Below are 110,683 nucleotides of genomic sequence, written 5' to 3' on the forward strand. Positions count from 1 at the left end.
TATCGGCCGGCCGCAGCCTGACGTTCAACAAGCCGAAGCTGTCGCCGGGCGACGTCGCCTTCCTGCAATATACCGGCGGCACCACCGGCGTCTCCAAGGGCGCCACCCTGCTCCACCGCAACATCGTCGCCAACGTGCTGCAGAACGACGCCTGGCTCCAGCCGGCACTCGCCGCGCCGCCGCATGTCGATCAGCTGATGATCGTCTGCGCGCTGCCGCTCTATCACATCTTCGCGCTGACGGCCTGCTACCTGCTCGCGGTGCGCGCCGGCGGCTGCAATCTGCTGATCCCCAATCCGCGCGACATCGCGGGCTTCGTCAAGGAGCTGGCGAAGTACCAGGTCAACAGCTTCCCGGCCGTGAACACGCTCTACAACGGGTTGATGCACCATCCCGACTTCAAGAAGCTCGACTTCTCCAAGCTGAAGATCTCGAACGGCGGCGGCATGGCGGTGCAGCGCCCCGTCGCCGAGCAGTGGAAGGCGGTGACCGGCTGCTTCATCGCCGAAGGCTACGGCCTCTCGGAGACCTCGCCGACACTGACCTGCAATCCCGCGACCACGACCGAGTTCTCGGGATCGATCGGCATCCCCGTGCCTTCGACCTGGATCTCGATCCGCGACGACGACGGCAACGAAGTCCCGCTCGGCCAGCCCGGCGAGATCTGCGCCAAGGGCCCGCAGGTGATGTCGGGCTACTGGAACAGGCCGGAAGAGACCGACAAGGTGATGACCGCCGACGGCTATTTCCGCACCGGCGACATCGGCGTGATGGACGAGAAGGGCTACACCAAGATCGTCGACCGCAAGAAGGACATGATCCTGGTCTCGGGCTTCAACGTCTATCCGAACGAGATCGAGGAAGTGATCGCGAGCAATCCGGGCGTGCTCGAATGCGCCGTGATCGGCATCCCCGATTCCAAGTCGGGCGAGGCGGTGAAGGCGTTCGTGGTGAAGAAGGATCCCAACCTCACCGCGGAAGCCGTGATCAAGTTCTGTCAGGAGCAGCTCACCGGCTACAAGGTGCCCAAGCACATCGAATTCCGCACCGACCTGCCGAAGACCAATGTCGGCAAGATCCTGCGCCGGCAGCTCCGCGACGAGAAGAAGGCGGAGGCGGCGTAAGCCGCGCCTTGGTTCATGACTCTTGGGTTCATGACTGACGGCGGTGACATCACGCCATCAGGCATTCTCGCCTTCTGGCGCGAGGCCGGCCGCGAGCGCTGGTACAAGCGCAGCGACGCTTTCGACGCGGAGGTCAGGCGTCGCTTTCTTCCGCTATGGAAGCGGGCGACCGCCGGCGAGCTGGCCTCCTGGGAAGAAAGCGACGAGGGCGCGCTCGCGCTCGTCATCGCGCTCGACCAGTTTCCCCGCAACATGTTTCGCGGCACGCCGGAAGCCTTTGCCAGCGACGCGCCGGCGCGCGACGTCGCCCGCCGCGCCATCGCGCGGGGCGTCGATCGCAGGATCGATCCCATCCTGCTCGAATTCCTCTATCTGCCCTTCATGCATTCCGAGCACCTGCCCGACCAGTTGCATTGCGTCGCGCTGTTTCAGAACACCGACAATGCCGAGAACCTGAAATACGCGCGGGAGCACGCCGACATCATCCAGCGGTTCGGCCGCTTTCCCCACCGCAACCGCCTGCTCGACCGCGATACCACCGAGGAAGAACGGGCCTTCCTCGAAGGCGGCGGTTTTGCCGGCTGATGACAGAACGGTGAAGGACCACGACCCTCGCCGCCAATGTTGTGCAGCGCCGCCGCACGGTCTAAAAAGCGGGACCGATTTTCAGGGAGACTGACGATGGCGATCCAGACTGGCGACAAGCTGCCCGAGGCGAAATTCCGCGTGATGACGGCCGAAGGTCCGCAGGTGAAGACCACCGACGACATCTTCAAGGGCAAGAAGGTGGCGCTGTTCGCAGTGCCCGGCGCCTACACCGGCACCTGCCACAAGATGCATCTGCCGAGCATCTTCCTCAACGCCTATGCCATGAAGGACAAGGGCGTCGACACCATCGCCATCGTCTCCGTCAACGACGCTTTCGTCATGAACGCGTGGAAGCGCGATACCGACCAGCGCGACGAGGCGATCTTCCTCGCCGACGGCAATGCCGACTTCGCCAAGGCGATCGGCATGGAGCTGGACGCCTCCGGCAACGGCCTCGGCATCCGCTCCAAGCGCTATTCGATGCTGGTCGAGGACGGCGTGGTGAAGAAGCTGAACCTCGAAGCGATGCCCGGCAAGGTCGAAGTCTCCGGCGGCGATACGCTGCTGGGGCAGCTGTAGGCTTAGGCCAGAGCTCCTTCCAAGCGGGAAGTGCCGTAGGGTGGGCAAAGGCGCGTCAGCGCCGTGCCCACCATCTTTCCTTGATTGAGAAGAAGCCGTGGGCACGCTTCGCTTTGCCCACCCTACGAAACCGGGCGACGCCGACAGCGCGTCGCCTATTCCGCCACCCGCGTCTGCGTCCTCGCCTTCACGATCCCGTCCCGCGCGAGTTGATCCGCGCGCTCGTTCTCGGGATGCCCGGCGTGGCCCTTGACCCAGTGCCAGCGGACCTCGTGCTGCTTCAGCGCCGCATCGAGGCGCTGCCATAGCTCGACATTCTTCACCGGCTTCTTGTCGGCGGTGCGCCAGCCGTTGCGCTTCCAGCCGTGGATCCAGCCGGTGATGCCCTGCCGTACATACTGGCTGTCAGTATAGAGATCGACGGTGCACGGCTTCTTCAGCGCTTCGAGCGCGGAGATCGCCGCCATCAATTCCATCTGGTTGTTGGTGGTGTGGCGTTCGCCGCCGTTCAGCTCTTTTTCCTTGTCGCCGAACTTCAGGATCGCGCCCCAGCCGCCGGGCCCGGGATTTCCCGAGCAGGCGCCGTCGGTATAGATCGTGACAATGGGAAGCTCGCTCACGCGACCAGTCCTGACGGCATCAGCCCGTAGTCGCGCACACTGGAAACGCTCTGGTGGAAGCGCAGCTTGCGAAAATATTCCAGCGGGTCCTTGGGCTTGACCAGCGCCCCCGGAGGCACGTTGAGCCAGTCGACCAGCCGCGTCAGCAGGAAGCGGATCGCGGCGCCGCGCGCAAGCAGCGGCAGCGCGGCTTCTTCCGCCTCGGAGAGTTTTCGCACCCGGCCATAGGCATTGAGGAAGGCGCGCGCCTTGGTGACGTTGAACGAATGGTCCGGCTCGAAACACCAGGCATTCAGGCAGATCGCGACGTCATAGGCCAGCATGTCGTTGCAGGCGAAGGTGAAGTCGATGATGCCGGAGAGCTTGTCGCCGAGGAAGAAGACGTTGTCGTTGAAGAGATCGGCGTGGATCACGCCCTCCGGCAGATTGCTCGGCCAGACCCCGCTCGAGAGATAGTCGAGCTCGGCGGCGAGAAACGCATGCAGGCCCGGCTGGACCTCATCGGCGCGGCTTGCCGCCGCGTCGAACAGCGGCCGCCAGCCGGAGACCGACAGCGCATTGCCACGCTTGATCGCAAAATTGGCGCCGGCCAGATGCATCCTGGCCAGTCCCTCGCCGACGCCGGCGCAATGGGCCACGTTCGGCTTGCGCGGCCAGACGCCTTCGAGAAAGGTGATGATCGCGGCCGGCCGGCCCGACAGCTCGCGCAGCGCCTCGCCGTCCCTGGCCTTCACCGGCAGCGGGCAGGTGACGCCGTGCTCGGCGAGATGGGTCATCAGCGCGAGGAAGAACGGCAGGTCGTTCTTCGCCACGCGCTTCTCATAGAGCGTGAGGATGAACGAGCCCTTGCTGGTGTGCAGCAGGAAGTTGGTGTTTTCGACGCCCTCGGCGATGCCCTTGTAGGAGAGCAACTCGCCAAGATCGTATGGCTTCAGGAAATCCGCAAGCTCGTCGGCGGCAACGTCGGTGTAGACCGCCATAAAAGTCTACTCGGCGGCGGCTTCGGGACGCACCTGGCGCGGCAGCGGGAAGAACTCGTTCTCTTCCGCGGCCGAGACCGTCTCCACATGCAGCGTGTAGCGCTCGGCGAACGCATCCATGATCTCCTCGACGATCACTTCCGGCGCGGACGCGCCCGCGGTGATGCCGAGGCTCTTGATGTTGCCAAACCTGGTCCAGTCGATGTCGGTGGCGCGCTGCGCCAGTACCGCGATCCCGCAGCCTTCGCGCTCAGCGACCTCACGCAGGCGCTGCGAATTCGACGAGTTCGGCGCACCGACCACAATCAGGGCGTCGACCACCGGCGCCACCTTCTTCACCGCGAGCTGGCGGTTGGTGGTGGCGTAGCAGATGTCTTCCTTGTGCGGGCCGTTGATGTTCGGGAAACGCTCCTTGAGCAGCGCCACGATCTCCGCGGTGTCGTCGATCGACAGCGTGGTCTGCGTCACGAAGGCGATGTTGTCGGGGTTCTTCGGGACGATGGTCTTGGCGTCCTCGGCGGTCTCGATCAGGGTCACGGCGCCGACCGGAAGCTGGCCGAGCGTGCCGACCACTTCGGGGTGGTGGGAATGGCCGATCAGGAAGATCTCGCGGCCACGCTTGAAGTGGATCGCGGCCTCGCGGTGCACCTTGGTCACCAGCGGGCAGGTCGCATCCAGCGAGAACAAATTGCGGGAGGTGGCGTCGGCCGGGACCGATTTCGGCACGCCATGGGCCGAGAACACCACCGGCGCGGTGGTGTTTTCCGGGATTTCGGCGAGCTCTTCGACGAAGATCGCGCCCTTCTTCTTCAACCCGTCGACGACGTATTTGTTGTGCACAATCTCGTGGCGAACATAGACGGGGGCGCCGTATTTATCGAGCGCCCGTTCCACGGTGTCGATCGCCCGGACCACCCCGGCGCAGAAGCCGCGGGGAGAACAAAGCACGATCTTGAGGTCTGGTTTGGCTGACATTGAGCGATCTCGGGACCGAATCACCCGTTTCGCCTTCTGGCGGGGGCGGTCAATGGATGGAATAGGGCTTAAAGGGGTCTGCTAGGACTTTACAGGCGCTTCCAAGGGAATTGGGCCCCCTTTCGGGCTCTGTCAAGGCACTATCTATAGCAGAACCATTGCGTGGCTAGCCCCTCAGGGCTTATATAGCGCGAATTCCCTGTCATCGCTGATGACCACCGGTTTCGCCTCCAGAGGGGTGGGCGAAGCACAAAGGAGATTTGCCATGAGCAACGCACCTCTGATGCCCAAGGCGACCGCCGTCTGGCTGCTCGACAACACCGCGCTGACCTTCGACCAGGTCGCCGATTTCACCAAGATGCATCCCCTCGAGGTGCGTGCGATCGCCGATGGCGACGCTGCCCAGGGCATCAAGGGCATGGACCCCCTCTCCAACGGCCAGCTGACCCGCGAGGAGATCGAGAAGGGCGAGAAGAACCCGGATTACCGGCTCCGCCTTCAGGAGAGCAAGGTCGTGCTGCCGCCCCAGCCCAAGCGCAAGGGCCCGCGCTACACCCCGGTCTCCCGCCGCCACGAGCGCCCGAGCGCCATCCTCTGGCTGCTGCGCAGCCATCCAGAGCTCAAGGACGCCCAGATCATGCGCCTGGTCGGCACCACCAAGAGCACCATCGCCAGCGTTCGCGACCGCACCCACTGGAACACCTCCCAGCTGACCCCGATCGACCCGGTGACCCTTGGCCTTTGCTCGCAGATCGAGCTCGATTTCGAAGTGGCGCGCGCGGCGAAGGAAAAGCCGATCGACACAGCCTATGGCGGCGCCACCCTGCTGCCGGCCTCCGAGACCACCAAGAAGGACGAGTTCGAGCCGGCGGAGCGATCGAACGACGATCTCAACGTCGACGCCGTGTTCGCCAAGCTGAAGACGCTCGGTGGCAAGAAGCAGGACGAGGAGGAGGAGTAAGGCTCCCCTCTCAATTCGTCATCGAACGCAATTTGAACGCGGCAGGGAAACCTGCCGCGTTCTTGTTTTGCGGAGACCCTCGCGATCGGCACAGATGCAGCCACACGCAAGCTGCAGTCCCCTCCCTCGCAAGGGGGGAGGGAGCGCAGGGTCAACCGCGGCCACAGCTCGTCTTCAAACAACGCGTCAAAACTTGTACGTCACACCGCCACCGACCAGCCACGGATCGATATGCGCGGTGCCTGTGACCGGCAGGCCGCTGACGGTCGCTGAGTAATCCGGCCGCAGCCAGAGCTTCTTGACGTCGACGTTGAGACCCCAGTGCCGGTCGAGCATGTAGTCAAAGCCGAACTGCACGGCGCCGCCCCAGGCGTTGCTGACGTGCACGCTGGTGGTGGTGGCAACGATCGCGGGCGGACCGACGATGGCGGCTGGCGTATTGGCAGCCGAATTGTTGAAGAACACGGTGTAGTTCACGCCGGCGCCGATATACGGCTTGAACGCGCCGAAATTGTCGAAGTGATATTGCAAGGTCAGCGTCGGCGGCAGCAGCGTGGTCTTGCCGATCGGCAGGTTCGCGAGCGAGCCGTTGCCGCTGATCGAGTGCCTGGTCACGCCGAGGATCAGCTCGGCCGCGATGTTCTTGGTGAAGAAATAGCTGATGTCGAGCTCGGGCACGACCTGGTCGCTGATCGAGAGCCCGGAATTCGGCGACGACAGCGACGGCACGCCTGCGACATTGACGGTTGAGCCACCGGCATCCGGCAACACGCCAAGCACGCGCAGACGCACCATCCACGGATTGAACGCTTCTACCGGCGGCGGTGCCTTCTTATAGACAGGCAGATCGGCCGCCTGCACCGAGCCAAAAGTCCCCACGAGCATCGCGCCAACCGTCGCAAGCCGCGCCAGGTTTTTTGTCGTTCCGTTCATTGCATTCCCCTTCAGCCATCTCTCGCGCGTCGTTGCGCGACATCAGCGTCAGAGCAGAAAGGGGATGGTGATGGATTTGACGCCGATCAAATCAGGACTGACGCGACACGATTTGGTTGTGGCGTTGCCGATGTGTCACGAGAAACGCGAATAAATGCGCAGGATAATTCCGTAGCCGATGTCACGGCCGCTCGGGATGGTTCAGCATGTACTCGCCGAGATCGCGCTGACGGCGGTCGGACCGGGCGGTGGCAGCGTTGCGCTGGACGTCGCGGTCCTTGCGGCAGGCCACGTATTCGGGTGAGCCCTGCGCATAGCCGCGACTCTGACAGACCGCGTCGTCATCGTCACCGCCCACCGCCACCGGCGTCTGGTAGCGCGCGGAGCAGGCGGAGACAGCGACGGCGAGCAGCACGGCGACAAGCAGGCGCGGCGCGGTGGCGAGTGGCATACGAGGTCCCCTGTTGGCCGGCCCTGTTTAGCCCGGAATGAGGAGATTGTAAGTCCCTGGACGCCGTTCCCCACGCGCTGTCGTTCCCCGCGACCCGGCTACGCCAAGGCTTCGCCGGGGTTGAGGTCCAGGGGCGCCGAAGCTTTAGCGTAGGCGGCAGGCGGGGAATCCAGTACTCCGCGGCGGTCATTGGGTCACACAACTCCGGCCGCGGGGCACTGGATCACCCGCTTTCGCGGGTGATGACAGCAGAGGTTGGGGCGGCAGCGTCGCACCTCATTGGCACGACGACCCGAGCGTAACCTCACACCCTGCCCTTCAGCGCCTCGCCGATCTCGTCCAGCACCTTGGGATCCTCGATCGTGGCCGGCATGGTCCAGGCTTCGCCATCGGCGATCTTCTTGATGGTGCCGCGCAGGATCTTCCCCGAGCGCGTTTTGGGCAGGCGGCCGACGGTGATGGCGAGCTTGAAGGCGGCGACGGGGCCGAGCCTGTCGCGCACCAGCGCGACGATCTCCTTCTCGATCTCCGCAGGCGCGCGCTTCACGCCGGCCTTGAGCACCAGGAAGCCGCAGGGCACCTCGCCCTTGATCGCGTCCTTGACGCCGAGCACGGCGCATTCGGCGACATCCGGATGCGAGGCCAGAATCTCCTCCATGCCGCCGGTGGAGAGCCTGTGGCCGGCGACATTGATGATGTCGTCGGTGCGGCCCATCACGAAGACATAGCCGTCCTCATCCTTGTAGCCGGCGTCCGAGGTTTTGTAGTAGCCGGGGAATTCAGTGAGGTAGGCGTCCTTGAAGCGCGCGTCCTGATTCCACAACGTCGGCAGGCACCCCGGCGGCATCGGCAGCTTGATGACGATCGAGCCCATGGTGTTGGGGCCGACGGGCTTTGCGGCTTCGTCGACGACGTCGACCTGGTAGCCCGGCATCGGCACCGTCGGCGAGCCATGCTTCACCGGCAGCATGCCGAGACCGACCGGATTGCCGGCGATGCACCAGCCCGTCTCGGTCTGCCACCAATGGTCGATCACCGGCACCTTCAACTGCTGCTCCGCCCATTCCACCGTCGGCGGATCGGCACGCTCGCCGGCGAGGAACAGCGTGCGGAATTGCGACAGGTCGTATTGCCGGATGAACTTTCCTTCCGGATCCTCTTTGCGGATCGCGCGGAACGCCGTCGGTGCCGTGAAGAAGGCGACCGCCTTGTGCTCGCTGATGACGCGCCAGAACGCGCCGGCATCGGGCGTGCCGATTGGCTTGCCCTCGTACATGATCGACGTCGCACCATGCAGCAGCGGGCCATAGATGATGTAGCTGTGGCCGACCACCCAGCCGATGTCGGAGCCACACCACCAGACCTCGCCCGGCTTGACGCCATAGAGATTGAACATCGACCATTTCACCGCGACGAGATGGCCGCCATTGTCGCGCACGACGCCCTTGGGGATACCGGTGGTGCCTGAGGTGTAGAGGATGTAGAGCGGATCGGTGGCGGCGACAGGCACGCAAGGGGCTTTCTTGCCGTCGTTCATCGCCTTGCGGCGCAGGCTCGCCCAATCGTAGTCGCGGCCGGGCGTGAGGTCGCAGATGTGCTGGGGACGTTGCAGCACGATGCAGGCCGTCGGCTTCGTGCCCGCAAGCTTGATCGCCTCGTCGAGCAGTGGCTTGTACTGCACGATCCGGCCGGGCTCGATGCCGCAGCTCGCGGAGAGGATGAGCTTCGGCTGCGCGTCGTCGATGCGGGTGGCGAGCTCCTTGGCGGCAAAGCCGCCGAACACAACCGAGTGCACCGCGCCAATGCGCGCGCAGGCGAGCATCGCGACCACCGCCTCCGGCACCATCGGCATATAGAGGATGACACGATCGCCCTTGGCGACGCCAAAATCCTGCATGATGGCAGCGAGCGCCTGCACCTCACCCAATAGCTCGGCATAGGTGAACTTGGTGACCGAGCCCGTAAGCGGCGAATCATGGATCAGCGCGACCTGGTCGGCGCGGCCGCGTTCGACATGGCGGTCGAGCGCGTTGTAGCAGGTGTTGACGACGCCCCCCATGAACCAGCGGCCGTAGACGCCCTGCGAGGCATCGAAGATCGTCTTTGGCGGCTCGATCCAGTCGATCTCCGTGGCCGCCTCGGCCCAGAAGCCCTGGGGATCAGCCAGCGAGCGCGCATGGACCTCGTGATAGAGGCTCGTTCCCTTGACGTTCATTCCCGCGCTCCCATCCCTTTGTTCGCCTGGCCTTGACCTGACCGACAGGACGAGCGTCCCGCCATGACAGGGATCAAGTGCCGGCGTTGTTTGAGAGGTATTTTCCCGGGAACGGGCCGCGGTTCAAGCTGAAAAGGATGGGTCTTTGGGAGGGAGGGAAGAAAGGCCATCGAGGCAAGCTGGAGCCACGACAAAGGTGAGCCCTCTCCCCCTTGCGGGGGAGAGCGGGAGAGAGGGGTGGCCACGAACTCAGTCTAGAGTTTGTGGCCACCCCTCTCCCTAACCCTCCCCCGCAAGGGGGAGGGAACGCAGTGTGCGCGTAGAGGCGCCTCAACTCTCCATCGCATTCAGCCGCTGCAACCGTTCCTGCATGATCTTCTTCAGATCGTAGCCCGGACGGCGGAAGCTGGCATCACGGGTGGCGAGGAAATCGCGCTGGGTCTTGCGCAGGTCGCCGGCGGAGCGGCCTTTCGTGGCCTTCAGCACCCGCTCATAGGTCTCGGCAATCTGGCGATCGAGCACGCCGAGTTGCGGATCGGCGCAGATCACCTTCTCGACCTCGCGCTTCGCCGTGGCGCAATCGAACGACGGGCCGTTGCCGGAACTCGCCGCGAGCGGACGCAGCGGCTCGGCGCCGAACTTCGCAATCTCCGCGATCATGCTGCGGCGGCCGTTGGCGGCATTCTCGTTGCCGGGATCGAGCTTCAGCGCCGTCTCGTAATCGGCCAGCGCCTTCTTGCGTTCGCCCATCTTCTTGTAGAGCACCGCGCGGTTGTTGAAGGTCTGCGCGAAATTCGGATCGATCTTCAGCGCAGCCTCGTAGTCGCTGAGCGCCGCGCCAAGCTCGCCCTTGAGCTGGTAAGAGTCGCCGCGGTTGGTGAAGAAGTTCGGCCGCGGCGCCAGCCGCAGCGCCTGGTCGTAGTCGGCGATCGCCTTGTCGTACTCACCCATCGCGGCCAGCACCAGGCCACGATTGTCGTAATATTCGGGGACCTTCGGATCGAGCCTGATCGCCTCGCCGTCATCGGCGACCGCCTTGTCGAGCTGGCCGAGCTTCTTGTAGGCCGCGCCGCGATTGGTGTAGGCGCGCGGCCGGTTCGGATCGAGCCGCAGCGCCTCGCTGAGATCGCGGATCGCCTTCTCGTTGTCGCCGCCGAGATAATAGTTCACGCCGCGGTCGGACCAGGCCTGCGCATCATCCGGCTTCAGCTTGATCGCCTGATCGTAATCGGCGAGCGCGCGGTCGAGCCGGCGCTGATTGGTGTAGACGACGCCGCGTAGCTCGTAGGCTTCCGCGTCCTGTGGATCGAGCTCGATGGCCTTGCTGAGATCAGCCGCGGCACGGTTGAGATCTCCGCCGGCCTCGCGCAGCAGGTCGCCGCGCAGGCGCCATGCCTTTGCATTCCTGCCGTCCAGCGCGATGGCGCGGTCGATATCCCGCAGCGCCTGCGTGAGGCCGCCTGAGGTTCGCGCATTGGCGTCGGCGCGCACCAGCAGCGCGGCGGCGCGGTCGGAGCTCGAATTGGTGGTTTGGTCGATGATGGCGCCGCACGCCGTGATCAGTTCGGCGGGCGCAGTCTTGCTGCCCATCACGCAATCGACGGTAGCAGAGGCCGGGGCGGCGAGGATAAGGCTCATCGCGGCGCTGAGCAGGAAGGCGCGAAGCGGGATTTTGGCAAACGGGAACATTTGCGCGGAAGAACGCGTGCCGCACATCGGGAAGACTCCGTGACATCAGGTGTTCACCATTGTCGCGGCGGGCGAGGAATGGGTTCAATTCGGCCCTGTTGGGACGCACCGCCGCCCGCACTCCCTCGCCCCGCTTGCGGGGAGAGCCGAAGACCGCCTCAATACCCGTCCACCCCGTTCAGTCGCTGCAATCTGTCTTGCATCGCTTTCTTGAGATCGTACCCGGATCGCCCATAACCAGCATTGCGGCGAACAATGAACTCGTCCTGCTCGCGCTGAAGCGCCCTGGCTTCCGCAGGATTGCGTGCCTCCCGGATCGCGCGGGCGTTCGACGCAAAAATCTCCCGATCGAGATCGGCGAGCTCGCGGTTGGCGCAGATGGCCTTCTCGACGGCCCGGGCCGCACTCCTGCAATTGAAGCTGGGTTTGCCGGCCACCGCCATCTGCGCGCCGATCCGCTCGAGCTCGCGCGCCATCGCCTTGTGATTGGCCTTGGCCTTCTCGTGGTTCGGATCGATCTTCAGTGCGGCGCCGAAATCCTGCACCGCCTTCGGCTTGTCGCCCTTCTTCAGCCAGAGCTCGCCGCGGGCGTTGAAGAGGTCGGCCAGGGTCGGATCGAGCTGAAGAGCACGGCTGTCGTCGGCGATCGCGCGGTCGACCTGATCATGCCGCGCATAAAGCGCGCCGCGCGCGACCAGCGCCTTGACCAGGTCCGCCTTGGCCGTCTTCTCATTGTCGATGACGGACGCGCAGGCGGAGCCGGCCTTGTCCATGTCGTCGGCGGCAGCAGCAGCGAGGCACGGCGCGACATCGACCTGCACGACGGCGGCGGGCTCGCCGCCGGTCGCGGCATGGGCTGCCCCGAGCGAAAGCGCACAGAGCGCCACCGCACCGGACAATCGAATGAGATTTTGAGAACGCATGCTTGCTGCAGTCGGACAGTCTTGGCTTGAGTCTTGGCTTGAATCTTGGCCTGGGCCTGGCTTGAGCCTTGCCTTGAGGACGCACTATCCATCATACGGCCGGATTGGTGCTAGCTTGTGGCACAGCCAAAATCGGTTTCGGGGATCAACGTGTCGACATTCGAATGGATCATCGTGCTTCTGCTCGGCGCCGTTGCATTATCGGCGCTGGCGCGGCGGATCAAGGTCCCCTACCCGACCTTTCTCGCCATCGGCGGCGCGCTGATCGCCTTCGTGCCGAACAGCCCGTCCTGGACGCTCGAACCCGACCTGGCATTGGCGCTTTTTGTCGCACCGGTGCTGATGGATGCCGCCTTCGACACCTCGCTGCGCGATCTCCGCAACAACTGGGTTCCGGTCTCGACCCTGGTGGTGGCCGCGGTCGGCCTGACCACGGTCGGCGTGGCCTTCGTCGCGCACCGGCTGATGCCTGACATGCCCTGGGCCGCCGCCATTGCGCTCGGCGCCATCGTGGCCCCGCCGGATGCCGCGGCAGCGGTTGCAATCCTGAGCCAGGTCAAGCTGCCCTATCGCATGGTGAAGGTGCTGGAGGGCGAGAGCCTGCTCAACGACGCCAGCGCGCTCCTGATCTATCGCATCGCGGTCGGCGCTGTCGTCATGGAGCATCTGAAATGGAGCGAGGTCGCGCCGACGATTGCACTCGGGCTGGTCGGCAGCGTCCTCGCCGGTCTTTTGGCCGGGCGCATCATCCCGCTGTTCCTGGAACGCGTGAAGGAAGCGCCGAGCGCGATCATCGTGCAGTTCGCCACCACCTTCATGGTCTGGATCGCAGCCGAGCATCTCGGCCTCTCCGGCATCCTCACCATCGTCGTCTACGCCATCACCGTCGCGCGCACGGCTGGGGCGCGCATGCCGGCGCGGTTGCGGGTACCGTCCTATGCGGTCTGGGAAACGATGGTGTTCGTGCTCAACGTGCTCGCCTTCATGCTGATCGGCATGCAGATGCGGCCGATCTGGACGCGGTTGGACGCGGAGGTGCGCTGGGAATATTGCGTGGCGGCCGCCTGGATCCTGCTCACAGTGGTCCTGGTGCGGCTTGCGTGGATCACGTTCTACCGCGCGACGCTGCGCGTCCTGATCGCGCACGGGCTCTATCATCCGAAGGATCCCAAGCAGGTTGCCTCGCCGAAGGGTGGCCTCATCATCTCCTGGTGCGGCATGCGCGGTCTCGTCACGCTCGCCACCGCCTTCGCCCTGCCGGAAAGCTTCCCCTATCGCGACTTCATCGTCTTCATCGCCTTTGCGGTGGTGCTGGGCTCGCTGGTCATCCAGGGCCTGACGCTGCGGCCGCTGATTCTCGCCTTCGGCCTCAAGGACGACGATCCCGTCGGTATCGAGGTCGCGCGCGCCCGCGCAGTCGCCTATCGCGCCGCGCTCGATGCGATCGAGGACGATCCGTCGGAGGAGGCGGAAATCCTGCGGCTCGAATACCGCGCCATCCTGATGCAGGCCGACGACGATCCGCACGGCGGCATCGCCAGCGGCGAATTGCCCGCCGATCCGCTGCGCCGCCGCGCCATCGAGGCCGCGCGCAAATCGATCCTCGGCCTTCGCGATACCGAAGTGATCGGCGACGACGCGTTTCACCGGATCGAGGAAGAGCTCGATCGCGCAGAGTTGAGCGCGGGCGGTTAAACTCCGCTCGAGCGTTGAGCGGCGTCCCGGCCTATCCAGGTGGTCAGGAGCTTGAACCAAACACCGCCTCTCCAGACTCATTCCAGATGACGACCTTGATCGACGACCGTCGTGTACGCGCGCGTGATGCGTCGCCTGCACGGTATTTTTATCTCAATATGGCACTGGCCTGCGCGGCCACCGCGTTTCTCGGCTTCGCGCCGACCTATTTCGTACCGCTCGCGCAGCGGACGTTTTCCGCGAGCCCGGTGATTCATTTTCACGGACTCCTGTTCTTCACCTGGTCTCTCTATTTCGTGATCCAGACCTGGCTCGCGGCGTCGGGCCGCGTGGTCAATCACCGCGCGCTCGGGATTGCCGGCGTGTCGCTTGCGACCGCGATGACGATCTTCGGCTTCCTCGCCTCGGTGCACGTGATGCAGCACGCCGCCGCACTTGGGCAGAAGGATGCCGGCATCGGCTTCTCGATCGTGCCGATGAGCGGCATCGCGTTCTTCGCGGTGGTGTTCGTGCTCGCGATCATCAACACGCGAAAGCCCGAGATTCACAAGCGCCTGATGCTGCTTGCCGCGGTCTCGATCCTCGACGCCGCGATCGCGCGCTGGTTCATCACCTTCCTCGCGCCTCCCGGACCGCCCGGCCCGCCGCCAGTGCCCGTCACGATCGCCCCGGCCGTGGTCGCTTCGCTCCTGCTCGTCGTCGCCATGGTGCGCGACTGGCGCACCGATGGCCGCGTGCACCCGGTCTACATTTACGGCACGCTCGCGCTGCTGGCGGTGAAGGTGCTGAACTGGCCGATCAGCGAGAGTGCGGCGTGGCATTCGTTTGCCGGTGGCATCCTGGCGCTGGCGCAGTAGTCACCGCTGTCGTCCCGGACAAGCGAAGCGCCGATCCGGGACCCATAACCACAGGCCGACGTGGTTACGAAGACTCGGAGTTACAACTTAACAAAACAACTTCGTCCTGTGGTTATGGGTCCCGGGTTCGCGCTTTGCGCGCCCCGGGACGACAGTGGAGTATGAGGCGCCTTAAGCCCCCGCCTTGCACGTGATCCCGCCGTCGACCACGAGCTCGATCCCCGTCACATATTTCGACTCGTCCGACGCCAGGAACAGCGCGGCATTGGCGACGTCCCAGGCCTCGCCCATGTGCCCCATCGGCACCTGCGCATCGCGGGCGCGCCACATCGCCTCGACGTCGCCCTTGGCGTAGCTGTTCGCGAGACCCGCGGAATGCTCCACCATCGGCGTCTTCATCAGGCCGGGCAGGATTGCATTCACCCGCACATGGTTCTTCGCGAACTCGATCGCAGTGGAGCGCGTCAGCTGGTTCATGGCGGCCTTGCTGGCGTTGTAGCTGACATAGGAAATCCCGACATGCCGGATCGAGGCGATCGAGGAGATGTTGATGATCGAGCCGCCGCCCTGCTTCACCATCACGGGGACGACATGTTTCATGGCGAGATAGGCACTCTTGAGGTTGACAGTGAAGACGCGGTCCCAGCTCTCCTCGGCGACCTCGACCACGCTGCCCATCTCGGCGATGCCGACATTGTTGTCGAGCACATCGATGCGGCCATAGGCCTTCAGGCACGCCGCCACCATCGCCTCGATCTCGCTCGCGCGCGAGACGTCCGCGGTGAAGGCAGTCGCATTGCCGCCCTCACCCGTGATGATCTTCGCGGTCTCCTCGGCTGCAGCACCGTTGCGATCGACGCAAAGCACCTGCGCGCCCTCGCGCGCAAAGGTCACCGCGGTCGCCTTGCCGTTGCCCCAGCCGGGCCCGATCGAGCCGGCGCCCACCACCATCGCAACCTTGCCCTTGAGCCGATCCATCGCATTTCTCCCTTGCTGTTCTTGTAGCCCGGATGGAGCGCAGCGTAATCCGGGGCGACTGTTCCCGGATTGCGCTTCGCTTCATCCGGGCTACGGATCGTTACAGACCTTCATCGTGGTGACGTTAGCACCGATGGGATGCCCGACAATCTCCGAAAGAGTCCGGCAGCTTCCATCATGGCATAACCGCCATTCCCCGGCCGCACCCGAATTGCCGAGCACGACCTCCGGCATCGGTGCACGCTGCGGCTGCCATTGAAACCAGCCGTCGACGAGCCGTGCCTCGGGCGGCGGCTCCATGCCGGGCCCGGTGCCTTTGACCCGCGCCTGCACCAGCTCGAGGCCGGCAGGCGTGACGCGCCAGTCTTCCTGCCAGTCGACCTTCGCGATCGAATGCGTCCACACCAGCGTGAAGGCGGAAAGCGCCAGCGCTTTCACGCCGCCCGCTGTTGCGAAGCAGAGGCTCACGCCGCTTCGACGATGGCCGGCGGACGCTGCCGCCATTGCCACAGCACGAGCGCGGCGGAAAGCACGAAGCCGGCGGTATCGCTGAAGGCGAAATCGCCGAGCAAGCAAAGCGCGGCGCCGAGCGCGAGTGCGCGTTCGAGCAGCGTCATGCGCGTGAACAGAAAACCGATCGCGACCATGCCGAACAGGCCGATCGCGACCAGCGCCTTGAAGGTCGCGAGCGCCACCGCGCCGTAGAAGCCGAGCTTGGCCGCCATGGGATCGCCGGCCTGAAGCATCAGCGCCGGAGAATAGACGAAGATGAACGGAATGACGTAGCCGGCGAGCGCGATGCGCATCGCCTCCCAGCCGATCTTGTCCGGGTTCTCCTTCGCGATCGGCGCCGCCGCCAACGCGGCGAGTGCCACCGGCGGCGAGAGGTCGGCCATGATGCCGTAATAGAACGCGAACATATGGCTCGCGATCAAGGGCACGCCGAGCTTCGCCAGCGCGGGCGCAGCGAGCGCGGCGGTGATGATGTAGGTCGGGATGGTCGGAATGCCCGTGCCGAGCAGGATCGACAGCAGCATGGTCATGATCAGCGCCAGAAACAGGCTCTTCTCGCCGAGACCGATCACCCAGCTGCCAAAAATGGTGCCGACGCCGGTCTGCGACATCATGCCGATGATGACGCCGACGATGGCGCAGGCCATACCCACCGTGATCGCCGACTTCGCACTCTCGGCCAGCGCATTGCGGCATTCGCGCAAGGCCGCGAACCCGCCGCGCACGAACGCCGTGATCACGATCAGCCCGACGACGACGCTCGCGACCGGCACGATCTGGAGACCGTCGCGCGACAGCGCGCCGACGACGAGCGCAAGTCCGATCCAGAAGATGGAGCGGACGACCATCGAGGAGGCGCCGGCGGTGATGCTGGCGCCCAGGATCAGCGTCACCGTGAGCGCAAGGCCCATGCTGCCGGCATAGAGCGGCGTAAAGCCCTCGAACAGCATGTAGACGAGCGCCGCGAGCGGCAGCACGAGATACCAACGCGTCACCAGCGCCTTCCAGGCACTCGGAATCTCCGAGCGCTTCATGCCGACGAGGCCGTGCTTGCCGGCTTCCAGATGCACCATCCAGAACGCTGAAGCGAAATAGAGGATGGCGGGGATCGCGGCCGCTTTCACGATCTCCGAATATTGAACGCCGAGCGTCTCCGCCATGATGAACGCGACCGCGCCCATCACCGGCGGCATGATCTGGCCGCCCATCGAGGCCGTCGCCTCGACGCCGGCAGCAAAGGCGCGGCGATAGCCGAACTTGATCATCAGCGGAATCGTGAACTGGCCGACGGTGACGACGTTGGCGACGCCGGAGCCGGAGATGGTGCCCATCATGCCCGAGGCGAACACCGCAACCTTCGCAGGTCCGCCGCGCGTCCTGCCGAACAGGCCGAGCGAGACATCGGTGAACAGCTGGATCATGCCGGCGCGCTCCAGGAACGAGCCGAACAGGATGAACAGGAAGATGTAGGTCGCCGAAACGTAGATCGGCACGCCGTAAAAACCTTCGGTGCCGAACGACAGATGCGTGACGATCTGGTCGAAGTCGTAGCCGCGATGGTTGAGCGGCGACGGCAGGTATTGGCCGAAGAACCAGTAGAGAAGACACGCGCCGCACATCAGCGGCAGCGCCGCGCCCATCAGGCGCCGCGTGCCCTCGAAGATCAGCACCGCGAGCAGGGTGCCGACCGCGAGATCGAGCCGCGTCGGATCGCCGTCGCGCGCGATCAGGTCGGCATAGAAGATCCACTGGTAGAGGCCGCAGAAGAAGCCGGCGCCGCCGATCACCCAGCCGAGCGTACGGCCGACATCGCTCTTCGCGGTAAAGTTGGCGATCAGGCCGAAGGTGAGGAGAACGAGGAAGCCGACATGGACGCCGCGCACCACTTGGCTCGGCAGATAGTTGAAGGCGGCGACATAGAGCTGGAAGGTGGCGAAGGCGATGCCGATCCAGTAGGCGAGAGTGCCCCACCAGCCCGGACCAAAACCTTCCGGAAAACCGTGCTCGAAATTGTCGAATTCAACCTTGATAGGCCCTGCGGAGCCCTCTGCCTGCAACATCGATATGTCCCCGAGCCCTTATGGTGCGTCATTATAACATTGGCAGTGCCACCGCACGCGTCATGGCCGGGCTTGTCCCGGCCATCCACGGCCTACGGTGTCGCCAAGAACGTGGATGCCCGGGACATCTGCGCGAAGACGCGCTTCGCGCTTTTGCCCGGGCATGACGACACGAATGGAGCTGATCTTACTTGATCAGCCCTCTTTCCTTGTAATAGCGGATCGCGCCGGGGTGCAGCGGAACCGGGCTGCCGGTGGCGGCCGCCTCGAGCTTGATCTCCTTGCCCGCGGCATGGGCGTTCTGCAATTCGGGCAGCGACTCGAAGATCAGCTTGGTCATCTGGTAGGCGAGGTCGTCCGACACCGCGGAGCTCGTCACGAGATAGTTGACTACGGCCGCGGTCGTCACGTCCTTGTCCTGGCCGGTATAGGTATTGGCCGGAATGATTGCCGAGATGAAGGGCGGGCCGATCTTGTCGATGGTCTCCTTCGGCACCGACACCACGGTGATCGAGGCCGAGCTCGAGAGATCCTTCAGCGAGGCGACGCCAAGGCCGGCCGATTGAAGCGTCGCGCCCAACTGGCGGTTCTTCATGAGGTCGACGGACTCGGCGAACGGCAGATATTCGACCTTGCCGAGGTCCTTATAGGTCATACCTGCGGCCGCGAGGATCGCACGGGAATTGAGCTCGGTGCCCGACTTCGGCGCGCCGACCGAGAGGCTCTTGCCCTTGAGGTCCGCGAGCGTCTTGATGCCCGATTCGGCGGTCGCGACAATCTGGATGTAGTTCGGATAGATCGCGCCGATGGTGCGCAGCTTGTCCAGCTTGGTCTTGAAGCCGGCTTCCTCGTCGCCCTCCCAGGCGGCTTTGAGCGAGTCACCCAGCGTGAACGCAATTTCACCGCGGCCCTGCTGGAGCAGGATGAGGTTCTCGACCGACGCCTTGGTGGCCTGCACCTGCGTCTTCACGTTCGGAATCTTGTCGCCGTAAATCTTTCCGATCGCGACCCCGAGCGGATAGTAGACGCCGGAGGTGCCGCCGGTCAGCACGTTGATGAAGGATTGCGCATGCGCGCAAGGTGCCGACGCCGCCAGGGCAAGAGCCGCGGCCGCGCCGAAAATCGTCCGTTTCATGGTTGTTGTACTCCCCAAACCGGCCGGGAAATTGGCCGGATGGGGGAAGCGGGTCAACCCATCCAAAAGTCACAACAGGACTGCGGTAAACGGCTGACCCGGCTCGATTTTTGGGGAACCCGCGGGTGCGGCGAGGTAGCGCAGTCAGGATCTGGCGCGTATCTCGCCGTCCCTGGCAGGCCTTGCTGGCAAGCTCTTACTGGCAGGCCCTTACTGGAAGGTCATGTCCAGGCACTTGGAGATGTCGGAGCCGAGGCCGGACGAGATGATGATGCAGCCGCGCACCTTCTGCGCGGTGACATCGGCAGCCCAGACCGAATAGCCGCCGGGGCCGAAGAACGAGTTGGTGTTCGGCGGTTCGGTCTCGGTCGCGTCGAAATCGTATTTGCCGTCGGTCTCGAAGATGCGCGGCTTCTTGGTGCAGCCGCCGTCGGTCTGGACGTTGATGACTTCCTTGTTGTCGCGGGTCAGCGCGAGCGAGACCTGGCAGCGGAAATATTCCGAGGTCTTGGTGTTGAACAGGTAGGTGTAGGACTTGCAGGTCGCGGTGTTCAGCTTGCCCGGGGCGAGGCCACGGCTGCACGAAATCCGCTGGTTGTGGCTGAGCTGGTAGTCATCCGCCCGGGCGGCGGGCGCCAGCGCCGTCACCAACAGCGCGGCGGCTGAGCAGGCTTTCACGACTTGGTTCATCCGAATCATCCCCCTACCAATATTTTTGTCGAATTGCGTTCTAGACTGAAAGCGGAACATAGTCGCGCGGGGACGAAGGGAAAATCACAAACTGCTGGGCAGGACGTGATGCGCTGCGGCGCTTTCGCAAATTGACCTGTAAACGCCGTTCGTGATTTGTTCAAGATGGCAACCCCAACGATGGGGAGGATGGGATGATGGCATTTTCAACGAAGACATTTGCACTTGCACTCACTGCAGCGCTCGGCGCGTTCAGCGCACCCGCATTGGCGCAGACCGCGGCAACGCCCTGGGAGCTCAAGCCCGACACCGGCTATGCCTATGACAAGGAAGGCAAGACCTTCTCCTACAAGATGGGCACCAACAATGCCGGTGAACTCCTGAAGGGCGCCAAGAAGGTGCCGAAAGGCACGCTGTTCTTCATCGGCCACAACGGCCAGCTCTACATGCGCAGCGGCCCGTATCTCGAAGGCGACGGCAAGTTCAAATTCGGATCGGATCAGTAAGGGGCGACGGCCAACCCAAGCATTCGGTGTCATCACCCGCCTTGTGCGCGCTTGCGCACTGGGGCGGGTGATCCAGTATTCCAGATGCCGTTGTGCTTCAATCGAGAGGCTGCGGCGTACTGGATGCCCCGGTCAAGCCGGGGCATGACAGCGGAGGATGTGGCAGCGAGGACTAAAACGCCCCTGCCAGCTCCCGCGCGCCGGCATTGTTGCTGTTACTGTCCATCCGCGTGTCCGTCACCGCCAGCAGCTTGGCTACCGTGTTGTGACGGATCGCGACCGGGTTGCGCTCGTAGCCGCCGCGCTGGAAGAAGTTCGAGGTCGGCACCTGCTCGCGCATCGCCTGCGGCATCGTCACCATGTCGAGGCCGGTGCCATCGCCGGTGAGGTTCATCATCTCGAGCTCGGCGGCGGTGAGCGGCCGGGTGTAGCCCTTGGTGCGCGCGAACAGCACCGAAGTCAAAAGCTTATGGGTTTGCAGCATCGGGCCGATATCGATGTCCAGCACCATGGCATGCATGGCCCAGCCCTGCGCGGTGTTGCCGATCTTCTCGTGCTCCGACCAGGTGTCCGGCACCGATTTCGCTTGCGCCACCATCTTCTTCAGCACGGCAAGCTTGTGCTCGAGCGGCTGGCGCGCCGGTCCCGACGCCCGCGCCACCTTGTCGGAAAGCGCGCGGATGAGTTCATGGCCCTGCTCGGCCAGCAGCTCGACGCTGTTGGTGGTCAGGAGCTGGTTGTAGCCCATCGCGGTCGAGATCGCGCGCTTGCCGCCATGCTCAATACCCGCCTGCACGTCGTAATTGCCGGTGCCGCCGGTCTCGAACGAATAGACCCGCACCGCCTGCTCGCGCGTCAGCCCCGAGGCGAGCGCGTAGCGCGCATAGGCGCGTTTGAACTCGACCTCGCTGGACGGCCGCTGCGGCGTGAACTGATAGAGCTCCCGCGCCGCCTGCAGGAGATCGGCGACCACCGGTATCGGCTTTCTGGTCGGACGATCCGGCGTTTCCTCCGGCTCCGGATTCACCGGCCGCTTCGGCCCGTTATAGAGCGGCGGATGCTGCAGCACATAATCGTCAAGCGTCACTTGCTGTCCGCTGCGCCGCTTGGCGTTGCGGCCTTTCCGCTTCTCGGAGATCTGGCTCCAATAGGCACCCGCCTCTTCGTCGAAGGCCCCGCGCGCCGCCTGATATTCCTGCAGCTTGCGGCGATATTCGAGCACGGCCGGCGACGCCCCACCCTGCGCAAAGAACTGCGACAAGAGCTGGGCCTTGGCATCGCGGACGGCCGGCGGCAGCGCATCGGCCTCGCCGCCTCGCGCAGTGGGCGCAAGCAGGACGAGCGCGAATGGAACCAGCGCGAGATGTTTTCGAATCGAATGATGCATGCTGCCCTCTTAGCAGGCATCCGGTAACCGTCACGTTAACGCGCCGTTTACCATCGTCACTTCCAGGCGAACACCGGCTGTTCCAGCTCGGTGACGCGGGTGTGACGTCCCGCCAGCACCTCACGGAACTGGTAGATCAGCGCCGCGGTCGGCGCGTGGATCAGGCTCGTCTCGTGATGGAAGCGGATCACGCGGCCGGAGCTTTCGGGAATCGCGATGAAGTCGAACGCGTCTTCGCGCTCGATCGTGGCGAGCGCGATGTGGTGGACCGAGGCGACCTCATCCGGGTTCGGCCGGATCGCGGCACTGTCGGCCGTCCAGACCACCACCGGCGTGATCAGATAGCCGGAGCGGGTCGGATAATCGTCGAGCGTGCCGAGCACCTCCGCGTGCGTGAGGCGGAGGCCAAGCTCCTCATCAAGCTCGCGCAGCGCCGCCTCGACCGGCGTCTCGCCGGCATCGCAGCGACCGCCCGGCAAGGCCCATTGGCCGCGATGGGCGCGCAGGTGTGACGCGCGCAGCGTGAGCAGGAATGCGGTGTCATCGCCGTCGCTCGCCGCGGTCAGCGCGACCGCCACCGCGGCGCGCTTCAATGCGGCCGGCGCATCGTCCTCGGGCAGCCGCGTGAAGGCCGCGCAGGCAGCCGCGATATTCCGCCGTGTGGCATCGTCGAACGGTCTCATGATGCTTGACTACACCACGTCAGGCCCCGATGAAATGAGCTCGCAAGGCCCGCGCAGCAATGGACGACGACATGACCAACAAGGCCGCCGCAAGGCTCAAATCGGACGGCTGGAGCATCCTGGAGACCACGGGCTTCCTGCACCTGATCGGCCCCTTGTGGGAGCGCAAGGTCGACGGCCATTACGAATTCGCGCTCGCCACCGAGGACAAGCACCACAATCGCCGCGGCATGGTCCAGGGCGGCGTGATGATGACGTTCGCGGACCGCACCTGCGGCATGACCGCCCGCTACGTTTCCGGCAAGGAATTCATGGCGACGGTGCAGCTCGACACCCATTTCGTCGAGGCCGGCCAGATCGGCGACATCCTGATCTCCCGCCCCCGCGTGGTGCGCTCGACGCGCAGCCTGATTTTCATGAGCACCGAAGTCAGCGTGGACGATCGTTGCGTCGTGATGGCGAATGGCGTGTTCAAGATCCTGAAGGGGCCCGGGTAGGGTCGCGCAGTCGGCCCACCGCGCCAACCACACCCACCGCCGTCATTCCCCGCGAAAGCGGGGAATCCAGTACGCCGCGGCCTATCGGTTCAATCTCTGCCTCCTCGGAATACTGGATCGCCCGATCAAGTCGGGCGATGACAGCTGAGAGTTTGGCAAGCGGCCTCCCCAATCTCGTCATTGCGAGCGCAGCGAAGCAATCCAGTATCTCTCCGCGGATGCATCTCTGGATTGCTTCGCTGCGCTCGCAATGACGGAATTAGCTGGCTATGCTGCCAGCTTCGATAGCGTTGAGGAAACAGCCCATGCAATACCGCCAGCTCGGCCGCACCGGCCTGAAAGTCTCGCCGATCTGTCTGGGCACCATGATGTTCGGCGGGCCGACCGATGAAGCCGCATCAAACCGGATCATCGCGAAAGCGCATGAGGCCGGGATCAATTTCATCGACACGGCGGATGCCTATTCGAAGGGCGCATCCGAGGAGGTCGTCGGCCGCGCGATCGGCAACAACCGGCACGCCTGGGTGCTCGCCACAAAACTCGCCAACCCCATGGGTGACGATCCCAACCGTGTCGGCCTGTCGCGGCGCTGGGTGTTGCAGGCCGCCGACGAGAGCCTGAAGCGGCTCGGCACCGACCACATCGACATCTACTATCTGCACAAGGAAGACCATGCGACACCGCTGGAGGAGACGGTGCGCGCGATGGGCGATCTGATCCGCGCCGGCAAGGTGCGCTATTTCGGCGTCTCGAACTACCGCGCTTGGCGCGTCGCCGAGATCTGCAACATCTGCGACCGGCTCGGCATCGACCGGCCCGCGGTGAGCCAGCCTTATTACAATGCCATGAACCGCATGCCGGAGGTCGAGCACTTCCCGGCCTGCTCCTATTACGGCCTCGGCATCGTACCCTACAGCCCGCTGGCGCGCGGCGTCCTCACCGGCAAGTACAAGCCCGACGCAGCGCCGGACAAGGAGACACGCGCCGGCCGCAACGACACCCGCATGATGCAGACGGAATGGCGGCCGGAATCGCTCCAGCTCGCGCAGGAGATCAAGAACCACGCCGAGAAAAAGGGCATCACCGCCGGCCAGTTCGCGGTCGCCTGGGTGCTCAACTCCGCCTTTGTCTCCTCGATCGTCGCCGGCCCGCGCACCGAGGAGCAGTGGGACGGCTACATCAGCGCGCTCGACTACCGCTTCACTGCGGATGACGAAGCGCTGATCGACAGGCTGGTCGTGCCGGGCCATCCCTCGACGCCGGGCTACAACGACCCCGCCTATCCGATCGAGGGACGCCGCGCGCGGACGACTTGAGAGCTGAAGACGATGACGGCGCACGAAGACCGCTACGGCCTTTCGCTCTCGACGTCTTCGCACGAGGCGGCAAGCGCCTATCGCGAAGGCGTCGATCTCATGCTGGCCGGCTGGACCGGCACGGCGGAGGCGCTGGAACGCGCGATTGCGGCCGATCCGGATTTCGCGCTTCCCCATATCGCCCGCGCCCGCGTGCATGCCTTCTATCAGCAGGGCGACCTCGCGCGGCAGAAGGCGGCACGCGCGCGCGAGCTCACAGCGAAACGCGGCACGGAGCGCGAGCGCTCGCATGTCGAGACGCTGGCGCTTGCGATCGAGGGCCGGCTGCCCGAGGCGATCGCATCGACGCTGAAGCATGTCGAGAGCTGGCCGCGCGACGCCGTGGTGCTGTCGCTGCCGCTCGGCGCGTTCGGCCTGTTCGCGTTCTCCGGCATGCCCGATCACGACCGCGCCCGGCACGAGCTGTGCGAGCGCGTCGCGCAGCATTATGGCGAGGACTGGTGGTTTCTCACCATGTACGGCTGGGCCATGACCGAGAATGGCGACGTCGCGCGCGGCCGCACCGTCACCGAGCGCGGTTTTGATCTGCGCCGTCAGAACGCCCACGCCGCGCACGCCGTGCTGCATGCGATGTTCGAGGACGGCTCGATCGAGGCGGCTGACCGTCTCGTCGATGCATGGACCCCCTCTTACGACCGCGCCGGCATCCTGCACGGCCATATCCGCTGGCACCAGGCGCTCGGCGCGCTCGAACATGGCGATGCGGCGCGCGCGCTTGCGATCTATGCCGACGTGCTTCAGCCCTCCGCCACGCAGGCGCCGCCGCTCAACGTCGTCACCGACGGCGCCTCGCTGCTCTGGCGCCTGTCGGCTTACGGCCACACCGTGCCGGAAGCGCTCTGGCTCGAGGCCGATGCCACCGCGCAAAGACTGTTTCCGAAATCGAGCCTGCCCTTTGCCGACGTCCACATGGCGCTGTTCGCCGCCGCGACGCAGAACCAGGAGGCGCTCGCCGCGCGCCTTGCGGCGATCGAGCAGCGGCTCGGCGACGGCAAGCTGCCGGCCGGTCCCGTGGTGCCGGCAATCTGCCGTGCGCTCGCGGCCTTTGCCCACGAGGATTACGCGTCATGCGTGCGAACGCTCGCGCCCGTCCTCGGCGAGGTCGTGCGCATCGGCGGCAGCCATGCCCAGCGCGAACTGATCGAGGATACCTACATCGTCGCGCTCATGCGCAGCGGTGAGCTGCCCCGTGCCCGCGCGCTGCTCGACGCCCGCCTGCACCGCCGGCCCTCGCTTCGCGATACGCGCTGGCAGGCGGCGACCGTTTAGCTCTGCCACGAAAAAAACATCGGTCTGGCAGCAAGTGGCCTGCTAGGACGGGATGGGGCGATCGGATGAATCGCCGATGGGTGGTGCGGTGGTATTCCAGTCGGGTTTAGCTGAACAAACGGGATCGCAACCAATTTGTGGTTCGCTCGTTGTTGAGCGGAACTTTTCCGCCGCCGTGGCCCCCTGGCATACGAGCCTGATGATGCGCCTCCGCCGACCGGTCCTCGCCGCGGCCCTCGCGACTCTCGCAAGCCCTTGTTTTGCCGAGTCTTCCGCGCCCATTCCCGTCAACAACCCTCCGGCGCAAAACGCCTTCATCGACCTGCTGGCGCTGATGTCGGGCCACTGCAAGACGCTGAAGGTCGCGGGGCGCACCTTCGCTTGCAAGACGGTGGCTTACGCCCATGGCGACAAGGGCCGGGTCAATTTCGCGGTCGCCGTCGACGATCCCTCCGACGCCAACCACGTCGTGTCGTTCTCCGGCGAGAACGGCCAGCGCGCGGACGACAATTCCTACGAGCTGCGAATCGACCGCATGCTGCTCAATTCCAAGGACCGGCCCAAGGTCGACGGCCTGCCGGTGCCGGCCGAGCAGACCTCGACCGGCGTCTGCCGCCAGACCGGCAATTTCGCCGCAAGGAAGGTCACAGACGTCACCTGCACGGCGACCGACAGCGAGGGCCGCCGATACGAGCTGCTGTTCGTCTCCGACGGCAAGCCGGTGAGCGTACGCCGCATCCGGCAATCGTCGCCATCGATCCAGGATCCGTTCAAGTAACGGCATCATCCGCTGCTGCCGGCATGTATGATCGCGCCATGCTTTGGAGCGATTCATGACGCGCGACCGCCTGTTTCTGCTGCGCCCCGGCTTCGAGGATCCGGCCTTTCCGGGTCAGCGCTTCTATTGCTGGCATTGCGCGCTGATCGAGGGCGTGCTCGCCTCGTTTCCATCGTTGGCCGAAAAGCTCGACGTTGAGCGCATCGCATGGCCGCGGCCAAGGCTGCCGGTGACCGCGCTGGTCGGCGAGGAGAACCAGTCGCTGCCGCTGCTCGTGCTGGCCGACGGGACGACGTCGCCGCACCAGACCGGTAGCCACCATGGCCGCACCTTCATTGCCGACAAGGACGCGATCCTCGCCGCGCTCTCCGAACGCCACGGGTTTCCCGACCCGCATCCGTGAGGGCCGAGCACGCGCGCAGCTCTCCGTGTCCGGGGCACGAGAGCTGTCGCGAATCGAGGGAAAATCGACATTGCCTGCCACGTCGGTCGCCCCGCATACTTCGCGCAGCAAGCAAGTCTGGAAGCCACTCCTTATGTCCCACTCCCTTCCCGCCCTCGTCGTCGTCGACGTTCAGCGCGCATTCGATGAATGGGAGGCGGCGGGCAAGCGGCGCAACAATCCGGACGCGGTGGCGCGCATCGCCGATCTCCTCAAGGCATTCAGGAAGCGCGGCGCGCCGATCTTCCACATCCGCCACGAGGGCACCAAGCCGACCTCGTCGTTCCTGCCGCAAAGCTCCGGCTACGCGGTCAAGGACGAGGCGCGCGAAGCGCCGGGCGAGGCGGTGATCGTCAAGCGCGTCAACAGCGCCTTCATCGGCACCGATCTCGAGACGCGCCTGCGCGCAGACAACATCACGACGCTCGTGATCTGCGGCGCCACCACCAATCATTGCGTCGAGACGACGACGCGGATGGCCGGCAATCTCGGTTTCGACGCGAGCCTCGTGCGCGATGCGACCTGGACCTTCGACCGGATCGGACCAGATGGCGACAAGCATTCGGCTGAAGAGATTCATGCGATGACGCTATCGAATCTCAACGGCGAATTTGCGCGCATCGTCGCCACCGCCGACGTGATCGCCTCGCTCGAAGCGATGCGACAATAGATCGCGCGACATCCTTCACACGTCGATCGGAACTTCGTCTGCGTCGTTTCGACGCCCGCACTGGCCGGAACGCAGCGGACAGCCATCTGTTATCACGCGACTTCTCAACTGGAGTGATGACATGAAGTATCTCTTTGTCGCGATGGCTGTAGGTGCTGCGGCGCTCGCCGGCGGATCCACGGCCAACGCGGCGGGCAAGGCCAGCGCGAAGCAGAACGCGCCAGCCGGCCAGTCCACCGACATCAGCGCGCAGCACAGGCACCACCACCACCACGGCCATCGCCATCACCAATGGCGCCATCACCACCACGGCTACTATCGTCCGCACTACCGGAACTATGGCTATTACCCGCGGCACCACGGCTATTACGGCGGCGGACCGTATGGCTATTATGGTGGCGGAGGTCCCGGCGTAACGTTCAGCTTCGGCGGCGGCCGCTGGTGAGAGTTAAGGCCCGCCTTGTGCGGGCCTTTTTTCATCCCCGCAAAATCATCTCCGCAATCTCCAGCCCGCTCGCCAGCGCCGCCTCGACCGTTCCCATGTCGCGGCCGCGATAGAGCGCTTCGCCGGAGAACAGCACCGGACCGTCGGCGCGCGCGAGGATCGCCTGGGCCTCGCGCGTCCGCGGCGTCGCCCAGGAATAGGCGCCGCGGGCGAAGGGATCGTGCAGCCAGTTGGTCGCCGCAGCCGCCACGAGATCGCGCGCGATGTCGTCGCGCGACACGCCGAAGATGGCCGCAAGCGAATCGACCCCGGCATCGATCAGCCCTTGCCGATCGAGCTTCGCAAGCTCGGCCGTCCGCGGCCCGCCGAACCAGCCGGTGAGCACGGGATGCTGGTCCGGATGCCGCGTCCACCACACCGGGATCGACTGGTCCGACAGCAGGAAGGTCATGTCCGCGAGATCTTCGTTTCGCTCGCGCCACCACGACCGCGCGAACCGCAGCAGGATTTTTATCACGCTGCCGAAGCCGATATCGTCAGCTGCCGCAGCCTTCGCGCGTGCGGGCTCCGGAAGCGCGATCTCGCGCAGCAACGGCAGCGGGACGGTGAGGATCACGCGATCGCAGCCATGCACGTCGCCGCCGGCACAGCGGACGGCCAGCGCGCCGCCCGTCTCCTCGATTGCCGACACCGCGCGGCCGAAGCGAAACGTCACGCCAAGCCCGCGGCACTCACTCGCCAGAAAATCGATCAGCGCGCCGTAGCCGCCGACGATGCGCGCCTGGGCGTGATGCCCGCCGTCCATCCATTCCTCGCGCAGCGCCAGCGTCGAGGCGCGCTCGGGGTCGGCGGCGTCGTAGCCCTCGACCATGCGCTCGATCGAATGGCGCAGCCGGTCATAGCCAGGCCCGGCGAAGTGGCCGCGGAGGAAATCGGCAACCGTGAGATCATCCTTCAACGCCCCCAGCGCGGCGTACAGCTCTGCCTCGTGCGGATCGTGACGGTGTTCGTGCGAGAGCCTCGTGCCGTCAAAACTCCACTGGGTGCCTTCGATCTCCTGCAGCGACAGTCCCGCCTCGCGCACCAGCTTGCGCGTGACCGGCGCCTCGCCATGGACGAATTCGGCGCCGCCATCGGCGGAGTAGCCGAACTCCGACGCCGGCAGCGGATCGATGCGTCCGCCGCAGCGCCCGCGCGCCTCCAGGATCGTGACCGTCCTGCCCACGCGTGCCAGCTCGCGCGCCGCCATCAGCCCGGCCGCGCCGGCACCGACGATGACGATGTGCTCCAATTGTCCCATGCCGATGCCTTACTTGGGCATCGCTTGCGGGTCGTTCTTGATCAGATAGCGCAGCAGCAGAACGCCACCGCCGAGGTCGCGCGTGCTCTCCAGCGTCATCGCGGCGAGCGGCGCGCGCTTGTCGCTGTCCGCGTCCGTCGAATCGAACACGAAGGGTGCGCCCCTGGCGCCATCGATCGCGGGGCTGAGGATCAGGTTGAATTCGTCGATGAGACCGGCGCGCAGGAAGGCGCCATTGGCGACGCCGCCGCCCTCGACCAGCAAGCGCTTCACGCCGAGCTCGCGATTGAGGATGTCCAGCGTCAGCGCCAGGTCGATCTCGGACTTGCCGGCGAAGATGTAGGACACACCCTCGCCGCGCAGCCCGGCCAGATGCGAATCCGGCACGCCCTCGGTCAGCACCACGACGATCGGGTCACCGCCGATGTCTGACCGGCCCCAGCCGATCTTGCCCTGCGCGTCGAGCACGACGCCGTAGGTTTTCGCATCGCGCCGCGCGAACCAGCTTTGGCGGGGAAATGTCTCGCCCGCCGTTGCGGGATAGGGCTTGCCCTTGGCGAACTCGGAGCCGGTGACGCGGCCGATCACCCAGGCGTCGCCGCCGAGTTCGTCATGGATCTTCTCGAACCAGTCTGTGCCCGCCCCCTTCGGCCGCCAGCGGCTGGGATGCGTGCGGCCGTCCAGGCTGGAGTGCATCAGGCAAATGACGTAGGGCTTCATGCAATTCTCCGGGTACGCTTCAGGCCGACGATCCATCGCGCCCGGCACGATCCTTCACGATCACCGCCAGTGGATTGAGCTTGGGCGGCGCGACGAGCTTGAGCGTGTTGCTGTCGTGATGGTTGAACGGCGCGCCGCGCACGAACAACTCGGTCTGGATCAGATAGCTCCAGCTTCCGTCATCGTTGAAGGTGATGTCGCAGCGATAAGAATCGGTGCGGAAGGCCTGTTCCAGGAAATCGGTCGAGCAGATTCCGTAAGCCGTATCGCCGCGCTTCGCCGTGACCGATATCTTCCTGTCATCCGGCCCGGCCTTGCCCGAGGCGAGCAAGACCTGTCCGCGCGGAATCGCGAGCGTCTGCATGATCAGCCCGGTCGCGGGCTCCCACAGCCAATAGCCGACCTGGTCGTGGAAGGTGATGTCTTCCTCGGGCGTGTTGATGTGGATGTGATAGCGCAGCCCGTAAAGCAGCTGCGGCCCGTTGGCCTGCGGGTCGATCGGGTCCATGCGGATGCGCTCGATGAAGGTCCGCCGCTCCGGCCCCTCCGCCTTCGGATTGATGTCGATGCCCTTGTCCGCCTGCCAGCTCCCTGCGAGCCGGCGGAGTGGGCCGAGATTGGCAAGGCCGTCGGGCGAGACGTCCTCGGGCTCGGTGAAGATGTCGGCGGGAATGGGGAGCATGGGAACCTCGCGTCAAGTTGCGGGGAGCAGCAATAGCACAAGGACGGCGGGAATCGACTGGAATGGAACCAGAGCGCGCGCCGGGTGTTATCTGCGCTTGAGCACGAGCCCTCGAAAGCCGGCTCGAATGGGCAAGGACGCCCGTGTCACGCGTAGCGGGGGATCCGGTGCTGTCTGAGAAGGCTGCTCGGCGGTCGATTGAATTGGGCTTCCTCGCTGACGGAGGCAAGCTGGGCGCGATGATGAGCGCCCGCGACTGGTCGGATTCACCGCTCGGTCATCCCCGCGATTGGTCTCAGGCACTGAAAACGACGGTCAGCATGCTGCTGGCCGCGCAAGCCCAGATCGTCCTGTTCTGGGGGCCCGACTTCGTCGCGCTCTACAATGACGCCTACGCCCCGGGTATCGGCGCCAATCACCCCCGCGCCCTCGGTCGCCCCGCGATCGAAAACTGGGGCGAGCTGTGGGACGATCTCGAACCGCTGCTATCAGGCGTGCGCCGAACCAGAAAAACGTTCGCCGCCAAGGATCGTCCGTTTTACGTCGAGCGCCACGGCTACGGCGAAACCAGCTACTGGGACGTCTCCTACTCGGCCGTACGGGACGATGACGGCTCGGTCGGCGGAGTGCTTTGCATCGTGTCCGAGACGACGGAGCGCGTGCTGGGCGAGACGCGGCTGCGGGCGAGCGAAGCGCGATACAGGGAGCTGACCACGACCCTCGAGCAGCGCGTGGCCGAACGCACCGCCGAGCGTCATTTGCTGGCGACGATCGTGGAAACCACCGACGGACAGATCCAGGCGCTCGATCTCGATTATCGCTGGCTCGCAATCAACACGTCCTGCGCCGATGCCTATCAGCGTATCTACGGCAAGCGCCCGAAGGTCGGCGATTCCCTGCACGAATTTCTGGCCGACCGGCCCGGGCATCTCGCGGCGGCAACCGCGATCTGGAGCCGGGCGCTAGCCGGGGAAGCCTTCACCAACATAGATGAGTTCGGCGATCCCCGGTTCGACCGCCGCGTCTACGAGATGAAGTTCGAGGCGCTCCGCGCTCCGGACGGCACGCGGATCGGCGCGTTCCTGACCGGGATCGACGTGACGGATCGCCTGGAGGAGCAGGCGCGGCTCGCGCAGGCCGAGGAGGCGCTCCGCCAGGCCCAGAAAATGGAGGCCATGGGCCAGCTCACGGGCGGCGTCGCGCACGACTTCAACAATCTGCTCACGCCGATCGTCGGCCTGCTCGACCTGTTTCAGCGCAAGGGCATCGGCGGCGAGCGCGAGCATCGCCTCATCGCCGGCGCAGCACAGGCGGCCGAGCGCGCCAAGACGCTGGTTCAACGCCTGCTCGCTTTCGCGCGCCGGCAACCGCTTCAGGCCATTCCCGTCAGCATCGGTCTCCTCGTTGCCGAGATGGGAGACCTGATCTCCAGCACGACCGGGCCGCAGATCCAGGTGACGGTGGACACGCCGGAAGACCTTCCCGCGGCCATGGCCGATCCCAACCAGATCGAGATGGCGATCCTGAATCTCAGCGTGAACGCCAGGGATGCCATGCCCGACGGCGGCAAGTTGCGCATCTCGGCGAAGGCCCGCACGGTTGGAGACTCTCACAATTCGGAATTGGCACCGGGCGCCTATGTCTGCATCTCCGTCGCCGACACCGGCATCGGCATGGACGAGTTCACGCTGGCCCACGCCGTCGAACCGTTCTTCTCGACCAAGGGCGTCGGGCGAGGCACCGGTCTTGGCCTCTCGATGGTCCACGGCCTTGCGTCACAGCTCGGCGGCGCGCTGACGATCAGAAGCACCGTGGGCGCGGGGACGACGGTCGAGCTGTGGCTGCCGGTCAGCCACGCCGTCGCGAGCGCCATTGATGCCGTCCCGCAGTCAAAACTGCGGCCACAGCCCGTCGGCACGGCCCTGCTGGTGGATGACGAACCGCTGGTGCGCATGAGCACCGCCGAGATGCTGGGCGAGCTCGGCTACAACGTCGTCGAAGCCGGCTCGGCGGAGGATGCGCTTCAGCGCGTCAGGGAAGGCCTGCGGCCGAACCTGCTCGTCACCGACCATTTGATGCCCGGCATGAACGGAACAGACCTCGGCCTCGCGCTGCGCAATCAATATCCCGAGCTCCAGATCCTCGTCGTGTCAGGCTACGCCAACAACGAAGGCATCACGCCGGACCTATCGCGGCTGACGAAGCCGTTCCGAAGCGACGAGCTGGCGGCGAGTTTGGCGGGCTTGGCGAAGGCGGGGCGGTAGGCGACGCAAGCGGGCGAGCAGCTCGCATGAGCGAAAGCGACATGCCGGTGCGATGACATGTATCGGCGATCACGCCGTGATGATCGATGCGCGGGCGACTGTACCCCAGTCCGATCGGAGGAGGCTGCCCAGCGGACGAACCTCCTCAACCCCAGCCGCATCTACTTCAACGCCAGACTCTGGGCGTGAACTGAGAAGACCGAGGTGGAGGCCCGCCGGTTCACGCTGGCGGGCTCGCTACGTTCTGAGAGCGTCAACCGCGTGGGCGACGAGAACGCCGATGCTGAGTACGATCAGGCAAATAATCGCCGCTTGAAATAACATCGGAGTAAATCCCGTGGGCCAGGGTCGGCTTTTATAAGCCCTCACATTCCGCCAGCATTTGGCCACCCAGAAGGCGCTTCGGTGTCCGCCTCGTTACAAGTATGCAAGGTTCATTGGCCTTACGCGACGACGTCTCACCCCTTCAAAGCGGTGCGAGAATCTACCAGTCGATCAGCAGCACAACGATTACTAACATGGCGTAGATAGTCCTGCGGACGATCCGGTTCATTCGAAAACCTCGTATTCGAACGCCACTCCCTCAGGATCGTTCTCTACGAACCATGCTTCCGCGGCATCCTGGGTGGCGAAACGGGGCTCGATATCCGAAAGCCGTACGTCATCCGGCCAGCGGTCCGCATTCAAGGACATGCAATGGCAATTGTTACGTTTACCTACAAGCGCCTGAATAGCATGAGCGCTTTTCGCGCCAGGTAGCATCAATAAACGCCCCAGCGTCTGGCAAGGGCTTTTACTGGCGGTATTCCCCTCGCGCCGCCAGTATATTCATCTCCATCCATCCACGGAGATCGATATGCATCGTGTCGCTCCGATGCTGACGTTACTCACTGCCGCTGTATTCCTTGCTTTTTTGGAGCCAGTCCGAGCTGCCGAGGCGGATCGATACTGCCTGCGAGGTCGCAATTGGGGCTTTCCGGGCAATTGTCAGTTCGCCACCCGCTCGCAATGCCTGGCTGCTGCTTCTGGCACGAACGCATATTGCGGCATCAACCCGCGCTATGCCGCTCCGCGGCGGCGCTAATCACCGCTCGGAGCTATTCGGCGGCACGGCATGGCAGAAGCGGTCAATCAAGGGAAGGCCCCCGATGCGAAAGCTTGCACTGTTCGTCATCCTGCTCTCGTTCGCAGGAATGGTCCCTTCCAGCGAATCATTTGCTCAGAGTGCGCTTCGAGGTGCCGTCATCGGTGGTGCTGTTGGTGGTCGCCGCGGCGCTGCCATAGGGGCGACGGCCGGAGCCATCGCGGGCGCCCACCGGCGACATCACCATTGGCATCGATATTATTGGAGGAACGGCAACTGCTGGTACCGCTCGACCAGCGGAAGGTCGCACCGCGTGTCGCATCGGTACTGCCGTTGAGCCTTCGCGTAGCGGGCCGTGCGACTGGCCTACAGGAAAGATCGAGAACGGCAACTCAACAAGGGGATCGCAATGTTCTTCGCTCAGGAAGGATTCACATATCGAAATTTTCTGATGGATATAATTGCTGTATTCGCATTTGTCGTTTGGTTCTGGCTGCTCATTGTTATCTATGGCGACCTGTTCAGGCGCCACGACATTTCCGGATGGGGTAAGGCACTGTGGGTGCTTGCACTTGTTCTGACCTCCTACCTCGGCATCTTTGCTTACCTCATCACCCAAGGCAGGGGGATGGCGGAACGCAGCGCTGAGCAGGCTCAGCGGGCGCGCGAGGAATTACGGCACATCGTCGGCTTTAGTGTCGCCGACGAGCTTTCCAAGCTCGATCAGCTCAAAAAATCGGGATCCATAACCGACACCGAGTACGGGCGCCTTCGCACCAAGCTGGTCTCCTAACCATCGGTGAGGGAAGCGGGGAGGCCATCCATGATGCTCGCGAAGCCTTTTGGCGCCGTTGGAGCTCTTATAGCTGGCTTTGCGATTGCGTGGACCGAAAGCGCGCATGCGGAAATATTCATAACAACCGCCACCATATCGCAGGGCGAGTTGGTCATCGTCGGAAGGGTAAGAAGGCCCCGCGAGCCCAGCGTGGAAATCAAGATCAGTCCGAGCAAAACCGTGAAAGTCGAGAGCACTTCGACCGGAGGATTTCGGTGGATTGGACCGGAGTTTCCATCGACTTGTATCGTAAAGATCACGTCCGGACCGGATACGAGAGACGTGGTGATACAGAATTGCGGCCTCCCCGGGCCAGCGGGTCCTCCAGGGCCGGCCGGACCTGCGGGCCCGATCGGACCGCCCGGGCCCAAAGGGAATTAGAAGGCAGACTTCGTCTTGCGGGTTTGCAGGTTGCCCACCGGATCGCTCTCGCATCAACAATCGAGGTGTCGGTTCGAAGTTCTGACGGAGCGCTACTGAGCATTATTGGGCTTGGTCGCGTTTTCGACCGGAACCGCAGCGTGCGATGATAGGTACCGGCGATCACGCCGTGATTATCGATACGCGGGCGACTGTGCCCAGTTCGATCGGAGGAGGCTGGCCTAGCCGACGAGCCTCCTCAACCCCAGCCGCCCCTACTTCAACGCCAGGCTGCTGCAATACGCCGAGGTCTCGCCCGATCGCCAGCCGGTGACCCGTCCGGCTTCCTTGCACTCGTCGTAAGTCTTGAAGTTGCCGACGTTCCGGCACGTGAAGGAGTACACGCCGCCCGAAGCGTTGCAGCCGACCCAGGGCTGATTTCCCGTCTTGAAGCTCGATTGGCAACCGCCGGCACAGCTGCTCGTTTCGCGTTCGAGCTTGGCGAGCCTCGCGGCATCCGACATCGGCGCCGCCACGGCCGTCGATGTGGCTGGCGATGTCCGATACCCGGTGCTGCGGATGGCCACGCGATGCGTTGGCTTGTGCGGCCTCGCCACCTGTCTCGGCGCGTCGACCGTGATGCTGGGAAGCTGAGTCTCGGTGGGCGTCGGTTGAGACATTGCCGTGCCGCTCAGGCCGCACAGCAACAGTGCAATCGATGGGAATGTGACAGCGGGACGCGCAACGAAGCGTGACGACAACGTCATGGCCATGTCCTTCCAGATGCGGAGGGACAGTCCATTCCATCCCCCGAGACGAGGATATCACGCGCCGATTGAAGTTGCATCGCCGAACCCTGCAACTTGATTCGGCCCCAGGTCGACCTGGTCAGGCTCGCGAAGTCGCTCACCGGTGTAATCCGCGGGATTGAAGGTGACGGTGCGCTCGTCCGCGGCCGCTCTCGTCATCTGCCCATGGTGATCAACCACCGGAAGAACGTCAGCAGAACGGCGACCGCGATGTCCATGGCGACGCGGTTTGGCTCCTGGAGCGGACGGAAATCATCGTTACGTTCCGCCTTGAAGCGGGCGCGGCCATGAATGAGCATGGTCAGCAGCACCGCGCCCGCTGAACCAAGGTTCGCGCTCAGCCACGATGCGCGGCGTTCGTGGAATAGACCGGAGAAATTGGCGTCAGCGGATGCCGGAGAACGAGGGCAAACACCAGGATGGCGCCCAGGCGGCCGACCATAGCCGACTTGATAAACAACTGATTATACTCATGCTTTTTGTTACTGTTTTAGACGCTACCTAGGTCGCTACCCAACTGGGAGTGGATTACCACGGGACACCATCAGCAAGGGTTGTGATGGGGAGCTTGCAACTCTACAATTGCGCGCATTCCCTCGATTCTTTGGTGGTTTGATGAGTGACGATTTCAAGAACCTCGTGACTGGCCTGTATGACCTGCTCCTGCCCGTGACCGACGCAGACATGCGCAAACGCGCAGTGAAGTCGGCGTTGATGATGCTTGGCGATGATCCCGGCTTCGTCGAGCAAAAGGCAAAGCCAAGCAGTGGCAATGGTAGCGCCGTTAATGAAGGTGACGAGGTCCAGGACGAGTTTAACGCCAAGACTAGAACCTGGATGAGGCAGAACAAGCTGACTGCCGAACAAATTGCTCAGGTGTTCCACATCGAAGGCGAGACCGTCGATCTCATTGCCAACAAGGTGCCTGGTGCGAGCGCTCGCGAGCGCGCAGTAAATACGTATGTGCTCCTCGGTTTGCGTGAGCTTATTCGCACCGGGCTGTCGAAATTCGACGAAGAGACTGCCAAGAACGAATGCGAGCGGTTGGGTACACACGGCAAAACGAACCACGCGACCTATGCGAAGTCGGGCGGCAATCTGCTCGCCGGTTCGGCGAAGAATGGTTGGACGCTCACGGCGCCGGGACAGACTGCCGGTGCGGCTTTAGTGAGAGAGCTGACTGCTGACTCGGCATGAAGCTTGATCCCACCAAACTTCTTGCGGCAATCCCGGCCGTACTTCGCGATCCTATGATCGAGGAATATAAGGAGATTGCGTCAAACTACGCTGAGCATCGGTGGGAGCCCTCGGAACTGAAGGGCGGGAAGTTCTGCGAGTGCGTATATTGGATCAGTCACGGTTACACGACCGGAACATACGCCGCCGGACCGACTAAACCGGCGAACATGCGCGACGACTGCCGTGTGATCGAGAGGTTGTCCGATTCAGGAAAGCCAGGCGACCATAGTCTTCGCATCCTCATTCCTCGGCTCCTCCCAGCTCTCTATGACATCCGCAACAATCGAGGAGTAGGGCACGTCGGCGGCGACGTGAACCCGAACCTGATGGATGCGACCGCGGTCTACACCATGACAAGTTGGATCATGGCGGAACTCATTCGCATATTTCACGCGGTCTCAATCAGCGAGGCACAAGAAGCCGTGGATGCGCTGGCAGAACGCAAAATGCCACTCGTGTGGTCACCGGGCGGAAATCTGAAACGCGTTCTCGATACGAAGCTCGATGCCTCGCAACAGACGTTACTCATCCTTCACCAAAGCCTAGCTTGGGTCGATGAAGCCGCGCTCTTTAACTCGATCGAATACAGCAAGTTGAACCTCTACCGATCAAATATTCTCGTGAAGCTCCATAAAAAACGATTGATCGAATACGACAAGGTCACGAAAAAAGCGAAAATTTCGCCGCTTGGAAGCGCCTCCGTCGAAAAAGAAATCATCGCTCCGCGACTCGGTTGGAAGTAGCGCGGCCGAGGACTCGTCAGCTATTGCGGCGAAACCGGCATTCCCTTTTTGCGCTCTTTCCTGATCCACGCACAATTCCCGCACAATAGATTAGCCTCGTCTCCTTGCCGGTGGCGAAAACTGGTGCACGGTTCTTTGGCTTGACCTCTACTCATGCACCCATTTGTCTCACGCGCTTTTAAACGCGCAAGCGCGCTGCAACGGATCGTGTGGGTTGTCAAAGGCAGGAATCGAACCACGGACAAATCGGATGGGTCGGACGTCGGTTCAGTTTTCGGCGCTACCCAGTTTCCTACCCATGCGAGCCCCGGTTGCGACCCGTGCGCTACATGGTGCGTCAGACCGGGAATCGAACCAACGACATTTTGCGGGCAGAAAGTGATGGTGCCCAGGGGCGGATTGCGCTTTCCGACACGTTTGCCATTGAAATATCTAGAAAATCTCTAGCAGGCGGGACGAATGTTTACCAGTAGTGTTTCACAGGTGAGGGCTCGTCGCCCGGTCCGGGCGCAGGTTGCCACTAGACGTGCCGAATCTCAAAAACCTCGAAGCGGATGCCGATGCGCCGCTCAATTTCATCAGCAAGTTGGTCTCCAACGAGACCGTCAAACATCTCGCATTGGTTCGCAAAGTTAAAGGGCGTCCCTTGATAGAACACGAACGCTCGCTGCGCGTCGGGAAACACAAAGGCGGATGACGCGAGCCCTCTTTGGCGTGGATACCATGTCGTGAAACGATGCCTCCTCTCGTCGGTTGAGGTGAGTAGTGCGCTTCCATCTGGAGCCAAGAGCCTAGACTCGGCATCAAAGAACATCGTCGCGACGGATGGAAATCTGAAGGTGCCGCCGTCGCTGAGCGCAACCGTAAAGAAATCGCCCACGCTTAGAATACTGCGGTCCTCAAGAACGGACTGGAGGCGAGCTAACTGGTCGTGGACAAGCGTCTGATCTTGAACGTCAGGACCAATCATCGTCGCGTGCCAACTGTCATCCTGAGGCGCAGCACGCGGCCCCGATTGAAACCGCTCAAATCCTACTGAATCTCCTATGAAAGCCACGCGCCGCTCTTTTGCTTCACCGCCGCGAACATGAAAGAGCCGCTTCGGACCGGCAAATCCAACCAGATACTCGTTACCACTGCCGCGACTTGAGTTTTTGAGGACAGAGATAACCGATTGAAAGCTCGTGCAGCCCCCACGAATGTCCTCGATAGCGGCACTCGCGATGTCCGGATCACCCGTGAAGGCGATAGCAACGTTGCTGGCGACGAACGTGATCTTAAGGCTGCCGCTTCTCACGTCTGGCAGTGCACGCTTTTGGCGTGGACTTTGAATCCGCGTGTCTGCCAGCATGACGATTTGGTGCGGCGTAACCTTAGCGACAACCAGGGTCATCTTACATCCGAACAAATTCTAAGGGTCACCATCCCGAAGGGCATGGCGTGGTGGCGGCAACGCGACTTCCCCCGTGTGCCCGCCACGAGACACCAACGTTGTGGGCAGCACGCACTACCACGGGTCCAACGCTTGCGCGGCGGAGCACGACGCTTAGGCCTCAAGCCTACGTAGCAGGTTGGCCACAAAGGACGCATACCACCGACCGCCACGCCGCGTCATCATCTCGCGGCCACTCAGCCGGTTGGCGACGGCCTCCAGCGTCACCGCTCCGCTCGCCCGAATGTCCCTCACCACCTCTGCAAGGTCACGTGCGCGTCGCGCAGAGGCTATGGCGGAAGAACCGGGTCAACGGGAGAACGTGGTTGCCACCATGGGACATAGCAAGGATGGCTCGACGAATCGGCTTATACTCCAAGACTCAGCTAGTCGAGTTGAAGCGCGAATGCGTGGAGGCAGTGAACCTGCCCGTCTGAGATCGTGAACGGCCGCGCTAAGAACCATTGGTGCGATACGTGAAGATCGGTCCCGACGGCCCTGTCGGCCCTGTCGGCCCAGTTGGTATTGTTCGACTGATTACGCCGATTTCAGAGGATGCTCCGGCAGGACCTGAAACACCAACCGCAGGCTGATCCGCTCCGCTGACTGCGCTGGCCACCATGTCGCGCGGCCAATGCTTCTCGTAGGTCGTCTTGATCTCCTTAGAGAAGCGGGTGAGCTCCTTCTCAATGAATTGCATGAGTTCCGTCCGATCGCTCGCGGTGAGCTTGTCTTCAGGCTTATCTGATCGGGAATACGACGGGTGCGCGATCTGCGCATTTAGCTTACCCATGAGGATTCTGCTCGGCCCTTCTTCCGAGCACGGCGTGAACGTTGACTTCGCGAAATGCTTAGCGGCGGACGTGTTGTCGCTTGGCGAATGATCGCCCGAAAAGAATTCAATCAATGAGCGGGCATGAATGGCAAAAGACTCGATCAATGCGTTCAACACAGTTTGGCTGAACCAGAGGCATGTGGCACCATTAGCCAGCATCGCGTACGTCTGCCGCATCATCCGCACCTCGTACGGTATATGGTGACCGATGACCTGGACCATGCCTTCGGTCGAATGATTCAATTTGTCCGCGCTCATGAATTTGTACCTCAAAGCTGATGTAATCTAATGATGGACCTGTTCTGGCAACATTGGATATGGCGTCATTCCATCCCGACCGTGTTGTGGTGCCGCCCCAGATTGATCCCTTCGGCCTCCGCACGGAGCCTCACGTAACCTCTCATAATGTTCTCTCGGAAGGAGAACCACCCAGCACCATGACCAGAAATGATCCTGCCGTGTGTATCCTTGCGTAGGGAGAGATAGCGTTGATTGAGCTTGTCGCGCGGCATGAGGCTACGGCCAACGCGCTTCGTTACGATCCACTTGTAGGAGTTCTCGTAAATGTCCGCGATCTGCCGGCGGTCGGATGTGCTGTCCGCCAGTGCCCAAAGCGCTTCTTGGTAGTCAGCCGTATTTCGGTACTTCTGGATAGCCTTGTCGTACTGTGCCCGGAGCGTGGCCTCTGTCCGCTGCAAGGCACCCTCGATGCCCGCCTTGAAATGTGGAGCACCTGATTTTGTGACTACCTCAGGGTCATCGAACATGCTCCAGAACAGTGACTCGCCGATCAGGTGAACGTAGTGCGGGAAGCCATCACTCACTTGACTGATGCGGATGAGTGTCTCCATTTGAATCTCAATGCCAAGCCTCTCCGCCACCACCATTAGAATCTGCCACAAGTAGTTATGCTTGAGCCGCTCCAGGTTGATATTCTCCAGAATCCTGCCCGCAGATGGATGCGATTGGAGCAGTTCGTCCACGTCATGCGCGATGCCGCAGAAGATGAAACGTACATCTGCACCCAGTTCCGGGATATTCTTGATGAACTCAGCAAACTTCTCCCGCTCCGCTGCCGTCTCTATCCTCTCCATTTCATCGATGATGATGATGGTCTTACCTCTCCGCTTTGAGGCGACATAGCGGATGACATCAAGGGCCTCGTTGAGGGACTGTGGTGCCGCGATAGTTGGGACAGTCTTACTTGCTCGGCTAACTCCTACGCCACCTAGACCGGGCAGGGTGAGGTTAAATCCTCCTCCCCCTCCCGGCTTCTCAACGCGGTCCTCCACTGGGATGAGTGCGTTTCCTATGGCCTGCATCACTTGCGCAAAGCCGCTTGTCCTGCCGCACATCACATGGATGGGAGGGCTCTGCGTTGCGGAGTGAAGATGCGCGGACGTAAGAGCAAGGGAGGTCTTACCTACGCCTCGGTCGCCGTAGATGAATATCTGACGACCTGGAGAACTGAGGGCGCGGTCAATCGTCCGAAGGTTCTTCTCTCTTCCAAACAGGCGCTCTGGCGTCTTGATCGTGTCGGAGGGTGTCAGGTTCTCCGCCAACACCACCTTCAAGTCTTCGTCGGTCACGCCCGTAATAGTCATTGATGGTCCCGCCCTCGAATCGGACCCTGAACTCTACACACGCGAGAGAGGGTACGGGGTAAGCGTTGCAACCCTATGCACAATTTTTTGGGGGTACACCCGAGGCTGCCGCGCGACTTCCCCCGTGGCTTCTAGGCAGGCCCGCCTCAGGGGTGAGAGAGCAAGAGGCCGCCAAGGCGCAAGGCAGGGCAGGGAGTGGGAACCGGTGCGCCCTGCGGTGGCTTTTGCCGTCACGCCTGCTTGCGTGCTGCCTCAGCGGCTTTCCATAGCGCCAGCATCTCCTCGGTCGCTTCCGTGGCCCCGGAGATGATCCGCCACGCCCCTAGCGGAAGCTAACCTGGGGGTGCTAACTCAGAACAGAGATAGAAAAGGTTGTTGCTGATTCCATGCCTTTGCGTTCGCTTATTTGGCCTGTCTTCACGCTGTTGATGGGTATTGCACTTGGAGGTAGCCTGTTCTGGGGAGCCTTCGGCTTAAACGTTACACAGCAGCCTCTAGAGCACACAACGCCGCACGTAGCAGAAGCGCCATCTCACCCCACAAAGGAGGAGAACGACGAAGCGCTCGTGCGCTACACCCTTTGGCTCGCCATCCTCACCGGTGGGTTGGTGATGGTGTCAGCGGGACAAGGGTACTTTCTGCTCCGCGCAGACAAGACAGCTCGGATTAGCGCAGAGGCCGCGCAGGCGCAAACGCACAATTTCTCGAAGCTAGAGCGGCCATACCTCTACGTGTTCAATCCGAAGGGTCTACAGCTAAAGGAAGACGTGGAGGACCCGTACCATTATGTAGAATATGACGTGGCCAATTACGGGAAGACGCCGGCAACGATCGAGTCCGTCTTCGCGGGCATTAGCGTCGGAAGGTTACCCGGTGACCTTGGCAGCGCTTGGCGGTGGCATTCCCTGTTGAGCCTGCCAATCATGGTTCCAAACGAGAAGCGTACCAAGCTCTCACTTGATGTGCCCGAGTCCATTACCATCGGTGAATACGCTGACGAAGATACGCCCCCGATGCCCGAGCCAGAGCTTAGTGGCGATGATCAGTTCTTTGTACGAATCGTCGTTAAGTATCGGGGCCCCTTCACATCGAGTCACGAGACCTCGGCCTGTTGGCGATGGGTGGGCCTGAGCCTAGCCTCGTTTGAAGACGACCGTTTTACCTACATGCGATAGCAGTACGCCCGAATCGGGAGCATGCAAATGAGCGACAGCGGCAGAGCAATGCTGGACAACATGGCCTTTACAATGGAGTTGGCTAGGGAGCTGTGGGATGGCCGTTGATGGCACAAGCACGATTACGGCATGGGCGGTATTTAGTGCGATAGGCGGCTCGCTAACTGGCGCGGTGGTAGGTGGCACGATCAACTACTTCCTTCAACGCGCATCACGGGCAGAAGCGAAAAAGCAGAGAGATGATGATCGATTGGAGGTCAGGCGGGCGCTGGCCTATTCGCTGCTGTTTAAGCTGATCCGTGTTGTTTCCGATTTGGAGAATCTGCGGAAGGCTGTTGCAGAGTCCGTAGAGCACGCCACGGCCTCAGGCCTAAAGGGTGCGCTATGGCAGATGGTGCTCCCAGTTGCGAATTTGCCCGACGCAGTAGACTTCTCGGCAGATGAGATGGCGCTAGTTCTCTCCCTCGATGACCAGACCTTCAACCAGATTGCGGCTCTGGATAAGCTTCATGAAAGCACCATCGCGATATTTTGTTCATACGGGCAGCAACGTGAGGCACTGGTGCAGAAGTTCGGTGCGTCCATGCAGGGCAGCATAGGCACAACGCAGTTGACCAAGGAAGACGCCGAGTGGCTTGCACCCCGGGCTCACATGCTCAATGACTTAGTCGTGGCAATGAAGCAGCGGACAGAGGTCGATGCTGTTGAAGCGCGTGACGGACTCACCTCAGTGCACAGCCTCTTTGTGAAAGAGCTGGGTATCAAGAAAAGGCTCGAGTTCAAAAAGCCATCCGACGCTTCCCCGGACCACCTTTAGGGTCACGCACGCGAACGGTAGGGCCCGCAGGCTGCCGCGCGACTTCCCCCCGTGGCCCTCCCGGCAGGCCCGGCCCCGAGGAGGGGCAAGAGGGCACGAGTCACCGAGGCGCAGGGCGGGAGCCGGCGGGCGAGAGCGAGAGACGCAGGTTAGCGCCTCAAGCCGCCGCCTCCTGGTTATCGGTCGTCCGCTTGGCAATCTTCGCGATGGTCGCGCGGCTGCATCCAGTGGCCCGCTGGATGGCGCTCCAGGATTGGCCAGCCGCGAGCATGCGGGCGAGATGCCGTCATTGCGCTCTGTGTCCTCAGGGCGGCCCTTGTAGCGACCCTCTGCCTTCGCCTTCGCTTGGCCCTGAGCCTGCCTGCGGCGCCGGTCGTCGTCGTCCTTGCGAGCGACAGCCATGAGCATGTCCAGCCGCATGCAGTTGATGGCTTCGAACAGGGCCAACTTGGCGCAACTCTCGTTCTCGACATAGCCTAGCCCTCTCGAACCCCGGCCGAGAAACGATTTGGGGTCACGCATTCGAGAGGCCACCTCGCAGCAGCGATGCAGTGGTTTCCCCCCAGTCCCCCCCTTGAAATCGAAGTTAAAGACCAGAGGAACAATCACCCAACCGCAATGTGCAAGTTCAAACCGGCCCAAGAGCTGAGTCGATTTGACTCACGTTGATACCGTTGAGATGGAGACATGAGGTCCCTAACGTTTAGGTCAACGGACGTTGTTGCAAATGTTGGAGCCTTTCATGTCGTCTACTAGCAGCCGCTTCATTGCCTACTATCGCGTATCGACCGCCAAGCAGGGAGCGTCCGGACTTGGGCTCGCCGCACAAAGATCTGCCGTTGCGGCCTATCTCAAGGAGCAAGGGCAAGTCATCGCGGAGTTCAAGGAGGTTGAGAGTGGACGCCGAAGCGACAGGCCGGCCCTAGAGCAGGCACTTGCTGCGGCTCGCGTTCATCGCGTTCCTATTGTTGTCGCCAAGGTGGATCGCCTTACGAGGTCGGTCGCGTTCCTTTCGCGTCTGCTGGAATCGGGTGTGGAAGTCCGCTTTGCAGACCTGCCCGCAATTGAAGGCCCAACCGGTCGGTTTATGCTCCAACAGATGGCCGCCGTGGCGGAACTGGAAGCAGGCCTCATTTCCACACGGACCAAAGCGGCCCTCGCAGCCGCCAAGAAGCGGGGCGTGAAGCTTGGAGGTTTCCGAGGAGTGTCGATATCAAAGGCAGCTCACTTAGCAAGCAGGGTCGCCCGCGGAACGATGGCCAACCGGCGAGCGCAGGACCTCATGCCAACTCTTCGAGAACTAGAAGGCCAAGGGGTCACGTCCCATGAAGGGTTGGCTCGTGCACTCACCGACAGAGGTATCCCTACCTCACGAGGACACGTCGAGTGGACCGGGGTACAGGTCGCAAGGGTCCTGCGAAGAAGGGCACCATAATGGAGGGTGTCCGCCACAGCGCTTACTGTTGAGGTAGGCAGTCGGGACCGGCATGCGAGCTTTGAGCCCAGTGGGTTCTCGTCGCCCTGCACATAGGAGCCCGGGAGGTACCATCAGATGTAAGCATGCCGGTGCTCGACACCCACGTTGGGGGACCAACACATACAAGAAACCCCTGTGGCACAAGTACTTCTGGGTGGTAGGGGGATGGGCCGGGGGATTGACACAATCGAAACGCTTTTTCTAGTTTCAGCGGCTTGCGAAGCGCAATCGACGAAACGGACTAACATGATCAAGAATTCGACTCGCCCTCACTTGCTCTTTCCCCATTCGAGGCACAAAGAACCGCCGCAACGCTTCAATGGCATTGCGCCCGTTGCGTACAGTTGCATCTGGGTCAAGCCCGACGATACACATGTTTATCTAAATGGATACGGCGGTGAAAAATCACCCTCGGTGATGTTGGCGCACGGCGTAGCGATTGCCATTGAGGCAGCTCTGATGGACGATCCGGAGATGCCTCGCTTTGAATGCGTGATGGAAAAGCTGAACTTCTGGCCAGCACAGGAGAACATCCTCTTTCAACAGCTTCGTGAAGGCCGGATTTCTGCCGATGGCCATAGCGCCTACAAGCAACTGTTTGAATCCCAAGCAATCGCAGACCTCAAGCCCCGCCTCCCGCAAACTCCTGATGAGCGGGCATTAATCGCTGAAACCAAAGACGTTGCCGCACGAATTGCGGAGGAAGCGTATCGAGATCGCGTAGCGAATCCAGAAAGGTACAAAGCGGCTGGAGTCTACGTTATGCGAGACACGCTCGGAGACACGTAGCGTGGGCTCACGTTCAATCAAACAACGCCTCGGAAATGCCGCAGGCGCACTTCGCTGCTGCATCCCGGGTTGCCGCAGTCCCACCATGCGAGTAGCGGGTACGGGCCTCGCGGCTTTCCATTGCCGCCGTCACGTGGACCACAGAGCCCGGCACGGATCGCACTGGCATGGGACGTACAGCGCGGCCGAATTGAAGCCATACCTTGCTGCGGCGACCTCGTATGTTCGGCTCCGGGCCGAATCCGATCGGTTCATCAAGGCGGCCCTCAGCGCAATCGTACTGCTCCTTGAAGAGGCGGGCCCCACGGAGATCGCCACACGGCTCAGGGGCATGTCGGCCAACCGACGGGCTCGCATCGCATTAGCACGGCTTCGGGTCGCAGGCATCAAGCCTGAACGCTTCGTTGCCATCGTGCTGGCCGTCGCCGCGTTGATTGAAGAAGACCCCGGCTCACACCGGACGAAAGAGTTTCGCACGGTCCAGATCGCAAAGAGTCTACATCGGCTAGCGAGCGGCACCCATAAGCGCTGGCCATTTGTGGACCATCAGGGCAGGCAGCGCCAAACCGAACTGCATGCCTTTCCTAGGTCGTCTGGGCCGGTATTGCGACTGATCGGGCGGGCCGTCGAGCAACCGTGCGAATGGGTGGTGGAAAAACACCTTTCCGCCGTCCTCGCCCTGAAGGTTAAACGGTATGGACACCATCCCGTGCTTCAGTAGGCGTCGGATAATTTGCAGTGATAGATTCTCGCACGCCATATCTGGTGGCCGGATAACGGTACGCACATGTTGCGGCATTAAGTCGGTGACTTTGAGCACGGAACCCCAGCAGATAGGAGAGCGCATGAGTAAGCGATCCAAACTCGATTTCGAACGAACCGAGAGCGATTTAATTTTGAAGTTGGAAGGCATCGCTATCGCTAAACGGGGCCATCCGGGCTCCGCCCACGCAAACCGTTGGATACCGTTGGAGCCTGGATACGAAGTTATCGATGCTCCAGATGGAAGTATCTTGGTGCACCTCTCCGGTGTTCGGGTTCACTAATAGGATGCGAAGCAATTAGAGCGATCTGATTTGAGCACGACCGCTCAGAATGGAGCGCTTCCACACTGAACGTTTGCAGGGAGTCCAGACATGAACGAAGACTACAGACTCGTCTTCAACTCAGAAGACATTTATGGGACCAAGCTGTCCACCGGCAAGCGATTGGGTGATGCGACACGAAGCAGAAGCGGCTTATTGGCAGGCGAAAGCCGGGGCACGCGCCGCCGCGCTCCGACGAAAACCTTCTTCTGGCTAATCAGGTTGCATTACGGACGACGATCTGCCGTGGCTGGCACCTGAACTATCGCAGAAACAGGGCATTGCACCCCAGGTAATCGAAACTTCCTAGCGCGTGGAATTGGACTGATCGGGTGCGTCAAAGCCGATGTTAGAGCCCGTTACTTTTAAGCAGCGAGATTATGCTCTCCCACCCCCCCAGCACATGATGTTCGATCCTCAGCTTCGCGCGAAAGGGGCGGAGCTTCAAACCGCTATCAGAAGGCTGGCAGACGCATTACTGGCCCACGAGGCCGCGAGCGCTTCCCGCAAGCGAGCACGAAAGGAAGCGGACGCGGCGAAATTCTACGTGGCCATAGAGGCGTTGGCCTGCAATCTCATTCTGCTAAAGGCCACCGGAAGCAACTCCAAACTCGCCGTCCCTCGCTCACATGCCGTCATCTGGCAAGGAAACGCTGTTCTCGGCCAACACTTCTTAACTGCCATCGATCTCCTATCCGCCATGGGCCTCATTGCAGAGGGGCGGCGCGGCTACAGGATCTCGGCTAGGTCAAAAATGCCGTCGCTCATTGAGCCACAAGAACGCCTCGCGGATCACCTCCCGCTGACTCCCCCCGATTGGCGCGCAATCTGTCAAATTGACGATCCCGTGTTGGTCCTCCTGAAGGAAGGAAAGGACGAGGACGGAAACGCCGCCTCCATCGCCTATCGCGAGACCGCACAGTCTAAGAAGTTCGCAAACCAAGTTCGGAGCATAAACGGATTTTTGCGCGAGGCTGACATTGAGGTCGCGGGCCAGGACGACGCCGGCCTCTCGTTAGGAAGGGATGGGCAAATCATTGCTCCCTATCGCCGCTCGCTGAGACGCATCTTCAATAACGCCACGTGGCTTCACGGCGGCCGTCTCGCGGGCGGCTTCTGGATGTCAATGGAGCGAACGGAACGCCAGCGCATTCGTATCGACGGCGAACGCGTGGCGGAGGTCGATTATCGACAGCTTTTCCCGCGCCTTGCTTACGTGCGGGCCGGAGCGCCGCAGCCTCAGGGCGACCTCTACGATGTTTTCGGGAAGGGCTCCGGCCGCGAAGGCTGCAAGAAGCTGATGAACGCACTGCTGTTCTCGCGGGGGCCGCTGAAGAATTGGCCCGAGGACACGCACCGGCATTTTCCGGATGGGATCAATCTCCGGACGGCAGTCGAGATGCTCGCCGCGAAGCACGCATCCATAGCTTCCCTATTTGGAAAGGGTCTTGGTTTCCAACTGATGCGCATCGAAAGCGACATGCTGATCGAGGTTCTCGCTGAATTATCGGCTGCTGGGGTCACCGCCCTGCCTCTCCACGACGCGGTGCTCGTCGCGAAATCCAACGTGGGTGTGGCGCAGGAAACAATGGGAGCCGTTTTTCAACGCTGGAGCCGCTCGCCCTGCGCGATTGTCTCAGTAAAAATTCATTAATGATTACAACATATTAAATCTTACGCCTCCGCTAGTGGAGGAGGAAGCTAGGGGAGGAAACTCAAAGAGTTAGAACTTGAAGGCCTATCTCAGGGCTCTCTTTAAGGGGGGCCTTCAAGTTGGGAGGGTTACACCACCCCTCCTACATGGCCACCTTTAAGGACAATCCACTAAGGCCGAGCTTGCAGCCCCCAAGGTCGACCCAGTGGGCCACCTCTTAGTTCGGGCGAATGAGTCCTTTAGTCCCCTTGTTGGGCCCCTCGATGATGAAGCCAAAGGGGTAGCGCGACTCAGAATCACCGAGCCTACTGGGGTCTGCTTTGGCGGCAGGCCGACATCCGCCGTACCACGAGCAAGGTCTGTTGAGGGCCAACAGGGGCTTCGGCCGGTTCCGCCTCTTGAATCGCCGATACTCATTTCATGGGCGAACACGCGCCTGTACAACCGTCCTTATCAGGCGCACAGCAAACGACGGTCTATCCACTCACACTTTCGGATCGCCCTTCTCATCGAACCGGCTCGCCATCGTAAGCATCAGGCCTTCCACCGCATGACGAATTCGTTGAGCCTCAGCCATGGTGTAGCTGTTTTCCACATGCATGGTCGCGTTTCTCCAAGGACTTTTGACCGCTTCAAGCGACGCGAGAAGGCTTTCGAAGAACTTCGCATCAGGCCCCATTTTATCTGCTGAAGTGGGCCACTTGCTATTGATACCGCCTTTTATGGAGCCAAGCATAACACCCCAGTTTTTTTCTGATGCGCGAACAGGATCGGGTACCCCCAAACAAGATGCCGTCGCCCGAACCGCGACCTCCATCACGCGCATAAAATGAAATACGCTAGCCGTACTACGTTCTAGCGCGAGGCAATTCATAGCTTCATCTATATCAACAGCAGCAGACGGAAATTTTAGCCGAACCTCCGGTGCAAATTGCTGAGTATTGTAATAGCCGCCCAACTCCGGACTGAGCGCAAGAAATCGACGACTCCGAACCTCATCAAAAAGACGTTCCGTCAGCTCTCCCAGAGCAGCGCGGTTGGTGACTGTTTCTCTGTCTCAATTCCCTTCTTAAGCCTGCGAGCATGGGCTAAAGTCAGTGTTAGCTCAAAGTCTTCCAGGTGCTTGATTAGTTCTCCGAGGGCCGACTCAACAGACGCCATCACGTTTCTACCGTGCTCCGCACTCGCTAGCCGTAGTTGCTGCTCCGTCTCGGCCAGAAGGTCGGCCTTCTCAGATAATTTTTTAGAGAACAGCTTACCCAATATTTTACTACTGCCGCTCGTCTGCCGGGCAGGCTTCTTTGACGGCGCCAATATTTCGGTCATGCGTGGCAAATTAAACATGATGGTTGCCCGCGCCTGTCCTAACAGGACGACGGTGCTTACCAACTTTGCTATATCGACTTCTTTCACAGCCTACCCTTTCCCAATAACGAAAAGCGCAGCAGCGCCCGAATGGTAGCCGAACCTTTCGCAAGGTAGAAGAAACTTAAGGCGTTCGAGAAGTCCATTCCATTTCAGGCGGGCCGCGCTTCAGCGTCCGTGTCGGGTCACATGCTGACATTGTGTGAGTGACTGCCGAAGTCCGCTTTGGATCGAAGCGATCTTGGGCAATGCGTCGTCCCCGCTACCGGTGACGGACCCTGCTCCCTCGCGGCCGGTGCTTAAAGTGATCAACCCGACACCGGACGAGATTCAGGACTGCCCCGTCCCTTCCTCTGAGGCACGAGCAGGCGGTCAGGGGTCGTCTTGAGGGCCTTCGCCAAGCGGGCCAGCACAATGATGGTGCAATTACGGGTGCCCCGCTCGACTTGACTGACGTAGGTCCGATCTAGCCCCGCCTCTAGAGCCAAGTCCTCTTGGGATAGGCCAAGCGCCTTCTGGGGATTCATCGGGCTTTGCCTATGGTTCGAACATCAAATTCTCAAGCGTCTGGATATCGAGTCGGGCGGCATCCAAGTCGCCATCCTCTTGGTCAGCACACCGGCCATCTTTTTGGCCACTTGAAAAGTGAAAGAAACAAAGAATAGACTACCTTCGGTTGTTTCACTCGGAGAATAGTCATGAAGCGCATACTTACCTTGCTTTTCTTCCTTCTCCCGTTTCAAGCCCAAGCCCAAGTCCCGTCGTTCTCCACGTGGGTGAATACGAGAGGTTCTGTTCTAAGCGTCTTTTTCGTTGATCCTGCTACCGGTGCGTTCGCGGGGAACTACGTAAACAAGGCCGCTGGCTTCGAGTGCCAAGGCGTCCCCTACGCCGCAGTGGGAGTGAGCAAAGGCACGCGTGTTACCTTCACGGTAGATTGGAAAGGTATCCTCGTGCCCGATTGCCATTCCACGACTGTCTGGACTGGCCGTTTGCTCGGACCAGCCCTCAAGACCAAATGGAAGCTCGATTACGTCGGCGCCGACGGAAAGCCGCATACCATGCGCGGCACGGACGTCTTCACAAAACAATAGGTGCCTCGCTGAGCTTGCAAGGAGAGCCCTCTCCGGAAAGCCTTTTAATGAGATTGGCTCTCACTTGCCTCGAAATTCTAGGAATTTCTGGTTTTGCATCTATTGGCGTTCAATTACTGATCCTCACAGCTACGGTTCGGTAATCACTGTGCTTGCAGGAGGCTGGAGCCACCCGGGAGTGCGATGAGCACAGGTGGATGGAAGCGCATGTCCGCGACTGGATATCGCACGGCAGTACCACCTAGTCGGCCGACGTTGATCAAAGTTGGGGCGCTTGATCTTAATCAAGGCCGCTTTATTTCTCTTTACTCGGGGTTGGCCGGAGGGCAGTTTTTCTCGACTATACACCGTGCACACTGGATGGCCCACGATTTGAGGACATCCGTGGTGGGCTGACGTACGATCACTCCTGATATTCTTATGTTTTGCCACGACCTTCCCTCACCTGGCCCCTTGCCATCACACGAGATTGGCACTGTTACAGTTCGGCCATCGGAAGAGATTGAAGGTGAGCCGTAGCGGCCGTTGTTCTGACTAACATTCTCGATTGTGATCGAGGTGATCGCCCGATTTGAAATTATGAAGTCCTGAGGGGCCGTGTAAGAGACAGAACCACTACGATTATTTCGCCGTGGCCGAGGCGGAAAACCAACTATATCCCCTGAAGGGCACGTAATTTCACCTTGCTGGGTAAATTGCTGAGGTGTTTCGTACGCTGCCTGCAATTGCGCCATGCACTGGTCGATTTCGTCAGACCGGGCACTTCCCGTAGTTGCCGCCACAACAACGAGCGCCCACCCAGCCCATTTTCGCCCAGGACTTAGCATTTATACTACCCTCAATATGCTATCTCGTTTGAAGGCACTGCCGAGCTAGGCTTCTCACCTGATCAACCGATAGCGTGGCGTCCGTCGTGTCAATTCTGTCAAGGCAAAGATTCGCACGTGCGGCATAAGGCACAGTTGTCGCATTGATTTCGGGCGCAGGTTTAATTGGGCGTACAGGCAAAGGTTTGAGAACAGGATCGCTCTGCGCCACAGCTTCGCTCTCGACTATCGGGGTCCTCAAAGGCGTCACAAGCTGCAAATAAATAGTTCCGACGATTAAATAAGTCGAGAAAAGCGCGCCAGACAGAGCAGCAAGCCCAACGCTGTCTATGATCAACGTTGGGAAGAAGTCGGAAAAATTCGTGAAAGTATTCCACCATCGTACTTTCCAAGACGTTTGTAGCGCCTCTGCAAGAGCTTCGTTGGACGAAGGCAGAGATAGCGGGAATTCATTTACTGCGCATGCATTGGGGCTGATTTCAAAGCGTTGCATTAGATGGCGAGCTGCTTTGTTTTCACCGTGTCTTACGAGCGCAGCTACCTCGATGTCTGAAAATCGATCAAGGTCAGTGCGTATCAAGGAAACGGATTTTTGGATCCTCGGTTTCAAGCCGTCACGTTCGTCGATATCATCGATCGAGATAAGGCCTACCCTATCATCGCTCGCAATACGCCTTAGTGTTGCTTCTGCTACGCGGTTCATGGTGATCTGAGAGGCCCGGAGAGCTAAGGCAAACGGATTTGTAAACTCTCCGAATTGCCGCCATTGAAATGGACTTCCTGCATCACTTACCAAAATAAGATCGCTCAACTTGAGCTTATTTTCTTGTCGCTCAGTGTCCAACAACGCAGCCGACTCAAATCCCGTATTGTCGTAAACGCCCCCATCAGTCAGCACATGGGGAGAAACACGAAATGAACCTGGATCTGCGCTAGTGAAACTTTCGTCAAAGAGTATTGGCGGAAATACCGGAGGAAATGCGGAGGATGCTACTACGACCAAGGAAAGCTTCGTAAGCTCCGCGTGGTAGGGCTTCAACTTGGCTTCCTCGAAAACTCGGTATTTATCCTTCGTAAAGAAGCAAAGACCACCGGTTTTCAGGTTTGTGGAGACGATATGAAATTCGGGACCGTTTAATTTCGAAAGCCCATCTAAAGTTTGACGTCCATAAAACTCATCGTACTCCCGCCGCAGCAACTCAGTGCGACCGACCCGCCACCGCCATAAATACTTCGGGAACCGCAACGCGAGGGCATATAGCGGCCACCAAAGTAGTGACCGCCGGATAGCCCTGCCACGAAGATCCCATTGCCGAAGCGACAGTAGACCGAGTTGAGCTTTATCGAAGAATTTGGGAGCACCAACGTATTTGGCCCAATGCTGAACTAAGTGCGCAGCAATGATGCTTCCACCAGAGACGGAAACAATATCTGTTACTTTGTCTAGGAGGTTCAGCCGCTTTAGAGTTCTGATGACGCCTAGGTGAAAAAAAGTCGCGCGAAGACCCCCTCCAGAAAGGCACAAAACTATCGATTGAGGCGGAGATAATTTGGCGGGACCCTCCATCAGCCCTCCATACCTGATGACGTCAGAAGCTTGCGAACGCTATGCGGCATTCCCACCCTCTTAACAGCTCTGAATTGTAGGCTACACTAAATGCTATTCTGATTGGAAGAGGCCACGTGGCCTTAGCGTACTTTGCAGGCTTATTTATGAAATGATGATGCTCGGAAACTTCGCGATGGCGTTCGCCTTCGCCTTGATGGTCACGTCTCCGTAGCCCTCCGAGACATTGCGCGGCGCATACCCCTGAATGGCGTCCGGCACGCGCATCTCGACGCCCTGATCAATGCCGACAGTCTTGAAGCGATGCCGCCAGCCGTGGCTTGGATCAACGTTCTTATCCTTCACCACCTCGCGGACGAATTCATTGACCTTGTTCCGCGCTGTCTTCACCGCGTTGCGCACACCTAACTCGCCGGCCTTGGGATCAACGAACAGATAGCCGCCCTTCGACTTCTCAAAGAACGCCAAGAAGCCTTCCTCGATGATTTGCCGATGGAGCACCACATCACGCGCTTCATCCGTCTTCACCGGCCCCGCTTCCGGGGTCACATGGAGCACCCAGAGCTTGCCTTCGCGGCGAATGTCCTCCTTGCGAATCTGGATCATTTCACCCACGCGGGCGCCCGTGAAGGCACACAGCCACGGCACCCACCGCTTGGCCGCCGCCAGCTTCGGGGCTTCCCGGCCGGGCACGAACTCGCGGGCGTGCTTCAGGATGGCGATGGCCTCCGAATCATAGAACCCTTTGGATCGAAGCTTCCGCGCCTTGCCGACCTTGATGGTGATCCCTTCAGCCGGATTGCTAGGCAGACGACGATTGACCACGGCCCAACCGAATACCGTCTTCATGCCCGCGAGGTCGCTATCCTTCACGGTCTTCGCGCTCAAGCCGCTCTGCACGCGATAGTCCTTGAAGCGAATGATGTCCTCGGGCGTCACCCGGCTCGCCGTATCGTGCTTCAGGAATATCACGAGACGAGCCATTGAGTTGCGATAGCTGTCATAGGTGCTCTGCTTTCGACCGGCCCGTTTGGCTTCCTTCCACCAATCCTCGACTAACCCAGTGAGGGAATTCTTAGAGGCACCCCGCTTTGGCTTTTCCTTCGGCGCATCTGCCGGGGCCTGCCACTCGGGAAAGCGAGCGGCCTTGGCGTCGAGCGGATAGTCTCCGCCTGCATTGCGGTGCCGGCTTGCAAAGGCGTCCCTCAGCGCCACCCAAAAGGCGGTGAGCAGGAGAGTGCGCGACTCGCTGTCCACTCTGCTGATGCCTTTGGTCAGCAAGAGGCGGTCCACGATAGACCCGAGCGCCTTCTCTAGTTTGTTGGCCGCACCGTCGCCGCCAACCCTCTCCCACATCTCGGTTACAGCCGCCCAGTGAGCTTCCTGCTCCTCGTGGCTCTCAGTATCCGGCGCCCAACCAACACCGGGCGTGTGGACCATGGCGACACTCCGGGCGCGGCTCTCGCTGTCCGCCCAAACGCGATAGAGTTCGCCTGCCAAGGCCGTCGCCTGCCGGTGGGTTAGATGCACCGGGGCGTCGTTGCGAAGCGCCTCCCAGACGGTCCCTAGTTGTCGCTGCGAGCGCCTAACGCCTCTTCGCTGGCTAGGCCCAGTGATGCGAAGGGAGAAACGCACGGCCCCAGCGCCCTCGCTAAGCGTAGCTTTAACGACCGATATAGCGCGAACGCGGCGTAGAATTTCTTTCTCCGCGTTACATTAGAGCCCTAGAATATTTTTCCTCGGAGTCTATTTAAGCGCAAGAATGATTTTCCAAACTTCAAAATGCGCATCGAAATAGCTTGGTCCATTCCGATCCCTGTGAATATTGGATCAAGGGGATACTCCCCTAGGAGAGACAGCAATGACCTTTGGTGAAAAAATGCTGCGCTTCTTCGGACGAGCCGACGTGATGAACGCCGTCGTACGCAGAGACAAAGCGACGTATGAACGGTTGCTTTTGGAACATATCTCCAAGTGATCGCAGCTACAAAAACGCATCTCGCCTACGGGCGGAATGCACTCTACCCTACCTCGCAATGGTGGTGGTTCATCGTCGGCATTATCGGTCCCATCGTCATCAGCAAGGCGAACCAAGGCGCTAATGCTGGGAACGTGCTGGATGCAGCAATGATCGACCGCGATTTTTACGAACGGGTCCGGAAGATCAATGGATGGCAGTATCAGATCGACGAGGTCGAAGCTCAGAGGTATCGCGCGGCCTAGCCTACCCTAAAAGGTATCTCTGAACTATGCAGGTTGATGCCACCGTATTTATGCTTTTCGAGGAGAACTCGACCGGCCATTAACGATACACCACTCCGTCTTCCTGGGCCTGACCATAAATCGGTCAAAGGAAGTCGCAGAGTGGGATCGGTTGGAGCCAGTTGAACTCTGAAATCAAGATCGATGTAGGGCCTCAACCCTAAAGGCCTCGGGAGAAATTCGATGTCGCTATTCTCTGTTGCGAGGTGAATATAGCGCCACTCGGCCTCCTCCTGGAATGCAGGGTTCTTCAGCACTGGAGCAACTGAAGCTGCACCGATTATGACGAACCAATTCCACCACAGGATACGCCGACTCCGATCACTTCCTAATGTGGTGTCGATTGCGCAGAGTTCCTCGTATTCATTGAGCGCCCATTGCAGCAGAGACGCAATCAAGCTTGTCTGAATGGCTTTGTCGTAGATCACCGGGACGAGCATGCCGTTCTCCCTATCGATCTCAAACAAGCGTTTAGTCTCGAAACCCAAACAATATCCGCCTTCGCCGTTCCCATATGCTCGCCACTGATTCAGGGAGTTCTCAGCAATTGAAAAACACGCGACGAACACTGAGGCCGTATCCTCAGGCTTCGTGTGAGTGACGAATGCCTCCAACTCTTCGAGGACAGTTTGACGCAGAGACGAAACCTTCTGCGCCTTTTCCGAGCGGATCGCCTCTACGAGAATACTTACAGCATGCAGATACTCGCTGGCGTCGTTCAGATGCGCGAGGTGTGTTGCACGTAAACGCCCGTTCTCGATGATGCCCTTGCAACCTCCGGCGTCGGTGTAATGCCAGAGCTTTTCTGGGAGCGGCTGAGGGACATTGTTGAACAGCGCCCGCTGCACTTGCTCCTTCATTCGGGTAATTTGGTCCAAGGGAATTGGACCTTGCGGGAGCAAGTGGAACATGCGGTGAATCCATCAGCCTTTTGATTCTTTCGGATAAGCTACCTCATAGCGCGGATACTTGGCGAGAGCTGCGGCTTGATCCTCAAGTTCAACACCGTGATATCCGTCCGCCACGGTGCGGCCTTCAAGGGCGTGCCCGGAGATCACATCGAGCGTTCGGCGGTCGATACCTGCCCTTACGCCAATTGGCTTGAAGCGATGCCTCCAGCCGTGGTTCGGCGCGACACCTTTGTCCGGCACCACTCCGCGAGCAAACTCCGCAAGCCTGTTCTTGATCCCCTGCAATGGTCCAAGCACACGCTCCTGTTCGTCACCATCCTCGGAAGGTCGCAGGAATAGATGACCACGAGGTGCAGCCCTCACGAACTCCACAAAGCCCATTTCAATGAGGTGACGATGCAAAACCACATCCCTTGCTTCATTGGTCTTCACAGTGCCCGCCTCGGGCGTGACCGTGAGGTACCAAATGCCCCGGCCATGCTTATGTAAGTCCTCCTTTCGCAACTGGGCCATCTCTCCGACACGCGCTCCTGTATACGCCATGAGCCACGGCACCCACCGCTTGGCTGCAAACGTCTCCGGCATCTCTCCACCACGATTGACCCGGAGGCTTGCCGTGAGAATTGCTCTTGCCTCAGCATCCGTGAAGGCCTTGCTCCGCAGCCTCCGTGGCTTTGCAGCTTTGAGCGTGACACCCTCAGCGGGATTGCTGTGCATCTTCCCATTTGACGCCGCCCATCCAAACACAGCTTTGAGCCCCGAGAGATCACTGTCCTTCACAGTCTTCGCTGAGATCGGTTTCCCAGTGCGAGGGTTGATGGTGGCTAAACGGTGATCCTTGAAGCCAATCACATCGCTTTTCGACACGCGGCTGCAATCATCGTGACCGAGGAATGCAACAAAGGCTGCCATCGAATTACTATAGCTCTCGTGGGTGCTGGGCTTAAGGTTGCGAGCCTTTGCCTCCACCCACCAGCCTTCAATCAACGCAGTCAACGAGCCTCTCTTTAGGACTGGTTGCTTGTTGGTAGTGTCCCCCTTCGGCGCGACCCAAGCAGGGAAGCGTTCCGACTTCGGGTCAGGACTGTAGTCGCCTTGAGCATTCCGCAGGCGGACCTCAAATGCATCACGCAGCGCCAGCCAAAAAGCCCTCAGCAGCAGGCCGCGCGACGCGGCGTCAACCCGTCGAATGCCTTCAGACAGAAGCAAGCGATCAACAAGGCGCCCCAGATGAATCTCAAGGGCGGAGGTCTCCGGGCACTGATCTGCGGGTGGAAGATTGTCGAGGTCAAATGGATCGCGCAGCAGTTTCGGCCTGTCTATCTCATGCTGGCCTATGGTCTCCAACCGAACGAGACGCATCAGGACCGCTTCGAAGATTCCGGCATCGTCCTCGGGATCATGCGGCACCGGATGCATCTTGCCATCATGGCCCTGCTCCGCTGCATACGTGCGTTCGCGTCCCTCGCCCCCGGCCCATGCCCTGTAGACGCGTCCGGCCAAGGCCGTTGCTTGAGCATTGGTGAGGGAGGTAGGGCTATCATCCCGGAAGGCTCGGAGGATGCGCTCAAGGTACTGATCGGCCGCAGCGATCCTAGCTTTGACCTCTGCCGGCTCATCCGCCCGGAGGGAAAACCGAATGGCCTGAGCACGGGGCGAGATCGTCACCGCATGCGTCGCCTCACCGAGCGGAAAATACAGGGTGCGACCAACCAGCCGCTCCCGCACATCCCCCGGAATCCGTCGTACATAGAGCTGAAACCGCGAGCCATCGCGCTTCATTGGACGCACCACCCGATACAGCATGTTGCCTACCGTTGTTACACAGTCCGGCGAGCGCAAATCACTGTAAGGGCTTAACTTATTGAAGGATAAGGAACCCTCAAGGGGATGGTGCCCAGGGGCGGAATCGAACCACCGACACTGCGATTTTCAGTCGCATGCTCTACCAACTGAGCTACCTGGGCGTGCTCCAAAGAGGGGCCAAGGCCCATCGAGCGGGCGGTTTATAGTGGGCTAGAAGCGGCCTGTCCACCCGGCTTCGCCAAGAGGCTTCGCCGGGCGCGGCCCGGCTGTGCACAAGATGGGGCGGGCTTGCTGCGGCTGGTGCGCGGCGCGTCGACCATCGGATTAAGCAATTGATATTATTTCATTATTCTTCGCCGTCCGCCTCGTCGTCGCGGCCGGGGATGACGTAGGAGCCTTTCAGCCAGCGGTTCAGGTCGACGTCGCGGCAGCGCGAGGAGCAGAACGGGCGGGTGGCTTCCGACTGCGGCTTGCCGCAGATCGGGCAGGTTTTGAGCGGGCCGGCGGGCTTTTTGACGTGGTCGTCCATGATGTCGGCAGCTTACTCGGGGTGAAGGCGTTCAAGAGCCTGTCGGCAAAGCGGTTCCTCGGGCGGTCGCGCAGGCGTCGCTGGCCGGGTCCGGCGGGCCCATTCTACTGTGCATGGGGTTGTTTTCGAGATTTTTGTCGGCGCGCTAGATGGCCGTGGCGTTGAGCCAGCCGAAGCGGATCGGAAAACCTTCGCCGCCGAGCAGCGTCGTGGTCTCGTAGAGCGGCAGGCCGACGACGTTGCTGTAGGACCCCACCATCTTGACCACGAAGGAGCCGGCGATGCCCTGCACGGCGTAACCGCCGGCTTTGCCGCGCCATTCGCCGGAGCCGATATAGGCTTGGATGTCGTCCTCGGAGAGGCGCTTGAAGCGGACGCGGGTCTCGACCAGGCGCTGGCGGAAGGCCTCGCGCGGCGTCACCAGGCAGATCGCGGTGTAGACGCGGTGGTTGCGGCCCGACAGCAGCCGCAGGCACTGCGCGGCCTCGTCCACCAGATTGGCCTTGGGCAGGATGCGGCGGCCGACCGCCACAACCGTGTCGGCTGAGAGGATGAAGGCGCCGCGCAGCTCGTCGTCGAGCTGCACCGATTTCAGCGCCGCATCGGCCTTGGCCCTTGCGAGACGGTTGGCGCAGGCGCGCGGCAGCTCGCCCCGCTTCGGCGTCTCGTCGACGTCGGCCGGCCGGAGCGCGTCCGGCTCGATGCCGGCCTGGTTGAGCAGCGACAGGCGCCGCGGCGAACCGGAGGCAAGTACGAATTTGGGGCGGCCGAGCATCAGGTGATTTGGGGGATGAAGCAGGGGATGAATTGCGCGCGGAACCTATCGGAAGGGGGCTGATTTCACAACCCGGGAACCCGGACTTTACTGATTCGAGGCGTCCAACATGCGTGTGCCCTCGGTCTGTGACGCGGGTGTTACGGCTAACCGCTCGCCGCGCCGACCTTCGCAAAACGCCTGCGGATGCGCATCAGGAGCTGGTCGCAGACATCGCGGTAGGCGGCGAGCTTCTGGTCGCGGCTGCCTTCGATGGTGGTGGGATCCTGCGTCGGCCAGTATTCGACGTCGGCGGCGAGCGTGCGGGTCAGCTCCAGCGCCTTGTGGTGCGCTTCGGGCGAGAGCGTGATGATGAGGTCGAAATTCAGCCCCTCCCAATCCTCCAGCTCCTCGAAGGTCTGCGGCTTGTGGGCGGAGATGTCCTGCCCCAGTTCGTCCATCACGGCGACCACGAAGGGATCGAGCTCGCCTTTTCTGGCGCCGGCCGACTTCACGTAGAGGCCCTGCGGAAACATGTGCCGGAGCAGGCTCTCGGCCATCGGCGAGCGCACGCTGTTCATCGCGCAGGCGAACAGCACCGATTGCGGATCGCGTGCGCGTGGCGGACCCGCCATCGCGCCTAGCCTCTTTTGAAAGAGGGCATGGCCTTGTCGGAAAACCGCTGCACATTTTTCCGGGCCATTAAGCCGTTTGTCTCGCGCATGATCTGGTCCGAAAACCGGTGCCCACTTTTCGGGATCATGCCCTAACCCTTCCAGTGCAGGACGGTGATGAGCGTGAACAGCCGGCGCGAGGTCTCGAAGTCGACCCGCACCTTGCCCTTCAGCCGCTCCTGGAGCGTGCGCGATCCCTCGTCATGGATGCCGCGGCGCCCCATGTCGATGGCCTCGATCTTGTCCGGCGTAGCTGTCCGGATCGCCTGATAGTAGCTGTCGCAGATCATGAAATAGTCCTTCACGATCCGCCGGAACGGTGTCAACGACAACAGATGCGCGACCACGGGCGCGCCGTCCTCAAGGCGAATGTCGAACATCAGCCGGCTGCCGGTGATGCCGATATGCAGCGTGAACGGCCCCTTCCCGTCGGCGCCATCGGGCGCGAACAGGTTCTGCTCGATCAGATCGTAGATCGCGATCGCGCGCTCATGCTCGATGTCCGGCCCGGAACGGCCGATCGAGTCCTCGTCGAGGGTGACCGCGACGATGCGATTGGTCGAGTCGTCCTGTTCGGGCGGCTGGGTCATGACAGATTGAGGCGCAATCCAATCGAGCGCGAATGGGCGTCCAGCCCCTCCGCTTGTCCGAGCGTCATCGCGGCAGGTCCGAGCGCACGCAGCTGGTCCGGGCCGCATTTCAGGATCGAGGTGCGCTTCATGAAGTCGGCAACTCCGAGGCCTGAGGAGAACCGCGCCGAGCGCGCCGTCGGCAGCACGTGGTTGGAGCCGCCGACATAGTCGCCGATGGCCTCCGGCGTATGCGCCCCGAGGAACACCGCGCCGGCGTTGCGGATCTTTGCGGCAAGCGCGTCGGGATCATCAGTCATGATCTCGAGATGTTCGGCCGCGATCGCATCCGCGAGCGGAATGGCGTCGGCAAGATTCTTCACCATGATGATGGCGCCGAAATCGGCCCAGGAGGCGCCGGCAATTGCGGTGCGCGGCAATGTCTTCAGCTGCGCTTCGACAGCCTTTTCGACATCGGCGGCGAGGCGCGCGGAATCCGTGATCAGGATCGATTGCGCGCTGGCATCATGCTCGGCCTGCGCCAGCAGATCAGCGGCGATCCAGTCGGCATTGCCGGTGTCGTCGGCAATCACCAGCACCTCGGAGGGGCCGGCGATCATGTCGATGCCGACCTTGCCGAACACCAGCCGTTTTGCAGCGGCGACATAGGCATTGCCGGGGCCGACGATCTTTGCGACCGGCGCGATCGTCGCGGTGCCATGGGCGAGCGCCGCCACGGCCTGCGCGCCGCCGACCCGGTAGATCTCGCTGACGCCGCCAAGCGAAGCAGCCGCCAGCACCAGCGGATTGAGCTTGCCGTCCGGCGACGGCACCACCATGACGAGGCGCGCAACGCCGGCGACTTTTGCCGGTACCGCATTCATCAGCACCGAGGAGGGATAGGCCGCGGTGCCGCCGGGCACGTAGAGGCCCGCGGATTCGATGGCGGTATAGCGCCAGCCGAGCTCGACGCCGAGCGGATCGGTGAAGCGCTCGTCCTTCGGAAGCTGGCGGCGGTGATAGGTCTCGATGCGGTCGCGTGCGAGCTTGAGCGCATCCAGTGTCGCGGCATCGCAGGCCTTCACGGCCGTCTCGATCTCGGCGGCGGTGACGCGAAGACCGGATGCATCCAGCTTCAGCCGGTCGAACTTTGCCGTGGCCTCGAGCAGGGCCGCATCGCCCCGCCTGGCGACGTCGTCGACGATGGTGCGCACGGCGGCCTCGACGTCGGCCGAGACCTCGCGCTTGGCGGCGAGGAAGGCCGCGAATCGCTGGTCAAAATCGGCGCTGCTGCGGTCGAGACGAACGGGCATTTTTGGCCTGGCTTCCGGCTGGTCTTTGGGGCGGATTGGCTCACCCGACCCCCTGCTCAATGGCGCGGCGGGGAAGCTGCGTCAACCCTCGGGAGATGCCGTTCCGGCAGCGGCCCGACCTGGCTTGACTGGTATACCGGCCAACTCACCCCTCCTCCTCGAGGCCCAGTCCCGCCCCGAGCTCGTCCGCCCCCAGATCGGTCAATTCGCATTCCAGACATTCGACGTCGAGGCGGATGGCGCCGCCATGGGCGAACAGCAGCAGCGCGCTGCCGCCGGGCTCCTCGTCGCGGCCGTCCTGGGAGTGAAACTCGATGCCGACGAGGTCCAGAACCTCGTCCGGCGCGCCGAGGTCGATGTTGCGCGACTTGCAGGCGAGCACGCGGTCGAAGCGGAGCGCGGCGACCAGCCGGCGGGGTTCGGCCTCGCCGTCCAGCGACTGCTCCCAGTCCAGCCGGCTCATCCCGACCACCAGCCGCTTCTCGCTTTGCCGCCAGATGATGTCGGCGGCCTGAACGCGGGCGTCCTGCACATGGGTCGAGATCACGGCGAGATCGTCGGCGTCGAGCGCGATCAGTTTGAGCTGGGGAGACATCGCCGGCATTTCTCCTCGGGGTCCGATCAGGCTCAACGCGCGCGGACGCGGAAATTTCCGTGAAACTAACGAGCTAGCCGGCTAGAGGCTATTGATATCCTCCATCTCCAGCACCTTCCGCGGATACCCCTCCCGGGCGACACGAATCATGGCGCGGCCCATCTGCTCGGTCGAGGTGACGAGCCGCGGCGAGATCCGGCGCAGCGCCGACCAGAGCGGCCCGGTTGCGGCATACACGGCCTGCACCCAGACGGTCTTGGAGCGGGCGCCGTGCAGGGGCTGAATCGCGCCCGGACGGAACATGTAGGCGCCCCGGAACGGCAGCTTGAGCAGATCGTTTTCGGTCTTGCCCTTGATCCGCGCCCACATCCGCGATCCCTGCTCGGTGGAATCGGTGCCGGCGCCGGTGACGTAGACAAACGTCATCTGCGGATTGAGCTTCGCGAGCGTCGTCGCCGCCGCGAGCGTGAGATCGTAGGTGAGATGGCGATAGCGATCCTCGCTCATGCCGATCGAGGAGACGCCGAGGCAGAAGAAGCAGGCATCGAAGCCCGTGAGCTGCGCTTCGATCGCCGAGTAGTCGGTGAAATCGCCGTGCGTGATTTCGGTGAGCTTGGCGTTGCGCACGCCGGTCGGGCTGCGGCCGACCACGAGCACGCGGTCGATGCCGGTGTCGATCAGGCATTCGCGCAATACGCCCTGCCCGACCATGCCGGTCGCGCCGAAGATGATGACTTGCATCGTGACGTCCCCACCCGGCCCGCGGCTCATGCGGCGACCGCGATCTCGTCGAAGGATACACCGGTCAACGTCGCCGAGACATCCCACAGCATGGCGGCCGCGGCGAAATCCTTCGCCTGCGGTATGATCTTCGCCGGCGCGGGCGGCCCCTTCAGTTCGTAGAACCAGTTCGGACCGTAATAGCCGCCGGGCTCTGCAGCCGGCGAGGTCGCCGCGAACAGCGTGGGCAGCGCGCCTTCGGCTGCGGAGTGGCTGATGAAAGGCTGGAGCCAACGGCTGACACGCGACTGGAAGGTGTCGGCGCCCGGCCCGTTCGGAATGAGATCGGTCCGCGCGTAGCCGGGATGGGCAGCAAGGCTCGTCAGGCCCCAGCCGGCGGCGAGGCTGTGGCGCTGCAGCTCCAGCGAAAACATCAGCATCGCCAGCTTGGACTGGCAATAGGCGCGCCAGGGACGATAGGAACGCTTGCCTTGCAGATCGTCGAAATTGATCGCGCCGGAGCGGTGCGCGAGGCTCGACAGATTGACGATGCGCGGCGCTTTCGCGCGGCGGAGCTGCGGCAACAGCTGTGCCGTCAGCGCGTAGTGGCCGAGATAGTTGGTGCCGAGCTGCATCTCGAAACCATCCTCCGTCTGTTGCCGCTTCGGCAGCGCCATCACACCGGCATTGTTGATCAGGAGATCGAGCTGCTCGTTGCTGGCGGCGAAGCGCCTGGTAAAATCGGCGACGGAGGCGAGACTGGCGAGATCGAGATGCTCGTAGGCGATCAATGCGTTGGGAAACCGCTCGCAAATGCCCTCGATCGCCCGCAGGCCCTTTGCGTCGTTGCGTCCGGTGAGTATGACAATGGCACCGGCGCCCGCCAGCGCCATCGCCGTCTCGTAGCCGAGGCCGCCCGTCGCCCCGGTCACGACGGCGGTCTTGCCGCTGAAGGAGGGGATGTCTGCCGTGCTCCAGTCGGTCATGCCGTATCTCCGTTCGGGGGCTGGAATGAGGCCCGCGACCGGTCTAAATGTGCACTGAGTGCAAGTTTGCAAGAGGTGAAATAATTTGAAGGCTTCGAAGCCCGGCGGGAAATCGGTCAGGACAGGCGCCAAGCCATTGCCGGCAGGAGCAAAATTCCCTGATGGCCCCGGCCTGCGCCAGCGTAAATTGCAAGAGACTCGCGAGCGGCTGACCCGCGCGGCGATGACACTGTTCCTGGAGCGCGGCTTCGAGGCCACGACCATCGACGACATCGCGACCGCGGCGGACGTGTCACGCCGCAGCTTCTTCCACTACTTCGCGTCGAAAGAGGACGTGGTCGCCGCCTGGCAGGAGGGCGCAGCAAGCGCGCTGGTCGCAGAGGTCGTGGCGCGGCCAGCGGGCGAAACCATGCTGACGGCGGCGGAGAATGCGATCGCGGCGGCGGTCAGGCGGATCGACCCGGCGGAAGCCGCGGCGATGTCGCGGCTCAAGCGCGACAATCCCGCGCTTCACGCGCGCGACCAGCTCAAATACGAGAAGCTCGAGCGCGCACTGGCCGAAGGGCTTTCGCAGCGTGCGAAAACCAAATCGGACAGGCTGAAGGCACGGCTCGTCGCCATGATCGCCACCGGCGCGATGCGCGTCGGCGGCGAAAACTGGATCGGCGAAGATGTGCGGGAGAAACCGGAGGTTTTCGTGAAGCGCACGTTCGATGCGATCAGGGCGATCTTGAAGTGACGCTCTTCCCCTCTCCCCTTGTGGGAGAGGGTGGATCAATCGCGCTTCGCGCGATTGAGACGGGTGAGGGGTTGTCTCCGCGCGTGAACTCTTGCAGTTCGACTCGTTGAAGCAGACCCCTCATCCGGCGCCATAGCCGATGCAGAGCATCGGCGTTCTTAAGAACGGCGGCCGAAGGCCGCCTATGCCACCTTCTCCCACAAGGGGAGAAGGAAGACTCCCTCACCCCTTGAAGAACGCGAGCAGGTCCGCGTTGATGGTTTCGGCGTGCGTGGTCGGCATGCCGTGCGGGAAGCCCTTGTAGGTCTTGAGCGTGCCGTTCTTCAGCAGCTTGGCCGACAGCGGGCCGGAATCGGCGTAGGGAACGATCTGGTCGTCGTCGCCGTGCATCACCAGAACGGGCACGCTGATCTTCTTCAGATCCTCGGTGAAATCGGTCTGCGAGAACGCGACGATGCCGTCGTAATGCGCCTTCGCGCCGCCCATCATGCCCTGGCGCCACCAGTTCTGGATCACCGCTTCCGACGGCTTTGCGCCGGGACGGTTGTAGCCGTAGAAAGGACCGGAAGCCAGGTCGCGGTAGAAGCCGGTGCGGCTGGCGGCGAGCTGCTTCTGGAGATCGTCGAACACGCTCTTCGGCAGGCCGCCGGGATTGGCCGCCGTCTGCACCATCAGCGGCGGCACGGCGGAGAGGATCGCAGCCTTCGCCACCCGGCTCTCGCCGTGACGTGCGATGTAGTGCACGACTTCACCGCCGCCGGTGGAGTGGCCGACATGGATGGCGTTCTTGAGGTCGAGATGTGCGGTCACCGCCGCGAGATCGTCGGCATAGTGATCCATGTCGTGGCCGTCGGCGACCTGCGAGGAGCGGCCGTGGCCGCGGCGGTCATGGGCGATGACGCGGTAGCCGTGATTGGCGAAGAATATCATCTGCGTGTCCCAGTCGTCGGCCGACAGCGGCCAGCCATGGCTGAACACGATCGGCTGGCCCGAGCCCCAATCCTTGAAAAAGATCTCGACGCCGTCCTTGGTGGTGATGGTGGGCATGAATGGCTCCTTCAGTGAAAATCAATCCGGGGCTCGCAAAACGCGAGCCGGCGATCCGGAGATGGTCGGGCGATGTCACGAGGTCGATGCCGCGCACCGACCGTGAACGTGCGATCAGGCAAACGTCATCGGCTTGTAGCGGCGCCAGGCGCCGATGGTCAGCACCACGAAGAACACGAGCACGATGCCCTGCACCACGGCGAAGACGGGGCCTCCCGGCGGATTCGGCGGCACGGCAGGCGCGAGCGCGGCGAGCGCCGGCACCTTCAGGAACGACTGGATCACCAGCACGAAGACGTTGAAATAGAGCGAGATCATCGCGGTCACGATGTAGACGGGACGCCAGACCCCTTTGAGCTTCATTCCGTAGAGCGCGAGGCAGGCGATCGCGAGCAGCACCAGCGAGATGCCGGCGATGATGTACGAGGGCAGCAGCTCCTTGAACGGAAACAGGAAGCCGGTGACGCTGGTGAGGATCGTGAACAGCAGGAAGATCGCGGTGAGGCCCGGCATCGACTTCGACCCGAGCAGGCCGAACATCACGACCAGGCCGGCGACGATGCCGATCAGGCTGATGATGACATGGACCAACGTGAAGGCGGGCAGGCTCAATCCAAGCATCATCTCACTCTCTCCGTTTGGAAGCTTTGGATGGTATTACGGCCCTCATTGAATGGCTACATGCGCGATGTCACAGGCTCGTGCGGAGCCATGCGCCGTCGTGCGAATCGAAAAACGCATGACTGAATTTTTTGCACCGCTGTCACAAACGACGGCAGTTTGTAGCCCGGATGGCGCGAAGCTAAATCCGGGCTACGAGCTTGCAGGTCTTCGACGAAAGTTGAATCGAATTTGGCGAGACGCTTCGCGCGCGCTCAGACTTCCTTGGTGTCGAAGATCAGCAGATCGGCGCCGCCGCTGGCGAATTTCGGCACGTCGCCCGCGGCCGCCTTGCCAGCTTCGCTGCCGAAGGCCTTCTGGATGTCGCCCACGCTGTCGAAGCTGAGAATGGCGACGAGGTGGACGCCCGATGGTCCGGCGGGCGAGCCGACTGCGCCCGTGCTGACGGCGTATTTCTTCAGGCCGGGAAGTTTCTTCGCGAGCGGAATGTGGGTCTCGGCATAATGCTTGTCGAAGGCGGCGGCGTCCTTGGGCGTCTTGTAGAGCACGACGAGTTCGGCCATTTAGTCCTCCCTTGTGAATCTTTTGTTCTTCCACGCGCGATTGGCCTCGCGACGGGGCGATAGTCTGTGGGACACGGCAAGATGGCAAGTGAGATTCCGCTTGCCGTCTGCTTGTCTTGTCCTTGACTAAAGCGCCGGTTTTGCGGCGTCACCGAGATAGCCGTGCAGGGAGGCCACGACCTGCGCGCCTTCGCCGATGGCGCCGCCGACGCGCTTGACCGAGCCGGAGCGGACGTCGCCGACCGCGTAGACGCCCGGCACCGAGGTCTCCAGTGGGGCCACCAGCTTGCCCTGGTTCAGCTCGGACTGCGCGCCCGTCACGACGAAGCCGCCGCGATCGAGCGTGACGCCACAGCCGTCGAGCCAGTTGGTGGCGGGATCGGCACCGACGAACAAAAAGAGATTCTTGATGTCGGCAGAGTCTTCATCGCTCGACAGCCGGCTCTTCCAGCGGATGCGCCGCAGCAGCGAGGCTTCGTCGCCCTCGAGCGCGGTGATCTCGGTGTTGAACATCAATTCAATGTTCGGTGTCGCTTCGATGCGCTCGATGAGATAGCGCGACATGCTGGCGCCCAAACCCCCGCCGCGGATGATCATCAGCACCTTCTTGGCGTGTCCCGACAGGAACACGGCCGCCTGCCCCGCCGAATTGCCGGCACCGACCAGGGCCACCTCCTCGCCGGCGCAGAGCCGCGCCTCGACCGGAGAGGCCCAATACCAGACGCCGCGGCCCTCGAACTTGTCGAGGTTCTCGATCTCGGGGCGGCGATAACGCGCGCCGCTCGCAACCACGACTGCGCGCGAACGCAAGGGATCGCTGCCGTCGAGCGTCACCGCAAAGGCGCCGTCCCGGCGCGTGCAGTCGAGCGACTTCACCGTGACGGGGATCATGATGTCGGCGCCGAACTTCTGCGCCTGGTTGAACGCGCGCGCGGTCAGGGCCTGGCCGGAAATGCCGGTCGGAAAGCCCAGATAGTTTTCGATGCGCGCGCTGGCACCGGCCTGGCCGCCGAAGGCGCGGGTGTCGAGCACGGCAACCGAGAGCCCTTCGGAGGCTGCATACACCGCGGTTGCCAGCCCGGCGGGTCCGCAGCCGACGATCGCGACATCGTAGATGCGGTCGTTGCGGGGGCCGCCGATCATGCCGATCGCGCGCGCAACCTCGGTTTCGCTGGGGTTGCGCAGCACCTCGCCGCTCGCCGCGACGACCAGCGGCCAGTCTTCCGGCTTCGGCGAATAGCGCGCGATCACCTCGGCGGCGTCGCGGTCACGCTCGGGATCGAGCAGATGATGCGGCTGGCCGTTGCGGGTGAGGAAGCCCTGCAAGCGCACCACGCCGGCCGAATACGAGGGACCGATCAGCACCACACCGCCGACGCCGGCCTGAAGCAGATTGACCCGGCGCAGGATCAGCGCGCGCATGATGCGCTCGCCGAGCTCGGCCTCGGCGACCAGCAGCGCGCGCAGGCGGGGCGGCGGCAGCAGCAGTGTCTCGACCTCGCCTTCGGCGCGGCCGTCGACCAGTGCCGGCCGGCCCGAGAGCTGGCTGAGCTCGGCCAGAAATTGCCCCGGCCCCTGGTCGATCAGCGGCGTGACATTGCCGAGCCCGTCGCGCTGGGTGATGGCGACGTGGCCCTTCAGCACGACGAACATGCCCGGTCCGGGCTTGCCGGTCTCGAACAGGAATTCGCCGTCGGCGTAAGTGCGGACCTCGCCGAAATTCCGCATGCGCTCGATCTCGGCCGATGTCAGCGCCGGAAAGGTCTGCTCAGGGCGCGTGAACCGCGACATCTGCGCATCACCATCGTTTCGTTGCTGCTCGTCCTGCCCCATTGCCACGTCCATGCACTCCAAAAATTCTAATCGCCAGACTTCAATCGCCAGTCTTGCCGGCGGTCCCCTCATCTAGGGAAGCATCGTCGTTCTGCGAGGGGTCGGTGATTGCGGCGCGTTCGCGCGCCTGCACTTTCCGTCGCTTCAGGTTTTCGCGCAGCGCCGATTTCAGCCGGTCGTCCCGCGCCCCCCTCGCCTGTCTCGTGCTCTTGTCGTTCTCGTCAGCCATCAGCGGTCCATACCAGCGATCCGCGATAACATGCCCGGAGAATGCGGCAGCTCAAGAGGCCCCTCGCGAACTGTTCGTGCGAAATCCAAAATGGGCCGAATGCCACGCCGCGGCCAACTGGCCAGTTGGCCGGGGATATCGGAACCGAAATCGGCGGAAAGTCGGTACTTTCACCTGAAAACGGGCATTTTGGCCCCGATATCGACCCGATTTTCTCGTTTTGGCGGAGCTAGCAAGCTTGCACAGGAGGGGGGCTTGTGGCAGATATCGGCCCGCTTGGTAGGCCCCCTTGGCGGCCGATTCTCATCCCAGCACATGCTGCCGTAGCTCAGTGGTAGAGCACTCCATTGGTAATGGAGAGGTCGACAGTTCAATCCTGTCTGGCAGCACCATTTCTCCAGCAATAACAATCAGTTCGATGCAGACGACAAGTTCGCACCTTGCAACCTGCGCGAGATTCACGTCTTTTTCGCTGATATCCTGCCACCCAATTTGCCACCCCATGCATATCTTATGTCGGCAACGACTAACGACAAAGACTTACCCCTCGATAGCGCCCTCAAACAAAATAGCCCCTCCAGCTAGGCGGAACGATCTCCTAGCCGAGGGGCTTTTTTCGTGTCTGAGTTACAAAACAAGTCGGGACAGCGTGGTCTTCGCCATCCCGACCAAGTCAGCTTGTTAGGCTGACAGAGTATCTACCAAGAGGAAATAGATACTCAACCTATGATTGCTTCATTACCACAAAGCTACTGTGTCATCTGGTAGAGGTGGTAGACCGCTTTCTTCTCTCTCGCGGCTGGCGGTGATGTTCAACTCTTCTTCGACTTCGCTTACTTCGTTCTCAGTGATGTAAGTTCGGAAGGTGGGCACCATTTTGTGCCAATCGTAGCCCTTCCTATTGATCGAACTAATTTTCATCTGCTTTGTCGATATCTCCGGATCGTAATCCGAGAGACATTTCGAAAGATGATTGTGATCAATCCACTTCGGAATACCTAGTTCGTGAAGCTCTTCCAGTAGCGTAAGAGAGTGTATTCGATCTTGGTACTTGCCACTTCGAAAGACCCTATAGACGCTCAGTAGTATCGAATGTGATAGGTTGTCGGCTTTGCCTGCTGCGAAGAACTGAGCTGCCTTCAATCCGCGCTGATACCACTCTTCATCCACCGCCTTAGCGACAGCTAACAACGGCTCCCACAGTTGCTCGTCTCGATTGTTGAGAAAACTCGTCTCTAGAGAGAAAGAGTTGAGCTTGCCGATAAAGGATGCATCGTCCGCCAGCGCCGTCAGTCTGTCCCGTAGTCCGGCTAGGGCTTCGAGATTTGTATGTCTCTCAACCGTTTCGTTTGCCGACTTAGGCCGCATGTTGATTACAAGCGTTCTTGTTTTAGTAGGCCCTGGTATCCGAGCCATGCTCAACCCTGCGAAGACCTTAGGACAATAGGCTGGGGTTTCGTTAAAGCCCTCCCCGAACCTTTTCATTCGGGTGATCGTCTTGCCCCGTTCGTATCCGAGATTGCAAAGACGGATCAAATCAGAGTTGTCCTTGCCGTGACTGAAGATCGTGTCGATTTCATCTAAGCAAAGAGTGATGATCTTTTCCGGCTCTGCATCTATCTTTGCTAGCAGTGACGCCGTGGTATGGCTTCCGGCAGAGATCGCGTTGCAGGCCAGCAATTGAGTAATCTTTAGCGCTTGAGACTTCCCGCTTGCAGGTTCTGGTGACATAAACGCCAGCATCGGGAAGGCGTCGAAAGCTCGAATGGTCTCGTGCCTTAGAAAGTAAGACGCAACAATCCAAAGGGCATTCGTTACGTATTTTTCTTCTTTATCGAAGACGCAATTTCGTCTGATCTCTTTCTCGATTTGGTCGAGTATAGTGTTTTCCTCTTGCATATAACTCTATTCTCTATCGACGGGGATGTACCGGTCTACAGCGGCGGAATAGCCGAGGTCGTAACCTACCAACTGTCCTGCCCCAAAGCCTTCGTCCCAGTCTTTGTTTTTAGATCTTGGAAGCTTCTGAAAGTCGAGCTTGTCTTGGACTGAAACATTTCCGGCATCAAAGACGGCCATCATTTACCGAGCCCTTGCGGAATTCGTGACGTGAGCCTTTGAGATCGTCCCGCTTTCAACCTCAGAGTAGACGTGCTTAGCGGGACTTTTGACGTTGATGCCGCCGTATCCCGCGCCGGCAAACTGGGGGACTCTATCATGGGCGTCCACAACAGTAGTTCTAACGTGCTCTTGAAGCTTTGCTTGATTGCGGCTGTTAGACGGAGAAGCTCTATCCTTTTCAGGAATTGTAAGATTGGGATCATCGGAGATGATTTTCATTGTTCTTTCCATGGGGGATTTAAATATTTGTGTTTCAGTGTGACTTGGTTGAGAAATTTGTGAGGCCTTTCCATCGCGGAAAGCTTGTCTCGCGTCTTAGCTCTTCCTCCACCGGAGGATATGACGAGATTGTCTCGTTTAAGATTGCAGGCGTCTCTATCGAGTAGTTGCACCTTTTCGCCCCTCGAAGCATTGGCTACTAGTCTTGTAATGGACACGCGGCTTTTTCCGCGCTCGAAGACTTGACCGTTTGAAAGTCGCCAGCGGGGATCTAACCCCATCTCGATTAGCGAATTGAAATCCTCTTGGAACAGCTGCACGACTTTGTCGGAGTTAGTCAGAGGTACTGAAACAATCGGATTGAGAGCGTCATCCAAGGAATGCGTTACTTCGACGGAGTGCAATTCGCTTCCTCTTGGTTCTTCGCTTCGTTGGCGAGGAAGTCATCGATGAATGATTTCACTCTCTCAGCAGACGTAAACCGTCCTCTCAGTGGAATAGGCGGAGAAGTTTGGTCCTTCATTTGGATGCTCCAGAGAAGGTGCTCGCTATCTCGTGTGAGGACAAAGTTGCGGTATTCGAAACCGACTAGCTCAGCATTTTTTGGAGGTGCCGCCGGTTCTGCGTATTTGAAATATTTCACGGTGTCAGACATCGGCTGGCCAATCTGCAAACCTCTCGCCGAGAGCCATGGCGTCTTGATGCATCTGGGCTTGGCTCTGCCAATACAAAGAAGGATTGCTCTTCTTGAGCCGTGTGTAATAGCTCCAAGTCCGCTGTTGCTGACTTTCTTCGTCAGCGAGCATTCTGCGGATTTTGTTTTGAGTCGTTTCGGAAGGTTGGTAGCCCGTAATAGGCTGATCGTTTGTAGGGTCGTCTAGTATCATTGTTGGAGGTTGTTTCCTTATAGAAAGCAATATTGCAATTGTACATGATTTTTAGTGCAATGTCAAGTACTTACTACCTTAGATAGTAAACTTATAATATGGAGGTGGTGTCGTTATTCTTGCAGTCTTCTTCTCTCAATAAGGTAGAGAGGTAGACCAAGTAGACGGTAATTCCCCTACTGGCGGTAGGCTGCGTCTATCTTCCTAGTTATTATTATTCTGTTTTTTCTAATCTCTATCTATGATGAGCTGGGAGCGCCGCTCAAAGCTGACAGGTCTCGCGCGTCCCGGCGCTACCGTCTACCGGGTCTACCTATTCTACTTTGTCTAATTGGGGCGCGGAAATGGACGGCAATAAGGGCTGCACGTTTGCCATGATCGGCATTTTTGTGCTGATACTGGGCGTCGCGTGGCTTCATGATCAAGCTAACCAGCGTCCTCCAATGTCTGACGCAGAATTTCATTCACGTATGGAAAAGCAGAGAGCGGATCGACGGCAGCGCTGCATCAACAATGCCAAGCTGGCCTATGACTCGCTGCCCCAATATGCAAAACAGCACTTAAATGAAATCATCGAGCGTTGCGCGAGCGACGACTAGAACGATTTACTTGAGAAGAAAATAAGCGGAATGCCTCGCCTACCTACGCAGCCATTGAACTCAAGCTCGCGGTCTTTCATCTTGAGATCACGCTTGCTGACATAGGCCCGGCACTCCACCACAGCCGTTCGGATTTCTGTATCATCGCCGCTAAGTGGCTTCGAATATCCGGGGAAGTTGCCTAGCGAGCTTGCGTCGCCTGCGAAAGAGCAGGGCATCCAGAAATTCACTGCCACAATTAACAGCGTCAAGACATTCCGCATGGGAAACCTCTAGCTCGTCACCTGAGGATAGCACCATTCGGCGTCCAGCTACAGCATCTCCCGCGCGCCCAGGCTCTACCGTCTACCGGGTCTACCCGGCCTACCCTGATTGACGCGACTCACCTAGGTTGAGGCCTGGATTCGCCTCAACTCGGAAGAAACATATGTCCGACGCACTTGATTGGAACGCCCGAAATGATTGAAAGCATCTCCCTCAAATTCACGAAGAGGACTGACCCGCTTGTCGTGCCTGCGCGTGGGGTAACGATCTTTGTGGGTCCAAATAATTCTGGCAAAAGTCTTTTGCTCCGTGAGTTCGAATCGGCATTCATGAGCAACGGCACCTCTGAAACGAAGATCTTTGGCGACTACGAACTTCAATGGCCAGAAGAAGCGCAATTCAGAAGCGATATCGAGAAGCTCAAAGAGAAAGCGCCAAGTGACGTGCAATTGGAGAGTATTTACGTCGGTCGTTTCAATTCGAGCGGCTCGTTTGATGCGCAGAAATTGGACCGGGAAGCTCTTTTCAACATATTTAAGCAGCGTAACAAGCGCTGGATGGCGTCCCAATTCTTCCGGTTCTTTCAGATCCGATTGGACGGCCGCACTCGCTTCGATCTTACTAACGACCGGCCATCCGGTGATTTAGCGGGGGCTCCAGTCAATTTGTTTGCGCACATTTTTCAAGACGACACCCTTCGGCAGGAAATTCGAGAAATTGTTTTCGATGCCTTTGGTGTCTACTTAGTTATCGACCCGCTTAACGGTGGCAATTTACGCATTCGTTTGTCGCAGAATCCCCCAGCCGACGACGAGCAATCACTCGCTAAGTCAGCACGAGATTTCCACCAAGCTGCGACCCATATCAAAGATGCAAGCGACGGCGTCCAAGCGTTTGTCGGCATTTTGATAGCAGTGTTGTCCGGTGACTTCCGTTCGATCCTCGTTGACGAACCAGAAGCGTTCCTGCATCCGCCTCTTGCAAGAAAGCTAGGCTACCAACTTGCTGCAACTACTACCAAGCGTTCGGGCTCGTTTATGGCTTCCACGCATAGCGCCGACTTTTTGCTTGGCTGTCTACAGGCGTCTAGTCAAGTTCGGGTCGTCAGATTGGAATACTCGAACGGTAAATCCAACGGCCAGTTGGTCGATTCTGATGCGCTAAGGAAGTTCTTTAAAGCACCCTTGATCCGAAGCGCGAACGTCATCTCCGGTTTGTTTCATGATGGCGTCGTCGTAACTGAATCGGACAATGACAGGGCTTTCTATTCGGAAATCTACTATCGGCTGACCGAAAACGAGCCTGGATTTCCGTCTTTGCTTTTCGTGAATGCACAAAACAAACAAACCATAAGAGATATAATTGGACCACTTCGCGCGTTTGGGGTGCCTGCTGCTGCCCTCGTCGATATCGACATTCTAAAAGATGGCGGATCAACATGGACTGGTTGGCTAAAGGCAGCGAACTTTCCTTCTGCAATGACCGGCAGCCTTGGCGTGCTGCGAGGTGATCTGCATAAGCGGTTCATAGACGCTAACGTCGATATGAAGCTAAAGGGCGTAGACGGTCTCCCAGTGCAGGGTGACAAAGATGCAGTGAACGAGCTTTTCGACACGCTGGATCAGTTCGGCGTGTTTGTGACCCGCGACGGCGAGTTGGAATCATGGCTACGCCCTCTGGGCGTTACTAGCAGGAAGGCAGAATGGACGGTCGAAATGCTGCAGAAACTTGGCGATGATCCCGGTGCGTCCGAATACGTGCGTCCATCGAATGATGACGTATGGGAGTTCATGCAACGAATTGTTGCGTGGGTTCGGAACGCAGATCGAAAGGGCATGTCGGTAGGATCTTAGACGCAAGGAGCGCGGTGCAAGTCGTTGCCGAATTTGGCGCGCAGTCTTGCAGCTGAATAGGTTACGTTTGCAACATTCTATCTGAACAGGCACCACTAGCAGGGGCACTAGCATGGCGGGGAAGAGTCAGTCTGAACATATTCTGGAGCTCAGTCGCGAGCTTTTGGATGATATTGAGCTTGGCCGTTTGGAAGCCACTAAGCTTCTCTTGAAATGTTCGCGCTTGGCGCGGTTAGCCGGTTCAGAGGAGGTGTTGAAGTGGATTGGCTTCGAAATGAGCGGGTATAACGGTTCTGATCCGATCTCGCTGCTCTATATGACGAAGACTGGACGTTGGATTAATTACGAAAAGAAGCAGGGGTATTGGGGGCCGTTTGCCCAGCAAGAGGCAAGCATAGCAGCCCTTACTGCAAAACTCTCGTCCATGAACCTGCCCAACATTTCGAGCGAATACGCAGGTATCGCCATTCAAGGTGTGATCACCGCTCAGAACGCAACTACAACTTCAATATCATCTCTCAGCGGGGTTACGTCGCGTGTTTTGGCTCTCCTGCACAAATTCGTGTCGGAGGTTTATTACGAGCGGGAATTTGCTGCCCTTGCTGAGAGTACGTTCGAACGGTACAAAAAAGACGTAGATGCATTGATTGCCCTGCATGCCGGTGACGTCCTTTCTAAAATTCCTGCCGTGGTAAATCGTTTGAATGAGAAGGACGAAGAAGGAATTAGCCAAGCTCTCGCTACTTGCCGACGGATATTGGAAGCCTTCGCCGACGCAATCTTTCCACCAACCGATTCAACAATTGAGCTGAATGGCAATACGCTTAAGCTTGATGCTTCAAAGCACCAAAACCGCATTAATGCCTACATTGCAGGAATAACCACCAGCTCTTCTCGGCGACAAAGATTGCGGCAAAACTTGTCTAACCTCTTTGATCGCGTTTCGACCGGTGTGCATAAAGACGTGACCACCGAGGAAGCTTTCTCTCTCTTTCTCAATACATATCTGTTTCTCGGCGAAGTTCTTCATCTCGGCTTTTCGCCGGACGGCGTTGTTAAACCGGAGTAGTACCTTTAGCTCGCGTTGAGCGAGGGACCTTTTTGTGCCCAATCTGAGAGTGTTCGCCATGGCTATGCCAGACGAGGATTAAGCAATTGCGCGGATGATAGGTTTGCCGCCGACTGCCATGTGTGGACCAGCATTTTACGAGTGCAGTACTTTATCAGCGTAGGCAGGTTCCATTCGGCTCACGGCTTATTCCCCTGAGAAAGAATTGCGCACGAACGTCTCCGTTGCGGAATTGCTTGATCAGCTCGTTTGCTGACAGCTCCGCTAAGGCAGGGCTTGCGACGAACAAAAACATATGGAAACTAGGAATTCTGGGAGACGTTGAATTGGAATCATCTTCTACAGCCTACCTATTGTCTGGTGACTTACCCCAAGCAGTCTAGCAATCTCGGTGTGGCTCTCCCCGGCGTCACGTCTCCGCTTAGCCTCTACGATCTGGAACGGGCTCAGCTTTGGCTTCCTACCAAACTTCACGCCCCTAGCCATGGCCCTTGTCCGGCCCTCCCCGGTTCGAGCAAGAATTAGACTTCGCTCGAACTCCGCAAGTCCTCCGAGGATCGTAATCATCAGCTTGCCATGCGGCGTGGTCGTATCAGCCCAGGTATCAGCTAGTGAACGGAAGCCTGCCCCTGCCTTACTGATCGCGTCTAGCGTGTTCAACAAGTCCAGTGTTGATCTTGCCAGTCTGTCGAGCCTAGTCACCAACAGAACGTCTCCGGCCTTCAACGCCTTTAGAGCGTCATGGAGAGCCTTTCGGTCCCTCTTTGCTCCGCTCTCCTTTTCGGCGAATATCTTATGTGCGCCTCCCTCCTTGAGCTTTGCGCGTTGTGTGTCGAGTGTCTGCCCGTCCGTCGATACGCGGGCATATCCATAGATCGCCATAACGTTCTCCTTTTTGGACTCGATATATGGACAGGAAAAAACCAGAGAAATCAGAGCTTCGGCTTCTGTCCATAACTTGTGAGATTTGGACAGAATAGCGCATAGGAGAGCGCTTGTCCCGACGCTTCCTTGGGTTGAATCAGCATTTTTTCGAGAACCTTCGCACTTTCTCGAAGTCGGAAAATGGCTAGGGCACTAGTGGGGGGTGGGGTGCCTTAAAGGGCGCATGAACTACACCTAAAAAATAGCTGACAAAAATTTTGACCTATCAGGCGAGGAGACAACGATGTCGAGCAAGAAGCTTTCGCCCGACGGCGAAGTGACAGTGGCTTACGGAGCCGCAATGGTTGCGGCATTCCAGGTGCTCATCAATTGCTTAGAAGAGAGCGACGCGTTGTTGCCCGGTCAGTTTCCTGATGCACTTGGCGTCTACATGGAAATGGTGAAGAGCCAAGAAGGAAACCTGAGTGAAATGACACTTGCGGTGCTTCACGACATTCGGATGGCGACATTAAATTAGGTCGTGCCACATAACTTTAATCCGCCCGAGAACAGTAGGATTTCCGGTCTGTCTTCGGGAGCGGACATAAGCGTCCTGTCTCAGCGAGTCGGCTAAGGGCCAGAAGGCAACATCGCGGCCGCGGTTCGGTCTTTCGACCGAAAGGACGTGCGTTTCTGGTTGTCCGCTCGTTCTGATTGCTCCATGATATCTGTGGGAGCGAAGAGATGGTTAACTCTCAATGGCGAGCTCTTCGGAGTAAAGTAGGCGCGCTTCTGCCTATTGTGAGCCTAGCTATCAGTTCATTTGGCGCCGTTTTCGGGGTGCTTCGCTATTTTGATATTCTCGAAGTGATACCCAGTGGTCTGGTAGCGCTTGCAATGCTCTTATTGTGGGCGACTTTGTTGCTGCTGTCGGTGAAACACGCCTCCGAAGACAGATACACTTCCGCGCGAGATATTCTAAAACGGCTGAACTACCCGCCCGGTGTAATTGGCATTCAGAAAGTCATGTTCGCTACCAATCGGCGAATGACCGACACGGTCGAAGGGACGAGCCTTGATTTGGAAAAGATAACTCATCATTTTCAGACCTGGCTCTATTACGGTCGAGCATGGGTAACAATCCCTGCCGTTCACAGAATAGGAACTGTGGAACGACCGCGGCGAATATGGAAATCGCTTTGGCTCCTCAAGGAGGCGGAAGAGCCTGCCAAGCATTTTACCTTAGCTGAACTATCTAGGTTGAAGGAATCCGACTTCTTTGAAGAGATATCGCAGGCGTCAGCAAAAAGCGCGCTCGTGTTTGTACATGGCTTCAATGTGTCTTTTTCGGATGCGCTCTTTAGAGCCGCCCAAATCGGTTACGACACAAACTTTAGAGGCGAAGTGATTGCGTTTTGTTGGCCTTCGAGGGCCTCAGTTGAATTGTACGATGCCGATCGAGAACGGGCACTTGCCTCTCATTACGCACTTCTGGATCTGCTGAATGATTTGCGCCGAAAGGCAAGCATCGAAAATATCTTCCTAGTCGCGCACAGTCTTGGGAGTCAGATTGTTGTCGGCGCACTTTCGGCGATAAATTCGAGACTTGGCGAAGGTGCGCTGGGAGTAGAAGAGCTCGTACTTGGCGCGCCGGACGTAGACAGAGACGTATTCGTTTCGTCTGGTGACTTTATTAAATCAGCTGCACGAGGAATAACAATCTACGCATCGTCTGCTGACAAGGCTCTGATCGTTTCCCGCCTGAAAGCAGGAGGCGTTCCGCGGGTAGGCGACGTGCCACCAGATGGCCCATTATTAATCCAAGGTGTTGATGTGATCGACGTCACGGCTCTCGGAGAAGACATGTTCGCTCTGAACCATGGAGTGTTCATTAGTGACCGTTCAGTGCTCGATGATCTCGGTCGCATCATTACGAGTCGCACTAGACCTCCTCATGATAGAACAACTACCCTAAGACAGGTTCCGCCGCATTGGAGGGAATTGGCAGGACGAACGGCACCGGATTACTGGGTGTATCCTCGTTGAGAGAATTCGAAGATGCCCAATTGACTTCTGCAATGGGTCAAAAGGCGAAATGCCGGAATTGCTTGCGGAAGTCTGCTTCGCTCCTCAAACCGGGCAACTCACATCGTTGGGTCTCCGCGACCGCACGGCAGACAAAAGACATCATTAAAGCCGTAAGTCGGGGATCGCTGTGCTACGCGATTTGACTTACGATGTTTAGTAGCATATTATAGTAATATCAATCTAAGGTAGAGTACCTACCGTATTCTAGTTCACTTCATCCTAGGCCATGCTTCGTTTCCACCGCAGAGAACCTCCTTCGGGAGGTTTTTTGTCGTGGAAAGGAAAGCCAATGAGAACTGCTAGGAGACAGAGACAGAATACCCTCAGAAGGCAAGAACAAGAGTATCGAGACAAGATATCAAAACCGGAGTTGTCCGGACCTGAGAGCCGCAATGGCGATACAAACACCATTAGTGTGCTCACGCTTCAACAACATCCAATTCCTGCGCCGCTACCGATCTTAGAAGCAGAGATCGTTAAGCCGCCCCGACAGCGAAAAAATATCCAACTGATTATTCTCGCCTATTCCCTGGGATTCGTTGGAATAGGCATCAATGGATGGTTTGCCTACAGCCGAGGCTCAAGCGATATCGATAAGCTTCTGCTCTGCGGGCTTGGCTTCATCGCTGAATCCATCATGTTCTATCTGCCTGCCCAGACCGCCAACCTATGGCGGGAGCGTAATTGGGGAGGATTTATCTTCGGTTCTGTGGTGTGCGTGTTGCTCTTCGCCTTCGCCGTTATCAACGGCTTAGGCTTCGCCACTCTCAACCTTCATGAAATCACGACAGCAAGAGCGGAAAGGGTTACTCCAGCCGTCTCTGACGCACAGCGGAGACTCGACATTGTCTCGACTTCAAGGGCTTCCGAATGCATAAGGCGTGGCGACAAATGCCGACAGCTTGAGAAAGATGAGCAGCAAGTTATACAAAACCTCATGGAGGCTAGAGAGAAGGTTTCTGCGACAGCGGACCCTCAAGTAACATCGGCTGCAAAGCTCGTCTCTTGGGTCACCGCGAGCCGATTTAGTCCAACCGCCGATGACTTCGCTATGCTTCGGCTGCTGCTTCTGACAACCCTTCCTCAGCTTGGCGGCTTGATACTGATGCTAGCAAGTCGCTCTCCCAATCCGTAAACAGAGCATTCGCCACTTGAATGGCTTCATCCTGTTGCAAGCCATCCTTCAATCCTCTCTCGACGTAATTCAACCAACGTGTCTTTCGTTCGTTGAACGCCTCTAGCTCCGTCTGTCCGAGGAAATGCTTGTCTAGCTTGTCCTGAATATCTTTGAGTAAGGTTTCACGGCCGATGTAGACGGCATCCATGCCTTTGTCGGTTTCCCGACGCATAAGCTTTCGCTCTTCCAAAGTAAGTTTGGCCTGAATGAACATCGTGTTTGCTGTACGACGCAGATCTTTTGAAAACTGAAAATCCTCTACGCCCGCACGAATTGCAGCATCCTTGATCGACTGACTGACGGCATCCTTAGTCTTGGGGAAAATCTTTCCAGTCGGGGGAGTGCCAGGAGTAGCGAGGGGTGAAGGCATCCTCTCAGGTCCGGGCAAATGCCCGTCGTGATAAAGAGATGCCCATAGCTGAAGCAGCATCAATTCAGCCATGACCGGCAAAACGATCCTAACAGGCTTACCTACATTACCAGTAGCCCGGTCTGTCTTGCTCTTTCTGATCGTTATACGACGCTTCTTGAAATCGATATCGTCCCAAGTCAGGTTGAATATTTCTTGCCTTCGCATTGCTGTGTGTGCGGCGAGCAGGATAGCGAGACGGACGTAGTACCGATTTTCTCCTAGGCATCTATCGGCAGCGGCTAAGAGTCTCTTTAGTTCATCTTCCTCCAAACCTCGCTCTCGCCGACCTCCCGTCGAGCCTTTGATCCTAATTCCTTCCCAAGGGTTTTGAAGCTGAGCTAAACCCGGCCACTTCTTCGCAGCCTTCCAAGCTAGCTGTATGTGACTAACTTCCCAGCGCACCGTGCTTGGAGTGACGAGCTTGCCGTCTCCCGCGCTTCCCGGAGGCTTCCAAGTTTCCTTGGTTCGGTCTCCGATATATTTATCAGCGACCTGACGATTGAACTCGAACAAGGACATTGAGCAAATATCGCGAAGAGAAAATTTCCACAAAACTTGGAATACATTCGACGGCCGCAGACTATCTTCCTCCAGCTCCTCTTTGTCGTCGTATACGGCATCGTCCTCCGTAATGAGCCTATCTCCGAAGTGCATGTAGCTCCGGATGATATCTCTGACCGTGTACTTCTGTAGGTCCTTGACGGTTGTAGGAAGCCCTAGTCCGGTCCGCCGTTTATTGGCGTTGTTCTCTTCCTGAAATTCCAGCGCTTCCTTCTGCGTCTTGAAGTATCGAACGACGCCCGCTGAGCGGTCGCGGTATCGCCACGGAAGCTTTCTCGGCTTTCCATGAGGTTTGTCTTTCATCCTCTCGACTGACATCGCGATCCCTCCTGCGGAGGCTCCCGGCTAATCCGTCAAAGCGGCGATGTCATGGCATCGAGCCACCCCGAAGACCACCCCGATTTCACGATATCGATATTAAGAGATTGATTATTCTAACTAAATCCTCTCTTGATCACTCCCTTGGTAATGGAGAGGTCGACAGTTCAATCCTGTCTGGCAGCACCATCAATGTCCGTGTGACATCAGCAACTTACTGAACATGTTGAGGCTTTCGCGCTGCGCCTGATACACACAGGTGCTACACGATGATATTGAGAATGGCCTGCCCCACTAAACGCCCCGGCTCAGACAACTGGTACTTTCGCAAACGTATCCCAGCTGACGTTCAAGCGATCTTGGCAAAGCTGCCCAAAGCTCAGCGACCAGCGAACTGGTACAAGGACCAGATCAGCATATCGCTTGGAACAGCGGACCGCTCTGCTGCTAAAGCGAGGTGCCCTGATGTCGCTGCGCAGGTCGAGCGCACCATGGCGACGCTCCGCGCGGGGCCCAAGGGGCACCGCCTCGGCCCCTGATGAAGGGGTTGACCACATTTCCGGGCCCCATTACAACTTAGTCAACGTTCGTTGATTGGGATGTTATGGCATGGCCGAAGGTGTGTTCGTGGCGTACTACCGGGTCTCTACTAAGGGACAAGGGAGATCGGGCCTCGGGTTGGAGGCTCAGCAGGAGGCCGTGCGCAACTATCTCAACGGCGGCCGTTGGTCACTCGCAGAAGCGTTCACGGAAGTGGAGAGCGGCAAGCGAGATGACGACCGTCCCCAGCTCGCTAAGGCGCTACAGACGTGTCGCGTCTACGGTGCCAAGCTCGTCATCGCTAAACTCGACCGGCTGTCGCGCGACGCACACTTCCTGCTCGGGCTGGAGAAGGCTGGCGTAGACTTCGTTGCCGCAGACATGCCGCATGCGAACCGGCTGACGGTTGGCATCATGGCGATGGTCGCCGACGAAGAACGCCGAGCGATCTCAGAACGCACCAAAGTGGCCCTCGCAGCGGCCAAGCGGCGCGGTGTCAAGTTGGGCGGTGACAGGGGTGCGCGCCTTACACGAGCGGCGCGGAAGGCCGGGCGCGATGCGCAAGTCGTGAGAGCAAACGAGCGGGCCGCGGACCTTGCCCACATAATCCGAGACCTAGAGGCCAACGGCGTAACCTCACTCAGTGGCATCGCTAGGGCACTCACGGTGCGGCGCATTCCCACGCCGCGCGGTTCAACTGAATGGTCGGCGGTGCAGGTGGCAAGGACGGTATCGCGACTGACCCCGACGGCCTGAGCTTTTCGGGGCCGTCATCCTTGCTGGCCGCCAACGCCGCTTCGCATGGTTGTTTTCATTCAGCTCAATCAGTGTCTTTCAACAGGACGCTTAGCGCTGCTCAACGAGGTCGATCATGGTCTGAAGAGGCATCTGCTCTGATTGGCCATCCAAGTCCTGGCCCTGCATGAACGGAGCATTGCGCAACTTGCTTCTTAGGCCAAGCATGCGGCGCTCTGCCCGCCGGACAAAGGTCTCATAGGACATAGCTCGGACGGTCACCTTGTTGCCGTGGGTGGTGTCATCAACTTCATTTGGATCGACCTTAGAGCCCAAGACGAAGCACGTGACCGTTGAGGTTTTGGTCAACAGCCCCTTGTCCATAAGCTCACGAACATACTTCCAAGCCTGTGACTTCTGCTCCATCCCAATCGTGACACCGACGCGCTTGATCTCAGCTATGACAAGTCGCGAGACGCCATCGACCTCATGCCCGTCATCGTAGGCGTCGCGGCTGTAGAGGCCCACGCTACCGTCAGGCACGATCACGAAGTCGGGACGATTTCTACTTCCAACGGATGATGCGCCGAACACCTTACGAATGACTTCGGTCATTCCTTGGTTGGATGTGAACTCGATACTCTCAAACTCGGGACCGAACACCCACAATGAGCGCTCAAAGAGCGGCTGAAGATCAGCGACCTCGTCTAGCGCGTTGTTGCGCAGTTTGCTGTCCAACTCTTCAATCAACTTAAGCCGCGTTTGGATTTCGTCTAGCGCGATCTTAGCTGTCCGGATCGTCCAGTCAGCGAGGATTTGATGCAGTTCGTCGAGGTCGCCAGTGGGTAATTCGTGCAGCTTGTGGATCAGGCCATAGCGAGAAGTTGATAGCTCCAGCTTGGCCAAGATGTTTGCGACCTGCTCAACCTCGTTAGTCGAGATCGAAGGGCACTCATCAACAACCCGGTCCACGAACTCGCCCCAGCGGTCGCGACCGACTGGTGACAGTCTACTTACTTCACGTGCCAATGATTGCCGAATGCTCGCCTTAGCCTCCTTTCGTCGCCCCGCAGTGAAAGTAGAGAGGAACCTCTTAACGGCTTCATGCACAGCGGTCCTCGTTGCCTGCCAAGCCTCACTCGATGGGTTGAAGGCGGACCAATCTGGTAGGACAGCAATGTCTAAGAAGTCCGCGGAGACAATGATCTGAAAGCGCTTGGCTTCACTAGTGCGCCCATCGAGTATGCGCTCGTCGTCAAACCCGACCCAGCTTTGGTTGCCGACAAGCCGCGACTTAACGCGCCATGCCAAACCATGCTGTCGCGTCGTCCTATCGGCTTTCGCAGCATCGATGATGATCAGATGCGCTGTACCAAAGGCCGCTACCGGCACATCGATTTCGGTGAGGAGCATGGTTGGCACGTCCTCAAAGGTCACCCGAACCCCGTCAACCGATACCCTGAAACTAGGATCGGCTAGGAACCTCGTACCGATGATCTCCCGCGCCTCAGCAGCAGACATGATGACACCGTGCGAGGAGGTGGCGGCTATCTCTGTACCGTGGCCCGCAGCATCGGAGCGTGTCTTTGTCACCCTCAGATCGAAGGGTTGCGTAGTCCCACGCTTAACCTCATAGGTCACCTCATTCCCGTCGCGCCATGTGCGGACGGTGTACGGGTCGGAGAACCGAAACCCAGCATGACGACCACGACCGTTGCGCCCATACGCTTTGCGCGGAGCGTGCCCTTTGAGGTCGAGCGGCGGGTCTGATTGCGTCCCCTCCTCGCGGAGCTTGTCGTAATCGATCTTGCGCCACCGCCTGTCGAACTGAGCCGCGGTCATGCCCCTTCCGTTATCGACAATCGAGAAGCACGTGCCTGCTTGTTGGTCTGGCCAAGTGATGTCGACTGTCGTCGCGTAGGCGTCCCAAGCATTCGCTACCAGTTCGACGATTGCAACCGACGTGTCTGAAATAATGGAGCCTGCATGCAGGTCGAGGAAACGCTCATCAAAAAGAACCCCCGTCGCGTCCACCTGTGTCCCCCTCACGCTGCTCTTGGGTTGTGCGGATGGGCAATGTAACGTAGCGCGATAGACATACAAGGGATTGCCGTCAGACGGGCGACTTCGCGATGCAGCGACGGTTCGATCAATGCTTTTGGCTCGGCTCGGAGGAAATTCGCCCATCCGCTCTGGTCGAGACGATTTCGTCCTCTGGGAAGAGCGTGCCCTCGTTCGCCACGGCCGGTGTCGGATTTGCAAAGGAGCCCCGAGCGGCGTTAGCGATCTTCTCACGTGAGATGGTGTGGAAATCCAAGATGACGCCAAGGAGAGATCGCGCCTCGACGCTCAACGCGTCAAAATGCGTGATGTCCACCTTGAACGCATTTCTTTCCAGCTCGCGAGCCACTATGAAAAGACCATCCGTGGCCGATAGCCGCGCCACATAGTCAGCGATAATCTCAGCAGGAACACGGCCAGCCTGCTGGTCGAAGCCGCGCTCTACCTGCGCAGCAATGCTGTTCCCATTAGAGACGTGCTGTCGCACGAGGCCAACGGCCGTCCGGACAGACGCCAATGCCTCACGAAGGTTTGTGTGTCCGTAACGCACACCGCTGATAAGCGCCGCACGACGCTCCTCGTGCGACTGGAATGCAAGATCAGCCAACACGAAATCGAGCCCGATGGCCGCGTAGGCGCAAGCTGAATAGAAGCCTCTTAGGGCAACCTGGGCCGGCTCCGACTTCGGCGCAGCTTGAACCGCTTGCTCCCCAAAGAAGCCTGCGACGCTCAACGCCATGTTAGCGGAATGGATGCCGAAGTTCGTAAGCAGCAGTGAACGAGCGGCAAGCATCGCCGATCTCCACTCAGCATTCCTCCTCGCAGTATCGACGGCCTTGAAGAAACTGTCGTAGTCTTCAGAGGAGTACTGGTCGCCCAGCCTCAGCTTTGGGGCGCTGACGAGCTTACTAATCGCGCCGCCATCGAGCAGCGTCACGCCAACGGATTTCGCCAGCCTGTGTGAGCTTGGTCGCTTGTCGGTGCTGGCGACTATCGCTCCGTCCACATTGAGCGCTGATTGCAGCCCCCGCGCCCAGATGAGCCGTTCAGCGGCCTTTGGCTTTGTCTTGTTCTTGGCATCGACGATCAGTCGTCTCCGGCTAAGCGCCGCTGGCCTCTCGTATAACCAAACATCCACGTCTGTGACATCTTCATCATCGAGACGATACGGAGCTCCGCGCACGGCGAAATAGCCTGCTTGCCAGAAGTACTCCTTGAGCACTTCTTCCAGCTCCAACCCTTTTCGACCGGTGTTTGTATCCGACATTAGAACGTACCTCCCGTGCGCAGTGCGGAGAGAACGTCCCGCGTCAACTTCTTGCTCTCGGGTGTCTGGCGCTTTCGACGGAAATGGTCGCGCGATTGCTCCGGCCCGACGTAACCCGACATATTCCCCTCAAATGGCCTATCTACCGCAGCCAACGATGCCGCCTCGCCTGTGGTCAAAACCGCGAGCGCCATCTCACCAATGTCCTTCTTCAGCAACTTCATTAGATGTCCGTACTGAGGTCCGGGGCGCGTCTGGATAACGCCCTTCGTCTCCAACACCCGGTAATCCTCGCCGATGGCCGTTGCTGGGCCGATTTCGCGACCCGAGATGAGGGACCGGAGTAGAACTTCCACGGAGCCAATTCGACCCGTCCCCTGTGACCGCAGCGTCATACCGTAGGTTAGCGCGGCGACCAACGCCTTAGCCAGATCAAACGCGTCATCGACCATAGGGTCATTGAACTTGTGAAATGCCGCGGGCCGGGTGACAAAGCCATGTTCACCGGAAGCATTCATGACGTGGTTCACGTCATACATGCCCGCGGCCTTGAGCTTATCGAACAGCACCGTTCCAAGGAGCCTCTCTGCTGCAGACACAGAGACGCAGCCTTTGGCTTGAAGGATACTATCGAGTTCCGCCACCTTCACATGGTCGGCTGACGACAGAGAAGCAAGCACCCGGCTGACCTTAGTCAAGTTGTCGCGTCGGAAGAGGTTACCGTTGAAGTAGAGCCTGCTTCCATCGACCGCTTCCGCATCAACAAACCCAACCAGCTCTGAGCGATCAAGCAACTCGCCCACGCGCTGGGTCGGCAGAGCGAACTCGTCTGAAATGGCCTCGATGCTCTCCTTGCGCATGACAGGCGAAGCTGAAGCCGCGTCTGCGATGACAATCGAAGCTCTCTCCTCCGCCGTGGGGTCCTGTTCCTCGAAGATGTCGCAGGCATGCTGCACCGTCGCCACGGTGGTGAGGCCCAGAGCAACAACATCGCCATTCTGCGACGTGTCAATCACGCGCCTGCGTTTGAGCATGTCGAGCAGCGAGGCAAGCTCCGTTTTAGGGTTCAATCCTGCTGCTTGTGCAAACGCGTCAACGCGCTTCTTCGGTATGTGCAGCTCGTCGTTGGCGGCAAACCTTGACAGGAGGGATGATGCCTTACCTGCCGCGTCAATGGCCGGAAACTCGGCCGACGCATTCTGCGTCGCTGCGGTCTTCTGCGCGTGATGGACGACCCACGCCCCCTTTTGCTTCTTCGGGATTTTTTCGTAGCGCTTGCTCATCGGCGGCAATCATCTAAGGTTGCAAGGGAAAGCGGCAGTCTACTGAGCTACGTCAGAGCCGCAATCATCTCTTCGTCTTGTGAACATGAATTGGAAGCAGCTCGGAGGGGCGTGACAACGGCCCACGTCGCTGATACACAACGGCCTCCGGCGAGGCGAAAAACCTCAGCGATTTCAGTGAGAATGGGCCATTCCGCCACAGTTCAATCCTGTCTGGCAGCACCAGTTTCCTCAGAAAATCGCCTTCTTCCGTTGCCCGGTTGCCTCTTGGGAGGGGCCGGACGTGTCGTCCGCCCCCTCCGATTCTCGCAGTGATCGAGCTCAGCTAGAAGCCGAAGCCGATGCCGCCGGCTGCGAGATGGTGCGATGTGCCGCCGAAGCTGGCCGTCCACGGGCTGGTCGCAGCATGAGCGGGATTCACGGTGGAGCCGAAAACCTGATTCACATCGCCGACGTACAGATAGCGGTACTCGCCGAACAGGTAAGCGCCGCTGTTGCCGAGAGCGAAGCGCGCACCGGCCTTGGCCTGTGCCGCAAAGGTCCAGGCTGAGGAGTCCGGACGCGCGTTGAAGTGGTTGATGCCAGGCTCGGCCGGGTCGGTCTGTGTGGACGTGGCGCCGTTGATGGAGACGTTCGCGGCCCCGATCCCGCCACCGATATAGGGCGTGATGCCTTGATAGGGCGTGTTGAAGCCGACAACCATGTTCGCCAGCAGCACCGTGGTGCGCGTCGGGAAAGTCGTGTCGAAGGAGTGCTCTGCAAATCGGTCTGTGGGGGTCACCAACGTCGCACGCGGCTGGTTACCTGCCAGATAGAAACCTTCGATCTCCAAAGCGGGCCGCAGATACGTACCATACGACCATTCATAACCGAGATGCGCGCCACCGAACCCGACGCCGCCGCTGCTGGTCCGCCCTGTGGCGTCGACAGCCAAGGGGCCCCCGACGGCCTCAACGAAAAAGACGGTGCCGAGCTGGCTGACGTCAGTGCCGCCGCGACTGCCGCCGCCACCGAACACACCGACATAGGCACCGCCGGTGCGCGCCGGCGCGACTGCGGGTCCCTTGTTGTACATCGCATAAGCCTGCGCGGGCGGTGCTACCGCAACCGTCTCCCTCGCGGCGTCGCGTCCGGCTGGCTTGGCTGCCGGTGCAGTCGCCTCTCGCGGAGTGACCGTGCGCCGCTCCTGTTTGGCCTCCTTCAATTCGGCACGCAACTCGGAGATGGTCTGCTGCTGCGCTTTCAGCATGCGAAACAGTTCGGCGTTGGAGGGAACGTCCTCGGCATGGGCGGCGCTCGCCGTCATCAATCCCGCGGCCACGATGAAACATTTACGCGCTGTCATTTGATACCCCGCCCCTCGGTTGCAAATCATCGCTGACACTATGGAACCTGGTCAGGCCATCGCAAAGATATCGCGTCCGCGGATGCGACCGTTTGAGGCACCTAAGCTGGCGATTCCGAACCCATGTGGATTTTGAGCGACACGCACCCCGCGTCTCGATCAATCCCATCGGGCAACACCATTCTCAATTCACGCATGAAGCGGCATTCTCGCGGCATGAAACGCCCGAGTTTTGCTCTCCTCTTTCGTCCTCTTCCGTGAAGAGGGCGCAGGGAAGGCCGGGTGCCGGCTGACACCCATGATCCGCTGCGCCAGGAATTTGCACACGCAAATGCGCAGGCGGGAAACAGGTGGGCCGGAAAAACACCCGGCCTTCCCTGCGCGATGGTCTGACGGCTTATGCGCGCTCTCCCCGGAGCCGAGTTCCTTCTGGCCTCCGTCACCTCGCGAATTGGCGATGCCTCGAAACCCGGTAGAGTCCCGATCCATCTCCGCAAGGCTAACCGTAGCAACGACGGTCAGGACCACGCGTTTTCGCCGTACGCAGCCATCCAGCTCCACCCAAGGGCTTCGCCGGACACAGGCGCCGTCCGTCCCGCACGCAGTCAAGGCCCTCACGAGGTTCATCTCGCCCTGGTCCTGCCTTCGCGTGCCCGGCACTGCCGCGTCCACCGCACCCCGGCCCACGTTCGTGACGACGTACGATCGCCCCTCTTCTCGGGCCGGGACGGCGGAGAGAATGCCGCAATTCCGAATTTCGGTAAAGTGGAATATTTTTACTGAAGAGGATTGACGAGTTTCTGCGAGCGGCGGGTGTTTTGCCCGACGCATCAATTAGCGCGAGCGTGTCGGCTTGTGGCGACATCGCATTTGTCACTCACCGCAGGTTCCATCAGGTCATGCTGCTGACGCATTCTCTGTCTTAGTCGGGGACAACCTAAAACACTGCGTGCGCACCGCTCTGGTTCGCACATCGGTTCCGTAGCCAGGGGTTGGCTCGAATCCGCAAAGCACTGGTGCAAGTTCGTGAACGCTTCCGCGTTCGCTTGACCATGCTTGCGGTGTCGGAACCGGACGATCGAAAAAATCACAGGAGTTATAATGCTGTTCCGCTCGAGCGCCGCAATTTGCGGCGCCCTGGTTGCGCTTGCCGTTTCTGTTCCCGTTGATCGAAGTGAAGCGTGTGAAGTTCACTCAAGCGCCGTCGTCGATGCCGCCTCCGGGGAGGCGATCGTTGGCGCCGCATCCATGTACAATCCGTTCAAGCCCGGCAAGGAAGAGGGCGGTCCGAACACAGCCTCCGGCGAGCGCTATGATCCCTCTGTCTGGGCGGCTGCCATCAAGACGAATTTGCGCGGGAAATTTGGTGGGGTCCAATTTGGCGCGAGGCCGAAATATGCGCTCGTCGAGGCCGTCGGCAAGAAGGTCATCGTCAAGATAAATGACGTGGGGCCATTAAGGCCTGGCCGCATCATCGACCTCAACGAGCGGACGATGCGCCATTTCGATCCAAGCCTGGAACTCGGAGTCATTGTTGGCGTAAGAGTGATCCCACTTTCAGGGGACGATTGGATCCCGGGACCGGTGGGCTGAACGTCCCACGCGAAGTGGCGTGGCCCGGATGGAGCGCGAGCGTAATCCGGGACCGTCAGCCGCGGAGCGAACTTGCGGCGGCGCAGAGAAGCACAGTCATCTCGCGGGGGTTTCGTCTTCGTCCGCCTGGTGTCCGGTGAGGCGATCGTCGGCACGGCGCAGCCGCCGGCATAGCTCTCGATTGACGTTCTGCAGGACGATCACATAGGCGTGGATATCGGCCTTGTAGCAAGCGTAGAGCTTTTGCGCCGTCAGCTCGTACAGCACCGTTGGACTCTCCGCGACCACCGTGGCGGAGCGATTCTGCATTTCAATCAGCGTCATTTCACCGAAGAAATCGCCAGCCTCCAGAACGGAAATCGGGATGATGTTCCCCGAGTTCGCCTGCTTGCTCACCGCCAGCCGCCCGGATTTGACGATGAACATCGAGCGTCCCGGATCGCCTTCCGCCACGACGGTCGCGCCGGCATCGAAGCGGCACTCGACCAGCATCGAAATCAGCAGGTCGAGGCTCGGGTCCGGAAGACCGCCGAAGAACGGCGTCGCGAGCAGGAACGCTTTCAGCTCGGGGGCACTGACAACCATCGCGCTAGGATACGCCCCGTCGCAATCTGCGGCAAGCGGAGCGGAGATCGGCGCTGACGACGCCGAACGTGTTTGAACAAGGCGGTCAGCAAAAGTTTCGTAGGATGGTAGAGCGCTTGCGAAACCCATCATGCTTCCGCGCAGACAAAGTGCGATGGGTTTCGCTTCGCTCTACTATGCGCTACGCGCGGCCATGTCACTGCGGCGCAGTGCTCTCGCCGCGCAAGGTCCTTCGCTTTCGCCACACCTGCAGGTCGATCATGACTTTTACGGTTGCCGCGAGGACGAGCGCGCAGAGTGCCGCCTTAGAGATCGTCTCCATCGTCCCCTCGATCAGCAGGCAATGGACCACGCTGCCTGCGACGATGACGATCGCCAGCGGCATGTGAATGAAGCGCCAGGTTCGTGGTCGCAGTCCCAATCGCCGACGCAGGGCGGCCAAGAGCGCGACCGCGAAGATGGCCCACATCGCGGTCACGCCAAAGGGAGAGAACGGCGTCGGCGATGAGAAGGTCAGCGCGTCGATCATGTCGGGCGGACTGGTGATCCAGAGGCCAACGACATGGATCACGATCGCTGCGACCAGCGTACCGCCGATCCAGTGATGCGCACGCCGTCCGCGATAAGCCGGGAATCCCGGCAGATATCCGCCGATCAGCAGGGGCTGAACGAGCACGAGGCCGAGGGCAACAATTCCCGCAAACCCGGCCACGACGTAGAGCGGACCGCGCCATGCGAGCTGCTCGCTTCCCGCTGCCGCGACGATCGGCACGCCAATGGCCGAAGCAAGGGCAACCCAGATCAGGATCACCCGGGCCAGTCTCCACCCCTTCATTCGCAACCCGGTCAGGCCGTCTGCAGGACGAAGTGCGCTTCCAGGCTCGTCTCCTTCGCGCTCCGCATCACCGGCCGCAGAAAGACGGTCTTGAACTCACCGCTGTCATAGGCGAGGTGACCATGCGGCTGGCCGAAGATCGGAATGATCTGCGGCATCTCGAGCCGGAACTTGCCGTCCTTGTCGGTGAGCGTGGCGCCATGACTTTGCGGTTCGTGCTCCTGCCCTTCGGTCGTGTGCGCCCAGATCTGGATGCGCTGCCCGGCAAGTGGAGCCCCGTCGCCTGCGCGGCGAACGGTGCCGCTCATCCAGAAGCCGCCCTTGCCGATCCGGTCCACGATCGCCGCGCCCTTGCGGTAGTTGTTCGCGCCACCCGACATCGACTCGGTCGGTGCGAGGCCTTCGGCACGGGCCGGCAACAGGAGCCCGGACACCCCGGCCGCCAGGACCGAGCCGCCGGCGGCGAGGAGATAGCGTCGGTTGAGTACGACCATGGTCATGTCAGTTCCTCCTCGCGACCCCAGCAGCAGTTTCACCAAGGGTACAACAACAGGCGCAAAACGCCCAGTTGAGACAACGGGCGCACCAGGTCGCAATAACAGGGTTGTGAACGGAGGCACAGGCCACTCAAACAGCCGCGAACGAACGCCATTCTCGCGGCATGGAACGCCCGAGTTCGGTTTTGGTCCTTCCCCCTCGTCCGTGAAGAGGGCGCAGGGAAGACTTGGTGCCGGCTGGCACCCATGGCCCGCTGTGCTGCTTCGGCCATAGCGCCGGGCCACTGTTCAGCCTGCTGCGGGCGTAATAGCCTGATCGGTCCAACACATCATGCGGGGCAAACTTGCTCAATGCGGGCTGGGAGAAACCATCAATGAAGCGCTGGTTGCCCGGACTCGACACTCTCCGTCAATATGAAGCAGCATGGCTTCCGCACGATATCTTCGCCGGCATCGTCCTGGCGACAATGCTGGTCCCGGTCGGCATTGCCTATGCAGCTGCATCGGGCCTGCCGGGCATCTACGGTTTGTACGCAACGATCGTGCCGCTGCTGGCCTACGCGCTGTTCGGCCCAAGCCGCATTCTCGTCCTTGGCCCGGACTCGGCGCTGGCGGCAATACTCCTTGGAGTCATCGCTCCCTTGGCTCAGGGCGATCCCCTGCGGGCCGTGACACTCGCGGGCATGATGGCGATTGTCTCAGGGACGGTCTGTATCCTGGCAGGCGTCGCGCGCCTTGGCTTTATCACCGAGCTTCTCTCGAAGCCGATACGCTACGGGTATATGAACGGAATTGCCCTGACCGTATTGATCAGCCAGCTGCCCAAGCTCTTCGGCTTTTCCATCGAGAGCGAGGGGCCACTGCGAAGCCTGTGGGCGATTGTCAGCGCGATCCTTGGGGGGCAGATAAACTGGGTCGCGTTCGCGATTGGCCTCGCCACGTTGATCGTGATCCTGCTTCTCAGGAACAACAAGCGGGTACCGGGCCTTCTGATTGCGGTCGTTGGGGCTACGCTCGTCGTCGGGGTGCTTGATCTCGGGACGCAATACGGCGTCAAGGTGCTGGGCCCCCTTCCCCAGGGCCTGCCGGGTTTCGTTGTCCCATGGATCACCTCCAGCGACCTCGTGCCGGTGCTGATCGGCGGTTGTGCAGTAGCGATGGTTTCGTTTGCCGATACGAGCGTACTTTCACGTGCCTATGCTGCGCGATTGGGGTCTCGGGTCGATCCCAACCAAGAGATGGTCGGGCTCGGTGCCGCCAATCTGGCGACGGGATTTTTCCAGGGCTTCCCGATCAGCAGCAGTAGTTCACGGACACCCGTTGCGGAAGCCGCCGGTGCCCGCACTCAACTCACCAGCGTCGTAGGCGCGCTTGCCATCGCGTTGCTCCTCCTGGTCGCGCCGAGCCTGCTCCAACATTTACCCACCGCCGCATTAGCCGCCGTCGTTATCGCATCGGCGATTGGCTTGATTGAAGTTGCCGACCTCAAACGAATCTATCGCATTCAACGGTGGGAATTCTGGCTGGCCATCGTCTGCTTTGTCGGTGTAGCAGTGCTCGGAGTCATTCCAGGAATTGGTCTTGCGATCGCAATCGCTATCATCGAGTTCCTGTGGGACGGTTGGCGCCCACACTCCGCCGTATTGGGGCGCGCCTACGGCGTCAAAGGCTATCACGACATCACACGATATCCGGATGCGCGCCGGGTCCCCGGGCTGGTCCTGTTTCGCTGGGATGCACCTCTGTTTTTTGCCAACGCCGAATTCTTCAGGGAACGCGTCCTGGATGCCGTAGCGACATCGCCAACACCCGTGCGTTGGCTAGTTGTTGCCGCGGAGCCGGTCACGAGCGTAGACGTCACCGCCTGCGACGTGGTTGCCGAACTGGACCGATCGTTGCACGCGCAAGGCATAGAGTTTTGTTTTGCCGAACTCAAAGATCCCGTGAAGGACAAGCTGAAAAGATTTGGCCTCTTCGCGCAGCTTGGAGAGAATTACTTCTTCCCGACAATCGGCGTAGCCGTCGCCCGCTATCTCGAAACCAACAACGTGGAATGGGAGGACTGGGAGGACTGGGAGGACGACGATGTGCAGGGCTTGGAGAGAGTAGCGGGCCAAGATACCGCGTCTGGTCCTTAGCCGAGATTCAGACTCAAACCCGACAACTGCGTCCTGACGTGGTGTCATTTTTGTCCCGGATGCGCAGCGATTGCAGTCGTATGCTCGCCGTCCCTTTTTCGACGACAGCCACCGTCATCGCGTCGGGCTCGAAGGTCACCTCGAGGTCGGCGCCGGCATCGACGGCAGTGCCGATCATCACCAGATCGATGAATTCCCTCCCATCGTTATCGCCGAAGATGGCGCGCTTGATACCCAACCAACTTTGGACCGGCACCCTGAGCGGGTCGCATTCGTTTGCGTAGGCCAGAGTCACGCTGCCCCGAGGCCTGGCGCCGTTATGCACGAGATAGATGCCTTGGCCACCGACAAGCCAGAAACCGGGTGAATCTCGACCGTTCATGGCTCGCACCGAAACCGGCCATTGCCGGACGGCCTCGTTCCAGAGCGCCTTCAGCCTTGCATGAGGGAAGGTCAGCTTCACTGAAGTGGGTTCCGCCGAGCTGCGTAGTTACGAGTTGCGATCGCGTCGGCAATCTGGTCGCGTGGCACAACGCACACGATCTGGGCATCATTCGGCAGGGCGAACGTCAGCCAATAGGTTTCGGCGTCGTATGCGGCGATCACCACGACGGCTTCGACGTAGGCAGCTTTGCTGTTGTCGGCGACGGAAAACCCAGCGTCCGTCAGCGCGGTGCGTTCCTGTTCGTCAAACTTCACGGCGTCATCTCGTGTCTGGAGGACGCCCCCGCGACTCGCGGTTTACCCACACCGCTTACGGAAACCTCGTTAAATCGCATTAAGGTTGTGAAGGATCGGCAATGTCCGGCGACGACGGGAGCCCGACGACTCAAGCGTCACGGCTGCGCGAACGAGACCCAAGCCATTGAATGATCCTTCTTGTCAGCGCCGCATCCCTCAATATTCAGCAGGCATCCACTGGTGGCGCCGCAGCGCCCTACCGCGACTGCGTCCAGATGTCGCGCTCCTCGTCCATGGTCAGGACGATCGGCATCGGCTTCGGCTGGATCGGTAGTTACCGCGATTTAACTGGCTGATCTCTCCGGATCGGGCGAGGGCTGCACGCGAGCACACCGTCCGCGAGAACGACCAACAATGCCGGAAATTGAAATCACCGACGAGTGCCGCGCTCTGATTGCGGCCGAGTTCCCGTCCGACGATACCGGACAACGCCTGGCAAGCGGCAAATGGCAGATACAGATCGATGAGGTGACGTGGCAAATGCTGCACAAGGCACGGCGGCCCGGCGAGTCAGTATCGGACTGCATCATTCGCGTTATCATCATCATCCAGCACAAGCGCGGCTTGCTGTAGCTGCCGCCAACGGGAAAAGTGCCGGCCACATCTCGACCGAACCGACAATCATGGAGGTTCGTCCCTCGACGCCAGAGACGTGGAATAGGAACGGCAGAACAATTCACGAGATGGAGCCAAAACTAGTAAACGGAGGACGATTTCGCTCTTGAGAAGCAAAAGGTGAATCCTGGCCCGCTACATCGTCTCTGACGTTAGCACAGCAGATTTGGATTGCATTTGCGCGCTACGGCCGCGCTAACATTTCCATAATAAGCCACTACATGTGAGGCCGCAGCGCACATCGCACTCCCACCCGGTACGCCAAACATGATCCCCTTCTCCGTGCTCGACCTCGCTCCCATCCGAAGAGGTGGCGATGCGGCGCAGGCGTTCCGCAACTCGCTCGACCTCGCCCAGCATGCCGAGACCTGGGGCTACAAGCGGTTCTGGCTCGCCGAGCATCACAACATGACGGGCATCGCGAGCGCGGCGACGTCGGTGGTGATCGGGCATGTCGCGGGCGGGACTAGGACGATCCGGGTCGGGTCCGGCGGGATCATGCTGCCGAACCATTCGCCGCTGGTCATCGCCGAGCAGTTCGGCACGCTGGAGTCGCTCTATCCCGGGCGGATCGATCTCGGGCTCGGCCGCGCGCCGGGCACCGATCAGTTCACCGCGCGGGCATTGCGGCGCGACCTCGCCACGAGCTCCGAAAACTTTCCGCACGACGTGCTGGAGTTGCAGGCGCTGCTCGGTGATGTCCAGCCGAACCAGTCGATCCGCGCCGTGCCCGGCTTTGGGACGAAAGTGCCGCTCTGGATCCTGGGATCGAGCACCTTTGGCGCGCAGCTTGCCGCGATGCTCGGGCTGCCATTCGCGTTCGCCTCGCACCTCGCGCCTCAAATGATGATGCCGGCGCTGCGCGAATATCGGGCGCGCTTCGAGCCGTCGGCGCAGCTCGACAAGCCCTATGCGATGGTCGGCGTCAACGTGTTCGCCGCCGAGAGCGACGCGGAGGCGCAGAGGATGTTCTCCTCCCTCCAACAGCAGTTCATCAATCTGCGCCGCGGCACGCCCGGCCCGCTGCCGCCGCCGGTCGACGACATGGACGCGCTGTGGTCACCGGCCGAGAAGGCCATGGTTGGCCAGTCGCTGTCCTGCTCCGCCGTCGGCTCGCCCGAAACTGTCGAGGAGAAGCTGAAGGCGCTGATCGCCGAGACCGGCGCGGACGAGCTGATGACGACGGGCCAGATCTACGACCACGCCGCGCGGCTGCGCTCGTTCGAAATCGCAGCCGAGGTGCGCGACCGGCTGGCGGCACGGCCGGCGGTGTGAGCGCCAGAATTGGAGGCTGTGAAAGCGCCCGGCCTTCATGGGGCGAGACGTCCGCCGCTAGCGGCTCCTCAGCATGAGGGTCTAAGACTTTGCCACGATACGAGACCTCATCCTGAGGAGCCCGCCAAAGGCGGGCGTCTCGAAGGATGGCCTCGGGCGACAGCCGGGCCTGCATGGTTCGAGACGCGCGTACCGCGCTCCTCACCATGAGGGTCTTGCTAGTCCGGAAAGCCGAACAGCTTTGCCGGATTGTGCACGAGGATCTTCTCCAGCTCGGCCTGGTCGGGCGCGTAGCGGTACATCAGCTCTAGCAGGTCGGCGTCGTTGGGCGGCTGCTTGACGGAGACGGGATGCGGCCAGTCGCTGGCCCAGACGCAGCGGTCGATTGCGGCCTCGATATAGGCGCGCGCGATCGGGATCACGTCGTCATAGGGCGGGCCGGCCTGCGAGGTCTTCTCGCCGAGCGACAGCATGACCCAGAAATTGCCCTTCTCGAGCAGCTCCAGCATCTTGCGCAGGTTCGGATCATCCCGGCCATTCGAGGGCACGGGCCGCGCCATGTGGTCGATCAGCACGGGGACGTCGAGATTCTCGTACTTGGCGACGCTGGAGACGATGCCGTCCTTCTCGGGCTGGATCTTCACGTACCAGCCGAGCTCGCGGATGCGCGCGATGGCGCGGGCGAAATCGGCGTCCGACAGCACGGCGCCGAGCTCCTGGCGGAAACTGAAGCGCGCGCCGCGCACACCCGCGTCATGCAGCTTGGAAAGATACGAGTCGCTCGCTTCCGCGAACACCAGTGCGTTGGCGCAGCCGCGATAGTTCGGGCCCATCGCCGCAAGACCGTCGAGTACGACGGAATGATCCGCACCATAGGTCGTGGTCTGCACGATGATGCCGCGCTCGATGCCGAGCGTCTTGTGCACGCGCAGCGCTGCTTCCCAGGTCGCGCTCGGCATCCGATAGGCAGCGCCGGGGCGTTCCGGATATTTGTCGATGGGCCCCAGCACGTGAAACTGGCTGTCGACAGTCTTCGGCGGCGGCGCCCTGACCGGGCGACGGGGGTTCGGGTCGAACGGCAGATAAGTCGGCATGCGCAAAGCTCCCTCAGTCGATCACGGCGGTGAAGTCGCACTGCACCAGCGCGCCGCCGTCCATATTGTCCATCGGCAGCGCGTGACGCGCCGGGCGCGAATGCTCGTCCGGAAACATTTTTAGCCACTCGACATTGACCGGGCCGCGGTGTGTACGGTCCTTCAGCCACACCGTCATCTTGATGATGTCGTCCGTGGTGCCGCCGGCGGCTTCCACCGTCGCCTTCATATGCGCGAACATGTTGGCGCATTGCGCGTCCAGGCTCGCAGGCATCACGCCGGCCGCATCACGGCCGAGGATGACACCGGACATCACGAGATTGCCGATGCGGCAGGCGTTGGGAATCGGGTTGGCGTGCTTGAAGCCGCCGATGTGGATGCTCTTGCGCCGCGTTTGACCCGTCATGATGCGCTCCCTCTTATGTGTTGATTCAGACGAACTGGCACGACACCGAGCCGAACGCGCCATAGTCGGCATGGAACGTGTCGCCGCGCCGGATGTCGACGGGACGGGTGAACGATCCCGCCAGCACCACCTCGCCGGCCGCGAGATGTTCGTCATGCGGCGCAAGACGGTTGGCGAGCCAGGCGATGCCGTTGGCGGGATGATTGAGCACGCCGGCCGCAAGCCCAGTCTCCTCGACCTCGCCGTTGCGGAACAGCAGCGCGCCGATCCAGCGCAAATCCGCATCCATCGGGCGGAACGGCCGGCCGCCGAGCACCAGCGCGGCGTTGGCCGCGTTGTCCGAGATCGTGTCCATCACCTTCCGCGTTTTGCCGGTCTCGGGATCGATGCGATGCATGCGCGTCTCCAGGATTTCGAGCGCAGGCGTGACGTAGTCGGTGGCGTTGAGCACGTCGAAGATGGTGCAGTCAGGTCCGCGCAGCGGCGCCTTCAGCACGAAGGCGAGCTCGACCTCGATGCGCGGCGCGTGAAAGCGGTCAAACGGAATGGGCGTGGCGTCGGCATAGAACATGTCGGCGAACAGCACGCCGTAATCGGGCTCGGAGATGCCGACCGCGTTCTGCATCGCCTTCGAGGTCAGGCCGATCTTGTGTCCCTTGATAACACGGCCGCGGCCGAGCTGCAGTTTCGTCCAGGCGCGCTGGATGGCGTAGGCATCCTCGATGGCGAAATCGGGATACTCCTTCGAGAACATCGGGATCAGCGTCTTGCTGCGCTCGGCCTCATCCAGGCGCGCGGCGAGGCGTTCGATCGTGGCGGTATCGAGCATGGCTTACTGCTCCGCGGCGACGGTGTTGCGCAGAACGCCGATACGACTCGACTCGACCTCGACGACGTCGCCCACCCTAAGCCAGCGCGGCGGATCGAAACGCGCGCCCGCGCCCGTCGGCGTGCCTGTTACAATCATGTCGCCGGGCTTCAGGGTGGCGAAAGTGGAGAGATAGGAGATCAGGAAATCGAACGGGAACATCAGCCGCTCGGTCGTGTCCTGCTGCCGCACCTCGCCGTTAACGCGCGTGATGATGTCATGAGGCCCGCGCGGATCGAGCTCGTCAGACGTGACGATCCACGGCCCGATGCTGCCGGAGCGATCGAAATTCTTGCCCTGGGTGACGTTGAACTTGCCGTGGCGCAGCCAGTCGCGGATCGTGCCCTCATTGCACAGGGTCATGCCGAAGATGTGCGACCAGGCTTTGTCGCGCGGAATGTGGCGGCCGCCCTGGCCGATCACGATGACGAGCTCGCCCTCGTAGTCGAGCTGCTCAGATACATGAGGCTTCTCGAGCGGCTGGCCGGCGCCGGTCATCGACGAGATGCTGCGCACGAACAGGCTGGGATATTTGGGCAGGTCCGAGCTGTCTTTATACTCGGCATTGCGTTCGGCGTAGTTGACGCCGATGCACCAGAGCTTTTCCGGCGCCAGCACCGGCGGAAGCAGGACGAGGCTTTCCAGCGCGTAGTCGGGTTTTTGTCCGGCCACCGCTTCCTGCGCATCGGCCAGCGCGTTGGCTGCAATCAACGCTTTCACGTCGGAGAAGTCGCGGCCGATCCGCCTGGTCAGATCGACGACACCGCCATCCACCGCCGCGCCATAGCGCAGCTCTCCGTCCAAGAGATAGCTTACGAGTCGCATTGTCGTGTTCTCCGATGGTCTTCAGGCACATAGGCCGGCGCGATGGGCTGCGCGCTCAGTCTTTGGATTTGGGCGTCTGGAAGACGGTGTTCAGCGTCACGATCTCACCGAGGCGCGCGTAGCGGGGCCCGCCGATGCGCGCGATCGGGTCGAGCGCCGCGGTCTCGACCTTGCCGTCGTTCACGAGGCCGTCGCGGATGTGGAACATCACGACCTCGCCGACGATGAGCCGGCTGCGAGCCTCGCCGAATTCGAGGCACTGCCGGAAACGGCACTCCATCGCGACGGGTGCTGCGGCAAGCCGCGGCACCTTGATACACTCGCTCGCGATCGTCTCCAGCCCGAGATGCTCGACCTCGCTGATTTCAGGCGGATGCTCGACCGAGCTGTCGTGCACCGCGGACATCAGCGGGGTATCGGCGATGTGGATCACATATTCCTCGGTGTCGAGGATGTTGTGCGCGGTGTCCTTGTAGTCGGCACCTTTGCGGCCGACGCTGATGGCGAGCATCGGCGGCTTCTGCGAGACGAAGGTGAAGGCGCTGAAGGGGGCGAGGTTGAGCACGCCCGAGCGCGACAGGCTCGTGACCCACGCGATCGGGCGCGGCACCACGATGCCGGTCATCAGCCGGTAGATGCGCTCCGCGCCGAGCTCGGTGGGGTCGATCCGCATCGCTCAGTCAGCCTTGATGTTGGCCTTGCGCACGACCGGAATCCACTTGGCGTCCTCGCGCGCGAGATAGGCCTTGAACTCGTCCGACGTCATCGGGGTGGATTCTCCGCCAAGCTTTTCGAACTTGTCGATCACACCGGGATCTTTCAGGATCGCAACCAGCGTCTCGTGAAGTTTGTCGACGACCGGCGCCGGCGTGCCGGCAGGCGCGAACAGGCCCGTAAAAGTCTGGCCGTCGAAATCCTTGTAGCCGAGCTCGGTGAAGGTCGGGACATCAGGCAACGACTTCAGGCGGTGCGGGCTGGTGACGGCGAGCGCGCGGAACAGGCCGGCCTTGATGTGCTGGAGGCTGACCGTGAGCTGGTCGAATGCGAACTGCACCTGGCCGCCCAGGAGATCGTTGATCGCCGGCGCGTTGCCGCGGTAATGCGCGGTGACCCATTGCAGGTCGAGGCTCGACTGCATCAGCTCGCTGAGCAGATGGTTGGTGGTGCCGGGGCCGGGCGAGGCCATCGTCAGCTTGCCGGGCTCGCGCTTGGCGAGTTCGATGAATTCCTTGAACGTCGTGGCCTGCACGGACGGGTGCACTTCGAGCACCAGCGGCGTCATCGAGATCGTCGAGATCGGAAGAAAATCCTTCTTCCAGTTATAGGCCTCGCGCTTGTTGATCTCGGTCGCGAACAGTACCGGGCCGTTGGCGCCGACGAACAGCGTGTAGCCGTCGGGCGCGGATTTCGCGAAGGCTTCGCCCGCGATCATGCCGCCGGCGCCGGCCTTGTTCTCGATGATGAAGGGCTGGCCGAGCTTTTCCTGGAGCTTGTCGGCGACGATGCGCGCGGCGCTGTCGACATTGCCGCCGGCCGGATAGGGCACGATCAGCTTGACGCTGCGCGCCGGCCATTGCTGGCCCGATGCGGGTCCCGCCAGCATCGCGGCTGCGGCAGCTATGGCAATCCAGATTAATCTCATGTTAACCTCCCGGCGGCGCTTCCAATTCCATATCGAGTGCCGTGACGTCGCGCATGGCGCTCGATCGCGGCGCAATCTCCAGATGAGCGCTTTACCTGTCGAGAGAATTGTGGCGTTCTTGTCCATAATATGGACAAGACGAACTCCGCAAGATCCGCCCGCGGAACGGCAGAGCCGCGACAGGGCGCGCAGACCATCCGGCGCGCGCTCGCGGTGCTGCGTATTCTTGCCGCAGGGCGCGAAGACGGCGTGCCGCTGGCCGAGGTCGTGCGCGCGACGGGCCTCACCCGCCCGACCGTGCATCGCATCGTCCACGTGCTGATCGAGGAAGGCATCGTCGAACGTTACGAGCGAACCGGCCGCTACGCGATCGGCAACCAGGTGCCGGAGCTCGCACTTGCGCGCCCGCGGCCGTCGCGGCTGCTGGTCGCGGCAAATCCGTCGCTGCGGCGTGCCTCCACCGAGATCGGCGACACGCTGTTCCTGACGGTGCGGACCGGCAACGACACGCTGTGCGTCGATCGCAGGATCGGAATCTATCCGATCCAGGTGCTGTCGATCGAGGTCGGCGCGCGGCGGCCGCTCGGCGTCAGCAGCGCAGGCGTCGCCATCCTCGCCGCGATGCCGGCTCAGGACGCGCGAAAAATCGTCGCGGCCAACGAGAAGCGATTCGAGGCCTACCGGACCGACGTCGCGTCGGTGCTCGGCCAGGTCACCGCCGCGAGACGGCTGGGGTACGGCATGAGGGAGATCGGCCTCGTGCAGGGCACGAAATCGATCTCCACCTGGATCAAGACCCCGGACGGACAGCCTGCCGCGGCGATGACGGTCTCCGCCGTTCGGACGAGGCTCGGCCCCCGCCGCGAGCAGGAAGTCGTGGAGATCCTGCTGCGGGAGGCGCGCACGATCGAGCAGGCGATCCGGGGTTAGGCGGCGCTGTCAATGGGCTGACTTCGCGCACCATTTTGTGGCACAAGAGCCGCCTCCGCCGACCGACCAACGAGGCCACGCATGCCCGCGCCGAAACCGCCTGCCTTCGAGACCCTGAGCCTGCATGCGGGCCAGCATCCGGATCCCGCGACCGGCGCCCGCGCGGTGCCGATCTACCAGACCACGTCCTACGTGTTCCAGGATTCCGACCACGCCGCCGCGCTGTTCAATCTGGAGCGCGCCGGCCACATCTATACGCGCATCTCCAATCCGACCACCGGTGTGCTGGAGGAGCGGCTCGCGGCGCTCGAAGGCGGCGTCGGCGCGATCTGCACTGCGAGCGGCATGGCCGCGCTGCATCTGGCCATCGCGACGCTCTTGAATGCCGGCGACCATATCGTGGCGTCGAGCTCGCTCTATGGTGGCACCATCAATTTGCTGGCGCACACGCTGCCCCGCTTCGGCATCACCACGACCTTCGTCAAGCCGCGCGACCTCGACGCGTTCCGCGCGGCGATCAAGCCGAACACGAAACTCGTGATCGGCGAGACCATCGGCAATCCCGGGCTCGAAGTGCTCGATATCCCGAAGGTCGCGGGAATCGCGCATGAGGCAAAGATTCCGCTGCTGATCGACAATACGTTTGCCACGCCCTATCTCAGCCGCCCCATCGAGCTTGGCGCCGACATCGTGATGCATTCGGCGACGAAGTGGATCGGCGGCCACGGCATCGCGATCGGCGGCGCCATCGTCGACGGCGGCCGGTTCGACTGGCGCGGCTCCGGCAAATTCGGCGTGCTGACCGAGCCCTATGGCGGTTATCACGGCATCGTCTTCGACGAACAGTTCGGCACGAGCGCCTTCATCATGCGCGCGCGCACCGAAGGCCTGCGCGATTTCGGCGCGTGCCTGTCGCCGACCAACGCGTTCCAGCTCTTGCAGGGCGTGGAGACGCTCGGTGTGCGCATGGACCGGCACATTCAAAACACGCACCTCGTGCTGGAAGCCCTGAAGGCCAACAAGGCCGTCGACTGGGTGCTGCATCCCTCGCTGGAGGACCACACCGACTATCAGCTCGCAAAAGCGCTGCTGCCGCGCGGCGCCGGCTCGATCGTCTCCTTCGGCATCAAGGGCGGACGACCCGCCGGCCGAAAATTCATCGAATCGCTGCGCATGATCAGCCATCTCGCCAATGTCGGCGACGCCAAGACACTGGTGATCCACCCGGCCTCGACCACGCATCAACAGATGGATGCCGAACAGCTCAAGGCCGCCGGCATCGGCGAGGAGCTGGTGCGGCTGTCGGTCGGCATCGAGACGGCAAGCGACATCATCGACGATCTTGCGCAGGCGCTGCGCATCTCGCAAAAGGTCTGACACCATGAAGCTCACTGTCAACGGCGCCGAGGTGTTTGTCGCAAACGGCGGCCGCGAGTTCGACAAGTCCCTGCCCGCGGTCGCCTTCATCCACGGCGCCGGCTTCGATCATTCGAGCTGGGCGCTGCATACGCGCTGGTTCGCGCATCACGGTTATGGCGTGCTGGCGCCCGACCTGCCCGGCCACGGCCGCTCGGCCGGACCTTCGCTGGGAGGCATCGCCGAGATGGCCGACTGGACGGCGGCATTGCTCGCTGCGGCCGGCGTGGCGAAAGCGCACCTGATCGGCCATTCGATGGGATCGTTGATCTCACTGGAGACGGCGGCGCGTCATCCCGACAAGGTGTCCGCGCTGAGCCTGATCGGCACCGCCGCGACCATGACAGTCGGCCCGGACCTGCTGAAAGCGGCCGAAGCCAACTCGCAGGACGCCAACGACATGGTGTCGATCTGGGGCCTCGGCTTCAACGCCGAGCTCGGCGGCAGCCTCGCGCCGGGCCTGTGGATGCATGGCGGCGCGCAGGCGGTGCTGAAATCTTGCGAGCCCGGCGTGCTCTTCAGGGATTTGTCGGCCTGCAACGCTTACGCGAACGCGCTTGTCGCTGCTGCGAGCGTGAAGGTGCCGACGACGCTCATCCTCGGCGAACGCGACATGATGACACCGGCGAAGGCGGGCAAGGCGCTCGCCGCGGCGATCCCGCATGCGAAGACCGTCGTGGTGCCGGGCGCGGGCCACATGATCATGGCCGAGCGCCCGGATGAATTGCTGGCGGCGTTGAGGGGCTGAGCCGCATCCGACTTGAAAGTTTGGACGCAGATAGCCGCCACGGGCGGCATGGCCGGGCTAGTCCCGGCCATCCACGCCTGGCCGCGCGCGCGAAGTACGTGGATGCCCGGGCCTTCGCCTCGCCGAAGCAGCTTCGGCCGCGCAGGCGGGACAAGCCCGGGCATGACGACATCTTGCCAGTGCCCCCGCCTTACGACCCCGGCGTCCACTTCCAGACGATATCGGAGACATTGACCGGCTTCGGGATCAGCCCGAGCTTTGCAAAACGGTCGGCCACGGCCTGCTGCGTCCTGATCACCTCGGCGTCGAGCGGCACCACGCTGTAGACGGAGCGGTTGACGAAGCGCCTGACAGCCTCGATGTCGATGTCGACGCCGGTCGCCTCGGCCTGCGCCTTTGCGACCTCCTCGTGATACTGCTCCGCCCACTTGCCTTCGGAGGCAAAGGTCGTGTTGAGCTTCGCGACCAGCGATGGATATTTCTCGACGAAGTCGGTGTTGGCGATGTAGTAGGCGTTCGGCTTGTGCACGTCCTTGTCGAAGACGAGAACGCGCGCGTTCTCCTTCAATTCGGCGAGCGCGAGATAGGGATCCCAGATCGACCAGGCGTCGACCGAGCCCTTCACGAAGGCCGCCGTCGCATCGGCCGGCGCCAGCGGCGCGGGCGTGATGTCGGACCAGGACAGGCCGGCCTTTTCGAGCGAGGCGACCAGGAGATTGTGCGCGCTCGATCCCTTGCCGAAGGCGACGCGCTTGCCTTTGAGATCGGCGAGCGTCTTGATGGCTGAATCCTTCGGCACGACGATCGCCTGGTTGTCGCCCTCGGACTTCACGGCCGCGACATATTTTATTTTTGCGCCGCCGGCTTGCGCGAAGATCGGCGGCGTGTCGCCGACGAAGCCGAAATCGACGCTGCCGACGTTGATGGCCTCCAGCAGCGGCGGACCGAACTGGAAGTCAATCCATCTGACCTCGATGCCCAGCGGCCTGAAGGCGTTTTCGAGCGTTTGACGCTGGCGTACCGCCGGGAAGAATCCGCCCTTCTGAGTGCCGATGCGGATTTCCGCCGGCTTGTCCTCGGCGCGTGCTGGTGCGGCCAGGGCGGTTGCAAGGAGAAGCGCTGCGGTCAGGATATGTCGTCGTGCAATCATGTTGCGGTCCTTTGCGTCAGGTTCAGTTAGCGAAGAGTGAGGAATTGGCGCGGCGGCTCCGCTCCGAAAACACCGCACGGGCTGCGCGTTCGGCCTCGCGCGCCGAACGGAACTGGCGGCCTTCGAGGCTGTCGAACAGGCGTTCGGAGGAGAAGAAGCGGAAGCCGCGCTCATCTCTTGTGATGATGCCGGCGGCGCGGTCGTGGATTTCAATGATGTAGGCGTTCGACTGGGTCTGGGACATGACTGCTCGTTCGCCGGAATGTCGGCGTTCCTGTCGTGGGATTTGTGCTGTGGGAGGTTGCTAGGAGGCGATCAGCAACAACAACAGGCGCCGGTTGCCGCCGAGAAACAGCGCCGCGTCATGCACGCGTGCATGTCGCTGGGATTACGCTGGTGATCGGTTCTCATATCGCGGCATCAAGCTCGAGGAGCAGTTTCGATGCTCCGAATATCGAGCGATTGGTGAGCTCGGTCAATGAAATGGCTATCCATATTTGGCACCGGCGCGCTGGCGCGCTTCTCCCGGCGCAAGTACCGACAGACGGATTCATCTCGCGATGAGTTCAGCAGGCGCGGGCGGCAGGCGTGGTACGCTCGCGCAACGTAAAAACAGACAATCTGGGAGATCCGGACATGGCGAATGATCTGAAGGGGCGCACCGCGCTCGTCACCGGCGGCTCGCGCGGGATTGGCGCAGCCGTCTGTCGCGCCCTGGCCGCATCAGGCGCGGCGGTGGCGATCAACTGCCGGGAGCAGATCGGGCAGGCCGAGCAGTTGGCAGGCGAGATCGGCAAGCAAGGCGGTCGCGCGATTGTCGTTGCCGCCGACGTCTCGCAGCGCGACGCCGTGGCTACAATGGTCGAGCGCGTCACGGCCGGGCTCGGGCCGATCGATATCCTCGTCAATAATGCCGGCATCGCGATCACGCGCGGCGTCGACGATCTCACCGAAGAGGATTTCGACCGCACCATGATGGTCAACCTGAAATCTGCCTTCCTGTGCACGCAGGCGGTGCTGCCGGAGATGCGTGTGCGGAAATGGGGCCGCATCGTCAACATCTCCTCGGGCGCGGCGCGCGGTGCCGGCTCGATCGGCCCGCACTACAATGCATCCAAGGCCGGCATGGAGGGCCTTACGCGCGGTTATGCGGCGCGGCTGGTGAAGGAAGGCATCACCGTCAACGCGGTGGCGCCGTCGCTGATCGAGACCGACATGATGAGCGGCCAGCCCCAGTTCGTCAGCCGCATCCCGCTCGGCCGCTTCGGCACGGCCGATGAGGTGGCGAAAGCCGTGATGCTGCCGGTCGACAATGCCTACATGACCGGGCAGACCATCGCGCTGAGCGGCGGGATGGCGTTTAACTAGGAGCGAAGATGGTGCCGCTTTTCCTTCTCCCCTTGTGGGAGAAGGTGGCGCGAAGCGCCGGATGAGGGGTATCTCTCCGCGCATGCCGGTTGAGAGATGAGTTCGCGGAGAGATACCCCTCACCCGTCTCGCCGCTTCGCGGCGAGCCACCCTCTCCCACAAGGGGAGAGGGTAAGAAAAAGATCACCACATCGTCGCAGCAGCACGCTCGGGCCAGATGCGGTCGTACTCGGCGCCGCCGACCTTGTTCTCGCTCATTTCCGCGAGGATCTGGCCGGGCGTCGGCAGCGTCTTCGGATCGATCCGCTTGTCGGGATTCCAGAGGTCGGAGCGGACGATGGCGCGGGCGCACTGGAAATAGATTTCGTCCACATTCATCACCATGACGCTGCGCGGCGCCTTACCCTCGACCTTGAACGAGGCGAGCAGCTCGGGATCGACGGAGAGACAAGCGCGGCCGTTGGCCCGCACCGCGTTGCCGGAACCGGGGATCAGGAACATCAGCGACACCCTGGGATCGCGCACGATGTTGCGCAAGGAATCGACCCGGTTGTTGCCGCGGCGATCCGGCAGCATCAGCGTCTTCGGATCATGGATGCGAACGAAGCCGGGGAGATCGCCGCGCGGCGAGCAGTCGATCCCCTCCGGCCCGATGGTGGCGAGCGCGGCAAACGGCGCCTTCTCGATGAAGATGCGGTAGAGCGGCGTGACGTGGTCGGCGACTTTCACGGTCGAGGCATCACCAACGGCACCGTAGATGGCCTCCAGCTGTTCGACCGTTTCAATCACCGACATTCCGCTCTCCTTGTTGCGCCGGCTATTCGTGCCAGCCTTCGTTCCTGATCACACGCACGAGCTGGCGGCTGTGATAGTCCGCGCTGCCCGCGTTGAGGATGGTGACATCGGCATTGGCCGATGCGTCGTCGACGCTGCGCGCGAGGCGATCTGCGATATTGCCGTCACTGTGCCGGGCCCGGGCAGCAAGCCGCTGCGCCAGCACGTCCGGCGGCGCCGTGATCGCGACCACGACGACGTTGGCATAGGCCTGGCGCAGCGCTCCGATCACCGTGCGCGAGACATTGGCGACGACGGCCCGGCCGGCGAGGATGTCATCATTGATTTCGAGCGGAAGAGCGTAGGAATGACCGTGCGCTTCCCAGTGCACGGCGAAATCGCCGTGCTCGCGCGCGCGGCGGAATTCGTCCTGGCTCATCGCCATGTTGTCTTCGGCTTCAGAGGATTCGCGCGTCACGACACGGCGCGGGAAGACGATGTCGCGATCGTCGACGCAGGCCGCCTGTGCGAGCCGCAACAGCGTGTCCTTGCCGGCACCGCTGGGACCGACCACGAGCACGAGCCGCCCGGGTCCGATCCCGCTGGCCTCATCGTGTGCCATGGTCGCGGTCTCGCTCATGCGACGCGGTTTCCTTCGCGCCAGACGCTGCGGACGACGGGAACGTCGCCTGCGACATGCACGCGGATCAGGTCGGCGCGCTTGCCGATCGCAACCTCGCCACGATCCGACAGGCCAACCGCCTCGGCCGGCGCCTTCGTCACGGTGCGAACCGCCGCCGGAAGACTGATCGCGGGCACATGCTCCGGCAATTGCAGCGCGGCCATCAGGAGGCTGGACGGGATGTAGTCCGACGACAGGATGTCGAGCAGGCCCTCGCGGGCGAGATCGACCGCGGCGATGTTGCCGGAGTGCGAGCCGCCGCGCACGACGTTCGGCGCACCCATCAGGATGTCGATGCCGGCCTCGTGCAGGCCGCGCGCGGCCTCCAGCGTGGTCGGGAATTCCGCCACCGACACGCCATCGCGCACGGCGTCCACAACGTTCTCCTCGGTGGTGTCGTCATGGCTTGCGAGCGGGATTTTGTATTTCTGCGCAAGCGCCACGATCTCGCGCATGTTGGTCGCGGCATAGAGCTTCTGATACTCGAAGCGCTTCGCGAACAGCTCGTCGAGCTCGGCATCGGTCTTGCCGCCGCCCTTGCCGCGGTAATAGTCGCGCAGCTTGACCTCGTCGCGGAACTGGCGCTGGCCGGGCGTGTGGTCCATCAGCGACATCAGCTTGACGTCGGGACGGTCGATCAACTCCTTGGCCTCCTCCACCACGCTCGGCATCGGGATTTCGCAGCGCAGATGCAGGAAGTGGTCGGCGCGCAGCAGGTCGGCATCGCGCGCGGTCGTGATGGCGGCGGCGAGCACGCCGGCGCGGCCATCGACTTCCTCGGCGCCGTCCTCGCGCCAGACCCGGAGCGAGTCGAACACGGTCGTGATGCCTGAGGTCGCAAGCTGGCCGTCATAGGAGATGACGGCGGCGACCGGATTCCAGAACACCTTTGGGCGCGGCACGTAATGCGC

General features: G+C 61.0%; 115 protein-coding genes, 2 tRNA genes and 1 pseudogene (2 of these 118 only partly in view). 47 read left to right on the forward strand and 71 right to left on the reverse strand.

Features of this window, described 5'->3' with window-relative positions; all coding sequences use genetic code 11:
• From ABIB99_RS24030 to ABIB99_RS24040, 3 genes are all read left to right on the forward strand, one after another.
• Positions 1–1,124: the 3' portion of a long-chain fatty acid--CoA ligase gene (locus ABIB99_RS24030; RefSeq protein ID WP_085400957.1), read on the forward strand. It extends 562 nt beyond the left edge of the window; the window shows 1,124 of its 1,686 coding nt (coding positions 563–1,686); its start codon lies beyond the left edge, outside the window; the stop codon is at positions 1,122–1,124.
• A gap of 30 nt (positions 1,125–1,154) precedes the next feature.
• A complete protein-coding gene (locus ABIB99_RS24035; protein ID WP_354177716.1) occupies positions 1,155–1,709 on the forward strand; it encodes a DUF924 family protein in 555 nt (184 codons plus the stop codon).
• A gap of 96 nt (positions 1,710–1,805) precedes the next feature.
• A complete protein-coding gene (locus tag ABIB99_RS24040) occupies positions 1,806–2,291 on the forward strand; it encodes a peroxiredoxin (protein WP_007597501.1) in 486 nt (161 codons plus the stop codon).
• A gap of 155 nt (positions 2,292–2,446) precedes the next feature.
• Here ABIB99_RS24040 and rnhA read toward each other — a convergent pair whose 3' ends face one another.
• Genes rnhA through ispH form a run of 3 tightly spaced genes read right to left on the reverse strand, consistent with a single transcriptional unit; the run spans position 2,447 to position 4,866 of the window.
• Positions 2,447–2,911, reverse strand: coding sequence for a ribonuclease HI (gene rnhA, locus ABIB99_RS24045; RefSeq protein WP_354177717.1), 465 nt, complete (start codon positions 2,909–2,911; stop codon positions 2,447–2,449).
• Positions 2,908–3,891: a homoserine kinase gene (locus ABIB99_RS24050; RefSeq protein ID WP_166104226.1), complete on the reverse strand. Its 984-nt coding sequence runs from the start codon at positions 3,889–3,891 to the stop codon at positions 2,908–2,910. Before ABIB99_RS24050 ends, rnhA begins: the two co-directional genes overlap by 4 nt.
• A 6-nt stretch (positions 3,892–3,897) precedes the next feature.
• Positions 3,898–4,866 (reverse strand): 4-hydroxy-3-methylbut-2-enyl diphosphate reductase, encoded by a 969-nt coding sequence (ispH, locus tag ABIB99_RS24055; RefSeq protein WP_063985850.1) that lies wholly within the window; start codon positions 4,864–4,866, stop codon positions 3,898–3,900.
• A 265-nt stretch (positions 4,867–5,131) separates the two neighbouring features.
• Here ispH and ABIB99_RS24060 point away from each other — a divergent pair, with 265 nt between their 5' ends.
• The gene (locus ABIB99_RS24060; RefSeq protein WP_085400950.1) at positions 5,132–5,827 is read left to right on the forward strand and encodes a DUF1013 domain-containing protein; all 696 of its coding nucleotides are present in this window, start codon (positions 5,132–5,134) and stop codon (positions 5,825–5,827) included.
• 186 nt (positions 5,828–6,013) lie between these two features.
• Here ABIB99_RS24060 and ABIB99_RS24065 read toward each other — a convergent pair whose 3' ends face one another.
• From ABIB99_RS24065 to ABIB99_RS24085, 5 genes are all read right to left on the reverse strand, one after another.
• The gene (locus tag ABIB99_RS24065; RefSeq protein ID WP_247313474.1) at positions 6,014–6,760 is read right to left on the reverse strand and encodes an OmpW/AlkL family protein; all 747 of its coding nucleotides are present in this window, start codon (positions 6,758–6,760) and stop codon (positions 6,014–6,016) included.
• Positions 6,761–6,941: 181 nt separating this feature from the next.
• The gene (locus ABIB99_RS24070; RefSeq protein ID WP_354177718.1) at positions 6,942–7,211 is read right to left on the reverse strand and encodes a hypothetical protein; all 270 of its coding nucleotides are present in this window, start codon (positions 7,209–7,211) and stop codon (positions 6,942–6,944) included.
• A gap of 304 nt (positions 7,212–7,515) precedes the next feature.
• Positions 7,516–9,426: a propionyl-CoA synthetase gene (locus ABIB99_RS24075; protein ID WP_354177719.1), complete on the reverse strand. Its 1,911-nt coding sequence runs from the start codon at positions 9,424–9,426 to the stop codon at positions 7,516–7,518.
• Positions 9,427–9,756: 330 nt separating this feature from the next.
• On the reverse strand, positions 9,757–11,142 hold the full coding sequence (locus ABIB99_RS24080; RefSeq protein ID WP_354177720.1) for a tetratricopeptide repeat protein: 1,386 nt from the start codon (positions 11,140–11,142) through the stop codon (positions 9,757–9,759).
• 131 nt (positions 11,143–11,273) lie between these two features.
• Positions 11,274–12,038, reverse strand: a complete 765-nt coding sequence (locus ABIB99_RS24085; RefSeq protein WP_354177721.1) for a tetratricopeptide repeat protein — start codon at positions 12,036–12,038, stop codon at positions 11,274–11,276.
• Between the two features lie 117 nt (positions 12,039–12,155).
• On the opposite strand from ABIB99_RS24085, the gene ABIB99_RS24090 reads away from it, so the two are divergent.
• Positions 12,156–13,733, forward strand: a complete 1,578-nt coding sequence (locus ABIB99_RS24090; protein ID WP_085400941.1) for a cation:proton antiporter — start codon at positions 12,156–12,158, stop codon at positions 13,731–13,733.
• A gap of 86 nt (positions 13,734–13,819) precedes the next feature.
• Positions 13,820–14,590 carry a hypothetical protein gene (locus ABIB99_RS24095; protein WP_085400939.1) on the forward strand — a complete coding sequence of 257 codons (771 nt, stop codon included), beginning with the start codon at positions 13,820–13,822 and terminating at the stop codon, positions 14,588–14,590.
• Between the two features lie 171 nt (positions 14,591–14,761).
• Here the strand turns inward: ABIB99_RS24095 and ABIB99_RS24100 are convergent, their stop codons facing one another.
• The 5 genes from ABIB99_RS24100 to ABIB99_RS24120 form a co-directional block, all read right to left on the reverse strand.
• A complete protein-coding gene (locus tag ABIB99_RS24100; RefSeq protein WP_354177722.1) occupies positions 14,762–15,568 on the reverse strand; it encodes an SDR family NAD(P)-dependent oxidoreductase in 807 nt (268 codons plus the stop codon).
• Between the two features lie 90 nt (positions 15,569–15,658).
• Positions 15,659–16,072, reverse strand: a complete 414-nt coding sequence (locus ABIB99_RS24105; protein ID WP_354177723.1) for a DUF1850 domain-containing protein — start codon at positions 16,070–16,072, stop codon at positions 15,659–15,661.
• Positions 16,033–18,141, reverse strand: a complete 2,109-nt coding sequence (locus ABIB99_RS24110) for a TRAP transporter permease (RefSeq protein WP_354177724.1) — start codon at positions 18,139–18,141, stop codon at positions 16,033–16,035. Before ABIB99_RS24110 ends, ABIB99_RS24105 begins: the two co-directional genes overlap by 40 nt.
• A 187-nt stretch (positions 18,142–18,328) precedes the next feature.
• Positions 18,329–19,276 (reverse strand): TAXI family TRAP transporter solute-binding subunit, encoded by a 948-nt coding sequence (locus tag ABIB99_RS24115; RefSeq protein WP_354177725.1) that lies wholly within the window; start codon positions 19,274–19,276, stop codon positions 18,329–18,331.
• 210 nt (positions 19,277–19,486) lie between these two features.
• Positions 19,487–19,966, reverse strand: a complete 480-nt coding sequence (locus tag ABIB99_RS24120) for a hypothetical protein (protein WP_063985862.1) — start codon at positions 19,964–19,966, stop codon at positions 19,487–19,489.
• A 197-nt stretch (positions 19,967–20,163) separates the two neighbouring features.
• On the opposite strand from ABIB99_RS24120, the gene ABIB99_RS24125 reads away from it, so the two are divergent.
• On the forward strand, positions 20,164–20,472 hold the full coding sequence (locus ABIB99_RS24125) for a hypothetical protein (protein WP_166353586.1): 309 nt from the start codon (positions 20,164–20,166) through the stop codon (positions 20,470–20,472).
• 172 nt (positions 20,473–20,644) lie between these two features.
• On the opposite strand, the gene ABIB99_RS24130 is transcribed toward ABIB99_RS24125, so the two are convergent.
• Together ABIB99_RS24130 and ABIB99_RS24135 are read right to left on the reverse strand one after the other, a co-directional pair.
• Positions 20,645–21,859, reverse strand: a complete 1,215-nt coding sequence (locus ABIB99_RS24130) for a hypothetical protein (protein WP_166348689.1) — start codon at positions 21,857–21,859, stop codon at positions 20,645–20,647.
• A gap of 56 nt (positions 21,860–21,915) precedes the next feature.
• The gene (locus tag ABIB99_RS24135) at positions 21,916–22,542 is read right to left on the reverse strand and encodes an NUDIX hydrolase (protein ID WP_354177726.1); all 627 of its coding nucleotides are present in this window, start codon (positions 22,540–22,542) and stop codon (positions 21,916–21,918) included.
• Positions 22,543–22,613: 71 nt separating this feature from the next.
• On the opposite strand from ABIB99_RS24135, the gene ABIB99_RS24140 reads away from it, so the two are divergent.
• The 7 genes from ABIB99_RS24140 to ABIB99_RS24170 all read left to right on the forward strand — a co-directional run bounded on the left by ABIB99_RS24140 (position 22,614) and on the right by ABIB99_RS24170 (position 28,019).
• Positions 22,614–23,039 (forward strand): PaaI family thioesterase, encoded by a 426-nt coding sequence (locus ABIB99_RS24140; RefSeq protein WP_354177727.1) that lies wholly within the window; start codon positions 22,614–22,616, stop codon positions 23,037–23,039.
• 305 nt (positions 23,040–23,344) lie between these two features.
• Positions 23,345–24,355, forward strand: coding sequence for an aldo/keto reductase (locus tag ABIB99_RS24145; RefSeq protein ID WP_354177728.1), 1,011 nt, complete (start codon positions 23,345–23,347; stop codon positions 24,353–24,355).
• 12 nt (positions 24,356–24,367) lie between these two features.
• Positions 24,368–25,684, forward strand: a complete 1,317-nt coding sequence (locus ABIB99_RS24150; RefSeq protein WP_354177729.1) for a tetratricopeptide repeat protein — start codon at positions 24,368–24,370, stop codon at positions 25,682–25,684.
• A gap of 202 nt (positions 25,685–25,886) precedes the next feature.
• On the forward strand, positions 25,887–26,462 hold the full coding sequence (locus ABIB99_RS24155; protein WP_071917092.1) for a hypothetical protein: 576 nt from the start codon (positions 25,887–25,889) through the stop codon (positions 26,460–26,462).
• Positions 26,463–26,517: 55 nt separating this feature from the next.
• A complete protein-coding gene (locus ABIB99_RS24160) occupies positions 26,518–26,865 on the forward strand; it encodes a DUF3088 domain-containing protein (protein ID WP_354177730.1) in 348 nt (115 codons plus the stop codon).
• Between the two features lie 133 nt (positions 26,866–26,998).
• Positions 26,999–27,574 carry a cysteine hydrolase family protein gene (locus tag ABIB99_RS24165; protein ID WP_354177731.1) on the forward strand — a complete coding sequence of 192 codons (576 nt, stop codon included), beginning with the start codon at positions 26,999–27,001 and terminating at the stop codon, positions 27,572–27,574.
• Between the two features lie 121 nt (positions 27,575–27,695).
• The gene (locus ABIB99_RS24170; protein ID WP_014491510.1) at positions 27,696–28,019 is read left to right on the forward strand and encodes a hypothetical protein; all 324 of its coding nucleotides are present in this window, start codon (positions 27,696–27,698) and stop codon (positions 28,017–28,019) included.
• 31 nt (positions 28,020–28,050) lie between these two features.
• Here the strand turns inward: ABIB99_RS24170 and ABIB99_RS24175 are convergent, their stop codons facing one another.
• The 3 genes from ABIB99_RS24175 to ABIB99_RS24185 are packed head-to-tail and all read right to left on the reverse strand — an operon-like array spanning position 28,051 to position 30,721.
• Positions 28,051–29,319 carry a flavin monoamine oxidase family protein gene (locus ABIB99_RS24175; RefSeq protein WP_354177732.1) on the reverse strand — a complete coding sequence of 423 codons (1,269 nt, stop codon included), beginning with the start codon at positions 29,317–29,319 and terminating at the stop codon, positions 28,051–28,053.
• A 9-nt stretch (positions 29,320–29,328) separates the two neighbouring features.
• Positions 29,329–30,039 carry a RibD family protein gene (locus tag ABIB99_RS24180; RefSeq protein WP_354177733.1) on the reverse strand — a complete coding sequence of 237 codons (711 nt, stop codon included), beginning with the start codon at positions 30,037–30,039 and terminating at the stop codon, positions 29,329–29,331.
• 19 nt (positions 30,040–30,058) lie between these two features.
• Entirely contained in the window at positions 30,059–30,721 is a 663-nt protein-coding gene (locus tag ABIB99_RS24185; protein WP_354177734.1) for an FABP family protein, read from the reverse strand.
• Positions 30,722–30,864: 143 nt separating this feature from the next.
• On the opposite strand from ABIB99_RS24185, the gene ABIB99_RS24190 reads away from it, so the two are divergent.
• From ABIB99_RS24190 to ABIB99_RS24200, 3 genes are all read left to right on the forward strand, one after another.
• Positions 30,865–32,985, forward strand: coding sequence for an ATP-binding protein (locus tag ABIB99_RS24190; RefSeq protein WP_354177735.1), 2,121 nt, complete (start codon positions 30,865–30,867; stop codon positions 32,983–32,985).
• An 856-nt stretch (positions 32,986–33,841) separates the two neighbouring features.
• On the forward strand, positions 33,842–34,069 hold the full coding sequence (locus ABIB99_RS24195) for a DUF3551 domain-containing protein (protein ID WP_084795314.1): 228 nt from the start codon (positions 33,842–33,844) through the stop codon (positions 34,067–34,069).
• Positions 34,070–34,478: 409 nt separating this feature from the next.
• The gene (locus ABIB99_RS24200) at positions 34,479–34,862 is read left to right on the forward strand and encodes a PLDc N-terminal domain-containing protein (protein WP_028147401.1); all 384 of its coding nucleotides are present in this window, start codon (positions 34,479–34,481) and stop codon (positions 34,860–34,862) included.
• Between the two features lie 677 nt (positions 34,863–35,539).
• On the opposite strand, the gene ABIB99_RS24205 is transcribed toward ABIB99_RS24200, so the two are convergent.
• Entirely contained in the window at positions 35,540–36,031 is a 492-nt protein-coding gene (locus ABIB99_RS24205) for a hypothetical protein (RefSeq protein WP_166348662.1), read from the reverse strand.
• A gap of 197 nt (positions 36,032–36,228) precedes the next feature.
• Positions 36,229–36,384, reverse strand: a complete 156-nt coding sequence (locus ABIB99_RS24210) for a hypothetical protein (RefSeq protein ID WP_354177736.1) — start codon at positions 36,382–36,384, stop codon at positions 36,229–36,231.
• 304 nt (positions 36,385–36,688) lie between these two features.
• Between ABIB99_RS24210 and ABIB99_RS24215 the strand changes: the two genes are divergently transcribed.
• Together ABIB99_RS24215 and ABIB99_RS24220 are read left to right on the forward strand one after the other, a co-directional pair.
• Positions 36,689–37,270 carry a hypothetical protein gene (locus tag ABIB99_RS24215; RefSeq protein WP_354177737.1) on the forward strand — a complete coding sequence of 194 codons (582 nt, stop codon included), beginning with the start codon at positions 36,689–36,691 and terminating at the stop codon, positions 37,268–37,270.
• Positions 37,267–38,055 carry a hypothetical protein gene (locus tag ABIB99_RS24220; protein ID WP_354177738.1) on the forward strand — a complete coding sequence of 263 codons (789 nt, stop codon included), beginning with the start codon at positions 37,267–37,269 and terminating at the stop codon, positions 38,053–38,055. Before ABIB99_RS24215 ends, ABIB99_RS24220 begins: the two co-directional genes overlap by 4 nt.
• Positions 38,056–38,575: 520 nt before the next feature.
• On the opposite strand, the gene ABIB99_RS24225 is transcribed toward ABIB99_RS24220, so the two are convergent.
• From ABIB99_RS24225 to ABIB99_RS24235, 3 genes are all read right to left on the reverse strand, one after another.
• Entirely contained in the window at positions 38,576–39,448 is an 873-nt protein-coding gene (locus ABIB99_RS24225; protein WP_354177739.1) for a hypothetical protein, read from the reverse strand.
• A 493-nt stretch (positions 39,449–39,941) separates the two neighbouring features.
• Complete coding sequence (locus tag ABIB99_RS24230) at positions 39,942–40,580, reverse strand: hypothetical protein (protein ID WP_354177740.1); 639 nt, start codon at positions 40,578–40,580, stop codon at positions 39,942–39,944.
• Positions 40,581–40,645: 65 nt separating this feature from the next.
• Complete coding sequence (locus ABIB99_RS24235; protein WP_354177741.1) at positions 40,646–41,911, reverse strand: ATP-binding protein; 1,266 nt, start codon at positions 41,909–41,911, stop codon at positions 40,646–40,648.
• A gap of 401 nt (positions 41,912–42,312) precedes the next feature.
• Here ABIB99_RS24235 and ABIB99_RS24240 point away from each other — a divergent pair, with 401 nt between their 5' ends.
• Together ABIB99_RS24240 and ABIB99_RS24245 are read left to right on the forward strand one after the other, a co-directional pair.
• The gene (locus ABIB99_RS24240; RefSeq protein WP_354177742.1) at positions 42,313–43,101 is read left to right on the forward strand and encodes a hypothetical protein; all 789 of its coding nucleotides are present in this window, start codon (positions 42,313–42,315) and stop codon (positions 43,099–43,101) included.
• 97 nt (positions 43,102–43,198) lie between these two features.
• Positions 43,199–43,918 (forward strand): hypothetical protein, encoded by a 720-nt coding sequence (locus ABIB99_RS24245; RefSeq protein ID WP_354177743.1) that lies wholly within the window; start codon positions 43,199–43,201, stop codon positions 43,916–43,918.
• A gap of 157 nt (positions 43,919–44,075) precedes the next feature.
• Here the strand turns inward: ABIB99_RS24245 and ABIB99_RS24250 are convergent.
• Positions 44,076–44,359 (reverse strand): annotated as a pseudogene (locus ABIB99_RS24250) (helix-turn-helix domain-containing protein); the annotation flags it as partial.
• Positions 44,360–44,660: 301 nt separating this feature from the next.
• Between ABIB99_RS24250 and ABIB99_RS24255 the strand changes: the two are divergent.
• The 5 genes from ABIB99_RS24255 to ABIB99_RS24275 all read left to right on the forward strand — a co-directional run bounded on the left by ABIB99_RS24255 (position 44,661) and on the right by ABIB99_RS24275 (position 48,923).
• Positions 44,661–45,353 (forward strand): recombinase family protein, encoded by a 693-nt coding sequence (locus tag ABIB99_RS24255; RefSeq protein WP_502917510.1) that lies wholly within the window; start codon positions 44,661–44,663, stop codon positions 45,351–45,353.
• Between the two features lie 288 nt (positions 45,354–45,641).
• Positions 45,642–46,184 carry a hypothetical protein gene (locus ABIB99_RS24260; RefSeq protein WP_354177745.1) on the forward strand — a complete coding sequence of 181 codons (543 nt, stop codon included), beginning with the start codon at positions 45,642–45,644 and terminating at the stop codon, positions 46,182–46,184.
• 190 nt (positions 46,185–46,374) lie between these two features.
• Positions 46,375–46,905, forward strand: a complete 531-nt coding sequence (locus tag ABIB99_RS24265) for a hypothetical protein (RefSeq protein ID WP_354177746.1) — start codon at positions 46,375–46,377, stop codon at positions 46,903–46,905.
• A 415-nt stretch (positions 46,906–47,320) separates the two neighbouring features.
• On the forward strand, positions 47,321–47,530 hold the full coding sequence (locus ABIB99_RS24270) for a hypothetical protein (RefSeq protein ID WP_354177747.1): 210 nt from the start codon (positions 47,321–47,323) through the stop codon (positions 47,528–47,530).
• Positions 47,531–47,675: 145 nt separating this feature from the next.
• Positions 47,676–48,923 carry a hypothetical protein gene (locus ABIB99_RS24275; RefSeq protein WP_354177748.1) on the forward strand — a complete coding sequence of 416 codons (1,248 nt, stop codon included), beginning with the start codon at positions 47,676–47,678 and terminating at the stop codon, positions 48,921–48,923.
• A gap of 484 nt (positions 48,924–49,407) precedes the next feature.
• Here ABIB99_RS24275 and ABIB99_RS24280 read toward each other — a convergent pair whose 3' ends face one another.
• The 3 genes from ABIB99_RS24280 to ABIB99_RS24290 form a co-directional block, all read right to left on the reverse strand.
• Positions 49,408–49,881, reverse strand: coding sequence for a hypothetical protein (locus tag ABIB99_RS24280; protein ID WP_354177749.1), 474 nt, complete (start codon positions 49,879–49,881; stop codon positions 49,408–49,410).
• A 56-nt stretch (positions 49,882–49,937) separates the two neighbouring features.
• Positions 49,938–50,336, reverse strand: coding sequence for a hypothetical protein (locus ABIB99_RS24285; RefSeq protein WP_354177750.1), 399 nt, complete (start codon positions 50,334–50,336; stop codon positions 49,938–49,940).
• Positions 50,337–50,596: 260 nt separating this feature from the next.
• Complete coding sequence (locus tag ABIB99_RS24290) at positions 50,597–50,815, reverse strand: helix-turn-helix domain-containing protein (RefSeq protein ID WP_354177751.1); 219 nt, start codon at positions 50,813–50,815, stop codon at positions 50,597–50,599.
• Positions 50,816–50,986: 171 nt separating this feature from the next.
• Between ABIB99_RS24290 and ABIB99_RS24295 the strand changes: the two genes are divergently transcribed.
• Positions 50,987–51,382: an avidin/streptavidin family protein gene (locus ABIB99_RS24295; protein ID WP_354177752.1), complete on the forward strand. Its 396-nt coding sequence runs from the start codon at positions 50,987–50,989 to the stop codon at positions 51,380–51,382.
• Between the two features lie 846 nt (positions 51,383–52,228).
• Here the strand turns inward: ABIB99_RS24295 and ABIB99_RS24300 are convergent.
• Positions 52,229–53,776: a patatin-like phospholipase family protein gene (locus ABIB99_RS24300; RefSeq protein ID WP_354177753.1), complete on the reverse strand. Its 1,548-nt coding sequence runs from the start codon at positions 53,774–53,776 to the stop codon at positions 52,229–52,231.
• 144 nt (positions 53,777–53,920) lie between these two features.
• Positions 53,921–55,216, reverse strand: coding sequence for a tyrosine-type recombinase/integrase (locus tag ABIB99_RS24305; protein ID WP_354177754.1), 1,296 nt, complete (start codon positions 55,214–55,216; stop codon positions 53,921–53,923).
• A 534-nt stretch (positions 55,217–55,750) separates the two neighbouring features.
• Here ABIB99_RS24305 and ABIB99_RS24310 point away from each other — a divergent pair.
• Positions 55,751–55,999 carry a hypothetical protein gene (locus tag ABIB99_RS24310; protein WP_354177755.1) on the forward strand — a complete coding sequence of 83 codons (249 nt, stop codon included), beginning with the start codon at positions 55,751–55,753 and terminating at the stop codon, positions 55,997–55,999.
• On the opposite strand, the gene ABIB99_RS24315 is transcribed toward ABIB99_RS24310, so the two are convergent.
• The 11 genes from ABIB99_RS24315 to ABIB99_RS24365 all read right to left on the reverse strand — a co-directional run bounded on the left by ABIB99_RS24315 (position 55,996) and on the right by ABIB99_RS24365 (position 64,895).
• A complete protein-coding gene (locus ABIB99_RS24315) occupies positions 55,996–56,949 on the reverse strand; it encodes a DUF2971 domain-containing protein (RefSeq protein ID WP_354177756.1) in 954 nt (317 codons plus the stop codon). The two genes, ABIB99_RS24310 and ABIB99_RS24315, sit on opposite strands and share 4 nt — an antisense overlap.
• 12 nt (positions 56,950–56,961) lie before the next feature.
• A complete protein-coding gene (locus ABIB99_RS24320; protein ID WP_354177757.1) occupies positions 56,962–58,731 on the reverse strand; it encodes a recombinase XerD in 1,770 nt (589 codons plus the stop codon).
• 109 nt (positions 58,732–58,840) lie between these two features.
• Positions 58,841–58,916: transfer RNA gene (locus ABIB99_RS24325), tRNA-Phe, on the reverse strand.
• Between the two features lie 185 nt (positions 58,917–59,101).
• A complete protein-coding gene (gene yacG, locus ABIB99_RS24330) occupies positions 59,102–59,284 on the reverse strand; it encodes a DNA gyrase inhibitor YacG (protein WP_028151429.1) in 183 nt (60 codons plus the stop codon).
• Positions 59,285–59,429: 145 nt separating this feature from the next.
• Entirely contained in the window at positions 59,430–60,059 is a 630-nt protein-coding gene (locus tag ABIB99_RS24335; protein ID WP_028151428.1) for a Maf-like protein, read from the reverse strand.
• Between the two features lie 146 nt (positions 60,060–60,205).
• Positions 60,206–60,673 carry an arsenate-mycothiol transferase ArsC gene (locus tag ABIB99_RS24340; RefSeq protein WP_166348571.1) on the reverse strand — a complete coding sequence of 156 codons (468 nt, stop codon included), beginning with the start codon at positions 60,671–60,673 and terminating at the stop codon, positions 60,206–60,208.
• Positions 60,674–60,804: 131 nt separating this feature from the next.
• Positions 60,805–61,302: a UPF0262 family protein gene (locus ABIB99_RS24345; RefSeq protein WP_063985874.1), complete on the reverse strand. Its 498-nt coding sequence runs from the start codon at positions 61,300–61,302 to the stop codon at positions 60,805–60,807.
• On the reverse strand, positions 61,299–62,594 hold the full coding sequence (gene hisD, locus ABIB99_RS24350; protein WP_354177758.1) for a histidinol dehydrogenase: 1,296 nt from the start codon (positions 62,592–62,594) through the stop codon (positions 61,299–61,301). The genes ABIB99_RS24345 and hisD overlap by 4 nt, the downstream gene beginning before the upstream one ends.
• 145 nt (positions 62,595–62,739) lie before the next feature.
• Positions 62,740–63,189: a DUF2948 family protein gene (locus ABIB99_RS24355; protein WP_354177759.1), complete on the reverse strand. Its 450-nt coding sequence runs from the start codon at positions 63,187–63,189 to the stop codon at positions 62,740–62,742.
• 81 nt (positions 63,190–63,270) lie between these two features.
• Positions 63,271–63,930, reverse strand: coding sequence for an NAD(P)H-binding protein (locus ABIB99_RS24360; protein WP_354177760.1), 660 nt, complete (start codon positions 63,928–63,930; stop codon positions 63,271–63,273).
• A gap of 26 nt (positions 63,931–63,956) precedes the next feature.
• Positions 63,957–64,895 carry an SDR family oxidoreductase gene (locus ABIB99_RS24365; protein ID WP_354177761.1) on the reverse strand — a complete coding sequence of 313 codons (939 nt, stop codon included), beginning with the start codon at positions 64,893–64,895 and terminating at the stop codon, positions 63,957–63,959.
• Positions 64,896–64,980: 85 nt separating this feature from the next.
• On the opposite strand from ABIB99_RS24365, the gene ABIB99_RS24370 reads away from it, so the two are divergent.
• Positions 64,981–65,634: a TetR/AcrR family transcriptional regulator gene (locus ABIB99_RS24370; RefSeq protein ID WP_354177762.1), complete on the forward strand. Its 654-nt coding sequence runs from the start codon at positions 64,981–64,983 to the stop codon at positions 65,632–65,634.
• Positions 65,635–65,856: 222 nt separating this feature from the next.
• Here ABIB99_RS24370 and ABIB99_RS24375 read toward each other — a convergent pair whose 3' ends face one another.
• The 5 genes from ABIB99_RS24375 to ABIB99_RS24395 form a co-directional block, all read right to left on the reverse strand.
• Entirely contained in the window at positions 65,857–66,681 is an 825-nt protein-coding gene (locus tag ABIB99_RS24375; protein ID WP_354177763.1) for an alpha/beta fold hydrolase, read from the reverse strand.
• 114 nt (positions 66,682–66,795) lie between these two features.
• The gene (locus tag ABIB99_RS24380) at positions 66,796–67,305 is read right to left on the reverse strand and encodes a hypothetical protein (RefSeq protein WP_166348553.1); all 510 of its coding nucleotides are present in this window, start codon (positions 67,303–67,305) and stop codon (positions 66,796–66,798) included.
• A gap of 251 nt (positions 67,306–67,556) precedes the next feature.
• Complete coding sequence (locus ABIB99_RS24385) at positions 67,557–67,865, reverse strand: EthD family reductase (RefSeq protein ID WP_063985878.1); 309 nt, start codon at positions 67,863–67,865, stop codon at positions 67,557–67,559.
• A gap of 126 nt (positions 67,866–67,991) precedes the next feature.
• Positions 67,992–69,698: an FAD-dependent oxidoreductase gene (locus ABIB99_RS24390; RefSeq protein WP_502917512.1), complete on the reverse strand. Its 1,707-nt coding sequence runs from the start codon at positions 69,696–69,698 to the stop codon at positions 67,992–67,994.
• 40 nt (positions 69,699–69,738) lie between these two features.
• Positions 69,739–69,927 carry a hypothetical protein gene (locus ABIB99_RS24395; RefSeq protein WP_028159142.1) on the reverse strand — a complete coding sequence of 63 codons (189 nt, stop codon included), beginning with the start codon at positions 69,925–69,927 and terminating at the stop codon, positions 69,739–69,741.
• Between the two features lie 317 nt (positions 69,928–70,244).
• Here ABIB99_RS24395 and ABIB99_RS24400 point away from each other — a divergent pair.
• Positions 70,245–70,319, forward strand: a tRNA-Thr gene (locus ABIB99_RS24400).
• 346 nt (positions 70,320–70,665) lie between these two features.
• Here the strand turns inward: ABIB99_RS24400 and ABIB99_RS24405 are convergent.
• From ABIB99_RS24405 to ABIB99_RS24415, 3 genes are read right to left on the reverse strand one after another with little or no spacing between them, the layout of a single operon-like run.
• Positions 70,666–71,826 (reverse strand): DUF3631 domain-containing protein, encoded by a 1,161-nt coding sequence (locus ABIB99_RS24405; RefSeq protein ID WP_354177765.1) that lies wholly within the window; start codon positions 71,824–71,826, stop codon positions 70,666–70,668.
• Positions 71,827–71,832: 6 nt separating this feature from the next.
• On the reverse strand, positions 71,833–72,009 hold the full coding sequence (locus tag ABIB99_RS24410) for a hypothetical protein (protein ID WP_354177766.1): 177 nt from the start codon (positions 72,007–72,009) through the stop codon (positions 71,833–71,835).
• Entirely contained in the window at positions 72,010–72,267 is a 258-nt protein-coding gene (locus tag ABIB99_RS24415) for a hypothetical protein (RefSeq protein WP_354177767.1), read from the reverse strand.
• 1,231 nt (positions 72,268–73,498) lie between these two features.
• Here ABIB99_RS24415 and ABIB99_RS24420 point away from each other — a divergent pair.
• On the forward strand, positions 73,499–73,753 hold the full coding sequence (locus ABIB99_RS24420) for a hypothetical protein (RefSeq protein WP_354177768.1): 255 nt from the start codon (positions 73,499–73,501) through the stop codon (positions 73,751–73,753).
• On the opposite strand, the gene ABIB99_RS24425 is transcribed toward ABIB99_RS24420, so the two are convergent.
• Complete coding sequence (locus ABIB99_RS24425; RefSeq protein WP_354177769.1) at positions 73,750–74,016, reverse strand: hypothetical protein; 267 nt, start codon at positions 74,014–74,016, stop codon at positions 73,750–73,752. The genes ABIB99_RS24420 and ABIB99_RS24425 overlap by 4 nt on opposite strands.
• Positions 74,017–74,211: 195 nt before the next feature.
• Between ABIB99_RS24425 and ABIB99_RS24430 the strand changes: the two genes are divergently transcribed.
• Entirely contained in the window at positions 74,212–75,870 is a 1,659-nt protein-coding gene (locus tag ABIB99_RS24430; protein WP_354177770.1) for an ATP-dependent nuclease, read from the forward strand.
• 112 nt (positions 75,871–75,982) lie between these two features.
• A complete protein-coding gene (locus tag ABIB99_RS24435) occupies positions 75,983–76,939 on the forward strand; it encodes an AbiTii domain-containing protein (protein ID WP_354177771.1) in 957 nt (318 codons plus the stop codon).
• Between the two features lie 339 nt (positions 76,940–77,278).
• On the opposite strand, the gene ABIB99_RS24440 is transcribed toward ABIB99_RS24435, so the two are convergent.
• Positions 77,279–77,821, reverse strand: a complete 543-nt coding sequence (locus tag ABIB99_RS24440; RefSeq protein ID WP_354177772.1) for a recombinase family protein — start codon at positions 77,819–77,821, stop codon at positions 77,279–77,281.
• A gap of 286 nt (positions 77,822–78,107) precedes the next feature.
• On the opposite strand from ABIB99_RS24440, the gene ABIB99_RS24445 reads away from it, so the two are divergent.
• The 3 genes from ABIB99_RS24445 to ABIB99_RS24455 all read left to right on the forward strand — a co-directional run bounded on the left by ABIB99_RS24445 (position 78,108) and on the right by ABIB99_RS24455 (position 81,026).
• Positions 78,108–78,341 carry a hypothetical protein gene (locus ABIB99_RS24445; RefSeq protein WP_354177773.1) on the forward strand — a complete coding sequence of 78 codons (234 nt, stop codon included), beginning with the start codon at positions 78,108–78,110 and terminating at the stop codon, positions 78,339–78,341.
• 206 nt (positions 78,342–78,547) lie between these two features.
• Positions 78,548–79,849 carry an alpha/beta hydrolase gene (locus ABIB99_RS24450; protein ID WP_354177774.1) on the forward strand — a complete coding sequence of 434 codons (1,302 nt, stop codon included), beginning with the start codon at positions 78,548–78,550 and terminating at the stop codon, positions 79,847–79,849.
• Between the two features lie 331 nt (positions 79,850–80,180).
• On the forward strand, positions 80,181–81,026 hold the full coding sequence (locus ABIB99_RS24455) for a hypothetical protein (RefSeq protein ID WP_354177775.1): 846 nt from the start codon (positions 80,181–80,183) through the stop codon (positions 81,024–81,026).
• Here ABIB99_RS24455 and ABIB99_RS24460 read toward each other — a convergent pair.
• Positions 80,941–82,359 carry a site-specific integrase gene (locus ABIB99_RS24460; RefSeq protein ID WP_354177776.1) on the reverse strand — a complete coding sequence of 473 codons (1,419 nt, stop codon included), beginning with the start codon at positions 82,357–82,359 and terminating at the stop codon, positions 80,941–80,943. The genes ABIB99_RS24455 and ABIB99_RS24460 overlap by 86 nt on opposite strands.
• A 281-nt stretch (positions 82,360–82,640) precedes the next feature.
• Here ABIB99_RS24460 and ABIB99_RS24465 point away from each other — a divergent pair, with 281 nt between their 5' ends.
• A complete protein-coding gene (locus tag ABIB99_RS24465) occupies positions 82,641–82,898 on the forward strand; it encodes a DUF6538 domain-containing protein (RefSeq protein WP_354177777.1) in 258 nt (85 codons plus the stop codon).
• A gap of 70 nt (positions 82,899–82,968) precedes the next feature.
• Positions 82,969–83,655 (forward strand): recombinase family protein, encoded by a 687-nt coding sequence (locus ABIB99_RS24470; protein WP_354177778.1) that lies wholly within the window; start codon positions 82,969–82,971, stop codon positions 83,653–83,655.
• A 90-nt stretch (positions 83,656–83,745) separates the two neighbouring features.
• Here the strand turns inward: ABIB99_RS24470 and ABIB99_RS24475 are convergent, their stop codons facing one another.
• The 4 genes from ABIB99_RS24475 to ABIB99_RS24490 all read right to left on the reverse strand — a co-directional run bounded on the left by ABIB99_RS24475 (position 83,746) and on the right by ABIB99_RS24490 (position 89,590).
• Positions 83,746–85,668, reverse strand: coding sequence for an ATP-binding protein (locus ABIB99_RS24475; RefSeq protein WP_354177779.1), 1,923 nt, complete (start codon positions 85,666–85,668; stop codon positions 83,746–83,748).
• A 115-nt stretch (positions 85,669–85,783) separates the two neighbouring features.
• Entirely contained in the window at positions 85,784–86,962 is a 1,179-nt protein-coding gene (locus ABIB99_RS24480; RefSeq protein ID WP_354177780.1) for a hypothetical protein, read from the reverse strand.
• Positions 86,962–88,245, reverse strand: a complete 1,284-nt coding sequence (locus ABIB99_RS24485; RefSeq protein ID WP_354177781.1) for a hypothetical protein — start codon at positions 88,243–88,245, stop codon at positions 86,962–86,964. The genes ABIB99_RS24480 and ABIB99_RS24485 overlap by 1 nt, the downstream gene beginning before the upstream one ends.
• Before the next feature lie 325 nt (positions 88,246–88,570).
• Complete coding sequence (locus ABIB99_RS24490; protein ID WP_354177782.1) at positions 88,571–89,590, reverse strand: outer membrane protein; 1,020 nt, start codon at positions 89,588–89,590, stop codon at positions 88,571–88,573.
• A gap of 1,101 nt (positions 89,591–90,691) precedes the next feature.
• Between ABIB99_RS24490 and ABIB99_RS24495 the strand changes: the two genes are divergently transcribed.
• Positions 90,692–91,183 carry a septal ring lytic transglycosylase RlpA family protein gene (locus tag ABIB99_RS24495; RefSeq protein ID WP_094184040.1) on the forward strand — a complete coding sequence of 164 codons (492 nt, stop codon included), beginning with the start codon at positions 90,692–90,694 and terminating at the stop codon, positions 91,181–91,183.
• Between the two features lie 96 nt (positions 91,184–91,279).
• Here ABIB99_RS24495 and ABIB99_RS24500 read toward each other — a convergent pair whose 3' ends face one another.
• The 3 genes from ABIB99_RS24500 to ABIB99_RS24510 form a co-directional block, all read right to left on the reverse strand.
• Positions 91,280–91,768: a Crp/Fnr family transcriptional regulator gene (locus ABIB99_RS24500; protein WP_354177847.1), complete on the reverse strand. Its 489-nt coding sequence runs from the start codon at positions 91,766–91,768 to the stop codon at positions 91,280–91,282.
• 196 nt (positions 91,769–91,964) lie between these two features.
• Complete coding sequence (locus ABIB99_RS24505; RefSeq protein ID WP_063985883.1) at positions 91,965–92,603, reverse strand: ferric reductase-like transmembrane domain-containing protein; 639 nt, start codon at positions 92,601–92,603, stop codon at positions 91,965–91,967.
• 11 nt (positions 92,604–92,614) lie between these two features.
• Positions 92,615–93,103 carry a peptidase associated/transthyretin-like domain-containing protein gene (locus ABIB99_RS24510; RefSeq protein ID WP_063985884.1) on the reverse strand — a complete coding sequence of 163 codons (489 nt, stop codon included), beginning with the start codon at positions 93,101–93,103 and terminating at the stop codon, positions 92,615–92,617.
• Positions 93,104–93,474: 371 nt separating this feature from the next.
• Here ABIB99_RS24510 and ABIB99_RS24515 point away from each other — a divergent pair, with 371 nt between their 5' ends.
• The gene (locus ABIB99_RS24515; RefSeq protein ID WP_354177783.1) at positions 93,475–95,238 is read left to right on the forward strand and encodes a SulP family inorganic anion transporter; all 1,764 of its coding nucleotides are present in this window, start codon (positions 93,475–93,477) and stop codon (positions 95,236–95,238) included.
• Between the two features lie 13 nt (positions 95,239–95,251).
• On the opposite strand, the gene ABIB99_RS24520 is transcribed toward ABIB99_RS24515, so the two are convergent.
• Both ABIB99_RS24520 and ABIB99_RS24525 read right to left on the reverse strand, forming a co-directional pair.
• Positions 95,252–95,701 (reverse strand): DUF3085 domain-containing protein, encoded by a 450-nt coding sequence (locus tag ABIB99_RS24520; RefSeq protein ID WP_063985886.1) that lies wholly within the window; start codon positions 95,699–95,701, stop codon positions 95,252–95,254.
• Entirely contained in the window at positions 95,698–95,937 is a 240-nt protein-coding gene (locus ABIB99_RS24525; protein ID WP_063985887.1) for a hypothetical protein, read from the reverse strand. The genes ABIB99_RS24520 and ABIB99_RS24525 overlap by 4 nt, the downstream gene beginning before the upstream one ends.
• A gap of 170 nt (positions 95,938–96,107) precedes the next feature.
• Between ABIB99_RS24525 and ABIB99_RS24530 the strand changes: the two genes are divergently transcribed.
• From ABIB99_RS24530 to ABIB99_RS24540, 3 genes are all read left to right on the forward strand, one after another.
• Positions 96,108–96,275, forward strand: a complete 168-nt coding sequence (locus ABIB99_RS24530; RefSeq protein WP_231143679.1) for a hypothetical protein — start codon at positions 96,108–96,110, stop codon at positions 96,273–96,275.
• 58 nt (positions 96,276–96,333) lie between these two features.
• Positions 96,334–96,552, forward strand: coding sequence for a hypothetical protein (locus ABIB99_RS24535; RefSeq protein WP_028151408.1), 219 nt, complete (start codon positions 96,334–96,336; stop codon positions 96,550–96,552).
• A 309-nt stretch (positions 96,553–96,861) separates the two neighbouring features.
• Positions 96,862–97,869: an LLM class flavin-dependent oxidoreductase gene (locus ABIB99_RS24540; RefSeq protein ID WP_354177784.1), complete on the forward strand. Its 1,008-nt coding sequence runs from the start codon at positions 96,862–96,864 to the stop codon at positions 97,867–97,869.
• A gap of 218 nt (positions 97,870–98,087) precedes the next feature.
• On the opposite strand, the gene ABIB99_RS24545 is transcribed toward ABIB99_RS24540, so the two are convergent.
• The 6 genes from ABIB99_RS24545 to ABIB99_RS24570 are packed head-to-tail and all read right to left on the reverse strand — an operon-like array spanning position 98,088 to position 102,704.
• Positions 98,088–98,963, reverse strand: coding sequence for an amidohydrolase family protein (locus ABIB99_RS24545; RefSeq protein ID WP_063985889.1), 876 nt, complete (start codon positions 98,961–98,963; stop codon positions 98,088–98,090).
• A gap of 13 nt (positions 98,964–98,976) precedes the next feature.
• A complete protein-coding gene (locus tag ABIB99_RS24550) occupies positions 98,977–99,369 on the reverse strand; it encodes a RidA family protein (protein ID WP_063985890.1) in 393 nt (130 codons plus the stop codon).
• 25 nt (positions 99,370–99,394) lie between these two features.
• Positions 99,395–100,198: a 2-oxo-hept-4-ene-1,7-dioate hydratase gene (gene hpaH / locus ABIB99_RS24555; RefSeq protein WP_231143681.1), complete on the reverse strand. Its 804-nt coding sequence runs from the start codon at positions 100,196–100,198 to the stop codon at positions 99,395–99,397.
• Between the two features lie 3 nt (positions 100,199–100,201).
• Complete coding sequence (locus ABIB99_RS24560; protein WP_063985892.1) at positions 100,202–101,062, reverse strand: fumarylacetoacetate hydrolase family protein; 861 nt, start codon at positions 101,060–101,062, stop codon at positions 100,202–100,204.
• 55 nt (positions 101,063–101,117) lie between these two features.
• Entirely contained in the window at positions 101,118–101,735 is a 618-nt protein-coding gene (locus tag ABIB99_RS24565; protein WP_283017788.1) for a flavin reductase family protein, read from the reverse strand.
• 3 nt (positions 101,736–101,738) lie between these two features.
• Positions 101,739–102,704 (reverse strand): Bug family tripartite tricarboxylate transporter substrate binding protein, encoded by a 966-nt coding sequence (locus ABIB99_RS24570; RefSeq protein ID WP_063985894.1) that lies wholly within the window; start codon positions 102,702–102,704, stop codon positions 101,739–101,741.
• A 129-nt stretch (positions 102,705–102,833) separates the two neighbouring features.
• Here ABIB99_RS24570 and ABIB99_RS24575 point away from each other — a divergent pair, with 129 nt between their 5' ends.
• The 3 genes from ABIB99_RS24575 (at position 102,834) to ABIB99_RS24585 (ending at position 105,798) form a co-directional block, all read left to right on the forward strand.
• Positions 102,834–103,634: an IclR family transcriptional regulator gene (locus ABIB99_RS24575; RefSeq protein ID WP_063985895.1), complete on the forward strand. Its 801-nt coding sequence runs from the start codon at positions 102,834–102,836 to the stop codon at positions 103,632–103,634.
• An 81-nt stretch (positions 103,635–103,715) separates the two neighbouring features.
• A complete protein-coding gene (locus ABIB99_RS24580; RefSeq protein ID WP_354177785.1) occupies positions 103,716–105,011 on the forward strand; it encodes an O-acetylhomoserine aminocarboxypropyltransferase in 1,296 nt (431 codons plus the stop codon).
• Between the two features lie 4 nt (positions 105,012–105,015).
• Positions 105,016–105,798: an alpha/beta fold hydrolase gene (locus ABIB99_RS24585; RefSeq protein ID WP_354177786.1), complete on the forward strand. Its 783-nt coding sequence runs from the start codon at positions 105,016–105,018 to the stop codon at positions 105,796–105,798.
• 190 nt (positions 105,799–105,988) lie between these two features.
• Here the strand turns inward: ABIB99_RS24585 and ABIB99_RS24590 are convergent, their stop codons facing one another.
• Positions 105,989–106,948 (reverse strand): aliphatic sulfonate ABC transporter substrate-binding protein, encoded by a 960-nt coding sequence (locus ABIB99_RS24590; RefSeq protein WP_354177787.1) that lies wholly within the window; start codon positions 106,946–106,948, stop codon positions 105,989–105,991.
• A gap of 22 nt (positions 106,949–106,970) precedes the next feature.
• Positions 106,971–107,192 (reverse strand): hypothetical protein, encoded by a 222-nt coding sequence (locus tag ABIB99_RS24595; RefSeq protein ID WP_063985898.1) that lies wholly within the window; start codon positions 107,190–107,192, stop codon positions 106,971–106,973.
• Between the two features lie 392 nt (positions 107,193–107,584).
• Between ABIB99_RS24595 and ABIB99_RS24600 the strand changes: the two genes are divergently transcribed.
• The gene (locus ABIB99_RS24600) at positions 107,585–108,316 is read left to right on the forward strand and encodes an SDR family NAD(P)-dependent oxidoreductase (protein ID WP_354177788.1); all 732 of its coding nucleotides are present in this window, start codon (positions 107,585–107,587) and stop codon (positions 108,314–108,316) included.
• A 183-nt stretch (positions 108,317–108,499) separates the two neighbouring features.
• On the opposite strand, the gene ABIB99_RS24605 is transcribed toward ABIB99_RS24600, so the two are convergent.
• The 3 genes in view from ABIB99_RS24605 to ABIB99_RS24615 are tightly spaced (at most 22 nt apart) and all read right to left on the reverse strand, a layout consistent with a single transcriptional unit that may run on beyond the window.
• Positions 108,500–109,111, reverse strand: a complete 612-nt coding sequence (locus ABIB99_RS24605; RefSeq protein WP_071909237.1) for a pyridoxamine 5'-phosphate oxidase family protein — start codon at positions 109,109–109,111, stop codon at positions 108,500–108,502.
• A gap of 22 nt (positions 109,112–109,133) precedes the next feature.
• The gene (gene phnN, locus ABIB99_RS24610) at positions 109,134–109,730 is read right to left on the reverse strand and encodes a phosphonate metabolism protein/1,5-bisphosphokinase (PRPP-forming) PhnN (RefSeq protein WP_014491462.1); all 597 of its coding nucleotides are present in this window, start codon (positions 109,728–109,730) and stop codon (positions 109,134–109,136) included.
• Positions 109,727–110,683: the 3' portion of an alpha-D-ribose 1-methylphosphonate 5-triphosphate diphosphatase gene (locus ABIB99_RS24615; RefSeq protein ID WP_354177789.1), read on the reverse strand. 201 nt of this gene lie beyond the right edge of the window; 957 of the gene's 1,158 nt are visible here — the last part of the coding sequence; its start codon lies off the right edge, out of view — the gene reads right to left on this strand; the stop codon is at positions 109,727–109,729. The genes phnN and ABIB99_RS24615 overlap by 4 nt, the downstream gene beginning before the upstream one ends.

This window comes from Bradyrhizobium sp. LA6.1, assembly GCF_040547805.1.
GTDB classification, from domain to species: Bacteria; Pseudomonadota; Alphaproteobacteria; order Rhizobiales; family Xanthobacteraceae; genus Bradyrhizobium; species Bradyrhizobium barranii.

Coding starts and splice junctions, on each gene's coding strand:
- ABIB99_RS24035 (WP_354177716.1), top strand. CDS start 1,155: ATGACTGACGGCGGTGACATCACGCCATCAGGCATTCTCGCCTTCTGG.
- ABIB99_RS24040 (WP_007597501.1), top strand. CDS start 1,806: ATGGCGATCCAGACTGGCGACAAGCTGCCCGAGGCGAAATTCCGCGTG.
- ABIB99_RS24050 (WP_166104226.1), bottom strand. CDS start 3,891: ATGGCGGTCTACACCGACGTTGCCGCCGACGAGCTTGCGGATTTCCTG.
- ispH (WP_063985850.1), bottom strand. CDS start 4,866: ATGTCAGCCAAACCAGACCTCAAGATCGTGCTTTGTTCTCCCCGCGGC.
- ABIB99_RS24060 (WP_085400950.1), top strand. CDS start 5,132: ATGAGCAACGCACCTCTGATGCCCAAGGCGACCGCCGTCTGGCTGCTC.
- ABIB99_RS24065 (WP_247313474.1), bottom strand. CDS start 6,760: ATGAACGGAACGACAAAAAACCTGGCGCGGCTTGCGACGGTTGGCGCG.
- ABIB99_RS24070 (WP_354177718.1), bottom strand. CDS start 7,211: ATGCCACTCGCCACCGCGCCGCGCCTGCTTGTCGCCGTGCTGCTCGCC.
- ABIB99_RS24075 (WP_354177719.1), bottom strand. CDS start 9,426: ATGAACGTCAAGGGAACGAGCCTCTATCACGAGGTCCATGCGCGCTCG.
- ABIB99_RS24080 (WP_354177720.1), bottom strand. CDS start 11,142: ATGTGCGGCACGCGTTCTTCCGCGCAAATGTTCCCGTTTGCCAAAATC.
- ABIB99_RS24085 (WP_354177721.1), bottom strand. CDS start 12,038: ATGCGTTCTCAAAATCTCATTCGATTGTCCGGTGCGGTGGCGCTCTGT.
- ABIB99_RS24095 (WP_085400939.1), top strand. CDS start 13,820: ATGACGACCTTGATCGACGACCGTCGTGTACGCGCGCGTGATGCGTCG.
- ABIB99_RS24100 (WP_354177722.1), bottom strand. CDS start 15,568: ATGGATCGGCTCAAGGGCAAGGTTGCGATGGTGGTGGGCGCCGGCTCG.
- ABIB99_RS24105 (WP_354177723.1), bottom strand. CDS start 16,072: ATGGCGGCAGCGTCCGCCGGCCATCGTCGAAGCGGCGTGAGCCTCTGC.
- ABIB99_RS24110 (WP_354177724.1), bottom strand. CDS start 18,141: ATGTTGCAGGCAGAGGGCTCCGCAGGGCCTATCAAGGTTGAATTCGAC.
- ABIB99_RS24115 (WP_354177725.1), bottom strand. CDS start 19,276: ATGAAACGGACGATTTTCGGCGCGGCCGCGGCTCTTGCCCTGGCGGCG.
- ABIB99_RS24120 (WP_063985862.1), bottom strand. CDS start 19,966: ATGAACCAAGTCGTGAAAGCCTGCTCAGCCGCCGCGCTGTTGGTGACG.
- ABIB99_RS24125 (WP_166353586.1), top strand. CDS start 20,164: ATGGCATTTTCAACGAAGACATTTGCACTTGCACTCACTGCAGCGCTC.
- ABIB99_RS24130 (WP_166348689.1), bottom strand. CDS start 21,859: ATGCATCATTCGATTCGAAAACATCTCGCGCTGGTTCCATTCGCGCTC.
- ABIB99_RS24135 (WP_354177726.1), bottom strand. CDS start 22,542: ATGAGACCGTTCGACGATGCCACACGGCGGAATATCGCGGCTGCCTGC.
- ABIB99_RS24140 (WP_354177727.1), top strand. CDS start 22,614: ATGACCAACAAGGCCGCCGCAAGGCTCAAATCGGACGGCTGGAGCATC.
- ABIB99_RS24145 (WP_354177728.1), top strand. CDS start 23,345: ATGCAATACCGCCAGCTCGGCCGCACCGGCCTGAAAGTCTCGCCGATC.
- ABIB99_RS24150 (WP_354177729.1), top strand. CDS start 24,368: ATGACGGCGCACGAAGACCGCTACGGCCTTTCGCTCTCGACGTCTTCG.
- ABIB99_RS24155 (WP_071917092.1), top strand. CDS start 25,887: ATGCGCCTCCGCCGACCGGTCCTCGCCGCGGCCCTCGCGACTCTCGCA.
- ABIB99_RS24160 (WP_354177730.1), top strand. CDS start 26,518: ATGACGCGCGACCGCCTGTTTCTGCTGCGCCCCGGCTTCGAGGATCCG.
- ABIB99_RS24165 (WP_354177731.1), top strand. CDS start 26,999: ATGTCCCACTCCCTTCCCGCCCTCGTCGTCGTCGACGTTCAGCGCGCA.
- ABIB99_RS24170 (WP_014491510.1), top strand. CDS start 27,696: ATGAAGTATCTCTTTGTCGCGATGGCTGTAGGTGCTGCGGCGCTCGCC.
- ABIB99_RS24175 (WP_354177732.1), bottom strand. CDS start 29,319: ATGGGACAATTGGAGCACATCGTCATCGTCGGTGCCGGCGCGGCCGGG.
- ABIB99_RS24180 (WP_354177733.1), bottom strand. CDS start 30,039: ATGAAGCCCTACGTCATTTGCCTGATGCACTCCAGCCTGGACGGCCGC.
- ABIB99_RS24185 (WP_354177734.1), bottom strand. CDS start 30,721: ATGCTCCCCATTCCCGCCGACATCTTCACCGAGCCCGAGGACGTCTCG.
- ABIB99_RS24195 (WP_084795314.1), top strand. CDS start 33,842: ATGCATCGTGTCGCTCCGATGCTGACGTTACTCACTGCCGCTGTATTC.
- ABIB99_RS24200 (WP_028147401.1), top strand. CDS start 34,479: ATGTTCTTCGCTCAGGAAGGATTCACATATCGAAATTTTCTGATGGAT.
- ABIB99_RS24205 (WP_166348662.1), bottom strand. CDS start 36,031: ATGACGTTGTCGTCACGCTTCGTTGCGCGTCCCGCTGTCACATTCCCA.
- ABIB99_RS24215 (WP_354177737.1), top strand. CDS start 36,689: ATGAGTGACGATTTCAAGAACCTCGTGACTGGCCTGTATGACCTGCTC.
- ABIB99_RS24220 (WP_354177738.1), top strand. CDS start 37,267: ATGAAGCTTGATCCCACCAAACTTCTTGCGGCAATCCCGGCCGTACTT.
- ABIB99_RS24225 (WP_354177739.1), bottom strand. CDS start 39,448: ATGACCCTGGTTGTCGCTAAGGTTACGCCGCACCAAATCGTCATGCTG.
- ABIB99_RS24230 (WP_354177740.1), bottom strand. CDS start 40,580: ATGAGCGCGGACAAATTGAATCATTCGACCGAAGGCATGGTCCAGGTC.
- ABIB99_RS24240 (WP_354177742.1), top strand. CDS start 42,313: ATGCCTTTGCGTTCGCTTATTTGGCCTGTCTTCACGCTGTTGATGGGT.
- ABIB99_RS24245 (WP_354177743.1), top strand. CDS start 43,199: ATGGCCGTTGATGGCACAAGCACGATTACGGCATGGGCGGTATTTAGT.
- ABIB99_RS24255 (WP_502917510.1), top strand. CDS start 44,661: ATGTCGTCTACTAGCAGCCGCTTCATTGCCTACTATCGCGTATCGACC.
- ABIB99_RS24260 (WP_354177745.1), top strand. CDS start 45,642: ATGATCAAGAATTCGACTCGCCCTCACTTGCTCTTTCCCCATTCGAGG.
- ABIB99_RS24270 (WP_354177747.1), top strand. CDS start 47,321: ATGAACGAAGACTACAGACTCGTCTTCAACTCAGAAGACATTTATGGG.
- ABIB99_RS24275 (WP_354177748.1), top strand. CDS start 47,676: ATGTTCGATCCTCAGCTTCGCGCGAAAGGGGCGGAGCTTCAAACCGCT.
- ABIB99_RS24290 (WP_354177751.1), bottom strand. CDS start 50,815: ATGAATCCCCAGAAGGCGCTTGGCCTATCCCAAGAGGACTTGGCTCTA.
- ABIB99_RS24295 (WP_354177752.1), top strand. CDS start 50,987: ATGAAGCGCATACTTACCTTGCTTTTCTTCCTTCTCCCGTTTCAAGCC.
- ABIB99_RS24300 (WP_354177753.1), bottom strand. CDS start 53,776: ATGGAGGGTCCCGCCAAATTATCTCCGCCTCAATCGATAGTTTTGTGC.
- ABIB99_RS24305 (WP_354177754.1), bottom strand. CDS start 55,216: ATGGTCCACACGCCCGGTGTTGGTTGGGCGCCGGATACTGAGAGCCAC.
- ABIB99_RS24315 (WP_354177756.1), bottom strand. CDS start 56,949: ATGTTCCACTTGCTCCCGCAAGGTCCAATTCCCTTGGACCAAATTACC.
- ABIB99_RS24320 (WP_354177757.1), bottom strand. CDS start 58,731: ATGAAGCGCGATGGCTCGCGGTTTCAGCTCTATGTACGACGGATTCCG.
- yacG (WP_028151429.1), bottom strand. CDS start 59,284: ATGGACGACCACGTCAAAAAGCCCGCCGGCCCGCTCAAAACCTGCCCG.
- ABIB99_RS24335 (WP_028151428.1), bottom strand. CDS start 60,059: ATGCTCGGCCGCCCCAAATTCGTACTTGCCTCCGGTTCGCCGCGGCGC.
- ABIB99_RS24340 (WP_166348571.1), bottom strand. CDS start 60,673: ATGGCGGGTCCGCCACGCGCACGCGATCCGCAATCGGTGCTGTTCGCC.
- ABIB99_RS24345 (WP_063985874.1), bottom strand. CDS start 61,302: ATGACCCAGCCGCCCGAACAGGACGACTCGACCAATCGCATCGTCGCG.
- hisD (WP_354177758.1), bottom strand. CDS start 62,594: ATGCCCGTTCGTCTCGACCGCAGCAGCGCCGATTTTGACCAGCGATTC.
- ABIB99_RS24355 (WP_354177759.1), bottom strand. CDS start 63,189: ATGTCTCCCCAGCTCAAACTGATCGCGCTCGACGCCGACGATCTCGCC.
- ABIB99_RS24360 (WP_354177760.1), bottom strand. CDS start 63,930: ATGCAAGTCATCATCTTCGGCGCGACCGGCATGGTCGGGCAGGGCGTA.
- ABIB99_RS24365 (WP_354177761.1), bottom strand. CDS start 64,895: ATGACCGACTGGAGCACGGCAGACATCCCCTCCTTCAGCGGCAAGACC.
- ABIB99_RS24375 (WP_354177763.1), bottom strand. CDS start 66,681: ATGCCCACCATCACCACCAAGGACGGCGTCGAGATCTTTTTCAAGGAT.
- ABIB99_RS24380 (WP_166348553.1), bottom strand. CDS start 67,305: ATGATGCTTGGATTGAGCCTGCCCGCCTTCACGTTGGTCCATGTCATC.
- ABIB99_RS24385 (WP_063985878.1), bottom strand. CDS start 67,865: ATGGCCGAACTCGTCGTGCTCTACAAGACGCCCAAGGACGCCGCCGCC.
- ABIB99_RS24390 (WP_502917512.1), bottom strand. CDS start 69,698: ATGGGGCAGGACGAGCAGCAACGAAACGATGGTGATGCGCAGATGTCG.
- ABIB99_RS24395 (WP_028159142.1), bottom strand. CDS start 69,927: ATGGCTGACGAGAACGACAAGAGCACGAGACAGGCGAGGGGGGCGCGG.
- ABIB99_RS24405 (WP_354177765.1), bottom strand. CDS start 71,826: ATGCAAGAGGAAAACACTATACTCGACCAAATCGAGAAAGAGATCAGA.
- ABIB99_RS24410 (WP_354177766.1), bottom strand. CDS start 72,009: ATGATGGCCGTCTTTGATGCCGGAAATGTTTCAGTCCAAGACAAGCTC.
- ABIB99_RS24415 (WP_354177767.1), bottom strand. CDS start 72,267: ATGAAAATCATCTCCGATGATCCCAATCTTACAATTCCTGAAAAGGAT.
- ABIB99_RS24420 (WP_354177768.1), top strand. CDS start 73,499: ATGGACGGCAATAAGGGCTGCACGTTTGCCATGATCGGCATTTTTGTG.
- ABIB99_RS24425 (WP_354177769.1), bottom strand. CDS start 74,016: ATGCGGAATGTCTTGACGCTGTTAATTGTGGCAGTGAATTTCTGGATG.
- ABIB99_RS24430 (WP_354177770.1), top strand. CDS start 74,212: ATGATTGAAAGCATCTCCCTCAAATTCACGAAGAGGACTGACCCGCTT.
- ABIB99_RS24435 (WP_354177771.1), top strand. CDS start 75,983: ATGGCGGGGAAGAGTCAGTCTGAACATATTCTGGAGCTCAGTCGCGAG.
- ABIB99_RS24440 (WP_354177772.1), bottom strand. CDS start 77,821: ATGGCGATCTATGGATATGCCCGCGTATCGACGGACGGGCAGACACTC.
- ABIB99_RS24445 (WP_354177773.1), top strand. CDS start 78,108: ATGTCGAGCAAGAAGCTTTCGCCCGACGGCGAAGTGACAGTGGCTTAC.
- ABIB99_RS24450 (WP_354177774.1), top strand. CDS start 78,548: ATGGTTAACTCTCAATGGCGAGCTCTTCGGAGTAAAGTAGGCGCGCTT.
- ABIB99_RS24455 (WP_354177775.1), top strand. CDS start 80,181: ATGAGAACTGCTAGGAGACAGAGACAGAATACCCTCAGAAGGCAAGAA.
- ABIB99_RS24460 (WP_354177776.1), bottom strand. CDS start 82,359: ATGTCAGTCGAGAGGATGAAAGACAAACCTCATGGAAAGCCGAGAAAG.
- ABIB99_RS24465 (WP_354177777.1), top strand. CDS start 82,641: ATGGCCTGCCCCACTAAACGCCCCGGCTCAGACAACTGGTACTTTCGC.
- ABIB99_RS24470 (WP_354177778.1), top strand. CDS start 82,969: ATGGCCGAAGGTGTGTTCGTGGCGTACTACCGGGTCTCTACTAAGGGA.
- ABIB99_RS24480 (WP_354177780.1), bottom strand. CDS start 86,962: ATGTCGGATACAAACACCGGTCGAAAAGGGTTGGAGCTGGAAGAAGTG.
- ABIB99_RS24485 (WP_354177781.1), bottom strand. CDS start 88,245: ATGAGCAAGCGCTACGAAAAAATCCCGAAGAAGCAAAAGGGGGCGTGG.
- ABIB99_RS24490 (WP_354177782.1), bottom strand. CDS start 89,590: ATGACAGCGCGTAAATGTTTCATCGTGGCCGCGGGATTGATGACGGCG.
- ABIB99_RS24495 (WP_094184040.1), top strand. CDS start 90,692: ATGCTGTTCCGCTCGAGCGCCGCAATTTGCGGCGCCCTGGTTGCGCTT.
- ABIB99_RS24500 (WP_354177847.1), bottom strand. CDS start 91,768: ATGGTTGTCAGTGCCCCCGAGCTGAAAGCGTTCCTGCTCGCGACGCCG.
- ABIB99_RS24505 (WP_063985883.1), bottom strand. CDS start 92,603: ATGAAGGGGTGGAGACTGGCCCGGGTGATCCTGATCTGGGTTGCCCTT.
- ABIB99_RS24510 (WP_063985884.1), bottom strand. CDS start 93,103: ATGACCATGGTCGTACTCAACCGACGCTATCTCCTCGCCGCCGGCGGC.
- ABIB99_RS24515 (WP_354177783.1), top strand. CDS start 93,475: ATGAAGCGCTGGTTGCCCGGACTCGACACTCTCCGTCAATATGAAGCA.
- ABIB99_RS24530 (WP_231143679.1), top strand. CDS start 96,108: ATGATCCTTCTTGTCAGCGCCGCATCCCTCAATATTCAGCAGGCATCC.
- ABIB99_RS24535 (WP_028151408.1), top strand. CDS start 96,334: ATGCCGGAAATTGAAATCACCGACGAGTGCCGCGCTCTGATTGCGGCC.
- ABIB99_RS24540 (WP_354177784.1), top strand. CDS start 96,862: ATGATCCCCTTCTCCGTGCTCGACCTCGCTCCCATCCGAAGAGGTGGC.
- ABIB99_RS24545 (WP_063985889.1), bottom strand. CDS start 98,963: ATGCCGACTTATCTGCCGTTCGACCCGAACCCCCGTCGCCCGGTCAGG.
- ABIB99_RS24550 (WP_063985890.1), bottom strand. CDS start 99,369: ATGACGGGTCAAACGCGGCGCAAGAGCATCCACATCGGCGGCTTCAAG.
- hpaH (WP_231143681.1), bottom strand. CDS start 100,198: ATGCTCGATACCGCCACGATCGAACGCCTCGCCGCGCGCCTGGATGAG.
- ABIB99_RS24560 (WP_063985892.1), bottom strand. CDS start 101,062: ATGCGACTCGTAAGCTATCTCTTGGACGGAGAGCTGCGCTATGGCGCG.
- ABIB99_RS24565 (WP_283017788.1), bottom strand. CDS start 101,735: ATGCGGATCGACCCCACCGAGCTCGGCGCGGAGCGCATCTACCGGCTG.
- ABIB99_RS24570 (WP_063985894.1), bottom strand. CDS start 102,704: ATGAGATTAATCTGGATTGCCATAGCTGCCGCAGCCGCGATGCTGGCG.
- ABIB99_RS24575 (WP_063985895.1), top strand. CDS start 102,834: ATGGACAAGACGAACTCCGCAAGATCCGCCCGCGGAACGGCAGAGCCG.
- ABIB99_RS24580 (WP_354177785.1), top strand. CDS start 103,716: ATGCCCGCGCCGAAACCGCCTGCCTTCGAGACCCTGAGCCTGCATGCG.
- ABIB99_RS24585 (WP_354177786.1), top strand. CDS start 105,016: ATGAAGCTCACTGTCAACGGCGCCGAGGTGTTTGTCGCAAACGGCGGC.
- ABIB99_RS24590 (WP_354177787.1), bottom strand. CDS start 106,948: ATGATTGCACGACGACATATCCTGACCGCAGCGCTTCTCCTTGCAACC.
- ABIB99_RS24595 (WP_063985898.1), bottom strand. CDS start 107,192: ATGTCCCAGACCCAGTCGAACGCCTACATCATTGAAATCCACGACCGC.
- ABIB99_RS24600 (WP_354177788.1), top strand. CDS start 107,585: ATGGCGAATGATCTGAAGGGGCGCACCGCGCTCGTCACCGGCGGCTCG.
- ABIB99_RS24605 (WP_071909237.1), bottom strand. CDS start 109,111: ATGTCGGTGATTGAAACGGTCGAACAGCTGGAGGCCATCTACGGTGCC.
- phnN (WP_014491462.1), bottom strand. CDS start 109,730: ATGAGCGAGACCGCGACCATGGCACACGATGAGGCCAGCGGGATCGGA.